A 114,484-nucleotide genomic window follows, 5' to 3' on the forward strand; every position below is an offset into this window, starting at 1 on the left:
GGGCCAGCAATTCCACAATTTCAAATGGCTTGATAATATAATCCTCTGCGCCCATTTTCAGACCGCGGACACGGTTATTCACCGAATTGACAGCGGTGAGAAAAATAACAGGAATCCCCAGAGGTCTGATATAATCCATCAGTTCAAATCCGTTGGCACCGGGCAGCATGATATCCAGCAAGATCAAATCAAATATTTCCCGGTCTAATTTATCGACAGCTGCATTGCCGTCATAAACGCAGGTACAGTGATAGCCTGCTTTTGTCAGACTCAGTCTGATCAGATTGGAAATAGGCTTCTCATCTTCTACGATCAAAATGCGTATCATGGTTTATTCCTCCTGTCTGATGCCATTTTTGAGTGCAGGCATTTATCTGCCGATTTTGCATCGGATTTGCCATCAAATCATGGCTTTATAATATAAGTATATAGGGCAAATGCATCAGAAAAGCATCTTAATCGTTGAGCCACTGATTGAGTTTGAAAATACCTTCTTTGGATCCGGAAACAAAGAGAATGTCCCCTTCTTTGAATCTATAATCCGGTGTTACAAGATTAATAACGATATCGTCACTTTGAATGGCAATGATATTCAGGCCAAAGCGTTCTCTGAGGTTGATATCTCTGACACTTAACCCGATTGCCTCATTTGCCACAATTGTTTTGGATATATTAATCTGTTCGCTCAATTGAACTATATCGAGATTATGTGAATTTTCAAGGCGGCTTGCAAGGCGGATGGCCATATCCCGTTCAGGAAAAACAACTTCCGCTCCCAGTTTCTCAAGAATAACCCCATGCTCTGCGGTTGCTGCTTTGGCAATAACTCTTGGAATACCCAGTGAGACAAGGTTGAGAGTCGTCAGTATGGATGTATCCAGATGTTCGGCAATGCAGACGATGGCGACATCACAGTTCTGGATACCGGTTTCAATGAGCGTTTTTTTGTCCAGATTTGCAACAACGTAGGCATGTTCAGTCATTTCACGCAGGGTTCGGACCCTTTCCTCGTTTTTATCCATTACAACGATTTCTGCTCCGGCTGAAGCCAGATCCATGGCCAGTGCCGAACCGAAACGGCCGAGACCCACGATACCGTAAGTCATGTTTTTATTTTTGGAGTTCCTGGAACAATATGAATTATTTTTTAAACTTAACATTTTTATCTCCTGTCTGTTGAAATATTGGTCTGACGTTATCCGACAACAATATTGCCGTCAGGATAAAGTGCGAGTTCTCCACGTGAAAAATACCATAAAGAGGCAATGGTCAGTGGTCCGAGTCTTCCGGTAAACATTATCATGATTGAAAGTATTTTGGCAGGAAGATGCAGATCGGATGAAATACCAGTTGATAATCCGGCAGTTGAAAAGGCGCTGGTCATTTCGAATAATGCATCCAGCAGATCCACCTGCGGTTCCAGGATCATCAGAATGTAGGTGGATGTGATGACGACACCTGCCGCCAGAATAGAAATAACAGCAGCTTTTTTGAAGGCATCTTTCGGAATAGAATAATGAAAGGCCTTTTCTGACTGGTTGGTGGCTGCTGAAAAAATCCCCCGGATCAAGACAAAAAAGGTGCTCGTCTTGATGCCGCCGCCTGTTGATCCCGAAGATGCACCGATAAACATCAGCACGATCATCACAAGTAATGCAGGAGCACCGAAATCACCGATAGGACGTGAGGCAAAACCGGCTGTTCGGGTGGAAACACTGTGAAACAGCGCACATAACCATGAAACGGGTTCTGTTAATTTGATCAATAAAGTACCGATGATGATCAAAGCCAGACTGACCGATAAGACGACTTTGGTATGCATGGACAGTTTCTTCCATTGACATTTCTTTTGCCATAATTCTTGAATAACAAGGAAGCCGATGCCGCCGAAAAAGATGAGGACACAGGTAATGATATTCAGATAAATATTATCCGTATAGGGGACCATGCTCTGTCCGCCACCAAAAATGTCAAATCCGGCATTATTAAAAGAGGCAACGGAATGGAACAGACTGACACCGATGGCCCTGAACAGGGAATAATCCTGTATAAAAACAATGAAACTCAATGCTGCGCCGATCAATTCGATTAGCAGTGTGGCTTTAAAAACGGTATAGACAAAACCAATCAGTCCCCGGTCTGCATCCAGATTCATGGACTCACGAATGAGCATTCGCCCTTTTAGGTTGACGCGTCTGCCCATGGCCAGAATGACGCCGGCACTGATGGATGTGACACCTAAGCCGCCGATCTGGATCAGCGCAGCCAGGAAAAATTGCCCGAGAGCCGTGAAAGTATCACCGGCATCCACCACTGTCAGGCCGGTGACACAGACGGCACTGGCAGATGTGTATAAGGCATCAATGTAATCCAAATGCGTGCCGGGCTGAATGCTGCATGGCAGCATCAGCAATAGCGAACCGATAAAAATTACCAGGGCAAAGCCGCCGGCAATAATCCTGGGGGCGGATTGTGTTTTTAGTAGTTTATTCAATATGATTTCCTCCCATCGTAAACAAAAGATCTGCAATAGGATGCAGAAAAATATAAAAACAGTATAATCCAAATTCCGGAATAACGGAAGAGAAAAAAAGGGAAAAACCGCATTTGCACAGAAAAATACAAACACGGTTTTTCATAGAATGAATTTATTTATAATGATAATTTGCGGGCAGTTAGAAAGATTGCCTGTTTATTTCGGAGTGACAATTTTGCCGGCCACTGCACAGGCAGCTGCTGTTCTTGGTGAAGCCAGGAAAATCTCAACCTTGGAAGTGCCCATACGACCAAGGAAGTTGCGGTTATTGGTAGCCACTACACGTTCACCATCAGACAGGATACCGCCTGTTCGACCGCAGCAAAGACCACAGCCCGGATGAGTAATGATGGCTCCGGCTTCTGCCAGTGTTTCCATGATGCCAAGATCCATAGCCTGTTTGTAAATCTTACGGCTGGCAGGGGTAACGATCAACTTCACATAATCAGCTACTTTCTGCCCCTTCAAAACTTCTGCAGCAGCGGCCAGGTCTTCAAGACGGCCGTTAGTGCAGGAACCGATGAATACCTGATCGATCGGTGTTCCTTCAAGGGTGCTGACGTCACGAATTTTATCCACCTGTGAAGGGCAGGCCATAACAGGGACAAAATCCTCTGCACGATAAGTCAGTGTTCTGACATAAACGGCATCGGCATCACCTTTTAAGCTTTTCTGGTAATCATTTAATTCAATGTCACAGTACTTGGCGGTCTTCTCATCCGGTGTAAATAAAGCACATTTGGCACCGGCTTCAACTGCCATGTTGGACATGGTCATTCGGCTGGCAACCGACATATTGTCAACCGTGCTGCCGAAAAATTCAAGGGCCTTATAAGTAGCACCATCTGCGCCAAGATCACCAATCAATCGAAGGATAATATCCTTGGACATAACGTTAGCCGGAAGTTCACCCTCGATAACGACCTTGATGGTCTCAGGCACCTTGATCCACATCGTGCCTGTACCAAGAATACTGGCCATCTCTGTATAGCCGATACCGGATGAAAATGCGCCGACACAGCCGTAGGTGGTTGTATGACTGTCAGTGCCGAAAACAACATCCCCCGGCTTCACATAGCCCGCTTCTGTCATGAGCTGATGGCAGATACCGTCGCTTCTGTGGACATGAGGCATGCCGTATTTGGCTGCAAAAGCATCACCGATGCGAAAATGTCTTGTATCATCCAGCTGGCTGGCCGGAACAAGATGGTCATAGATTAAAATGACTTTCTCCGGATCATAAAGCTTGGAAAAGCCCATTTCTTCAAATTTCTCTGCTACGAAAGGAATAAAAATATCATGGATCATGACCCGGTCTACATTGACTGTGACAATATCACCCGGTTTGACACTTTTTCCCGTATTATGTCTGATAATCTTTTCAATAATCGTCTCGCCCATTGTCTGCTCCTTTCTCCTAATCCAGTCCATTCAGTTTGCGCATGGCGCCTACAAGGCCACCGGCCTGAATAATGCGCATGAGATTTTCAGGAAGGGCAGCAATCGGATATTCTTTGCCGTTGTAATCCACATGTTTATTCATATGAACTGTGATGGTGTCGCCCTCTTTGATATCGTCATAAAGATCTGGCTGTTCGATTAAAAGCAGACCGTTGTTAATAGCGTTTCTGAAAAAGATTCTTGCAAAAGATTTTGCAATGACGCACTGAATCCCCAGTGCTTTGATAATCTCCGGTGCCTGTTCTCTTGAAGAGCCGCAGCCGAAATTCTTGCCGGCTACAATGATGTCCCCTTTCTGAATCTGGCCTGCCAGTTCAGGACGCAGCGGACTGAAAGCATACTGTTTCATATCATCGATTGTTTTCATGGCCAGATACTCTGTCGGGATAATGATATCTGTGTCGATATCGTCTCCCAATATCCATACCTTACCTGTCATATTTTCCATGTCTGTTACACCTCATCGTCATTTCAATGTTGTTATTATGTATTGTTCAACGGATTACGGAATTACTGAATATCTTCAGCTAAAGCAATTTTCCCTGCAATGGCAGATGCTGTGACTGTTGCTGCGGAGCCAAGATAAACCTTGGAGCTTGGATGTCCGGCACGCCCTTTGAAGTTACGTGTACCTGTACTGATGAGAACTTCATTCTCACCGATAACACCCTGGCAGCTGCCCCAGCAGACACTGCAGTTTGGATTCATGACAATGGCACCGGCATCCATAAAGATATCAATCAGGCCCTCTTTTAAAGCCTGTTTGTAGATTTCAAGGCTGGCCGGGACAACAAGAAAACGTACACTGTCAGCAACTTTATGCCCTTTGAGAATGGACGCACCAACACGAAGGTCTTCAATACGGCCGTTGTTGCAGGAACCAAGGAATGCTTCATCAATCTTAATACCGCGCACTTCTTCAGCCGGACAGAGATTGTCTACGAAGTCAGGTTTTGCGACAACGGGACGAATCTTGGATAAGTCAAATGTATATTCTCTGGCGTAAACTGCATCCGGATCACTGTGATAAACGGCTTTAGGCTTACGTCCGTGTTCTTCGAGATAAGCAATGGCTTTCTCATCCGGTTCAAAAATACCTGTCTTCGCACCGGCTTCAACTGCCATGTTGCAAAGCGCGATACGATCTGAAATGCTCAGTGTCTTCGCACCCTCTCCTGTAAATTCCATGACCTGATAGTTGCATCCGTTGGCACCCACGGTACCAATGATCTCAAGGATTAAATCTCTGGCATAAACACCATCAGGCAGTTTGCCGATCAGGTTGAACTTCACTGTTTCGGGCACCAGTACCCAGGATGTACCTGTAACCATACCGTAAAGGAAGTCTGTACAGCCCACACCGGTACCGAATGCACCTATGGCACCGTAAGAACATGTATGGCTGTCTGCACCGAAAATCAATTCTCCTGAACAGACATAATTCTCCATCATGATCTGGTGGCAGACACCTTTTCCTTCCCAGAAATCAATACCGTTTTCTCTGGCAAAATCTCTCATCTTCTTCTGGGAGGCGGCTGTCTTCGGATTGTCGGACGGTACATTATGGTCAACAATAAAAACAAGTTTCTTTGGATCTGCGATATGTGGATGATTCAGCTGGTTATTGTACATATCAACGGTCAGATGCGTTGTGCCGTCATTGCTCATCATTCTGTCAAGATTCACTGTATGAATATCGCCGGGACGTACACTCTCAACACCTGCGGCAGCGGCAATAATTTTCTCTGCAATTGTCATTCCCATCTTACTTGTCCTCCTCTTTGTTCAAAGAAGCGATTAAGCCGCCCTGATTTAAAATATGCTGCATATACTCCGGAAGCTTGGTACATGTATAAGTCTTGCCATTGGCTTCAACCGTACCCTCAGACATATGAAGTTCCATGGTGTCTCCTGTCTGAACATCATCTGGAAGATCTTTACAGACAATGGCCGGAAGTCCGATATTAATGGCATTTCTGAAAAAGATTCTGGCAAATGATTTGGCAATAACAGCCTTTACACCAAGGGCTTTTAAAACGCCAGGTGCCTGTTCTCTTGAAGAACCGCAGCCGAAGTTCTCCCCGGCTATCACATAATCACCAGGCTTTACCTTCTTTGCAAAATCAGGATCTTGAGATTCGAAAGTATGGGCTTTCATTTCTTCCAGATTCGGCAGCAGCAGATACTGGGATGCAATGATCTGGTCTGTATCAAGGTCGTTATAAAATTTAAAGATTGTTCCTTTATCCATCATGAAAATTCCTTTCTCTTCTTAATCACTCTGCTACTATTCTACCACAGATTGGTGTATAAGAAATATGCATATTTTAAATAGAAGCTATAACTCATTATTATAACCATGAGCGTTGCTATACCTTGATTTTACGGTATTTTTCAAGATATTTGTTACTAATGTGTTGCTAACCGATACATTATGATTTATTTTGTTTAATATTTATTCATGCTTATTCATTAGATTATTTCTTCACCGTCTTAGCTCTAGCCAGGCATGCCGGTCCGAATCTCTTATCCTTTTCCAGCTTTTCTTTTGCCTGGAATGCAACCACAGCTTTTTCTGTATTCTCTCCAAAGCTGCCATCAACGCTGTCTTTATATACGCCGTACCACTTCAAGAACATCTGTAAATATTTCACCTGGGTTCCTGTATCTTTAAGACCAAGATATCCCTTTGTCGGCAATGTTGGGAATGTGCCTGAATAAGTGGCTACATTGCTCTTTTTCTGGATGATCCAGATGTAATTCGTGTCATATCTAAGCAGCTCCGGATCATAGTAGCCGGTTCTTCTTTTTGCGCCAGAATCTCTGACATATAGCTTACCATTTTTATAATCCGTGATAGCAAGATAATGACCGCCGGATGTCCATAAATTGTCCTTGCCGCCATTCTTAGTGCCCACTACCAGGAAGATGGCCCACCAGTCACCTTTAAGACTTTTCATCTGGTCCATCGCTTTCTTCCAGGTTGCGCCGCCAGAATGTTCCGGTGTGTAATACGTACTCTTGAAACCATAATGCTCAAGAGCAACGGTGATACCTGCACGGGTTGTGCCGGAAGAACCGAAGGCACCTCTTCTGGATAACCACGCCGCTACCTGTTTTGGTGTGGTATAAGAAATGTTGCATGCGATGGACGCAACAGAACACGGGCCACAGCCCGCCAGTGGCATCGATGTGCCGTTTACATAACCCTCTTTTGTCTGATCAAATGTTACGCTCATAGAAATTCTCCTTTCATAAAAAGGCACCCGAAGGTGCCCATAATTGTTTAGATCGCTTTAATCAATTCGTTTTTCAGTTTCTTCGGCTATTTCTTTGTTTATTTCTTCCGGAAGTTCGGCTGTCATATTTTCCATGAATTCTTCCAGCCAGCTTCTTAATTTCGCTGGGACAGGCAGACCGCACAGGAGCATATTTTTGAGAATTGACACACATTCATATGCAATGAATAGCAGACAAAAAAGCTCACATAGCCCGATTTTCGTTAATCCTATTGTCTGCAAATATGTATCTGGAATCATAAAAGCTAAATTGACATGAACGACCAGATCAGCCGCCATCAGTGCTGCGGCGCTAACGAGCATGGCCACTTTTCTGATGGCACCGTCAATACCAACAGAACTGTTAAACCGGCGGAACTTGATTGCTCTTAATACGCCGAGAATCGTGTCTGCACATACAGCAAGCATCAGGATGATAAATATCATATTGCCTGCCATTGCGTTTTCAAATGTCTGTAAAAAATTAAAAATCATATTCTCTTATCCTCTCTTTCTTTACTCTGTGATTTCTTCCCAACCATAGACACCAGGCTCCCATACATTGCCATCAATCGTACTCCGCCACGTCTTGCCGTTGTGTGTCACCTTGTCTCCCTTACTGTAAGGATTCGTGCTCTCCGGCTGCTCCCATTCCGGAATAACATTTTTATCTGGGATTAAAACTTTGGCGAATAAAGACGGCGCTGCATCCGGTGCCCAGTCGGCCTGAGACGTGTGGTCTGTTAGGACTTTGTACAGGATATCGTTATACAATACTCTCTCGTCTTTCCGATAATCTGTGCCTACTTTCCACTTCGGATACAATGCTGATGCTTTCAGTGCCTGCTCATCTGCCGCAGAGTTTCTGAGCGTCACAAGCGCATCAATAATGGCTTTTGCTTCTTCAAGTGTCATTTACATCACCTCCTCCACCATGGCCAGAAAGTCGTCACCGGAAATATCTGTGTCTGCCTCATCTACAATATCTTTTGCTCCTTCAAAGATAGGCAGTGTCTTCAGATAAGCATAGGCTTTCCTATCTGTCATGGCACTGTCATAATTCGTCTCATACGTGACGGCTTTTGTATACGGCTGCGCCATCGTGTTGTCTTTTTCGGCCTCTCTGGCTTTTTCATTGACATATGACAGTACAACTATAGATGTCTGTCGATTAGGGGTTGTCTGGTGGTACAGGATACGGTGATAGCAAGTCACCACACCATCATCCTGTACTATTTCTTTATATAATGCCATTTTGATTCCTCCTATGAAAATGTGATTCTTATATTAGCATCAATACCAACAGGGCTGTTATTTGCGGCATTTGTTGTATTGTTCCAGAAAGCGATGACCCATATGGCATTGTTATCACGAACAGCTGCTGAATATCTGTCTGGTTGAACCCAATCAGCCTTTATAATATATTTGCTATTTTGTCGGATAATAAGTCCGTTGATTGATGATACTGACACACTTGGATTTCCGATAACAGGCTTGCCCAGAGGTATAGTGAAATAAAATTCTTTTGCACCTGATGTAACATATCCCGCTGTACCCATTCGAACATCTATTGAATCACCTCGACGGTAATAGGGTCGATATTCGACATTGTTTGCTGTTGCCGAAATACGATGAACAATATCAACGCCGCCAAGACATAGACCGCCTTTTTTCAGTGAATAGTTTCCCCATCCAATAGACATATTATTTCCGTCATGCCAATTGACAGCTTCTATCTGAGAGCCATCATTCAATGTAACAAAAATACTATGGTTTGCAGGATTGTTAAACCACATGCTTGCATACGTACCAATATCTTTATCCGTATTAATAGTCCCATTCACAACGGCATTACCTGAGACGCTGAGTCCGCCCGATATGCCGCTATCGCCATAGATACTAACGTTTTTTCTAAATATTGCTGGTAACGCCACGTCAAACGCGTTCGCTACTTCTGCAAATTTGCCGATAGCAAGTGCTGTCTTTTTGACGATATACGACAAGAGTCTTACAGCTGTTCCGACCTCTCGAACAATCACAGAACTTGTGAAGCTGTCCCATACGGTTAACCGTACCTGGTAGGAATTCGCTGAATTTAACAGCGCTGCACTGGATATGAATGTTCCACTGTAATTATAGCTGTCACCGCTTGTCAACGCTGTCCATGATGATGCGCCTGTCTGGCAGTACTCTAATTTGTACTTGCCTGTATTGTTATTGTTCAACGACGATACCGAAAAAGTCATATAAGCTTTCAGAAATTCACCGCTATTATTAACTGCACCTTTTGCATCACCGCAACGGCTGCAATCAAATCCGGTTATCTGTGGCACGCTATAAGGCAGTATGCTGACTGTGATAGATCTGGATGCCGTTCGCCCTCTGCTGTCTGTAACTGTAACCCTGACTGCAACTGTACCGGCATCTCTGACTGTCTCCTGCATCTCGTATGAGCTTGATGTGTTTGTATAGGACTGAGAGCCGACATCAAACCGATAACCCGTTATCCAGCTACCGTACACTCCGGAAACGCTTGATTTCACAAGAAATCTTGATTTTCCTTGTATGTAACCGGCACCGAAAGTCTCTATCAAATGTTCGCATTCTGATACGGATACGGATGAGACAGACGGTGCAACAGATGCCGGTATCGTGATATTCAGATTGACTGTCTGAGTACCACCAATCTGTGTACTGCCGTTATATGTATTGACGCCGATCGTGATCGTGCCGCTCGTTGCAGACGGAAAATTATCTGCAATCGCAAGTGGCAGTGTCCATGCATAATTTGCTTTTACGCCCGTTGCAAAGCGAGTCCAGCTGCCTGTACCGACGCGATAATATAAGTTGTGTGTCCAGCTTGAGACGGCCGGTGCAATCTTGATTGTAACTGCATTGCCAAGTGCAATTGTTGAAGCTGACAGTGTCGGCTTTGTTGCCCTTGGAATTTGGTCAAGCACGATGCTGCATGAGATCGAACCATTTGACAGGTAGGATGAGCCACTGATTGAAAATGAACCAGAGCATGCAAGCGTCTTTTTACCGTCTGCGCCGTGGCTGATGTTGCCTGTCCAGGAACCCAGATTGACGGTTGCTCTGTTCCGGAAATCCATCGCCATTGTTTTACTGATGACCTGACTGCCATTGACTGTCATTTTGACGGAATTTCCGGAAGCATCAAGATTGTATGCGCCGTATGATGATGAATCAGACTGGGCGTACATTGTCACAGTCACATTTGATTGATTCGTGTTAGCGTTCTGGCTGTTGACTTTGATGGCCATATAGAGATGGTAGTGACCATTATAGCCACATGTTGTTTCATTTTTTGCTGATGTTGCTATTTGATCACTCCTTTCTATATGCCGATCAATGATACGATTGTGTCACCGGCTGCATTTGTCTCAACTGTCCAGACACTGTCTGCAATCTTAAGCTGCTTGATGATCTCGCAAACGGTGTTGTACATACGCTGGTCAGAGATATAAGCGACTTCATAGCCGTTCTGCAAGAATTGAATACGGTCATTTTTGAGCTTCAGAATCAGTGGACTTGTACTGTTGCCGAGTAGAATGTTTCCGTCTTCGAAGCGGATGTATTTTTTAATTTCAGAAAATTCAGCACCTGTTTTATCCGTAATACTGTTCAACGTCTTCTGGAAATCATCGAAAGTCACCTGCCATGAGTCTTTTGTCTGTGTCACTTCTGTTTTGACACCCGAAATGAATTTGTCAACATCGCCCTTCAGATAGACATTGTCGTAAACGGTGGATTTAATGGCTTCAGCTGTCTGGTCAATGCTTGAAGCAGTCTCTTCGCGGAACTGAGTGAGTTTGTCGTTGAGATCGCTCGTGTAATCTTCCGGTGCGGGTGTCCAGTCAGTTGCTTTGTTACCGATTTCGAGTTTTGGTAATTTGTAATAAGTAGTAATGCCTTTTCTTGCATAACAGACTATATAAAAGCTTGTGGCTTGCTTTGGCGTAAATGTTACACTCAGAAATTTTCCGGTCGATGTGGTGTTTACTTCGGTATGATATTGATCTGTGTTATCGGCGTACGCATAAAGGCGAGATGCATTTCCTTTGCACCATCCAGAAAGTGTGTATGTCTGACCAACTTTTAAAGTTATTTTTTGTCTTGTCCCCCACCAACTGGACGAGCCATCGTAAGTTACTTTGAAATATCCATCACTATCAGGAACTGCTGTGCCGACCGACTGATCCCATTGAGATAAATCATCACTGTTAATAAGTAAATTTCTTCCACCAATCTCTATCCCATCTATAGAGCTCCCCACCGAATACCCTGTGCTTGTTGTTCCATCTGTATAAGTCAGTACAGTCTTTGTCCAAAGATACGGCTTTGATGCATCCGCTGCGGGTACTGATGTCGCCCATGTTCCTGTTGGGGCGGTCGTGGAACTGGCTGAAAGCTGATAAGTGATGGCGGTGGATTTGATACCCTTGCCTGCGGCTCCGGTAGCGCCTGTCTTTGCTACTGAGAAGGAGAACTTTTTATTAATTGTAACATCGTCCACTGTAACAGGAATGGTTGCTTCGCACGAAGCAGTCACTGTAACGGTTGTTTTAAACGTAATCGTTGGCGATGCTGTACCATTGTTAGTTATTGCTGCTGAAATGCCTGTTGGACAACTTACTGTTCCGATAGTCACTTTTTTGCACTGCATTCCGCCGCAATAGGCCACAGCCTGGGTTGAACAGGATAAACCTGCTGGTGCCCCAGATGTATTCCCTGCAAATGTAAATGCTTCACTTGTGAGGATGACCGAATAAGCGTCTGTCATGTCAAAAACTGTAATCTGCGTTTTGGCTTTAACTGCCAATAAGCTCACCTCCTAGCTTTCCAGGCTACAAGTAAATGCACCCACATTGTTGATATCATCAGGCGTTATGGCCAACGTCTTGGATGTCGCCAATACCGCTGTGTCTTCACCTTTATGCCACTTAATCGAGCCAAGCGAACCGCACACACCGGCATCAGTAATGCTCTGCTCAACGCCGCCTTTAAATACATGCGCTGTCAGAACGGTCGAACCGGAGCTGTTCTTGAATACGGTACCGTTTGATGCTGTAATGCTGACTGTTATAGCATCCTGTCCCGCTGCGCCTGTCGCACCCTGTTTGGCCACGCTGTACTGGGTGGCTGTTCCGCCATTTGTGTAGGTAAATATCGTCCTGGTCCACAGATAAGAACCGGCGGATACGGAAGGCGGTGTTGACTGCCAGCCGCTTGTCGGCGCTGTCGTGTTTGAAGTTGATGCTGCATAAGCGATTTCTGCTTTTGAAATACCATTACCAGTCGAACCGGTGGCACCTTTGATACTTCCGGAATAAACCCACTTTGCTGCAGAAGCCGCACCGGCAACGGTACACTTGTAGGTATATCCTGTTGATGTATTCAGGTACATGTCATTGACGCGTGCCGCTGCTACACCGGATCCGGAAAACACAGTGGCTGTTGTTGATGTGCCGGTGATGCCGGTGCCGCTGTACCACTGGGAACCAGTCGTTCCTGTTGCTCCGGTACTGCCCATCTTTCCAACAGAATAAGACGTCGATGAAGTATTATCCGTATATGTAATAACCGTCCTGGTCCACAAATAAGAGCCTGCTGCAACTGTCGGAATATCTGCGTTCCATGTCCCTGTAGGCACCGTCGTACCACTTGTTGACGCCTGATACGTAACAGTTGTGGATTTAACGCCTTTGCCCGCATCGCCCTTTAAACCAGTGGCGCCAGTTTTTGCTACCGCAAATGAAAACTTCTTGTTGATTGTGATATCATCAACCGTGATCGGAATAACCGCCTCACAGGCATTCGCTATGGTTGCTGTTGTTGTAAAAGTAATGGTCGGCGCTGATGTACCGTTACCTTCAACAACAGCAGAAATGCCCGTTGGACATGCGATGTTCTTTGAATCAACAATAACGGATGCACATTGATTAGAACCACAATAGGCCACAGCCTGTGTGGCGCATTTTAATCCTGCCGGTGCACCGGACGTATTACCGACAAAGGTAAACGCTTCTGATGTCAGAATGACATTGTATGCGTCTGTAATGTCGACAATCGTGATCTGATTGGTTGCTTTAACTGCCATTTATTTTTTACCCTCCTACACTTCCAGGTCACATGTATAGATGCCTTTTGTATCAATGTCATCTGGACTGATCTTAAATTTAAAACCATCTTCCGAAATGCGCTCGTCTTCCGGTGGTATGATAAGATATTGATCATCTTCATCAATCCTCGATTTCCACTGTATGTGCGCATCTGATCCAAAGACTTTTTTGAGCGTGTCTATATCAGTGATTCTCTGCTTGCCATAAAAAATAACAGGTGACAGAACTGTCGACACGCTGTCATTTTTAAAAGCTGTTCCTTTGCTTGAATCAATGTGGATAAAGCAGGCATCTTCACCCGCTGCGCCCTGGATACAGACCGCCTGGGACTCGATAACTTTCCCGTTGATCAGAATCGTTACTTTTTTCTGCCAGATATACTTTTCTGATTGCCATTCAGGCGCGTTCTCCTGCCATCCCTCTTCAGGGGCCTTAGTAGAGGAATCGCCGGATGCATACAAAAAATCAACTTGTTTGACAGCAACATCTTTGATCTCACCGAGCGCACCTTCGTTGATCTTGGCATTAGATTCAACCTTTTCGACACGTTCTACCAGGTTACTATTTGCGCTTTCCGCTTTTGAAGTAAAATCACTGAGCGCTTTTGCCGTCTTACCGAGTGTTAGTGTGTTAGATGTCGGATTATTCAAGGATACATGCATTTTATTAATGAGCATCTTGCCAGAAACCCCATGTGGCAATGAATAAACATTGACCCATCTGCCTAACATAAACGGATTGACATTGATGCCTGTCCCGGACAGATCAGCCGCTGTAAGCGTTATTTCAGACTGCAATTCACACAGCTCTGCCAATCTTTCTTTTGCTGCCTTTAACAAGTTCTCTGCAATTGTTATATCTTCAAACGTCTCAACGGTGCATATAAAGCCATATTTTTTTACAGCTTCTGCATCTTCTATGTAAGCGACGCCGTCATTGATATCACTGATCGTCAGACGCTTTTCTTCACTATTATCTTCATCTGATTCAATTCTTGCGCCCAGCGGAAGAATCGCCGTGCAAATATCATCAAATTTGTTCTCAACGCTAATGGACAGCAAATTTTTTCCAAATTCAACATCCTGGTTACTAATTGTGTTGATCTCAGCCAAATAGTCGATATAAGTCTCTCCGTCCTCGTACCGCGTCATTATGTAGCCACCGAGCATATCAATCAATTTATCGTTGATGCTTTTCCAGGTCGTCACATAGTCTGAGCTCTTTCTGACAATATAATCATTTGAGTCTGTGACCGTTACACGTCCGACTGTAAAACGTTTTCGTTCTTCTACCTGGCTGTTGTGATCATCGATAAATTTACTAAACAGACTTTTGATCGTTGTATGCTTATCGCCTGTCATATAATCATATGGCATCTGTATCGTATCTAAGAGATATGCAAGATCTCCCTCGCACGTCACATCCTTTTGATTGTAAGAACCTCTGCTAATGATGATCGGCCGCCCTCTAAATACAACTTTTCCCTTATAATAAACGCTGATTACACTGGTCATTTTATTGATCATGTTGTAATACGGATGCTGAGGATAAATCGTGAAAGAAAAGCTACCTGGGTCATTTGTTGCCGTATCAAGTGTAGGATCCTGCAACATAAGCCCGTCAATCGTCGTGTCATATACGCATTTATCATCGCAATAAACAGTAAACATCATAACCGCCTTTCCTGGTAACTCACTTCAACCGTCCCATTTCCTGCATATGTGACAACATTTTCACCCTCTTTAAAAACAATGCCTGGTACCGTGAATGTTCCGTCTGTTTTTATGGTCGTTGTCACATTTTCAAAAGATATCGTCATAGGAGAGGATATTTTGAACTGTGGCGTCACATTTTTCTGATCATTGATATAGGTAACGGTTGTTGTTCCGGAAACGGCGCATGCAGAAACAGTCACATCGTTTTTATATCGATACGGTTCACAATCACATGTAATCGTGAAAGTGCCGATTCTTTTTTGGTGTGTCAATTCGCCAACAGTAATCCGTCCTTTAAAATAATAATCAGTATCCCAGTCCAATACTATTTCAACCTTTTTCCCGTGGATTTTTTTACATACGTCTTTATACACTTGATCAATGTCTTCCGGTGTTTTTGCTTTAATGGTAAACGGAAATGTCAATGACCGGTTTTTATAAAAGATTTCTCCAAAATACTCTGTATAATCAATCGTGCCGTCACTTCCAAGTACCTCTACTTCTTCCGTCTTAACATCTGGCGTGCCGATCTTCACGCCAGATGTTAAAATAAGATTTAAATCTCTATAGGAATGGAACGCTCCAAATGTAATCTCTGTGTTATACATATCGTGCCTTCATTCTGTTGATATCCCCCAATCTTCTGTCCATTTCAGGTGCAACTTCGCCAACAAACTTATCATTCAATATGAGTTGTTTTTCTTTTGCAAATTCCGGAAAATACTTTTCTACTATTTCAAGTATTTTCAAAAGATATGCAGTATTCATGTCATTTCCGCCGGCTTCTTCCCTGACAATTCCTCTAAGATCATCCAAGGCACCCACAAACTCCGGTCTTTTCTCACCAACACCAATCACGGTTGGACGGTCAAAGATACCGCCCTTGTCATACCAGCTGACGGAAAAATGTGGCACGGAAGGTGGATTGATGGAAAACCTACCGGATATGCTGACGTGCGGCAACTTGAGATGTGGAAGTGACCAGCTAAAGTGGAACTTGCTTTTAATCGCATCGATGGCATTACTTACTACATTCTTGCACGCATTGAATATTGATGAAAACTTATCTTTGATCGCCCCAAGTATGCTGTTCACTGTCGATCTGGCTGACCCGAGTCCCGCAGAAATCTTTGACTTCATAGCGTCAATAGCACTAGAAGTCTTGTTTTTGGCCGCATCCCATTTTTCCGAAACCGCGCTCTTGATGCCACTCATCTTGTCGTTCACTGTCGATTTAATGCTGGACCATTTATCAGATACAGTCGACTTGATGCCATCTGACACGCTAGACACGTTAGTTTTCACATTATCCCAGGACGACTCGATGTTTCCTTTTATCCCTTCAAGAATTGGACTCAGTAAATCTGATATTCCATTCCATACGCTGCTAATCACATCACTGATCATGCTTAATGTGTCAGAAACTGTCACTGATATGCTATTCCATGCCTCTGTGATGATACCTTTGCAGTTCTCCCAGATAAACTGAAAAGGCAGCGTAATGATCTGGATGCCTGCAGATATAATCTCTCCAATAAGCATTATGCCCACTGCAACAACGTTCTTTATCGTTTCCCAGGCATTTGATACTGTATCTGAGACACTCTGCCAAATGTTAGAAAATGTTTCTGACGCCTGGCCAAGAAAAGCAGAAATGGCTTGCGTCATGCTGTTCCATGTCTCTTCCGCAGCATTTTTGATTGTCTCCCATGTCTCGGAAAGGAAATTCTTGATGCTTTCCCACGTATCATTGACAGCATTCCTGAAGCTTTCATTCGTTTTATACAGCGTGAATAATCCGCCGACAACACCTGCGACAAGGGCAATCACCAGTCCAACCGGACCAGATAAGGCAGCGATCACAGGTGCAAGGGATTTAACGTTTTTAAAGATGCCCATGATTCCCACTGCTAATCCAAGGGCCTTTGTCGTCAAATCAAATCCAATAAATGCGCCAACAAGCGGAATAATTAGACCCAGATTCTCAGCAACAGTCTCTAAAGCGTCACCCGCAAGCTCAATGAGCGGTATCACATCTTGTACGAATCCCGTGATGTCATCTGCAACGGCTTCGACATCCAGATGATCCACAAAATCCATCGCTTCCTGAGTAAGATCGTTCAAGACCGGATACATTGCATTGAAAAGATCGATACCAAGATTCTCGAGTTTGGTCTTTAAATCCTGAGACTTCCATGCAAACGTGTCCGTCATATTCTCGTAAGCCGCCTGTGTTGTTCCAGCCTGATTCTGAAGCGTTTTCAGATTATCATTAAACGTGCTTATGCCCTGATTGGCGATAGCATTCGCTGACTTGCCGGCCTCCTGAGAACTCCACAAATTCATAAAAGCCTCTGAATTTCCATCCACCGAATCCATCAGCACTTTAAGAACATCGCCCAGCGATGAACCGGAATTCATCAATTCAGCAAAGGATTTACCTGTCTTATCCTTCAAGATATCGCTGACCGTAGAACCATCTTTTCCAAGTTCCTGGATCATACTTGATAAATAAGTCGTTGATTCAGCTGTACTGATACCGGCCTTTGTTGTACTGATATAAGCCGCCTCTAAATTCTCCATTGACACGCCATATCCAGATGCCGTTGCGATAGCACGGCCCATATTAGAAGCAAGCTCTGCCACCGTCGTAACGCCCAGATTCTGTGTCGTGATCAGAGAATCACTGATGTGCTGCACGTTATCTGCTTCCATGCCATATGCATTCATAGCGGTTGTCAACACACTGATTGCCGAATCTGTGTCTGTAAATCCTGCCGTGGCCAGCTTTGCCGCCTGAGCGACAACATCCAGTGCCCCAGCTGTATCGCCTGTTGCGGAAATCGTGCTATACGCGGCTTCGGCAATGTCAGCTTGTGAGATGCCAAGCTGATCGGACATGTCAGCTATCTTTGTTTTCATACTATCGATAGATACTGCGGACGTGTCCGCAATCGTGCCAAGCTTTGCAATGCTATTCTGATACTCCGTGCCAGCCGTGATCGCATTTCCTATGATTTTTCCTATTCCAATAGCCGCCAGGCCTTTAGCCAATGTTTTTCCGAAAGATGCGGCCACCTGTTTCCCTGAACGTTCACCTTCTTTTGGCAAATCGTTGCCCAGTACACTTCGAATCGCTTCTTTGATGCCTTTTGTTGTAGGCACGATCTGCACGTATGCTTTTGCCATCTCTGTAGCCGTTTATCTCACCTCTTTTCAAATTCAGCCAAAGCCCGATCTAACTGTTCCTTTGTTTCGAACGCAACTATATCGGTCGGCTTTTCTTCCTTGCCGATCAATGCCTCTGTCAATAAATGCGGTCTATTAACACCTGACGCACCATCTTTTGTCTGAAACCACACGAGATAAGCCAGTCTGTCAGCAATTGCCGCAAGAAGCATTGTTTCGCTTTTCGCTTTTAAGCCATTCAGCTTTCTGAATGTCCTGCTATCATCCGGCAGACCTAAAGAAAGCGTTGCCGCTAATTCAACGGGCAACGCCTGGTAATCAAAAACATGGTATATTTCTGCAAAATCGCAAATCAATTCATTTTCCGCCCTCGCCATCATTTCAGCAAGGGCTAGGAATTTTTTGCCTTTTCACTTTCCATTCGGATGCAGTCAACGATCTCAAAGATTTCTGTCATCACATCTTCAGTCATGGCAGTCCCTTTGACCTTGCGCAAATGCTTCATCAATGCCTTCTCCTGCTTCTTTCCAAGAATATCTTCAACAAGTTCCACCGCTCCGGCAAGCTGTTCAGCGCCTTCATCTGACTGGGTTTTAGCGATGGCTTTGGCCACTTTCCAAGTTGCCATCACATTTTCATCCGCTTCGAACACAAAACCTGTTTTGGTTGTTCCTCTGACCATTTATAAGACCTCCGTTTTATTTTTTACTGATATATTCATAGTGTGTATTGCCGTTTTCGTCCGGTGCACACGTCAAAGTCACGCCGTATGCAATTGCATCTGATTTTTTGTATGTAATATCTTCCACCGCTGTTACCTTTGCGCAAGGCAGCACAATTCTCTTTTTAACGTTTCCTTTCATCACCATTTCAAACACAAATGCAGCATACTCAAGATCGGCATTATTTGCCGCAATAGAAATTGTATCAACGCCAACAGTTACATTCGATCCGCCATAGACCGTCTTTAGAGTCTCTGAGTTTCCACTTTCCAGCAGTGTGAACTTCCATGTATCATTTCTTGAAGTCTGCACGCTTAATACAGTTGTTCCGCCCCAGTCTTTTGTATCAGATGACTCTGGTGAATTCGAATTCGTTACACCATCCTCAGAAATAAAACCAAGCGTTTTAAAATCAGCCTCAAGCGCTGTCGTCGCATCTGTCGGTAATGCCGTTGCTGTTGTTGATCTGAATGCATAACCGCCGATTTTCGGCGCGCCTGTGGAAACATTTGCAACATCATTTTTTTCTGACATTCTTATTCCTCCTGATAATGTACCAGGTCAAATACAGCCTGGTATCTATACGTTTTTGTTGTCGTATCCGTAAAATTATAATCTGAGTTCAATAAACATGTGCTGATCTCAGGAAGCGCTTCAATATCACGCATTGCTTTTTTGACGCAAAGATTGAGAGTGGCCGCTTCGTACAGTGTCGGCGCGATGGATTGTATTGCAAAGGTTGCCCTGCATATAAAATTTTTTTCTGAAGTGCTTGTCTTCTCAAGCACAACATAAGTCTCAACCGGCTCCACGTCGAGCGGCACCTCCATCAAAACAGGCACATCCAGATTTTCATTTAAATAATTCAAAACAATCTCTTCAATTATCATCTCATCGCCTTCAGAAGTGTATTATTCTTCATGTTATCCCGTTTTGCCGCATATGTATCTGCATACACCATCGCATTCACTCGGTTTCTTCCGGTATGGGTATCTGTTACATAACCATTTCCGCACCGGCTGGCAATCTGTCTGGCATATTCACTGCAGATACTCATGATCTCCGGAGATTTCAAAAGCTGGTCCCTGATAGCAGCCCTGTTTAATTCGATTCTTAAATCATCAGCCATACCGTTCCACTCTCACTTTCTTATTCCATTCCAACGGAATCATTGTTTCGATGCCTTCTACCGGCATACCAATGGTGTGCCATCTTTCGCCAAAAAAAGTAACGTCCTGATTTTCCCACTGATGCTGATCTCCCTTAGGGATTGCAAGTGTATAGACCGCTTTTCTTCCTGTCAGATTCAGCGTATCAAGAATTTCTTCTTCTGATGTCGGCGCAACCAGCACATTTTTGATCGCCACATCGTTTTCTGTATAAACCGGACGATTAAAGGCATCTTTTTCGTTTTCGATACGTTCATGCAGGACTACAGTAATGCCTTTTAACATCTATGATTCCTCCGCTTTAAAGCAATTTAAAAAGCCGATCTTATTACCGGCGCCCAGTATCTTTTTATCGATTTTTGTCAGATAAAGTTCACTGCTGCCGTTAGAATTGCTCCAGCTTTGTGAATATCCCAAGGCAGACACACTGCCCTGAGTTGCGCCTATTGGAACGCCGGTGTCTGTCATCGCCCGAAGAACCATGCTGCAGGATACCAGCTTCTTTGCTTCATCCGGCGCCTTTTTGTTATAAGCGTCAATGATCACTGCTGCATCCTCAAGCAATGCCTGACAGCGATTACGTTCATCGTCCTGCAGATTCCTTCGCACATCAATATCATCACACGTCGCATAGGTCATCATGGCGCTTTCCTTCTTTTTACCGGGCTTTTTCTTACCGCTGCAGAGTTCTTCGGCTTTACTTCTGCAGTTTTTTCTTCAGGCCCTTTTTCTTCTTTTATTTCTGCCACAGGAATGAAAAGCATAGAGTCCAGCGCAATGCTGGACTCTACAATCATTCCTGTCTGCTTATACAGGTATTTCATTCCGTTGCTCCATTAATTTTTACAAATGCATTACTATCCATAATGCCGATACCGTATACCACTTCGGCACGGATTGCGATCTGGTTCTGTCTCTGCAGATCGCCAAGGCCATCCGGATCACCATATTCAATCAGATGCGCACCGATGCTTCTCTGTACGCCCCATCTGAATGCATCAAACTGACCAACAATGCCAAGCAAATTCGTCGCTTTGGTGATCTCGTTTTTTGCAGAGACTGTATCAGAGATTGCTGCGTTCATTCCTGCAAAATTGGTCACGTTCTGGCCGAACCCAATTTCCGGATAAATCTTTCGACCTGTAGTGTCTCTCATTGTAGAAAGGCCAAAGGACAACGTCGGATCCATCGCAATGCCGTTCGGTGTATAACCCGCAGAAATGATTGCGCCGGCTGCTGCTTCAATTGCCTCATCGTATTTCGAACCTGTAAGCGTTACGGCCTGTGTTGTATCTACAAGACCTTCCTTTACCAATTCCGAAACCGTGCCTGTCAGCGGATTGATTTTATGAATACCAACAAGATCAAGCGCTCTGCCTAATGCGATGCTTGCATTGGATGCAAGATCTTGAAGCACGCCGATCTGAACATCTTCATCTGCCCACTGTACTTCCTGTGAGAACCTCATTGTCACCTGAAGTTTGAACGGATTGACTGTTTTATGCGAGTAGGTGGTTGGGGTTGGCGATTTTGATGCACCTTCTCCAACAAGCTCCGCTTTTGGTGGTGCTGTTAATACCCACACCTGCTGTTTTCCAAATTTCTGTGGTCTGGCGCCTGAAAGCTGTGCCAGTACAGATCCTTTCTGTGCCTTTTCAAAAATACCACTTGCAATCTCTGCAGGAATATTAAAATCTGAACTAATTAAAGCTGCCATTGATTATTCTCCTCTTCCAAAAATCTGACGGGCGAAATCTCTCATGGATTCATTTGTCTCATGTCCGCCCGTATTTCTTCTGTTATTCGGTTTCGTATCAGGATATCTGGAAGGCTTGATGTACTTCAAAAATGCTTCTGCCTGCTTCTTGCAGGTTTCTTCATCTTCACCCGTCAGTAGCTCTGCAGGTACCTTCATTTCTCCTGATATTTTCTCCCTGATTGCTCTCACAGAATTTGTCTTCTTGAGATCTCCCAGTTCTTTTTCCAGTCTTGCAGCCTTTTCATTGGCCTTCTGGAGTTCTGTTTTACCGTTCTCCTGAAGCTCATCATATTTTCCGGCTTTTTCTTTCAGACTGTCATAATCCGCATATTTATTGCGTTCTCTTGACAGACGCTCCCCAATGATCGCGTCCATCTCTGACTGCGTAAAATATCTTTCGCCGCCTTCGTCTCCACCTTGTGTGTGATTGCCATTTTCTGCCATGGTTAGCCCTCCTTTGAGTAAATTTCCTCGTTGATACGAGTTATTTGTAATAAAAAAACAGCTCCATAAAAAAGCTGCTTATACTTAATCTGTTCGCCTTAACCCCGGCAAGGGAGATGTATGGACCACCGCCTTTCAGTATCGCTCATATGTCTTTTTAAAGATATCTGCTTTACATGGATACAGTTCACCGTTAATGCCCTTAATTACATAATCGCCAAGCTTTGCATGCACTTTGCCATGCTGCGTTCTGATCGTACAGCCATACACATCAATGTGACCGTCTTTCACAACTCGGTCAATGTATATGCGTTCATCGGCGACAGCTTTTGTAAACCAGTCCGGTGACATCCGTTCCGGATCGTCTGATAGCTTAAACGCTTCGACTTCAACAGGCTTCTTTCTAAATTTCATCGTTCTCACCTCACTTTCCTAAAAATGGGTATAAAAAAACCACCAACCATTTCTGATCAGTGGTGTATTATAAAAATAACTCCCATATTGACTTTGCTTCTTTCAATGTCTCGCATATCTTTCGGATTTTAGAATTATCCTGTAAATAATCAATCCCTGCAGGTGTTATTTTAAGGTTCTGATAATCCAGCATAGCAATCTCACCGCCCCAGGCTTTTACAATTGTTCCAGTGATATAATTCTGTTCCATCATCATGACAATTGTCTCATCCAACTGTTCTTTTGAAATTGGAAACTCCTTCGTCATAGGGGAAATGTAATCTTCGTCTATACTGATACGCTTATATTTTTTATAAAGATAGACCAGTATCTTTGCAACGATTGTATAGTAATCTGATTTTCCCATGTGTACACCCTATTCTTCAATGCGATCAATGCCATACTCAACAGCACAAGTGTGCTCTATTTTGCATCCTCTTGCTTTCTCCCATCCTTTAGCAAAATATGCCACATCTGCTTCAGACAGAAGCTTCAATGACTCTCCCAGATACCAAAGAGGCTTTGCATCTGTTGGCACTTCCTGGAAGAATGAATCGATAATTTCTACCTGTTCCCCAACAACCTTCTGTGCAATTTCAATCGCTGTCTCGCGTTCCAATAAAATTTCATCATCCGTCTTTCCTCTCATTGGTTGAGAAATAAATAACCTTTTCATATTTCCTTATTGCTCCCTTTCTTAAAATTTTGTATAAAAATACCACTGATCTTTTTAATCGGTGGTATTTTACTGTTCCTGTTCCCAGGCCCATGCTTTCACTTTTTCAAAAGCTTCAGCAACTTCTTTTGGTACATTTTCAATTTTGCCATCATTAATACAATCTGCATACGGTTCGTACATCTTCATTAATTTTTCTATCTCTTCCGGATATTCTATAAGTTTCATTTTCTTCTCCTGTGGGCCGTCATATATTCCGCTTCAGTTTCATCATAACGGCCTAATTGGTATTGTTGATATGCATACTTACTGATTTCCTTTACATTATCGCGCGTTATACCTAAGCCGTCAATATTTTTTTTGGCTTTTTCACATAGTGATTTTAAATATTCTACCTTATTTTTTCCCGTGATTTTCCAGCCTGCCTTTCTGAAATCTTCAGCCTGTTTCATGTGCCACATTTCATGCCACTCAACAGCGCCTTTTCCTCCAGATAGTTCTTGTATCTCATGAATTGATATGCTTTGACTGTAATACACTGTATTTGTACAAGGATCATATAAACCAAGAGCATTTTCTAATTCCCTTTCGGCCAAAATGACTATTGTAGGTTTCCTTTCTATTGAAATGCCGTACTCTTTTAGTGCATTTTCAGTATTCTGGTTTAACACATTTAAAGCCTTCGGTTTTATTTTTGCATTGTCCGATATGTAAATCTGACTTTCATAAGATTCTATCCGTTTTACAGGTATTTTTTCTTCTACACCTCTTCTAATCAAAGAAATTTCTGCTGAAGCTCCACGTTGTACTTTTCGATATGCCTGTTCTTCATACAGCCCTCTTTTTCTTGCATTAACTGTATCTTTATTCTGCGCATACCTTGCCCGCCTCATCGCATTGATATCCCCGCCAGCAGCAGTATACTCTTCAAGATACTTCTCTGGATCATATCCTTCAACGCTGCTTTTTCCGTCAAACCGCACCGCATACTCACAGTCACAATTGGCATGTATATGCTCAGCATGGCCGTTTTTCAATGCATTCTTTGACATGTACTGCCAGCCTCTGGAAGCAAGTGCCAAACAGAAAGCGCATGTATCACCATGGGGAATCCATGCGAACTGTGTACCATCTCTCATTGCATTTTTTAAAGTTGTATCCGCTCCCACTTGCTTCACAAGCCGTGCCATTGTTGCTGGCACTTTTTTCTGTGACTGTTTCATTGTTCCGTGAACCGCTTTTGCCACCTCTCCATATTCCGGAAGGCTGGCCATTTCCGCTGTTGGAACAATCACCCCCTGCGCTGCTGCCGTCGCTTCATACATCCGGCACGACAAAGCACCAATAGCCTGTCCATAATGAGAAGCCAATGCAAAGGCATAATCTAAGAGTGCCTTGTCATCCTTAAATCCGTTCTTCTGGATCCACTGCGTCATCAGGTTTGCCGCCTGCTGGCTGATCTGGGACATTTGATGGATGTACTTCACCCACGCTTCTGTTGATATCTGCATTGAACTCCTCCGTCAGTATCTGTTCTCCTCTTGCGCGCTGTTCCTGTGATCGGATGCGTCTGATATCCGCCTGATCAAAACCAATCATTTCAAGAAAAATATCCGTCTGCGCAAATCCTTCTCTTGCAGATGCAATTTTGATAGCAGCATCAGCGGTTGACGCCAGGCTCGGCATGGCCGGATTTTTAAAATGCGCCATCATTCTCTGCGCATCCTCTGGCAATACATTTGGCAGCGTGTCCATCTCAATTGCCAGCGCCATCCTGGCAATTCTATGCAAAGCATCACCATTCGATCTGTTTAATTGCTCAGCCATCAAGATCAGTGTCTGTGATTGTGCAATGATCGCATCGCCAGATGTAGGATTGGCATCATTGATCACGCCAGTATCCGTTACCGTCAGACCCGTTGCTGCAGAATACTGAGTGGCCAGCATACGAAGCATCTGCACATGAGGTTCGATGTTTCCCTGCGCTAACTGACCATAAGTTGGCTTTTCGCCCGTTTCCGGGTTATATGTACTGTAAAGGATGCTTCCGACGTACTGCTTAAATCTTTGGTCAACCAATGCATCATATTGCTCATCAGAAACACCCAGCAAATACTTCTGTGGAGATGTCGCAAACTCAAGCCCAATCGTCGCATTTGCTACCGTTCTGACGTATCCCTGAATGAGTCGTCTTACTGGTTCTTTTAATCTCGACCGGCCAAACGGTTTTCCACTTGTGGCATCCCAGATAAATGCAACCATCATTGGTTCACCAAAATCATGCGGATATTGCGTCGCATACCATGTGCCACCGTCTCTGTCTAATTGCCAAGTGTCTGTTGATGTATAAAAATTGACATGTTCAGGAGACCAGTCAATATCTGACTCATCTCTTCTTCCATCTTCAAATGCAAACCCGCAGTCAATACGTCCTTCAGAAGCATCCCATAATGCTGCCGCACAATGTGGCGAATAGAACTTAATGCGTGCGTTATCCTTCGTACCTGAAGCAGCCGCAAAAGAGCAACCATACTTTAGTTCTTCTTTTACAGCCTTATTATACTCAGCGATCAAATGATTGCGTCCGATGATACCATCCATGATTTCTGATTTTGTTCCATTTTCCGTCACAAATCCATCGAACATAGAACGCGCCGCAAGGACGTCCACCGTTTTTGCGCCCCAGGCGCAGCCAATCTCCAATCTGCCAAAATCTGTTGGCAACGCAATACCAAGATTAACCTCTCTCAGTGTAATCTTGCCATTATAATATCGGCGTTTTAATCGATTGGAGGATTTATGATAATCATATACCATTTTCAATTCATTCAGTTTCTGCCGTTCCTCTGGCGGAAGCCCCTTAACATAGCCAAAATTCAATTCCATTATCCAACCCTCATCTTTCTTCCAGGATTTCTTTTTGACGTCCGACATCCCCAAAGCGCTAACGCTGCCGCTTCAATCGGCGTGGACGCATCGCCACCGAATCCCCATCCTCCAGCTATGGGTCTTTTGACGGACGTTATCGCTGATTCGTTCAATATCTCCTGCTGCTTGTACCATGTAACTGATTGTTCGTTGATCTCCTGCACTAATTGACTGGCTGCAGCTATCACATCTTTTCCAGATGGCCTGATGACAGAATTTTTATACCGCCATGTTTTTGATATTTTTTCAATCAAAAAATCAACGCCATTTCTGCCATCAATCACCACACATGCGGCCGTCTTATATCTTGCATTCAGCCAATCCGCCAGCCATTGGACGCCTCTGTCCGTCGTTTTGAGTTCTATCAACGATATTCTTGCTGGTGTATTTTCCGGACAAACCGCACCGCACAATGCAACCGCGGAACCATCGGACGAAAACTTGATACCATATGCCGTTTTTCCCTCCGGCTTTATCAGATTAGACGCGCATGATGTCCATTTTTCTTTATCAATGGCATAATCATGATCATTATTTACTGGTGACCACCAACCAAGACGTTCTCTCGCAAAAGTATCCGGACTCATCTGCTGCAGCTCTCCTTCAATGCTCGTTGCCTTCATCCGTCTTCCAAGTGCCGGATTAGTCAGAGCCCATCTGCTTCTGTCAGAAACATCGCCAATTTCCGGAACAGAGAATTCTGTCCAAGCAGTTGTTTTATTTTCGCCATCCAGTGTTTTTTCTCTCAGCCTCCGGAATACATCCCCTGTACAGTTTTCGTCTGGCGGTGTTCCGAGATAAATCGTCTGAGGATTTTTTGACGCTGATATCGCCGGAAGAAAAGAAGCCTGCTGCTCTGATGTCAGTTCCTGTGCTTCATCAAAAATCAGGCAGTCGCCATGAAGGCCACGACCACCATTCCTTGTCCGGGCAACAAATACAACCCTTGCACCATTTTTTAAAATGACCTGTTCGCGCCCAAGTGCATTTTTGAACTCTTTGACATACTTTCTAAGTCCTCTCGTTTCAAATATGCCTTTAATCTCCATGAATGTTTCTGTCGCTGTTTTTTGTAAGTGAGCTGTATAGATCACCCATTCATGATACAAAACCATACCCGCTACAATCCGGCCGGATGTGATGCATGTCTTTCCGTTCTGTCTCGGAACAGACAGACCGCACGCCCTTGACGACCAGGTTTCCACATCACTTCTCCCCATCCAGTCATCAAGAATATTACTTTGCCACGGATCCGCATAGAGGCGCCCAATCGATAGCACTTTGACAGCGTCCTGCCCGTCTGTGTATTCGTACTCCGGGCATATCCTAGCGGACGGCACCTGACTTCCCATCAGCTGTTCTTGCTGTAAGGATTTCTCCGATCTCGTCGTCATTTCTATCAGCTCCCTCTATCTCTTCAATTTCTTTGATTGTATCGCGATACTGTTTCGACAGTTGTGGCAGTGTTTTTAACCCGTCTTTATTGTTCTCACACAGGTCGATTTGTTTGGCTAAAATTCCGGCAAGATTTTTTAGCTGTTCAAGTCTTGAGCCGGTACGGGCCACAGTAGCCATTTTCCTTGATCTTGCCATATTTTCCCACCCCTTTTAAATTATCTGTGTGTAAATCGGCGCTGGACGGCTGGGACGTGCCTCCGGCACCTGGCGGGGTACCCTCCCCACCCTTCTGGCAATCGTCAGATTTTTTAACATTTTTGTGATTGTTCACACCTCACAAAAAGCTACCATTTTCCATCAATTACATTGACTCTTTTGTTTATTTTTCTCAACTCTTTCATTGTTTTGTTGCTTTTCATTGCATTGCAACAATAATGTGCTGCTTGAAGGTTGTTCCAGTCCTGCGCGGCTGCTGCCTTCGAAGGGTAACCGAACTCTTTCCACCTCGACACAGGCTTAATCTCATCGATCACAAAAGACAAAGGATGATCATTATCGCTCGGCTCATCATAATGGATGGGGCCTAATTTTCCGCGGCATATTCCGCATGGTCCCCCTATGGCTTTTAACCTGGCCCGGTGCTTTCTCCTTAGGTTGCCATTTGCACTCCTGGGATTTTTATTTTCCCTCACGCCTATTGATACCCCCTGTCTTCTGTAACTAAGCCGTCATCAGGAATCGAACCTGAGCTTCAATAGAATGGAGGAACTGCTTGTGCTCTACCACTGAGCTATGACGGCATGTAAAAGGCGCCCGTTGAATACCGGACGCCACGCACCAAATAAAACAATATGAAAAGACTGTCAAGGTTATCTCCCAAACCTCAGTGTAACTATATCACGCTTTTACTATGACATTCTATGACATCTTTCAAATCGATGCCATCTAATGCCTGTGAATGAATGCGATGAACATGTCGCCATGTATATCCAAGTTTTGCAGCGATATCTTCCCAAGACATACCCTTTATGTACCGGCATATCAGCAGCGCTCTCTGGTTATCATCCTCTACTCTTCGGATCCTGTCTGATATGCTCTCGTATAATCGAACTTTTTCAAGCTGCCATTCTTTTAGCTTTTCCATCTGTTCATCAACCATCACTGCGTAGACGGACAGATCACTGTGATCAGATCCATGCGGCATCCCATCAAGGACTAGTGATGGAAACATCCTGCTTTCCCGAAGACGCTGTATCTCATCAAGAATCAGCTGTTCTTCACGGACAGCTTTTCGATACCTGTTCAGCCACGTGATTTTTATGTGATTTTCTTCTTTTTTTGATGTTTCCATCTACATCCCCTCCCACTCAAAGCGGGACGGCATAACGTCGTCCCTGATTAATTGTTATTTACCTGTATTTTTTCGGTATAAAATCCTTAGTGTCCATGAAAATTATCTGTTCCGGTCTCACGACTTCCACAACACCATTCATATATTCCACAATTCCATATGTACCGGAAATCCTTCCGGCCGGACGACCGCCCTTTTTTAGTCAGAAAACAAAATAATTTTTTTCTCATTTAACTATTGACATTTATTAGCTGGACCTCTGTCACCGAAGTAACGTGTAATATCAAGCGGGCTTTTACCGGGCAGGCTATCATTGTTTTTTCGGAGCGTGTGATATTTTAAGACGCCAAGTCCGTATACGATAGGTTGTCTCATGAGTGGTGCAAGCTTTTCCAAATAGAATTTTTTACACCCTTCAAACGAACAGCAATCTTTGCACGGAGAATCAAATTGATGCCCGGTGCAATTTAACAGCTCACTAAATTGGCTGAGATTATCGACTATGCATTTTTCGTCATATATTGCATAATTCATCACTCCACCCGCTTTTCCAACATATCTGCTTTGATTAAATCATACACTACATCTAATGCTGTTCTTCGATCGCTATAATGGCAATTAGCCCTTTTGTGTATTCTTGGGTCATTCTCATGCCAATCATTTACGCAAAAACACACATCACTGACAAACAGCATTTTTAATCCTCTTGCAATACAAAGATAGTAGCATTCTGATTCTTTTGGAATCCCTTTACATCTTTTGAATCCAAACTTCTTAAATTCATTGGCTTTTACCTTTGGCATTAGCATAATCATTCTCCTTTGTATCGTTCCGGCAGTGGCATCCATGCATCGACAAACAATCCATATCTCAAGCAAGATTTTTCATCGTCACCGACATAGTAGGCACCTCCACCGTCTCCGTCTTCAATGTATTTGCCGATTTCACAAATAGGTGCGTTTGCGAAATTAAGAAGAATATATTTGCTGTAACCTTCTTCGTCGACTTCCGGCGGATTCTCAGCCGGGATCCACTGCATTTTCTTGTAGAATCCAACTGCTTTTTCGATAAACAAAAAGTCGTCTTCTGTAGCACAGTCAATCGTCACGTACGGCTCTTGATATTCCTTAAGCCCACCTGCCTCTTCGTCATATATCATCTTTAAATCTTTGTCCATCTGTTCACCTCTGCTTTTAATATAATTTCTTCCGCATCAATTCACCTTCATAAATCTATCCATGAGCTGTTTCTGCCACTTTCTCTCTTCTTTGTATTCCTCGTTCCAGCATTTTTTGCAGTTGAAATCCGTATTCAGTCTTTTTTTGCGGACACATTCAGTCATGTTTTCTCCCTTCGTTCCTAAAAACGGATAATCATCTGGGCACCCGTGCACGCCGCCCAGGAATCCTCTCCTTACTTTCTCCGGATACACCTTTGCCACTTTCTCTTTTTTAGTCAATGTAATTTCTCCCAAACATTTTCATAAATTCTTCCCTTGTATGCGTTTCCTCGAACACCTGCTGCCCGTCTTTTTGCAAAAGACGCATATTGTCGATATTATTGTGCACCGCTTCCGGACCATCAACGTGATGTCTGAGGCAGAGATAGACTTTTAATCCTTCTGCCTCTGACAATGACCTGTTCGGCCCGCCAAATACATGATGTTCATGCAGCGTTCGATGAAGTCTTATGTCTCCATTCAACTTCGCACACAGATAGCAAACCCCGTCTTTCTGCTGCATTTTACTCCTCATACTCTTTTCCTCTCGGTATGATATCGATGCCCTGCAATATACAGCCAGCCCTCTCCATTCATTGCCACTGTCAATTTATCTTTATACGCCTGCGTCATTAACTTTTTCAAAATACTCTTTCTTAAAAACATCTTTTCTCCTCCTTAGCTGAACGGCAGTTCTTCATCAATACCATCCGGGATATTCATGAAGCCGTCTTCTGTCATTTTCTGGTTAAATGCTGCTTCATTTCTTTCGGCGTCTATCTTTTTCTCAACAAATTCCTGTCTTTCTATGATCACCTCCGTCATGTACACTTTTCGGCCGTCTCTATCTGTGTAGCTCCCTGTCTGAATTCTTCCTTCTACCGCAATCTTCGTTCCTTTTCTCAGATATTTCTCGGCAAATTCTGCGCTCTTTCCGAACGCGACACATCTGATAAAATCCGCCTGATCATTGATTCTATTGACAGCTAACGTGTATCTCGCTACCATTTTCCCGTCTTGTGATGTTCTTACATCTGGATCTCTTGCCAGACGCCCGATCAATATTGCTTTATTCATCTAAACCTCCTCTTTCAGCCATTCCCGAATTGCTTTTATTCCTTTTTTCCGCTATCCGTCAAAGTCACCTGCTGCCCGTCTCCGCCAAATGTATATCGGTTTCTGATCCGGATTGCTCTCTGTGTTCCCGGTTCTTCATCTGTCTCCGGGATGCCTCATCAATCATGTCGATGAGACGCTTTCCTGCCTCATTGAATGCTTTCTTGAAACTCTCAGTTGTCCTCTGGATTGTTTCTCCTGCCTCATTGAATGCTTTTCTCATTTCATCTACTGCCATTCGCAGTGTTTCTGGATCGAAATCATGTAATTTCACGGTTTTCTGTGTCTCCTGTCTCCACTTTTCTGGCGCTGTTTTTGGTGGATTGCATCCATGTATCTTTTTATATCGTTTCTTTGCCTGTCGTTTGTTCATTTTTGTCCTCCCGAAACCTTTTGCAAGCTACCCCTCTACCTGTCCTTATTTCCGATGGCTTTAGTATCCTGCATATTCCTCTTTTTCCTCCTCGTGGTCCTTTTCTGACCTCTTTGAAATATGCACATTCCTCGCAATGTCTATTTCCGCTGCTTTGTCCCGTAACTTCTGCATATTCATTCATTATTTTCTGTATTACGCATTTTTCGCAGCCCCCGTTGCATCCATTTCCGCATGGCAAGTTTATATCATCTATTTCCATTTTCCCCTCGCTTGTTGTCGGATTTGTAAATGTACAACACTCTTTCGGAACAAAAGCATTCCCATAAACCCTTGTCATTTTTATCATTCGTTTACCTCCACCGGCTTCCCGTACCGGTCAACTTTTTCGTTTAACCACCTGTGCAAATTCCATACAAACGCCAAGTCTGATGCCAGCAACCTGTGATTTTTGTATTCATCTGCCATGTATTCCGCCATTCCCTGCTCTGACAGCCTGTCCATGTACTCTTTTCTGGTACCATATACCGCCTCTATGACTTCTGTTTCTTCTGTCTGCTCTCTCTCGGCCATTTCCGGTTCAGATTCTGCTGTTTGATCTGTTTCGTCTCTTTGGTTTTCTCCGGTTTCATCGTCCTCAACCTCCTCTTTTTCTAGTGTTTCCGCGGATTTTTGCGCCGGCGCAATTTCCTCTCCCTTGCTCTCTGCTCCTGTCTGTTCAGTGGTCCTCTCTGCAGGTTCTTCACAATCTGCTTGGCCGCTTTCTTCTCCATCGGTGTCATCTTCCTCTTGGTCTGTTCCTGCTCCATCAGCGTCTCCATGATCTTCCATGCCTCCTTTTTCTTCCTCCTGGCTCTTATCAGTGCCAGTTTCTCCAACTGTTCCACCGTCATTCTCTGGCTCATGGATTTCTGTTGCAGTTCCCTCTCCTCCCGGCTCATTGTCCAATACGGGTTTTTCCTCATCATCTTCCCCTCCGAAATAGTTCTGCCAGGTCTTTGCTCCTGCTGCCGATTTCCCGAAAATGTCCATGGTTATCTGGTAGAATTCCCACCATGTCATATCCCTTGGTGTGTCTCCGAACTTTTTGACTACTACCCTGTTTTCGTACATCATCAGGAAATAGATGCCTTTTTTGTATGATCGGTTTCCTCCGGGATTTACAACCTCAATGAACTGATTGACCGTCTGCTCATCAAATTGTTTTGTGAAAACCGCATTGAGAATCTCCGGATTGTCCTGGTAAAATTTTTCAACCAGTTGGTGCACATCATCGGCCACCCCTGTCTCCGGTTCTGTTTTGTTGAACCGCTTCAACTCCCGGATATCCTCTCTCGGTGTTTCCGGCTGGATCATCTGTCTGTCTTCTTCTGGAAGTTTCAACATCTCTTCTAACTGACTCCGGCCCATGTCCATGTATTCCAGCTTCAAATGTTCCGAATACCCATCCACTGAGTATTCCCGGTTGATACTCATGAATCTGGATACAGTCGAGGATTCCAGACCATATTCCGCTTTTGCAAATTCTGCAATGCTTTTATAGCCATCCCGCTCATAGAGCTTCTGATCATCCATCCGTCGCAATACATAACCAATGCGAACGAATGACTGTTTGACACCCTGGAGCTCCATCTTCAGTTTCTGTTTCATTTCAAGCCAATCATCTAATGTCAACTGTACATATTCCATGTCTTCCTCCTTACGCTATCGCTACTGTTTGGATTGTTTCCGTCAGTGTTCCTGTCTGCAGCTTTTTCAGCCACATATCCAGCCATCTCTGTATATTCTTCTGATCTGGTTTTGAATCCTTATCTCCATACCACTGCACAACCCTTTCGATCTTTGCATCCACTTCAACCGTTATATATGGGATATCCGGTGCATCTTTGAACCTCAGCATCAAAATGTATGTTTGTCCCATGTCGTGTTTGTTCAGATATCCTGCACTTCCTACACAATGATGTAATATTCTTCCCTCCATAACTATTTCCTCTGCCGATCTGGCCGGTCTGATGATATACATATCATCCTCGTAAAAATATTTCTTTCTGAGCTTTTTATAGTTATATCGAATGTTCGGATATTTTTCTGCAACCTCTCTGAGATGTTTATCCTCTTTTTCCTTGTCTGCCTGCATAACCATTTTGGTGTGTTCTGTATTCAGATTCCGCGGTTGCTGATATACCGTGTTGTTGAGATCGTATCCCAGGCTTTCTCGCATGTATAGATAGTCCGCATAAGTTGTGGCCGCGTGTCTAATCTGTGCCCTGCTGCAGTCAGATCCGTATTCACATCCAGCGTATCTTTTTATCCTGTTCAGTAGCTTCTGCATCGTCATATACTTCAACGCAAGCTTCACCTGGTCTCCTCTCAATCCCGTTTCTGTCAGATTTTCTACCTGTTCATCCGTCCATCTCTGATTCTGTCTTTTCTCCATCTGCATCGTTTCCAGCAGTTCTATATCCCCCTGCTTTCTGATGAGCTGCTTTACCCGTTCTTTTCTGATACCCAGGAACTCATCCGGCCGTCTTGCATTCCGGGCGGTTACAATTCCGTATCTGCATTTGACCAGCTGTTTCACCACTCCGATCAGTCCCATTTTTACCAGCATCTCTATCTGAGGTGTTTCTATGTATCTTTCCAGGTAATCTACCGGATTGATTCTCCAGTTTCCCCTTGCATATTCTTTCAGTGCGCTGTACTGGAACATGGTTCCCTGCATTTCTTCGTATGTCTCCGGCATGATCGGCGCCTCACTGATAATGATATTCTGCAATCCGTACATGTTGCAGTCATCCCAATAGTCACGTCCTGTATACGGATCATATTTGTGATAGTCTTTCTGGATTTTCTTGCCCGGCTCAAAATATACTCTTGCAATTTCCACCCCAGCGATTTTTTCATAAGCCCCATGCATTTCTTCTCCCTTGTCCGTGCATATGAGCTCCATTACCCACTCTTTTTCTACTTCCACATACCGCATGACCATTCCGGCATCTTTGTATTTTTGTCCAAGGAACAAATGTGTCGATTTTCTCAGTCCATTTTTCATTTTTCCTTGGCACTTGTATTCTCCCCACTCTCCGCACATCGGGCAGGTTCCTGTTTTTCCCTCTCTTGGTTCTTCCACGTATCTCTGGAACTGGCTCTCGTATGAGAGTCCATCTTTCCATCTCGCATCCGTGACCCCTCCGCACTTGCTACAGGCTATCTGCACCCAGCATCCACGTTTTTTGTAGAACAGATAGTGTTTATTGTCGAAATACACATCTTCTGCCATTTTTAATATTTCTTTCTCTGGCAGCTCCCTTGTATGTGCCTCCCGGTCTGCCAGAGCCTGCTGTCTGCGTTCATACTTTCTTTGTTCTGTTTTTCTTCTTGCTGTCTTTACAATGTCATCCTGCAGGTTGTATATGTATTCCCACCATCTGTTCTCGTTCCATACATTTCCCTTACAGAAACTTTTTAACCTTTCCAGATCTTCTGTGCTCTGCAGAATGCTCTCTTTTTCTATCTGCTGCCATCCATATGCATCTCCGGCCTGCTGCCAGATAAGTCCGCCCCATCCTCCATCTACTTCTATCTTTTCTCTGGTCCATGTGTCTTTTTCCGGATAATATATTCCAAAATCTTTCTTTGTGGTCACGATCCGCACCACCGGAATATCTTTCGATCTCTTTTTGTTCCTGTATATCTCCAGAAACAGGTGTCTCTCATGTCCTACTATCTTGACCGCTGTAACACCGATGTATTTCACGGCTTTCTTTCCGCTAGTTTTCTTTAACCCGAGATACAGGATTTTTTCTATCGCTTTCTTTTTCATCTGTCCCTCCTACTTTCCCATGTAGTAGTCCGTGATGATCTGCTTTGCTCTGGCCATTCCAGGGATCCCAAGTGTCACTCTACCGGCAGTGACACCTGCTGCCTTTATGATGTCTTTGTCCACTTTCTGCTGATTCTTGAACGACCAGGACAGGAGTGCTGCTATGCATCCTTTCAGTGACTTTCCTTTCTTCCGGACCTGTCTGGCCAGGAGTTCATTTTCCATACACTGCCCTCTGAGGTATTCCACCCAGTCCTCCATGATCTCTTTCGGTTTCAGTTCCGCCACTTCCACGTCAATCTTTCCCAGTGCTGCCGTCAGCTGATCGCACAGTTCCGGAATGCCTCCTTCCAGGTACATTGCCACGAAATCACTCTGGATTCCGTTCTCTTTTGCCATAGTTTTTAATGATTCTGCATCTCCCTCGTTAAACAGATTCTCTGCAAGCTCATTGATCTCTCCAAAAGAATTCATTTCTCCGAATTTGTCAAACATATTCTGATACCGTCCTTTCTTACAACATCCGCATAGCTGAATGTTGTTTTTATTCCACCCTTTAAACAAATGACCACGATGTGTCTTGATAGTTCACAGATCACGCCTTTTTCTTTTTTTGACCTCTTCGTCCTTTTCCCGCTCTATCAATACGACTTTCTGTCCAATTATAAGACATTGCTTTATTTTTTCAATCTGTTCTGCATTTATTGCCTCTTCCAGATTTTTCTCTGCTTTGCTTTTATAATTTCCATGTCTTATCTTTTCTTCAGCGCACAGATCTCTCGTTGTCCGCCTTGGTGTTCCCAGTTCTTTTGCAATCTTGTCCCATGTCATGCCTTCGGCGTACATCTCTTTGATTCTTTTTCTTTTTTTCTTCTGATATTCTCTTTTTCATCATTGCTCCTGATCATCGTGTACCTCCGGTACTTGTACCCCGTCACCGGATTGATGCCTTCGTGTACTTTTGCGATATAGTATCCTTTTTTCGGTTTTGCCTCCTCCTTCCACCTTCGCAATTTATCCACCTGCGGTTCCGGAAGCGGCATATTCCGGGAGATGTTATAATTCGACTCTTTCACTCTCGGCTTTCCCTGTGTGCCGTCTTTTTTCTCCGGCAAGGTATTCTCATCTTTGGTCATGTAGCTGGCCAGATTGGTGAAATCCTCATCGTAGAATTTACTATCTCTGATCTGTGTTGCCCAGGTGCCGCCCTTGCGCCACGCCTTTTGAATGATACTTACTGTATCGCCAACCTCTTTTATAATCAGATGGATATGCCAGGCTCCTTTTGTTCCGCATTCAATGTTGCGGATCCAGAACACTTCATACCCTCTTTTCTTGAATTCTTTCCGGATACGCTTCATGGCGTCCTGAAAATCTTTCAACGCGGCTTTCATGTCCGGTGGCCGGTTCTTCACCTCATACGTCCATGTGGCGAATATATCTCCCGGTTCGAAGTATTCCAGTAATCGTCTCCGACAGCGCTGCATCTTATTCCTAGCATTCACCTTCTGCATCTGTTCTTCTGTCGGTTTCGCCCTCGGGGTTCTTCCTTTTCCGGGTCCTCCATACTGGCCGTCATGGAACTCCTCGACATCGATGATGTCCCCTTTTCTGAATTTATATATCTTTCTTTTAACCATAGTCCTGACCTAACTTTAATATCTTTATCAAGGTGTCAACAGGGCTTTTAGTCGCCCTGTTTTCTTGACTTTTTCGCCTTTCTGTAGTACTATGATTACGATTTATATTTTTCATGTACCACATGGGCTGGCTGGCATTTTCGGATGTCAGCCTTTCGCTTTTTACACTTTTTTAAACAAATGTGCATATTCTTTATACCGTTTTACAACTGTTTGCAGCTGCTCCGGTTCCATTTGCAGTGATTCAAAACTTCCCAGTCTGTCCACAATGTCTCCGAACATGGCGCCATCAATCATTCTTAACTCGCCGACTCTTGCCGCAGGCACTCTGTATGTCCCGGATTTTCCGTTTGGTTGTGTTATTCCCATTTCTTATTCCCTCCCGCAGTTTGGTAAATTGTTTCTGCTTCTCTTTCTCCAAAAAGTTTCTTTCGTCGATTATCAATTTCTGCATTCAGCTCAGCGAGGTCATTGTAGCGGGCGCCGTTTTCCATCGCCCGTTCTCGTTCCCGAAGCATTTCTATATACTCTTGCACTTCATACAGCACGCCACTCATTCTTCCCTCATTCCTGCACTGGCCATGCTCCCGAAGAAGCTGCCACCTAAAAAGCAATACAGGATTGCCAGCAGTAACAACGGCCACTGCTCAACTACATCAATAAACAGAATCATGAATACGCCTGCTGCCAGATGTAAGCCACATACAACCTCACAGGCTGCTGTTCTGAACTTGATTGTTGTCTTCTGTTCTTCCTCCACCTGCACCGGATGATACGGTTCCGTTGTCCTGGTGGCATTCATTCTGTCTAATTTCGGAAAATCAATTTGTCCCATTAAATACCTCCATTTCTTCAGCCGTAAGCTCGCGACCGATAAAGCTTTCTAATTTTGCTTTAAAGATGTCATAATCTGCCACGCGTCTTCCCTTCCCTGGTGGGATGTAGACGCCCAGATCCCAGAGTCCGCGCTTCATGCGCTCTCTGACTTTTTGTTGCGTACAGCCAATGATTCTGGCCGCTTGAGGCACCTTTGTTACTTCTTTCATATCGTCATCCTCTTTCTATTCATCTGGTGGAAGCTTCATCATGATGAGCACCACCGCTGCTATAATCAGTGTAGCGAGTGTTATGTATAGTTCTTTCATGCTGACGTCTTTCCGATTTCAATCCCCAACTGAAGTGCAATCATGATTGCTTCGATTGCTTTCTTATCTTTTGCCTGCGTGATCTGCAAGATTTTTGCCATCTCTTCGGCATCTCTCTCTTTTTCCTGTAAATTTTCCTTACTTAACATCCTTTCTTTTCTCCTTCCTATTCAAATTCTATAAGTTTCTTTCCATCTACTTTCAGATATGGAATTCTTAAGAATCCATTCTTTTCATAGACCGGTGTTTCTACTTCATGACCCATGTCATCCAACACCCCTGCCCACGCTGTGCATGAGCCATAATTGACATGGTTTCTGTTGATATCGCCGCATGTCGCATTGTTGTTTACTAAACAGGCTGACATCAGGTATCTGTATTCGATTTTTTTGTAATATTCTCCCATTTTTACATCCTCCTTGTCGCAAAGTATTTGTCTCCTGTTTGTTATGTGAACATTATAGTTCATTAAATATACATTGTCAATACCTATTTGTTTGTTAAATGAACTTTTCTGTTGACCTATCGCTTTTTGCGTGCTATTCTATATTCATAAAGGAAATGAAAGAAGGTGGCAAAATGACGCAAGGTGAACGTGTAAAACAAATCCGTAAGGAACTTGGGTTGAGCCTTGAAAAATTTGGCGAAAGGATCGGACTCAGAAAAAGTTCTTTAAGTCAGATTGAAAACGACATAAACAATCTTACTGATCAGACTATTAAAGGTATTTGTCGAGAATACAATGTCAGCTATGATTATCTGACATCCGGCGAAGGTGAGATGTTCTCTGATCTGCCGGATACAATTCTGGATGAGCTATGCATGCAGTATGATCTGGATTCATACGATAAGAAATTATTGGAGATTTATCTGGAACTGCCGAAGTCGGCCAGAGATGCGATCAAAGAAATAATTAAGAAAAAGTTTGGTCCTGAGGAATAAAAAGCGGGGACCAAAGCCATCTGGCTCTGATCCCCTTCTTCTTATCCGTATATGTAGATATACAGGATGAACTTATAGACGCGGTGCAATTGCTCCGGTGTCATTTTTTCGAGTAACTTGTTGATCTTCTGGAACATTTGCTATCCCCTCCTTATGCTTCGATTTTATCATAGTAAAGTAAGATGCGGAATAGGATGGCATACGATTTCCAGAATTATGGAAATATCGGCGATTTTATTGTCGATTTTTCCTGGTACTGTATAATTGAATTGCGCCGGCGCAATCACTTGCGTTCCGATTCAAAGAGGTCTGTGATACGGACACCCAAGGCATTTGCGATAGCATCTAGCTGGTCCAATGTTGGAGACGTTCGACCATTTTCAATGTTGTTCAGGGTGCTCTTGCTGATGCCTGTCATGGTAGCTAGTTGTACAAGTGTTAGATGCTTTTCAGTCCTTGCCTGCCATGTCAATATTTTCATTATGTCCTCCTTATAAGATGAGGATGCGCAATTCTTTTTTAATATGTATGTACCGCATATGTTGAAATATATAATCCAGCAAACTTCATTTAATCATCTTTGGATTATTGTTCCAACATATCAGTTTAATACGCAATCGAGGAATATGTTATGGGATTATTTGATATTTTTCGTGTTTCTTCAATAAAACAGGAAAATGAGGAATTAAAAAAGCAGATTGAGAATCTTCAAGAGCGTATAAACGCATTAGGCGTAACAGAATACGAACAGGCCAAAAAAATTCTTGATAACCAAGCCAAAGAAATTGTACAAAACAATGCATCCATCGCTCGTCTGAGAAAAGAAATCGAAGAACTTACTGAAAAAGATGGAAAGCTGTCTAAGTCTGTTCTTTCTCAAACACGTAAGGTGGCCCGACGCAAAGAGATATATAAAAGTGTAGAATATGCTATAGAAAACTTTCTGAATAAAGATGTCGATTATAGCGATTGCAAACTCAATTCGTTTGACGCCAGAGATTTAGATGTAATTGCGCCGTCTGTTACATTGGAACTTCATTGTATGAGTGTGAAAGATCTGCGTGCTGCATATCGTCAGAATGAAAAACAAATCGATCAATTACTCGAATCCTATTCTGCACGCTATACAACAAAAGCCAATAAGGCCATTTATAGTTTGATGGTAATCGCTCTTCGGGCAGAGCTCCAAAATATTTTATACGCATTGAAGTACGATAAGCTAGAAAACGCCATTGACAATGTTAAAAATGTCAGTGCCAAGTATCTGAAAATCGCCGGAGAAGGTAATCAAAGCATCGCCGGTACCCTTACAAAATTTATTGGCGAAATAGAATATCTTTTCATCAATGCTATAAAAATCGAACATAATTATTATATTCGAAAAGAACAAGCTCGACAGGAACAGCTTGCAATTAAAGAGCAGATGCGTCAGGAAGCTGAAGAGCGTAAGGCATTAGAGGCTGAAAAGAAAAGAGTTGAAAAGGAAGAAAATAAATACCGTTCTGAGATTACAAAACTTGAAGCTACAATGGCAGAATCTGTATCCGATGGCGAAATTGAGAAATTGAAAGCCCGAATCCTTGAACTGCAAGGTCAGCTTTCAAATGTTATCGTAAAGAAAAACGATATTATTAATCTCCAAAATGGTAAAGCCGGTAATGTTTACGTGATAAGTAATCTCGGTTCATTTGGCGAAGATGTATTTAAGATTGGTATGACACGACGTCTGGATCCGCAAGACAGAGTAAATGAACTCGGCAGTGCCAGTGTTCCATTCAAATTTGATGTACATAGTTTCATTTTCTCCGACGATGCAGTCGGCCTTGAAAATAAGCTTCACCAAATTTTAAACAACAAGCGTTTGAATAAAATTAATATGCGTAAAGAGTTCTTCAAAGTCAGCATAGATGAACTCGAAAAAATTGTTACTGACATTGATCCTGCTGCAGAATTTAAAAAGACAATGGCTGCAGAAGAATACAGGCAATCTCTCCTGCGTGACAAACCAGTTGAAAGTGTTGAGGATTCATCTTTTGATGATGAAGATGATGAATAAAATCACCTTATAAAACAGTAAAACCGCCCGGTGTTACCAGCACCGAACGGTTTTACATAGATTTCCTGCACAGGCCGGAACCTGTGAAGAATGCACTTTGGTCAAGCGTATTATACCACAAAAAGCCGGCACCGTACAGGTGTATTTTTTATACCCATTTTTAGGAGTGATAGAAATGCCAAAGCGAAAAAAGCACCCGAAACTTCCAAACGGTTATGGCAGTATTAAGTATTTAGGAAAGAATCGGCGTAACCCTTACGGTGTCTATCCGCCCGTTACGGCGTTTACAGAGGACGGTGTAGCAATTACACCTAAGGCGCTCTGTTACGTCCGTACGTGGACCGTGGGCTTTGCCGTGCTGACTGCTTATCATGCTGGCACTTACGAAAAAGGGATGGAGTCCCTGCTGCCAGATGATGTCGATCAGGCGAGCGGTGACACGCTGATTCAAAATATCCTTGCCAATTACAACCGAATTTCCGGCCAGACCACCAAATCTCTGACATTCTCAGAAGTATATGCGATGTACTACACGGACAAATTCGAACAAAGTCAGAAACCGTACTCCAAATCTTCGATGGCCGCGATGCAGACCGCTTATAAAAAATGTGAAATTCTTTTTGACCGGCCGTTCCGTGATATCCGTTATGAGGACCTGCAAAAAATCCTGGATGACTGCAAGCTAAAAAAAGCAAGTATTCAAATGATCGTCTTGCTTTTGAAACAAATGTGGCAATATGGGGAGTTGCACGAGCTGTGCGATAAGAATTACGCTGCTTATATCAAGATACGAAAAGAAGATGATGAACAGCACGGCGTACCATTCTCTGATGACGACCTCAATGTTCTCTGGTCACACAAAGACAATCCGACCGTTGAACTGCTGCTGATCATGTGCTATTCCGGATTCAGAATCTCTGAATACATCACGATGGAAGTCAATCTGGATGAGATGTATTTTAAAGGTGGCGTCAAAACCGCAGCAAGCAAAAACAGGATAGTCCCTATCCACTCCGCTATACAGGATCTTGTTAAAGAACGCATGCGGCGTGACGGTGGAATGCTCCGTATCCGCCCGGCAGCATTCCGAAAGAATATGGATAAAGTTTTGAAACAGATCGGTATAGAAAGGCACACACCGCACGATTGTCGGCACACCTTTTCTGCGCTATGTGAAAAATACAGAGTCAGTGAGAACGATCGTAAACGAATGCTCGGCCATGCTTTCCAAAATGACGTCACCAACAGCGTGTACGGACACCGTACTTTAGAGGATCTCCGGGAAGAGATTGAGAAGATACAGATTTGTTGCTAACGTGTTGCTAACGGTTCCGCTTTTATTCGTTTTTTATCCATCCGAATCATTCTAAATAAAACGCCGGAAGTCCTCTGTTTACAAGACTTTCCGACGTTTTTTCTTTAAAATCAAGCGCTCGCGAAATCGTTCCGAAAATAACTCATTATTATAGCTAGAGATGTTGTTATACCTTGATTTTACAGTGTTTTTCAAAACATTTGTTGCTTCAACTTCTTTGCAACAACAATTCAAAGATACCCGGAAATATTTTGAAGAAATACTAAATAAAATTTGTGTTTTATCAGGGTGCGAAAAATCGCCTAAAATCAAGGTTTTCGCTCTATTTTGATAATAAAAAAGACCCTGTGGGTCTGTATTGCTACAGACCTACAAGGTCAATTTTTACGTTTGGACAATTTTTAGATTGGTTGGCAAATTTACCCTTTAACAGGATATTTTGCTTTCCCCTCTAACATCTGTATTATTTCGCCTCTGCCATTTTTATCGCACTCTGTGCAGATAGGTAAAAATATGGGGGTTTTTAATGAAATGAGCATTGTCCTCATTCTTTTCCCTATGTATCGAGGAAATCTTTTCGATTTCCTCCAATTTGATAATGCAGTTTTTCTTTCTGCCTTCCGTTGTAAAGGTTGCTTTCACATCTGCTGTCCCGTTCAGATTAACATACCAATCAAATGTAGTATCCGATGTCGGTGTTATCAGATATACAAACTGATTGACAACATCGTGGCTGATAGTGCTACCACTAAAATCAATAAAGCTGTTCAGAGTGGAACGGATACCCTCTATATCCAATCCTTTCGGATTGCTTTTTTCCTGTGGAATTTCATCAAGTGCTTTTTGAAGTTTCTTGATTTCTTCATCGACAGGACTTCTCATTGCTTGATACTCGTCCTTGGAAATCTCTCCATCAGCTCTCATAGCAATCAAGTTAGTCAGTCTGCTATTTGCCTTATCCAATTTCGCCTGTATCGTTACCGTATCGGATTGAGTTTCGTTAGATTTTTCTTCCTTATAATAACACTTAATAAGGTCTAACGCAATCAGTACAGACTCTTTTCTCTCCGTCCAGAGATGCTCTAACAAAGCTTTTGCCATAAAATCGAGTTTCCAATCGGTTATCATTCTGCTGTCACAATATCCCTCAGTATCTAAACCGATTTCAGCTCTTTTCCGTTTAATTCCGTTGTTAAGCTGATTGTAGCATTGATAACCGTAAGAGGTTTTTCCGTCCAATTTCGTATGCCATTTATTTTTACGGTATGATGAGCCGCAGGAACAACGTAGCTTATTGACCCATATATCTCGTGAATCACGCTTACTATGTGTGTTTTTCCCTGCCGATACACATACAGGTTTTACTCTACTTTCCCTTATCGCCTGTGCTTTATCCCATATCTCTTGAGAAATAATAGCAGGGAAATCACCCTCAACATATTCATAAGTGGACATATCAAGATTGTTTATTCGCTTCTGCTCTAAAAAGTTATTGCTTCTGGATTTGTTGTAACACTTTGTTCCTGTGTAAGTGGCGTTTTTAATCGCTCTCATAATATTTGAAACGCTCCACTTTATAAGTCCAGAAGCTGTTTTCCTTTTTCGCTCCGTCAAAATCTTTGCGATTTTCATCGAGCCATAACCTTGCAGATACAAATCATATATCATTCTGACCGTTTCTGCCTGTTCCTCATTGATAACATAGGTATCTCCAACACGGTCATAACCTAAAATATTACCGTTTCCATAGAGAACACCATTATCACGGCTGATTTTCTGACCTGCTTTTACACGCTCGGAAGTCTTGCGACTTTCTTCCTGTGCCAATGTTGCCATAAGAGATAGCCGCAGTTCTCCATCTCCGTCCATTGTCCAAATATTATCGTCGATAAAAAACACCTCAACGCCTATGCCTTTTAACTCTCTTGTAACAACAAGGGTATCCACAACATTTCGTGCAAAACGGCATACCTCTCTGGTAACAATTAAATCAAATTTACCTTGCTTGGCATCTTCAATCATTTTCAAAAAGGCAGGGCGTTTTTTTGCCTGTGTTCCCGTGATACCTTCATCAATATATCGTTCACAGACCGTCCAGTTCGGATGATATTTTACTTGGTCATCATACCATTGTAACTGATTTTCCAATGCAGATAACTGTGCTTCGTGTTCTGTTGAAACACGACCATAAATAGCAACTTTTCTGGCTCTGTTTCTGTCAAACAGAGAATAATCTGTGAGCTTAAATCTGTAATTATATTCATTTACTGCTGTGTTCATTAAGCATACCTCCAATTCATTTTTCTGAATATATTGTACTGATTATCAAGCCGCCTGTGAAATGTGCGAATTTGCGTGTTTCACGATATTTGTATATGTGGCTTGATTTATCATTCCTTTTTCAAGAAGTATCTCAATGAGTTTCAGAGCCGCTACATTTTTATCTACCTTAATTTCATTCATTATTGACCTCCCTCAAAGAAATACTAATGGCAAGAGCTTTATCGGCTCTTGCCATTATGACTGTGGATAGCATACCAACATATTTACGCAGGCGTTGTTTGTCTATGGTGCGGATTTGTTCAAACAGGATAATTGAGTTTTTATCCAGACCCTCAAAATCCTTAATTAAGGTATGCGTAGGTAATTTTGCTTTTGTGTGTACTCGGCTTGTGATTGGAGCGACAATAACCGTAGGGCTGTGCTTGTTTCCAATATCGTTAGAAATGATAAGTACAGGTCTTTTGCCGCCCTGCTCCGAGCCGATAACGGGGTTAAGCTCTGCGTAATAGATGTCGCCACGCTTAATAATTCTTTCCATTGTGTTTGACCTCCCAATTTGATTTAGGCAGATGTGTTCTGCCTATGTAGGCAGCCAAACGCAAGGAAGTATTTAAGGTCGGGAGAATATAAACAAAATCTCTGTTCTTGTGACCGCCTTTCGTTTGGCTGTTATGATAAAGCATTTCAATTTGTCCTCGACACCCCGAAATGCTATGGGAAGTCGCCAAACGGTCAGCAGCTAACTGACACCACGGGAGTTCCACCCCAACTGTCGGTCTGACAGAGCCGTCCTCATTGCCTGCGACGGTTTTATCACGCTCGGACTGTGACTGGACGGGAGTATCATTATCCTCTTTGTGGGTTATGGCGAAATCGGGAGCTGCCCGATATTTTCAGTCGATATTTTATCGCTCACCGCCTTTCATCGCTAATCCGCTTGTCGGCGGGTCTTGGCGTATCGCTGCACACGCTTATGCTCATCACAATCACAAAGAGAAAGTATTTGGCGAATGGGTATTCACTTGTCAAGGAACGCCCCTGTTTTCGCCACACAAAGGAAAACAGGGCAAGAGGTTTTTGTCCTCTCACCCTGTAGCCCGTGGGAAAGTGCTTTTTTGGACACTATCCCAAAAGTTTTTTAATTTTTTCTTTGAGCCTGCTCAACCGCTTATAAACGGTGTACTCTTTCATATCGAGTGCCAATGCAATTTCAGCGATAGAAAATCCCTGTAACTGCAATAAAACAGCCTGCAAAGTAAGCCTGTCCACCTTAATTAAAACTTGATAGAGCTTCTGATTTTCGATATTATCCAGAAAATCCTCAACCGTTTTTATTTCGGGTGGTGTAGTATCCTCTGCGACTTCCTCAAGGTATGTACCTGTTTCCTGCATACGCTGATAGTACCGCCTATCGGAATTAAAAATCGCCCAATCGTGATTACGGAGCTGTTCTATGGTGTCCTCGCTGACACCTAAACTCCGCAACTGTTTTTCCTCGGCTTCCTTCCAGAGCCGCCATTTCTTTTCTTCTCTGGCTTTGTTGTACGCCATACTGTTTCCTCCAATCTGAATTTTTTTGAAAACTCAGATTGGAGGGCGGACTGCGGCAGCCAACGCTAGATACAGGCTTGTCCTGTATCAAAGAAATGCACGACAAACAAAAAGCCGCAAAGGTACAAAGACCTCTGCGGCAATAAGCATAACTATACCTATGGCATAGAAATGAAATCTCTATTTGAAAACCATAAGAGTGCCACGAACAGGCGAGGATTTTTTTAACAGATTATCCTCGTTTCTGCGTGACACTCTATATGTATCCGCTGCTTCTGATGAGCAGCGTTGCGGTCATATTAGACCAACACATAAAAAATCCCTCCAAACTTTAAACGGGCTTGGAGGGCTGAGCTATTTTCGTTTGGGCGTGACAGAGCAGCCCACCAAAGCACCGTTTTTTTTATTTGGTGGGCTGTGCTGCCAAATTTAATATTAAAGAAAGAGCCGATGATCTGTGTGAGTTTCCTCACAAGTTCATCGGCTCTGCGTCTATGCGTCTGGCTCTTTGATGACTAAAACTATTTGGTCTTTTATATCAATTAAAACTTCTCGTTTACACTTAGGGCAAAAGAGTGGAAAATTCAATAATACAGTGTCTTTTCTTGCTTTAACCCTTGTTTTGCTTTTGCAAACAGGGCACGATACCCATTCATCTTTCATTTCAATTTTCATCATTTTTTAGCAAGTACCCTCTTTATCAGAATTGAAATAGCTATAAAAACAATGCCTGAAATAAAAAGCCAGATGTTAGGTTCATAGTTCCCGCTCATCATTGCAAACAGATAGAAGTTTCCAAGCTTGCTTTTCATTGTAATATTCAGCATATAATACAAGAGCGGCGTCATAAAAGACACGGGTAAATTGCCTGTAACCGCCGATGTAAGCAAGCCGATTGAACCTAAAAATATTGCATCAGCAATCGTTCCCACAATAAGTTTAACTGTAATTTCACAACCACACGCAAACATGAATAACGAAAAAGCCAGAACTAACAGTATAATTCCTATAACTGAATAAGCGGCTCTTATCAAATAAACATAGGTGCTGTCAATATATTTAGACGCTACAATAGCCTTTACTTCATCATCCTGCTCTGGCTGAAAAATCGGAACGAGCAGGATAATACCAATGATTGAAATGAGCATTTCAAGCGGAACTGCTGCGGCTTTACTATCCAGATTTGTTATTCCGAACAAAACTGGGGTCAGCATCATTATAATGACAGATAATAAAAGTAAAGGCAAAAAGTTATGCCGCAGATTTACTTTTGCGATTTGCCAAACTTGCAATGTGTGTTTTGATTTTTTTATATCCACTCAATTCGCCCCTCCTTTTTTGTTCATAAATAATTACCGTGGCAATAACAAGTAGTAATGCCGCACCTACCATAATCAACCTGTTTGCTGCAAGAGTATTAAATTCATCGAGAAATGTTTGAGTATTTCCTAATACGTTGTGACGAGGTGCTAATTCAAACAACGTATGAACACCTCTCAGTTTGCTTACTCCTATATTTATGTCGATAAACCACCACAGTCCTTGTATTGCTATGGCAATCGGTGTTTCTGTAAGTTCTGTGAAAAACATACCGATTGCTGCTGAAATCATAACAGAAGGCATTAACCAACCAATCGTATATTTTAACGGTGCTAAATAATCAAGGCTCATTCCGCTGTATTGCCCCCACACGGAACTGTTGGAGATGTAAGCCAAAATAATCGTTGGAAGCATTACAGCTATAATTACGGAAAAATAGCGAGTTAAAATCAGATTGAATGATGAGGTCTTTCTGGCATAAATCAGTTCATTCATTTTTGCCCGTCTATCTTTCAAACATACTGCAACAGCGATAAATACGGGGAATATGGACAGGATTATACCTACATAATCACAAAACAAACGGGCATACGCTCCTGTAAATTTATCCTTACTTGCAATAAGATTATAGTTCTCAATAGCTTCTTCATAAGTTACCGCTACATAACTATAGTTAAGCAGATTATTTTCAGAGTAATTTGAGCCGCCACCAATTAAATCATCAGCCTGCTTCATACACGCTTTGAATTCTTCATAGGAAATATCGTCAGACAAAGTCACCTCGATGTCGCCTTTCGCTTCGGATACTTCATCGTCCTTGCCAAGCAAGTCATCAACCGAAACTCCAGAAAGTGTAGATATGATGTCTGCCATTTTCTCCTGGTCAGTATCATTCAGCTTTACATTCTTGTAAAAACCGATAGGATAGGCAATATATTCATTTGCTGCAAATTCTTCACAAAGTGATGAGAAGGCAGCAGGCATAATCAGTTCGGGAACTTCCTTCTGTTGTATTCCATAATCCGCCCCCTGCTTGGGGGATGCAATTGCTTCATCAGAAAAGTTCAATACATCTTGGCTGATTGTTGTTACCAGCAAAGCAATTATGAATGCAACGAAGGTGAGTGATAAAACTGTCTTTCTAATTTCTTTTCCCAAAAGCATTATTCGTCACCTCCAGAAAGCTCGGTTGTTGCTCCGTTATGCCAAAGATACAACATATACGCATCTTCAATATTAGGTTCACAACTCTCCGCATCAGCGAAAGGAACATCAGACAAAAAGCGAATATAAGTTTTGTCCCCCTGTGAGTGCATACCGATAATGTTATATTCCTTTTTCAAACTCGGCAAGTCACGCTTATCAACGGTTTTAGAAAAGACTTTACCCTTTGCGGTATCAAGCAAATCCGCTACCGTTCCGCAATATAAAATACTTCCTTCGTTCAGAATAGCCAGATTTTCGCAAGTGGCTTCAATATCTCCGACAATATGAGTAGAAAGGATAACAATTCTTTCCTCCGCCACATCGCAAAGGAGATTGCGAAAGCGTATTCTTTCCTCTGGGTCAAGACCGGCGGTTGGCTCGTCAACAATTAAAACTTTCGGGTCATTTAACAATGCCTGTGCGATACCGAGCCTGCGTTTCATACCACCAGATAATGCTTTGACCTTTTTGTTTTTATGCTCGGAAAGATTAACCTTTTTAAGCAAAAACTCAATACGCTCTTTTCGTTCCTTTGTGCCAATGCCAGAAAGAACACCCAAATAGTCCATCGCCTCAGCTACTCTCATCGTAGGATACATTGAAAAATCCTGTGGAAGATAACCGACAATCTTTCTGATTTCCTTTGCTTTTTCTATCGGAATGCCGCATACACAAATGCTACCACTTTGTTTCTGAAGCAAAGTGGCGAGCATTTTCATCAGTGTGGTTTTTCCTGCACCGTTTCTTCCAAGCAGCCCAAACATTCCCTGTTCGATAGTCAGATTGACATTTGATAATGCCTGCTTTTTTCTTCCATAAAACTTATTTAATTCTTTAATCTCAATAGAATTATCCATTGTCTTAACTCCTTTCAAAGATGTTTTTCATCTAGGCGTTTGCGAAACGCCACAAGCCGCATAAATACGGCATTTTTTGTTACCTAAAAACAAATAACTCCTCACCGGATATGGTATAATAGAGTTGCCAAAAACTAAAATCCACTATCCAAGAAAGGAGTTATTCTGATACCTATGATACCATATAAACAGCTTTCTTTGAAAGATATTTTTACAGATTGCCAAGAAAAATTTGAACATGACAAACCTGCGTTTCTTTCTCTATTGGAAACCCATATCGATATTGATGAGTTTATTCCGATTTCTTTCAGAAATCATTTCTATGCATCGACGGGCAGAACCCGTAAATACCCTTTGCAAGCTTTCCTGTGGGCTTTGATTATACAACGTATTTTCTCTATCCCTACAGATCAGCTTCTCTTGACTTTTCTCGCTTATTCAAAACCGCTTCGTGAGTTCTGCGGCTTTACCAAAGTCCCTGACGCTTCCAAAATCACACGTTTCAAACAGGACTTTTTAGATGACTTACAGTTCGTATTCGATAAGCTTGTTGATGTTACCGAACCTATCTGCCAGGCAATTGACTCTGCGAAAGCAGATATGACCATCTTTGATTCTTCTGGTATTGAAGCATTTGTTACCGAAAATAATCCGAAGTATGCGAACAGGATCATCAAGCAGCTTAAGGCGTATGCGAAAGCTCATGGCTTTGATAAATCTTATGATCCCTACAAGGCTGCCTATGGCTCCATGCCTTCCCATGCCTCTGCTAATCCTGAGATCAAACAGCTATATATCAATGGGCATTTTTGCTATGTCTTCAAATTTGGCATTGTCACCAACGGGCTGGGCATTATCCGACATATCTCTTTTTATAACAAAGAATTTATGCGGTCTCATCCGGATATCGTTGTCGAAAAGAAATCCGATTCCCCTGACGAAGATAAATGTGTTCATGATTCAAAGCTTTTGATTCCAACACTGAAAGACTTCTTTTCCAAACATCCGCTAATTAATCCGAAAACCTTCCTCGGAGATGCGGCTTTTGATACCGTTGAGCTTTATAAGAGCCTCCTTACCGGTGACACCTTCGGTGAGGATAAACATTTCTCGAAAGCTTATATCCCTCTGAATGCAAGATCGGGGCTTGAAAATAAGGATTATTCCATTAATGAAAATGGTGTTCCCTGTTGCCCTCACGACCCTTCTCTGCCTATGAAACCCGAGGGCAGTAAATCAAACTTACGAAGCGGTATACCAACGTTCAAGTTTGTCTGTCCAAAAATGAAATGGGTCTATGACAAGACAACTCGAAAAGCACATCGCCAATGTTTTTGTGAAAACCCGTGTACTTCTTCCAAATGCGGTCGCATGGTATACATATATCCTGAAAAGAACCTTCGTGCTTATCCCGGGACAATCCGTGGAACCGAAGAATGGGATGATACCTATAAAATCAGGACTGTAGTGGAAAGAGATATCAATCACATCAAGGATAATCTGTGTCTTGCAGGGCGCCGGACTCAAAATGAAAAGACTCTGCATGCAGATCTAATTCTTGCCGGTATCACACAACTCATTACTGTTGTTCTTGCAGACAAAATCAACCATCATGAATACATTCGGAGCTTAAAGCCTCTCATAGCATAGGACTTACCAATTTAATAAAGCCTATGGCTTATTTAAGTGTGCCTAAAATATCTCGTCATTTAATTTTTCTGCATTTATCATCTCCATTTATTGTGGATAACTGCTCTTATATTTCAATTTTGAGTTTCGCAATTACCTAATGTTTTTCATCTTACGGTCATTATCATACAGGGTAATTTTCAACTTTTTATCTACAAATCAAAAAAACTTCCTGCCATCTCTGACAAGAAGTTTTTATGCTCTATTCCTTAAATGCAGCAATGACTTTTGCTCCATTTTCATTTGATATTTGAATATAGCCGCCGTGCTTTTCGCAAAGTATTTTACAAATATTCAATCCCATTCCAAAATGTTCATTATGGCTTTCGCTTTCCGCTCTATAAAACGGCTTCATTGCGTTTGATAAGTCTTTAGAAGTAAAACCTATACCGTCATCTGCAATCGCTAATACAAATAAACTGTCCTGTTTATCAATATGCACTTCAATTTTAGTATCGGCATACCGCAGAGCATTTGACAGCAGGTTTTCATACACCTGCATTACAACTGAGATATCTATCGTAACATTTTGGGTATTCGGTATGTTTTGTCGAAACACAAACTCCTTTTTCGTGCAAACCGTCGTTCCCGTAATACGCATTTGCTTCTCAATATCCTTTATGGCAACTGATTCCTTTTTAATTTCAACATCTTCCAAACGTTGCAACTCATTCATTGTATTAACATACGCTTCAAGCCTTGTAATGTGCCTTCCCATCATTTCGGCTGTAGAAATGATTTTTTCTTCAGACATTTTGGGTGCATACTTAACAAGCATTTCGGTTTGCCCTTTTAGCACGGTTAAAGGCGTTCTTAAATCGTGGGCAAAAGCAGCATTTAGACGCTTTCGTTCTTCAACCTGACGCCACATTTCTAAATTGTTATCCCGTAATGCAATGCGCATCTTTTCAAAAGACAAACAAAGGTCACCCAGTTCATTCTTCTCTGGCACTTCCACAGAAAAGTCCAACTGATTATTTGAAATATTTTCAGAAGCTTCCAATAGAACGCCGATTGGTTTTTCTATTTTACGATGATAAAATATGATTCCACATACAACAACGCATAATAATGACCATAACGGGATACCTATACACTGAACTAAATCAGCAATGCTAAGTAAGAGAATATACCTTTCGGGAATTTCCCCAGCATTTCTTCTAATGGAAAAAATTCCTTCCTCTCCGAAAAAGATAACATAGTCACTTGGAGAAAACAGTTTATCGGCTGAGATTCCCAATAACAAACTTCCCGTTAATATCAATATCATACATATCAAAAAATATTTTACAAAATCCCATTTTAATGATTTCTTTTTTCTTTTTACCGCATCCATTTGTAGCCTACTCCCCAAACGGTTTCAATATATTGTTTCATATTTGCTTTAGCAAATTTAGAGCGTATGCGTCTGATATGCTCCGCAACAACTGAACTATCTCCATCACTGTCATAATCCCATACAAGTTCATATATCCTTTCCTTACTGAAAACTTGACCGATATGCTGTGATAAAAGTTCTATGATGTCAAACTCTTTTTTAGCAAGCGGGATTTGCTCCCCGTTATAGTACAGGATTCTTTCAGTGTAATCTATTGCTAATTTATCATCAAAACGGACTTTTGCAGATTCTCTTTGACGGCGTTCACGCCTTAAATGCGCCGACACTCTTGCGCCAAGTTCATCTATTGAGAATGGTTTAACGATATAATCGTCAGCACCAACGCCAAATCCCTTAATTTTATCACTGTCCTCAACTCTTGCCGTCAGGAACAGGATAGGACAGGATACAAAATTTCGTATCTGCATACAGACTTCCATTCCGTCAATGTCTGGCATATTTATATCAAGCAATATAATATCTGGCTGCTTTTCAGCTTTTTGAATTGCTTCCAAACCATTAGCCGCTGTTATGGTATCATATCCATTAAATTCAAAATAATCTTTCAACATAGAGACTATATCGGCTTCATCATCGACAATTAAGATTTTATCTCTCATAAAACGCACCTCCATAGTGTAGCATACAGTATAATTATCAACTATTTATCTACTTTTTTATATCTTGCATCAGTAGGTTTATCCGCTTCTTTTGGTATAAGCCAAACACGATTTACATTCATAGCTCCGTCAATCCTATTTTTCTTGCAAAGTCGCTGTACCCATCTAAGCGACACATTCCATTTTTGTGCAGCTTCCTGTGCCGTCATATATTCAAACATTTCTGACCTCCTAAATCGTACTGTATTTATTATAGCCGTTTGAACGAACTGTATCAAGTGTGCAATTATGAACTAAAATCGCCTACTATAAGAAGTTTAATATCTTATTGCAAGAGATTTCAGACCGTTTCATAAGAAGCCTCGTTTCTGTAAAATATGTATAGTACGATTTTACAGGCACAAGGTGGTGAGCTTATGGACGCAAGAAACAACGATTTTGACTTCGATTTTACGCCGATAGGACAGGCAATTAAGAAAGCGAGAACATCTCAGGGTATGACCAGAGAGCAGCTTGCCCGCATCGTTGATTACGACCCTCGACATTTGCAGGCAATCGAAAATGAGGGGCAATATCCAAGTCTGGAGCTGTTCATTCAGCTCGTGACGATGTTTAATATATCGGTTGACGAGTACATATTCCCGCAAAAAGAAGTCAAAAAGAATTCCGTCCGCAGACGCTTAGACGCACAGCTCGACATTTTAGATGATAGAGAGCTATCGGTAATCGAAGCAACGGTAAACGGGCTATGTAAGGCAAAAGAGCCAGAGGAATAAACCTCTGGTTTTTCTTTTGCCCATTTTTAATAGGCAGGAACGCCGTAGCCATAGATGGAGCTGCTTCCAACCGTATATTGATTTTGTCTGCAAGCATCGCCAGAATTACCCTCCACGGTGTAAACAACACCGTTTTCGCATTTCTCCACAATGCCTACATGGTCGGTTTCTCCGTCGCCTTCCCAATCAAAGAAAATAATATTGCCTGCCTGCGGCTCGTAGTTTCGGTCTTGCCATTGCCCGTTACCCTTAAACCAATTTGCACCATCCACGCAGCCTGCGAATTTTGGGATAATCCCGCTTTCGATATAGCCACATTGGTCGGCACACCAAGATACAAAGCAGGCACACCATTCCACACGCCCCTCAAAGCCGTACCAACTCCAATAAGGCTGCCCGCCCTCATTTCCGAGCTGTGTCAAGGCGACCTCCACAATCGCCTGGTTGCCGCCACTTGTGAACGCCCGCCCGTATGGATAATACCGCAGCACATGGGCAGGATACTGCGTGTCGCCATAGCTGTCCCAACCTAACCGTGACGCCTGCATGGTAGAAAACTCCACCGCATTGGCATAGGAATAGCCGCCATAGTTGGTCTTAGCCCACGAGATATAGCCATTACCGAAATTGTAACCTTGCAAGGCAAGTTTAATATGCTCCATATCAATCGGATTTTCTACCTCGGCAGAGATAAGGGCAGCCTTTAATTCCTGCACCCCGCACTCAATCGAATATTCTGGGTCTTTAATCCCATTTGGCTCATGGGGATACCTTGTGTTAAAGCTGCCCTCCGCCGCCTGCATGGGGTCAAGCCCACGCCCGCCGCTTTCCTGCATCATCACCGCCTTGATAAGCTCCACATATTCGGGGACACCGTACTGTTTGGCATATTTCTGTATCAAAGGCTCATAGGCTTCCACCTCTGCACTGACAGGGGTATAGGCGTTGCTCCCGCTTCCGCCGCCAAACAGGGAAACAGCACAGCCGAGCAAGACAACAATGAGAATAATCACAACTGCAATCCAACCACCTGCAATTAAAGCGGAAATCAGAGCTTTTGTTCCTGCAATAATCGCCTTGACCGCAGCTATGGTGGCTCTGACCGTAGCTTTCGTTGCTTCGGCGGTTGCCTTTGCGGTGGCTTTTGCCGCCTGTGCTGCCTTTTGGGCAGTTTTCGCAGAAGCCTTTGCCGCTGCCTGTGCCGTTTTTACCGAGTTTTCCGTCGTTTTAATTGCCGCCTTAGAAGTTGCCTGTGCAGTTTTAATTCCCTTTTCGGTAGTCTTGACTGTTCCCTTAGCAGTTGTTTTCACCGCTTTTTCTGCATTTCGAGCTGTGGTCTTAATCATTTTTTGCCCCTGCTGTCGGGTCTTTATCAACTGCGATTTTGCTGTCTGGGAAACATCGGGGGCAGAGGAACGGCTTGCAGCCCCGTGACGGATCTGCAAGCCGTATTGTTCTGACATATTCTGTGCTACTTTCTGTTCTGCGGCTTTGACACCCCGACTTTGCTTGAAATCGCTTATTTTATCTTTTGCCTTACCGATATTCTCCTGCGTTGTCTTGACTGCCTTTTGCCCCTGCTTATTGAACTGGTGGATATCTTCGTCTTTTACACGGTCTGCCGCATAAGAAATCCTATCCGCAGCATATTCTGTGGCAGAGTTTTCATCAGCGTAATATCCCTGTTCCGCTTTTTCCTTTATCCCCACATAGGCAGACTTCATACGCTCACTGGCTATGGCGGCTTTATCTATGGTCTTTATCGTGCCTTTGACCGCATCTCTGGTTTTTATATCAGCCATAGAAAACCTCCTTTCCCAGAGAATTTGCGTTCAAATCAGCAGACCTTTTTTGCCACTACAACGAGCCTGCCGTTCAGTGCGGAGTATTCGCAGGTGGAAAGGGTAATGAGCCTGTCGCCGTATTCAGCGGTCACACCTGTATCATACAAAGCAAGCTCCTTGCACTTCCCGATATAGGAATTAAAATCTTCCTCATTCTCCGCATCAACAAAGTCGTAGTATCGGAAGCCCTCAGAACTATACGCCACAGTCTTAAATACAGCGACGATTTCATACTCTGCCTGCTCTGTGAGGGTATCAAACTGAATAGTCTTGTGTTCCTCATAGAAGCTCTTGGACTTGTAATCCTCCAACGCTCCAAACATCTTGCCGCCCTTGATGTGATGACCGTAGATAACCAGATTGTCACTTTCGGCAATATCACAATTCTCCTGCACATATGGCGTACCTAAGTCGCTGTACTCTTTTTCGAAATTGTGCTTCAGATAGAAATTCGGATTGTTCCTGCTCTGCATCACAGGATAATTGATTATCGTGCCGGCAATGGAAATCCAACCCACCATATCCTCATTCTGCAAATACAATTCCTGATACTTGGCAAGCACATCTTCTCCCTCGCTGACAGGGGTATCGTCTGGCACGGTTTCCTCCGTGGGAGCCTGCTTTACCATTTCGGCAATCTCCTCAAAGGCTTCCGTCTGTTCATTCACCTGTGCATAGTGATGATAAATACGAAAGCCGCAAAAAGCCGCCGTACCTAACAGGCACACGGCGGCGGCAACACAGATAATAGTTTTATAATTCTTCATAGGCTTTTCCTTTCTTATCTTGAAATTTCCATCTGTTTTCTGGGAGCAGGAAGCTCCCTGCAATATTCGGGGTATCTGACCTTGATACCCTCCATAAAGTAGGGAGCAAATTCACAGCAGAACAACTCCTCTGGCGTGAAATACCGTTCCCGCCCTTCCTCTGCATACCCGTTCCAAAGGTTAAACGCAAGATGGCAGACCTTAACTGTTCCGCTTGTCTGCCAGCCGCCGTGCATACCCTCTGGCTCGATACAGTCCTCCTTGAAATTAAACATCTGGTTGATGTTCGCCCTCGTTTCCGAAGCGATACCCATTACATAGAAAAATGCCCTGTGATAACAGTCGTTCACTCTGCATTTCATCATATTTTCCAGAAAGAAATCACGGTGAGCCGTATCACGGAATTTAATATCAGCCATAAAAGACCTCCTTTCTTAGACCTCACCGAACTTGGTTGTCATCAGTTTGTAAAGCTCGGTATTGCGTGGAAACTTGTTTACAAACGGTACAAGGGAGCTGCCAACTTTGAGTAATCCCTGCCCTGCACCGACATTCGTGATATAACTCATCTGAAGGTCGGAGATATTAAGGAGCTTGGCAAGCTCAAGTCTGTCCGTGGACGCTTGGTTAAGCATAATGATAAATTCGCTGTTGGCAAGCATCGTCCTTGCGGTATGGCTCTGCAAAAGGTCGTCTACATTCTGCGTAATACCCGTACAGTACGCACCGTATTTACGCACACGCTTCCAGAGGGTAAAGAGGAAGTTGGCAGAGTATTCGTGCTGAAAGAGCAGATAGATTTCATCAATGAAAATAAAGGTGTTTCTGCCTTTGGCTCTGTTCTGAGTGATACGGTTTAAGATGCTGTCAAGCACCACAAGCATACCGATAGGCTGTAACTGCTTGCCCAAATCCAGAATGTCATAGCAGATAAGACGGCTGTGGGTATCAACATTCGTGTGCTTTGCAAAGGTGTTGAGCGAACCGTCCGTAAACAGCTCAATCGCAAGGGCGATTTCCTGTGCTTCTGGCTCATTCTGCTTTAACAGCTCCTCACGGAAGTCCTGCAAGGTGGGCGGCGTTCCCATATAGTTGCCCTGCTGATAGTAGCGGTACACGCTTGCCGTACATCGGTCAATAATGGATTTCTGCTTTGCTCCCAAGTTCGTGCCGCCGATGAGCTGTTCGCAAAGGGATAAAATAAACTCCGATTTCAGAATGACAGGGTTTGCACCGTCACCGTAATCAGAGTTCATATCCATAGCATTGATGTGATTTTCGCTTGTCGCAGAGATATGAATGACCTCTCCCTGCATTGCTTTCACAAGCGGGGAATATTCACGCTCTGGGTCAATGATGATTATATCGGCATTAGGGTCGGTCAGAATGATATTCGTCATTTCTTCCTTTGCGGTAAAGGATTTTCCTGCACCTGACACACCAAGAATAAAGGAATTGCCGTTAAGGAGCTGCCTGCGGTTGGCGATAATCATATTTTTGCTGATGACATTCTGACCGTAATACACACCGTTTTCGTGGTAGATTTCCTGCACACGGAACGGGATAAACACTGCAAGGCTCTCTGTTGTGAGGGTACGCAGGGCATCTATCTTCCGTACACCAAATGGCAGAGCTGTATTTAATCCGTCCATCTGCTGATATTTCAGCACCGCAAACTGGCACAAATGCTTTCTTGCAGTAGTCAAGAGAGCTTCTGTATCATTGTCGAGCTGCTCTTTGGAATCTGCCGTATGCACCATCGTCAGCACGGCAAACATCATTCTCTGGTCACGGGTTGTCAAATCGTCCAGAAATTCCTTGCTTTCCTTTCGCTGCTGTTCCAAGTCATAGGGAATAACGGCAGAAAAATTGTTGTTCTGGTTCTGCTTCCTCTGCCAATTCGTGATATTGGTTTCCACACCAAGCAGACGGTTTTCCACCTCCCGCACGGCTTCATCTGTGGGAACGGGGATAATGTCAACGGACAGCATCATATTTCTGTTCAACTCACAAAGCTCCGCCACCATACTGTCCTTGATATATGCCGCATACTCTCTGAGAAAAATCACACGCCCATATCTGTCACCCATTCTGAAGCAGTCGCTCTCAAATTCAAAGGTATCGGGACAGATAAAATCCTTGAAATCGTGACCTTTCCGCATCGTCTGGGTAATATCGAAGTGGAACGCTGTTTCTTCTCCTGTTCGGTAGAAGTCGTGGAAGATACGCAGCTTGTCGCCTGCGTCCAGTTCCACACACTTCGACCCCAGACGGTTAAAGTGGGCGATAAGGTCAGCACCCACACGGGCAAAGTAGTTTCGGGCTTCCTCGATATTCTTCTTGCAGACAGATACGGTTACATACTTATCCTGTACGATAGAATTAGCCCCTGTCGCCTTATCCAGAAGCATTTTGTTGTATTCCTTGCGGTACTTATCCAGACCGTCATCAGCCATTGGGATTAAAATGGTCTGTTCAAAATCAGCTTTGTTCAAGCGACGGTTGTTGATAGTGATTTTCGTGGTCGCACCGCTGTCAAGGGAATTAAGAAGCTCCGAGTATTCAAGGAACATCGCTTCCTTATCTTCACGGCTTGCCACGGCATAGTTTATATCCTCAAACTTAAAGGTCTTTGCGTACTTGTTCCTGCCTACAAGGAATATGCCGTCCTCCCAGATTGTCTTAATCGGGATAACATTCTGTACCGACTTCGGCACAACAAACTTTTCCCTGTCCTGCTTGAACAGATTTTTAAGAGTTCTCAGCATTGTTTACCTCCTTGCTGCGTTTCGATTTTTTCTTTTTCGTTTTCTTTGGTTTCGGTGTCCTGCCTTTCTGCTTTTTCCGTACTGTCGGCAACCCTTTTTCGTGGGCTTCAATGGTCGGCTTCATCGTTTCGTAATAGAGATTATCTGGCAGGAACATCAGCTTTTTCGGCATCAGAAATTCTGATTTAATCCACGCCCAGACAAACTGTTCTGCGGTCATACCGTTGTATTTGATAAATCCCATAGCCGCAAAAGGGAACGCACCTAAGATACAAACCCAACTGAGGGTTTCCGTTCCAAACCGTGGACGGAGAAGGAAATACAAAACCACCGCCACGCCGCAGGCAAGGACAGAAAAAATGAACTGTCTGAGGGACAGTCCAAAAAACATACTCTCCGTATAATTACGGATTTCCTTATTTATCTTGACTTCCAATCATAGCACCTCCCTTACAAGCCCATCATTTCTCTTACAACACGGTCTGCCATTTTGACCGCACCGACAAGGACGAGCATATTGAACACAAGCTCCCCGATATAGCTCCATACCATTGTAACCGCCGCCGCATCGGGATTGACCACAGGCGGAGAAGAAGCAAATAGGGAAAAGATAATGCAGGCAAGCACGATAACCGCACCTTCAAGGCATACAGCGGCATAGCTCTTAATGAAGCTCTTGCCGACGCTTTGGCTCGGCTCTCCCGCAAAAGCGGAAAGGGGTACGGGTGCTATGGCAGTATAGATATACAGCTTGAAAAACCTGCCATATACCGACATAATCATTATGAATGACAGCACCGTAATAAACAGCCCGCCTATCAGCGTGACCGCCCATAGCGGGATACTCTCAAAAAATCCGCAGTCTTCAACGGCTGTCACGATTTCCTGCGGCAACACCGTCTGCTGTGCCGAGCCAAATCCTGCGGCATTCATAATCGTGGAAATCATACCCTGCACAATCTTAAACAGTGCCATCATCAGTTCTAATCCGTAGGTCACTGCACCTTTGGCAATGGCAAAGCGGATAAACAGCTTCAAAGCCTGCTCTGGTCGCTTGACTTCTGCAAAATTTCCGCAGGTACGCATCACACCCACAACAAAGAACAGCACGAGCAGGGCAAGTCCAATAGCCTGCACCGCACCGTGAATATCCACGATGACATTCCATATCGTGCCTCCCTTAAAGTTCTCTGGGGATTGGGTAATGAGCTGCCATATCTCGGCTAATTTCTCATTCCAGGTGTTTAGGGCGTTCTCTAAATTCTGTACCACCCAGTTATCAGACATTTGACCACCTCCTTGATGATATTAGATAACGGGAGCGAGTTCCGCACTCGGCGGATCTGCTCCCGTTATCTTTTTGTGTCAGTCTGTTATCTTAGCCTGTGATAAGAGTCAAGATTTCTTTTGCGAAGGTAATGACAACGCCGCCTGCAAGGGTCAAAAATCCGTTAGCTCTCTGGGACGGGTCATGGGATTTGAGGGAAAGACCAATCTGCACGATACCAAAGCCGAGCATAATCATACCAACAGCCCTCACCAGACCGAAAATGAAATCGGACAGATTGTTGACTACCTGAATGGGGTCATTGGCAGCAAAGGCGGTTACGGAAGTACCAAGCATAAATGTCATTGCCATAACAGCCATACAGTAATAGCGGAAGCCTTTCTTAACCTTTCCAGTCATCGGCAGTTTCGTGGTTTTCTTGTTCTCGTTCTTCTTAAAAAGTTTCATAGGGTAAATCCTCCTTATAAATTGAATATTTCTTCCAAGTCCTCATCGGACAGAAGCTCATAGGAAGTGCTGACAGCTTTCACGCTCACGGCGTTATCTGGAATATCACTGTCAAACACAAGGGTTGCGACAGCCTGCGTAGGCTCTCCGTGGATATACGGCGGTTGCCCTCCGTCAGCCGTCAGCTTCACATTCGGGTGCTTCAAGATGTCATACTTGAAGTCCATAACGGGGCGTTCTCCACGCACAAAAAGAAGTGCGTAACGGTTATCAAGCATACGCACTTCGTCTGGGGTCATCAGCTCACGCCCCGAAATCTGATAATTTGTTGAATAGTTACCACTCCGCCCAGAGCTTTTCCCGTAGGTGTTGGTATCAATGGTTTCCTTGCCCAAAAGCTCTGACACATATTTGTGGGTGCTTTGCTCGTTGCCGCCCAGATACAGAAACTCATCGCAGTTGCCGACAATGCTTTCCCATTGCTTTTCAAAAAGGGCTTTGAGCTGTGCCAGATTTTGCAGGATAATGGATACCGATACCCCTCTGGAACGCATAACGGACAGGATTTTATCAAAGTCATCAGGCAATGAAACATTCGCAAATTCGTCCATTATGAAATGGCAATGCACAGGCAGGCTTCCGCCGTACTTGTGGTCTGCCAGATAAAAAAGTTGTTGAAAGAGCTGGGTATAAAGGATACTGACAAGGAAGTTAAAGCTCGTGTCGTTGTCTGGTATCAGAGCGAACAGAGCGACCTTCTTTTCTCCCAGACTTGGCAGGTCAAGCTCATCGGTGGCGGTAAGCCCTGCAAGGCTCTCCAGATTGAATTTTTCAAGCCTTGCGGCAAGGGTTATCTGGATACTCTTTAAGGTCTTTGCACTACCACTGTGGTAATCCCTGTAATACTTTAGGGCGATATGCTCTGGGTTTACCATTTCCAGACGGTCAAACAGCTCGTCCAGAGGGCTTACATAGCTGTCATCGTCCTCTCGGACTTCGCCTGCACGGAGCAGCTCTATAACCATCGGGAAATTCTGCTCGTCTGGCGGTGCTTCATATTTCAGATAGAACACCAGAGCCAGAAGCAGCATACTCGCCGCCGTATCCCAGAACGGGTCTTGCGACTGTGAGCCTTTCGGCGTGGTCGCCTTAAACAAGTTTGTTACCAACCTCTGAACATCGTTATCGTTCCGCAGATAGACAAAGGGATTGTAACAATGGCTGCGGTGCATATTGATAAGGTCAAGCACACGCACCTCATAGCCTTTGTTTTCCAACAGACCGCCGATGTCACGGACGATTTCGCCCTTTGGGTCGAGTATTACAAAAGATGTGTTGCACTGCATAGCATTTGGCTTGCAGAAAAACCTCGTTTTTCCCGCACCAGAGCCGCCGCAGACTAAAATATTCAGATTCCTACGGTGCTTTTTCCCGTCCAACCCGATACGGACATTCTGGGTCAAGAGCTTATTGGCTGACGGGTCTTTATCTCGGTACTTCTTATTCAAAGCACCTGCGTTGCCCCATTTCGCAGAGCCGTGTTCCTCACGCCTGCGGTAATTCCTGAGTCTAGAGAAATAAACGCCGATGCCCATAGCGTAGGCAAGTAAAAAAATAAGGACAGTCTTTACGCTGTCCTCACATACCATTATTTCAAACGGATTGCCCATCGCCACAGGCAGACCTCGGATAATCTCTACAAGACCGCCGCTGACATAGGGTGCTGTCAGCAGGGCAAGCCATACGACAGGAAGTATGCCGCAGACAGAAAGGATTAGGCTCGTTTTCTGGTCATCGTTCCTCATTGCACCTGCAATGCACGACCTTAACCTTTTTTGTCGGAGCGTGTGCCACCTTGCTTATCAGCTCGTCAACAGGCTCGGTGGGGCGTTCCTCCTGTAACTGCCGTGTACGCAGGGTGTTTAAGGCGTTGATGACGATATTCTTATCGTACTTATCAAGTGCGATATGGTATCGTTCCTCTCTCATAGTCTGCACCTCCGATTAGCGTTCCTGCTCTTTGTTCTTTGCAGGCTTGTTCTTCTCCATACTCTTATACATATCGCTCTGGATTTCGCCCAGAACATCACGCATCGTGCCAAGCTCTCCCTTGAACGCCTGCGTATCCATTTCCGCATACTCTCTGGGAAATCTGGAGAAGTCAAAACCTCTGGTATCCACACCGTAACGGGAGCTTACCATATAGGCAACGCAGAAGGATTTGAAATCGGAAGCATCACGGCTCTCGTTGTACTTAAAATCATAGACCGCCGCCGACACTTCTTTTGCCATACTTACGAACAGCACTTCCTCGGAAAGCCCCTTCTTGACAAAAATGGTCTGCTGAGAACTGTCATAATAGGCAGGCAGTTCAAGCTCACCGACAGGAACACAGGGTACAGGGCTTGCATCAATCAGAGCCGACACAAGCTCACGCATGGATTTCGGCTCCTGTTCCTGCTGCCTGTCCTTTGCCGAGGTTTCAGAAATGTCATAAACCACTTTGGCATTGTAGGAGACGCCCTTTGTCCCGTCCTCACGGGTGTATTCCTTGCTCGGCTCAAGAATAATGATTTTTTGTGCGTCCTTGTTCACATAGACACGGCTCGCTTTCCATTTGTTGTACTCTTTAAGCTGCGTTGCTTCGGGCATCTGTGCTGATACCAGAATAGCGTTAGCCACGGAGTAGCGGTCAAAGCGACCCTGCACATCAAGATACTGACGGAAGCTGTCGCCGCTTGCCATCATTTCAGAGCAGGTATTGTCAATCAGCTCATAGGCTTCTTTCCGCTGTGCCTGCTTTGCGGCAGCCCATTCCTCTTTATCAAAAGGTCTGTTGCCGCCGCTGAATACATCGTAAATACTCATAGCTGTTTACCTCGTTTCTTTGGATTTTGGTTTCTTTTTCTTTCTCTGGGGCTGTTTATGCTCCGTTTTCCTGTTAGCACTTTTCGCCCTGTCGGAAGCTCCGCTTTTGTCCAGGGCGGAAGTGCCAATCTCTGCTTCCTGCTCCTTGCGGCTCTCCTTGATTTTCCGCAGTTCCTCTCTGACAGAAGGTTTCTCCTTAGTCATAGTAGCCCCCTCTGCGGACTTCTTTGGCTGCTCTGAGGTAGGCTCGGACTGAGGGGATTTTTCTGTCTTTGCCACCGAGGGGTTTGGGGCGTTTTCCTCCTTCTGGACAGGCTTGCCCATAAGCTCGTCAAGCAGCTTATCTTTCTCCGCCTTTTCCTGCACACCAATATCTGGCTCTGGCTGACCGTCCTTTGCATCTTTGGATTTCTCAGCTTCCGTCACAATAGAAGCGGTATCCACCGAAGCAAGATTAAAGCGTTCCACGATACGGCTGATTTTCGATGCGTCCTCGGCACGGGCGATGACATCGACCTCTGCATTGGGGTCTTTGTTTTTCCTGTCTGTGAGGACACAGTAAAGCACACCGTATTTTTTTGCTTCTTGAGTGAACTTCTTTAAGTCACCGTTTTTGACGGTAAAGACTTTCAGCTCCTTGCCAGAACGGAGCATACTCGTCAGCCTTGCTTTGCCTTTGGTTTTCCTTTCTTCTTTAAGAATGGAATACAACAGGATAGCGATGTTCTTCGCACCTGCACCTGTGATTTTGGCAGCGACCTCAAAGCCCTCCAAGCTCATTCGGACGATTTGTTCTGCCGCTTCGCCGCCTGTGTTCATTCTTCATCAGCTCCTTTCTTTGCTGTTCGCGTTCGTCTGCCCGTATCGTCTGCAATTTTTCCTTGAGGGTATCACTACGGGCGGAAATGCCCTCGCACAGTCTGACCTCCTTTCGTATAACTTTCAACCGCCCCGAAATATCGGAAAGCTCTGCCTTGACCGCTTCCTTTTCTTCGCCGCTTGTCCTGCGGGATTTGGAGTAAAGCTCCTTTCGCTTCTGAAGCAGGGCAGACATCTCCGTTTCCAGAGAGCCTTTATATGAACAAAGCTGCTCTGCCGTATCAATGTGATTGCGGCAAAGCAGCCTTGTTTCCTGTGTGATGGCTTCCATCTTCATAAGGTCGTCCTTTAAGAGATAATGAAGCCGTGCATAATTTTGTTTTCTGTCTTTTGGCAGGATACCGAGCTGATAGCAGTAATGGAGATACAGCCCACGCAAGCCGCCGATTTTCTTGGCATTCTTCAATGAGCCTTTGACCCGATAGACCTTGACCTTTGGCTGTGGCTCTGAGAAGCTCTGAAATTTGACCGCATAGGAATTTTCGCTGATACGCTCCATAATCCTGTCATTGGTATATTCCTCTCCGAGCTTATAAAGCCGCTTGGGTCTTTGCCAGCCCTTGCCTATAATCGTCCAATACTTGCGGTTGGGGTCAAAGTTTATGCGGTAACCCATTTCTGTCAACTGGCGGTCAAAGTCTTTCAGCGTGAATGATTTGCTGATAGCTTCATCCACCGCTTGTCTGGCAACATTATCCCTCGTGGGTCGCCCCTGCTTTTCGGCTTGGTAAAGGGCGTAGGGCTTTTTCTTGCCGCTTGGATGTTCGATGACGGACAGGGCATACTCACGGCAAAGCTCATCGGAACGCTGACGGAGCAGCCGCAGATTTGCTTTGTTGTCGTGGTAGTGCATACCGTCCGCAAAAGAAACAGAGTTCACGACAAAGTGATTATGCAAGCAGTCGGTATTTAGGTGGGTGGCAACGATGACTTGAAATCTATCGCCCCACATTCGCTCGGCAAGTTTAACACCGACTTCGTGAGCCTGCTCTGGCGTAACCTCACCGTGCTTGAAGCTCTGAAAGCCGTGGTAACAGACAATCTCACTCGTGTCGTTCCATTGGACTTTGGCAATCATCATTTCATCTCTGGCGGTGGTCGGCTCACAGTTTACGCCTGTGACAAAAAAACGCTGCTCGGTCTTATCCTTATTAGTAGCGTACTCCATTACATCGACCATCGCCTGCAGGTCGGCTTCGGTGTATTTGGGGTTGGCGGTCTTTTCGGGATTTTCGGCATAGTCGATTGGGTGGTCGAGCCTGCCACGCACATCCCATATCTCGCAGACCGCCATTACGATGACCTGCGTGGAAACAGATACCTTTTGCGAATGTCAATCTGAAATTCGTGCCATTTCCTTGCTTCCTCACGGAGCATCGGGGTATCCACAAAACCGAGGGCGTTTGCCTTAACCGCAAGCTGATTGATACGGTTGCCAATGGCGGACAGCTCACGCATCATTTTATAGAACTCTGGGTCGGGCTTCTCGCAGAGCTGATAGCCCCTTACCATTTCTCTTAAAAAGGCTTCTTTTGAGCGACCCGATTTCCGCACAAGCCCATTAAGGTGTTCGGCTTCCTCCTCAGTCAGACGGAAAAGTATCTGCACATTTCTTTTTCGCATTGTCCTCTTCCTTTCTCTCGGAAAGTCTGTTTATCTGCAAGCAGCACATACACACAACGCCGAACAGACCGCCGAGCATTGTGCCGATAATGAAAAATAAGAACTCACTCATTCTTGAACTCCTTTCTGTTCTCACGGGGTATTAGGGGCTGCCCCCTAACAAGCGAATTTGGCTAACCAAATTCAGTGCTTGGTAAGACATCTCATTCCTCGCAGTCGTCCTCATACATACACTCACCGCACACGGGGCAGAAGTACGGACAGTCCGAACAATCCTCATTTTCCTGTAGTGTGTTCTCGCACGCACTATCAAGACTGTCCTCGCTCTGCTCGGTAATATCGGCTTCGCCGCAGACAAAATCATCGTCAGTAAAGTTGATAAGGTCGGTATCGAACAGGATAATTTCGGTCTTTGCTTTTGCCTGTTCTGCACTCTCCGCACAAACGGAAATGGTCTTTTGGTAATGGGCAGTAAGGGTTACATCATACTTTTTCAATGGTTCATTCCTCGCTTTCAGCATTAAATTTTGATTTGGTTTCGGTGTCTTTCTGGACAAAAACTGCTACACAATCAACGGACATCACTCCTTTCACGCTTGGGCATAGGTCTTGCAATTTTCAGATAGGACAACAAAAAATCGTTGAAGTCCTTGCCAACAGGCGGAGGCTCATCAACGATTTTGTAGTCTTTCTGCAACAGTTCCTTCAAAGTGGCAGTACAAAGCCTGCCTACCTTGTCATTATCCAGATGCAGAACGATGGTTTTAATTTGTGGATTGACACTCAAAAAAGTTGTGAGGGCTACGGGGATTTTGCTGTCCTTCATCTCTTTCTTTGGCTGATACACGCCCGAAAGAGAAAGCAGGCTTTCCGATTTGTAGTCCTTGCCCTCGCATTTCAGATAAGTGGCATAGGACAGTAAATCAATGGCGGCTTCAAATAAATGCACGGTATCCGTTGGCTCTCTTGCCAGAAGTCGGAACGAATACCGCTTATCGCTGCCCGATGCGTCCTGCTTGAAAGTGCTGCCGAGAGTGCTTCGCAGGGCGGCATATTTCGGTGTTCCGCTTTCATCTTTCCCAATAAAAACAGCATTGTGGTAATCGGCACTCTCGTAGAGCGTTCCGTCTGAGATACACTCTTGTATGAGCTGATAGTCAATACCACGCCCGAAAAGATACTGTATCACTCTGTTACAATCCTTATTTTGGGACGGCAGGAGCAGGACTTTCGGTTCATCTTTCTTGGGAGCAGGGGGCGGCTTCCAGTCCGCCAGCGTCTGTCCCGTGAGAATTTCCACGGCTTCCACAAAGTCATATTCCTTGACCTTGATGAGATAATCGAGGGCAGAATAGCCGCCGAAACCCCTCGACCACCAATACCATTTGCCGTTGGAAATCTTCAAGCTGTCATGTTCTGCGGTACAGTACACATTGCTTGTGCCTTTGACCTTAACGAGATTGCTCGGCTCAAACTCACGCAGATAGGATAACAGGTCAATCTGGCGTACCCGTTCAAGCACATCTGGGTCAATCTGCACATAGGGTCGGTTAGTTCTCAATGGATAAAATCACCTCCAGAAATAGAAAAAGCCGAGGGGATTTCGTCAAATGAAAACCTCTCGGCTATGTAAAATATAGTTCTTTTAGAATGAAAAAAGCATCCCTTTTTCTGTTGCGATATTATAAATCCATTTGTTACCCGTAGGGCTTACCAAATTACTAATATTCGCAATTTCCTTAATTGTTTTTTCTACAAACTCTGAATTATGCAACTTATAATTTTTTGCAAAGCAATCGCAGCACTCCTGCATTTTTGCATCGGCAGGTGGAAAAAGAGCCATTGGAACATCTTTTGCATCTAAACGACCCTTGATATTACCTCCCGATATTAGGCTTGCATTACCGTCACGCCCTTTACCTGCTATGAGAAAATAGAACGGCAAAGCTAATATAGCATCACAATTTGTATCGGCTACTCGCTTATAAAATGCTTTTATAATATCAAGTAAATCATCGGTAGTTAGGCAATCTTTATTTGTCGCCTTGTTCAAATCTATTGAAATAGCCTTTTCAATAGCTGCGTTACCTGCACTTGAAAAAGCTAAATGGTCATTTATCATAAGGACTTTGTCTAAATCATCTGACAAAGTTTTCCCGTCAATACTTGACCCTCGCTTATCGCCTGCAATAATTATACGGTTATTTTCTTTTATTCCAAAGATAACACTCATAAACTGTCACCTCCTTACTGATTTAAAAATCATACCACATTTTTATGAATTTTTCCACCTCTGCGGCTATGTAAAAGCGGCATCAGCTCCACGCCAATGCCGCCGTTCTCGGTTATAAAATTCCTGCCTTTTTGAGATACCCAACGCTGTCATAGCACCCTCTGAAATAGATTGCTTCCTGCTGCATATCGCTGAGCCTGTTCCGAAGCTCCAAAACTTCTATCAAAGCCTTACACTCCTGCTCGGATAAATCACTCGGCTTTTCCGTATCCAAAACTGCCATCACTTTGGGATACTCCTTGTAGAGTTCCTCTATCCTTTCCTCTGTGGAACGGTATTCTGGATTTTCTTTGGGCAGCTCTGCGATAACGGAGCTTAGATATTCAGCAAAGATGTTGCTATGCACATCAACAAAGGTTTCAAATCTGAAATTATCAAGCACACCTTTCACCTCCGACATTTACTAATCTACACCTATTATACTTCCCAGAAATCAGCAATACAAATATGCAAACCACATTATCTCTCCCGACTTGCACATTTTCTTTCGGGCTGTTCTTCTGCCTGCTCTGGCTCGGTATCCATAACGGAAGTATCTTTTTCATTCAGATTCAGCTCAATGTTAAGAGCGTTCAGCCGTTCTGTTTTTTCTTTCAGCTCATCTTCAAAGGCAAAGGGCTTCTTGATTTCCTCCTTTGCGATTTCAAGCTGTGCGATAGTTTCCGCTTTTTTGGTCTTGGCAGCTTCCAGTCTAGCGGAGAGCTTTGACAGCTCGTTCTCAATTCGGGTCAGATTTCCGAGAGCATCAGAGCCTAAATCCACCTTATGCTTTGCCTTTCCGCAGAGGTTCATACAGTAATGGGCGTTGACGGTATCATAATAAATCTCCATTCGGAAACCTCGATAGCTGCCGATTTCGGTAGGTGCGGACATCGGATAATCCTTGCAGATTGCAAGAAACATTTCGCCTGCGTCTGCCTTTTCGGTGTAGGTCACGCCTTTTAGGGTCATCGGGCAGAACTTATCCTCGCCCTGCGACTTGTGCTGTTCGGCAAGAGCTACATCATTTTCATAGCCTGCAATGCGTTCCTCATACTCCTTAATGGTCTGAGGATAGTATTTCAGCACTCTATCCTCAAGGTCGTAATGCTCGGAAAGATAACTCTGCTTTAACACTCGGAGCTTTGATACCTGTATATCCAAATCCATCTTTTCCTTAAAACGGGCATCGCCTGTGGCAAGCATTTTAACCTCTGCAAAGGACAGGGCAACCTCGTCCACATCTTCGGCAGAGCGGACAGGGCTTTTGCTCGTCATTATCTGGCTGATAAATTTCTGTTTGCTCTCCACCAACTGATAGAGGTAGGCATCAAAAGTCTGCTCGGTCACATAGCGGTAAACCTCCACCTCTGGGAACATATTGCCCTGCCGTTCGATACGCCCCTGCCTTTGTTCAAGGTCGGAAGGACGCCACGGACAATCAAGGTTATGGATTGCTATGAGCCTGTCCTGCACGTTCGTACCTGCTCCCATCTTCGGAGTAGAACCGAACAGCACACGGACTTCGCCGCTTCTGACCTTGCCGAACAACTCCTTTTTCTGTGCATCCGTGGTCGCTTCGTGAATAAAGCGTACCTGCTCCGCAGGGATACCACGGGCTATCAGCTTCTCCCTCATATCGTCATAGACATTGAAAGTACCGTCATTTTTCGGGGTGGACAGGTCGCAGAACACAAGCTGCGTCACTTTGGTATCGGCGTGTTCCTCCCAGATACGGTACACATTATCCACACAGGCATTGACTTTACTGTCTGGGTCATCTGGCAACATCGGGTCAATCATTCTCTGGTCAAGAGCCAGTTTCCGCCCGTCATTGGTTATCTTGAGCATATTGTCGATGTTCGGCTCGACAAGCCTTGCCCTGACTTTCTCAGCCCGCTTCGCAAGGGAAGCTACCATCTCGGTCTGTATCTCGCTCGGCTTGGTCTTAATATTGTGGTAATTGACCTTTGGCACGGGGAGCTTTAGCATATCGGCGGTCTGAATATCCGCCACCTCACGGAACATCTGCATCAGCTCTGGCAGGTTATAGAACTTGGCAAACCTCGTCTTGGCTCGGTAATTTGTGCCTTCGGGTGCTAATTCCAGAGCTGTAACCGTTTCTCCAAAGGTAGAAGCCCAACTGTCAAAATGCTGCAAACCGTTCTGTGCAAGGGTGTCATACTGCAAGTACCTCTGAACGGAGTACAGCTCAACCATTGAATTGCTGACAGGCGTACCCGTTGCGAAAACCGTGCCACGGTTGCCCGTGATTTCGTCCAGATAGCGGCATTTCATAAAGAGGTCGCTTGATTTCTGGGCTTCGGTCTGGGCGATACCGCCTACATTTCGCATCTTGGTGTAGAGGTACAAATTCTTGTAAAAATGGCTCTCATCAATGAAAAGCCTGTCAACGCCGAGCTGTTCAAAGTCGATAACCGTATCCTTACGCTTGGTGTCGTTGAGTTTTTCGAGCTTCGTCTTGATTGCCTTTCGGGTTTTCATTAGCTGTTTGACCGTGAACTGCTCACCTTTGGAAGCCTGCACATCGTCAATGCCACGCTCAATATCATCAAGCTGCTTTTCCAACTGCTCCCTCTGGCGTTCTATGCTCATCGGAATTTTTTCAAACTGCGAATGCCCAATAATGACTGCATCATAGTCGCCCGTGGCAATCCTGCCGCAGAACTTCTTGCGGTTTCCTGTTTCAAAATCCTGCTTTGTTGTAACAAGGATATTTGCACTCGGATAGAGCCGCAGATACTCAGAAGCCCACTGACTGACAAGATGATTTGGTACAACAAACATTGACTTCTGGCATAAGCCGAGCCGTTTGCTTTCCTGTGCGGCGGCTACCATTTCAAAGGTTTTTCCTGCTCCCACCTTATGGGCAAGGAGCGTATTGCCGCCATAAAGGATATGGGCGATGGCGTTGACTTGATGGGGTCTTAGTGTGATTTCTGGGCTGATACCTCCGAAAGTGATATGGCTTCCGTCATATTCACGGGGTCGCACAGAGTTAAAAGTGTCGTTGTAATAACGGACAAGACGGTTTCGCCGTTCTGGGTCTTTCCATATCCAATCCTGAAATGCCTGCTTGATGACTTCCTGCTTCGCCTGTGCCGCCGTAGTTTCCTTTGCATTGAACACCGCTTTTTTATTGCCGTGTTCGTCATACACATAATCAAAGATACGGGTGTCACGCAGGTTTAAGGTGTCCTCAATAATACGATAGGCGGAAGCTCTTTTCGTACCATAGGTGCTGTCCGCCTTTACATTCCCCATATCGGAGCTTTTATTCTCTATGAACCAGTCTCCGTTTATCGGGGTGTATCGTACCTTTAATCTTCCTGCGGCATAGCTTGACGGAGTTAAAAGCTCCATCACAAACCGCTGTATATCTTCCTGCGGTATCCAAGTCGCACCCAGACGGACAGAGATTTCCGCCGCCGAGAGGTCTTTGGGAATGACCTTTTTCAAGGCTTCCACATTAACTGCAAGCTCTGGGTCATTCTTGGCAGCAAGCTCCGCAACCGTCAGCTTGTTTCGGACATTTCCCGACAGATACTCGTCTGCAGCTACATAGGAAACAGGCTCGGAGTTCGGTACTTTGAAGATAACACCTTGTAAATCCCGCACAAGCTCAGTCTGCGTTTTGCCTGTGAGCTGCTCCATATAAGGCAAATCAACACGGGCTTTCTCCCCGATAGAGAGGGCAAGGGCTTCGCTTGCGGTTTCAACAGAGGTAATCTCACGGTGGGGCTTGATGGTCCGCTTCGTGAACATATCCGCCTTCCGTTTGAAGTTGCCCTCATCATCAAGCACCTCCAGAGAACATAAAAGGAAGTAGCTCTCGTCTGAAGCAAAAGCAAGATAATTTCCTCGGCTGTTGATTAGACCGTATTTTGCTGTATAGGCATCATACAGACGGTTGAGGTTTTCCTGCTCAGTGCATATCATTTCCTCTGGGTAATCCTCGGTCTGATACTCAATGAGCTTACGCACACAGTCACGGATTTGGATAAGCCCTTTGATACGGTTTTCTGCGGTCATCGACACAGAAGCAAGTTGCATACGGTCATTCTCTCGGAAGTAAACACTTCCGTCCACCAGAGTAAAAGAGAAGTTACGCACATTTGGGTCAGCAGGAACGGAAAGCTCCTGCTCATCGGAGATTTCATCAACCCCATTATCAAGCTCTGGGATTTCGCCGTTTATCCTCTGAACTGCATTGGACAGAAGCTCGGAAAGTGGTATATCCTTACGGGCTTTACAAACAGGCTCAAAAGTACCAAAGCGTGTGCTTTCCATCTTTATTTCGCCCAACACCATTTCGGGGTGTTCGATAAAATATCTGTTCATCGTAACACCGTTGTCGTCCGTATCAAGGTGTACCCAGTCTGGCTCTATATCCATCACTCGGTCACGCTTTTGCAGGATAAGAATATCGCTCGTGACCTCCGTGCCTGCGTTTGCCTTAAAGGTGTTGTCAGGCAGACGGATAGCACCTAAAAGCTCGGCTCTCTGGGCGATATACTTGCGTACCTCTGGACTTGCTTTATCCATCGTACCCTTTGAGGTAATGAACATCACAACGCCGCCGGCACGGACTTTATCCAGAGCCTTTGCGAAAAAGTAGTCGTGTATGAGGAACTTCTGGGCGTTGTATCGGCTGTCATTGACCCTTATCTCCCCAAACGGCACATTGCCGATGACTACATCAAAATGGTCGTCTGGGAGATTCGTTTTCTCAAAGCCCTCAATGGCAATGTTCGCTTTTTGGTAGAGCTGCTTTGCAATCCTGCCTGTAAGAGAGTCGATTTCCACGCCGTGGAGCTTGCTGTTTTGCATACTTTCGGGAAGCAGACCAAAGAAATTGCCTGTCCCGCAGGACGGCTCCAAGATATTTCCCTGTGAAAAGCCCAGGCGGTCAAGTGCGTCATACATCGCCTTGATAACAACAGGCGGCGTATAAAAAGCGGTCAGCGTTGACTCCATAGCGGCACGGTATTCCTCTGGGGATAGGCTGGCATATAGCTCCTTAAATTCCTCCGCCCACGCTGCATTGTGTTCATCAAATGCCATAGAAAGACCGCCCCAACCGACATACCGAGATAGGACTTCCTGTTCTTCAGGTGTGGCAAGGCGGTTTTCGATTTCAAGCTCGTGCAGCAGGTTGATTGCCGCCATATTGTTACGGAACTTTTCTTTTGCTCCGCCGATACCGATGGCATCATCGGTAATACGGAAATTATGACGGTCTGTGGCAAGAGTTTCCGTTTTTTCTTCGGGTGGTAATTCGGTTTTTTCCTGTTCCAATAGCTTTTGGATATAGCCGATTTTCTCCACTCGGTTTATCGGAAAACCCACATTGTTCTGGAATGTGATGTCACGCAGGGACACATCACCGCTGATTTTCCCGATGCTCTCAATGAGATATTTACGGTTATCTATGATGATTTCCCTGCCTATGAGGTCGTCTGTGGATTGCTCCGTTTCAATGGCAGGAGCTTCTGAGCCATTCAGTTTATCGGCATACGCCTGTGGTTTTTCTTCGGCTTCCTCGGCTGTCCTGTACCAATCACTTTCGGTAGCCATAATCTCATCAAGGAGCTTTTCGTCCTCTTGGGTCAGCTCGGTGTGCTGTTCCAAGAATGGGATAAACTCATCTCTGCCACGGAGCAGGCTTTCTCGGTCATCTCCATATAGCTGTTCGCCCTTTGGCGATAAGGCATAATCGTAAAAATTCTTAATGTGAGCAATTAAATCTCCCTCACCATCGCCAATATCAAACCGCCCTTCATAGTTAAATTCCTCGCCGCCGATAACAGCCTTGATAACAAAATCTGTCTTGTGATACCACCCGATATTTTTATCGCCCTCACGCTCACGGTGCTGTTTCTCGTCCAAAATACCAAGCAGCTTATTACCCAGAGCAAAGCTCAAATCCGTATAGCGGTCATTAAGCTGTCTGTCATAAAAGGCAGGGTGTTCGGAAAAACCGATAGAAAACTGTATTCCGTCCTGCTTTTTCTCGGACGGTGTTTCTGTCCTCTGTTTCTCGGTTACGAGCACTTTCAGATGGTCGTTTGCAGGATTTTCCGTTAGCTTTTCTTCAAAGTCGGCTCGGCTGTATTCCTGCCCCAAGATAGGGAACTCGGCATTTTGCAGATAGACCTTTTCCTCGGTAAGTGTTGCAATCTCATATTTATCCGCACCGATATACACCACATCGCCCTCATTGTAGAGGTAGCAAAGTGGGTGCAGCTCCCTTAATTCCTCGGTAAACTTCCACCCATTACTACGGCTGAAAACTGAGGTCGTTTTCCATTGTACCTGTGCAAGAAAGTCTATGAGCTGTTGAACAGTTGAGGGGTCGGACAGATGCTGTTCCATTTGCTCGGCGGTAACATCTGCAAGGTCGCTTCGTTCCACAACAGATAACAGGTCTTTTTCGTACCTGTCCAAGTCACGGATAAAGTCAGATAGCCGCAAAGCAAGGGTATCCCGTTTGTCGGCAGGCGGCAGGTCACGGTGGGCGTCAATAAAACGCTGCCTTGCTATTTTCCTCTGGGTGTCAATCTCATATTGGAGAGCTGACACGCTCTCCAGATAATCGGCATAATGGTCTTTTTCTTTCGGATTGAGATAGCGGTTATCCTTAATCAGCTCACGCAGACGCTTTTCAACCTGTGACCATTTCAACACAAGGTCGTGATTGGTATAAGTGCCGTTTCGGTCAATGGCAAGACCTTTGCTGTCATGCCAAGAATGACCGCTGAAACCATCGGGGAAGATGTGCGTACCGCCGCCCGTTCCATACTCATTTTTAAGGAACTCAATATTTTTCTGTCTGTCCTCACCCTTTTGGAATTGTCGGTAGATGCGGTATTTTCCGTCCGCAACGCCGCTGCCCTTCTGAAGTACGGAGTCAATATCTTCTTTAGAAATAGCAAAAGCAGAGGCTTTTTCGTCCTCTGCTTTTGCTATCATTTCGATTTGTTCATCTACGGTTGGAAGATTGACCCTGACCTCATCATCTTTGGCAACGCTTACTTGTAAATCAGTTCGGTCAGTATCACTTCCTCCGCTTGGCTGCGGATGTTGTTCATCAGTCCGACCCACTGCATCGGTACTTTCTCTTTCAGTTCCTCTGTCACGCCCTGCTCGGCTGAGAGCTGCTTCGTCAGAAGCTCCAACCTCTGGAGTGCTGTCTGCTCCACCTCGTGCAGATGCCCGTTCAGCCTGCCCGATGTCAGCAGATTGAGATAGGTCACTCGCTTGTGCTTCTCCAGATAATCCCTGTGCATCAAAGCGTACCTGCCAAGCGGAAGCTCTGGCTCTGTCGGTAATGTTAGGTCGGGAATAAGATAATCCCCCTGTCTGCTGTAAGTGATTTCGCTCATTGTATTCGCTCCTTTCGGGTTGTTGTCTGCCTTTATCATACTGAGCCTGCGTTTTTTGTGCAAAGGTGCGATTCTGGTCTTTTTCCGCTATTTGCACATTTCGGATAGACTGTGAGATTTCCCATAACGCCATTTCCGCAATATCGCTCGTGGCAACGCCGATGGCGTTTATCGTTGCAGGGGTATTGAAATTTACAATATCCGCAAAATCTTCTCGGTCAAAAAACTCATTCGTATCCAGACCGCAGCGGCTGATCAGCATAAAAGCAACGCTGTTTGCTGCCAGCCGCCTGTAAATGACTTCTATATTAAAGTCGTCCAGTTCTTCCAAAAAGCTGTCTTTCGTGCAGTCCTTTAACTGAGAAAAATAGTCTTGCAGATTGTCCTCCACGGCGTTCTTTGCCGTTTCCATTAAGGCAGAAGCAAGGTCAGTGCTTTCCACATCTCCAAACCTGTCCGAGAGCCTTTCCATAACAGCCTGCTCGTATCGCTCATCCATCTGCCATATCGGAACAGGGCGGCTGCCATAATAGCCCTCGTGGGTGTCGGACACATCAAAATAGTATTTCAGCGTATTCCTGCGACCTTTCGGGTCAAATACGGCAATACCCTTGCTGTCCTTATTGACCCAACGCTTGAACTGCCTGTTCCAAGTTTCGAGCTTCGCAACGGCGACAGCATCGGGGCGTTGGGCGTATATTAAAAGCTGTTCGTCAAAACGGCATTTATAGTTGCGGCAGGCAGAGGACAGAAAACCCTGCCACGCCTGCGGATTTTTTGCAACCGCAACGCCTGTACGCCGATACAGCTCTGTGATTAGCTGATACTTCGCAGCCATTCAACCTACACCTCCTTATCGTTTTTGTTTCAAATATTCCTGTTTGCTCACTCCGCACCACCGCCAAGAAAAGAAATGACCTTGTTCGATTTAATGCTCTTTTGCAGGTCATTGATGAGGGTAATATCCGCAACCGTGATGCCCTGCATAGAAAGAATATCGTCCATAGTCATAGCGGCAATCGCTTTTTCATCGGTAAAGCCTGCTTCCAAGACCTTATTCAAGACCTTGACGGCTTTCTGATTAACAGCCATATTCTAAATCCTCCTTATCGTTCTAAATCCTTGTGCTTCGGTGTTTTCTGCGGCGTTTGTTCCGCAGGTTTCGGCTCATAGGTCGCCCCGTTTTTCTGCATACGCTCGGCAAACTCGCAGATGTGGTACAGATTGCTGCCGACTTCGGTATGGTATTCATCAATAAAGCGGCAGGGATACTCCCGTTTCTCTCCCCAAGAGGTCGTGACAATGACCTTTCCGCCGTCTGGGATACGGAACAGTTCTTTATATTGAGGGTCAATAAATCGGATACCTTGTTCTGCTTTCTGGATATGCTTATCAAGCCATTCCTTCACATAGCAATAGCAATAAAAATTATAGTCGCCTTTGGTGGGATTGCACCGAAGCAGAAAAGCGTGTTTCTCCGTATCCACACGGAAACCGTACTCCGTACAATAGTTACCCTTGATAGCACTTTCGGGAAAATGCCTTGCAAACGCACTCATATCATAGCGGTTATGCAAAAGCCCTTTATCCTCCCGTAAAGCATTGATGACCGTATCAAGGTCTGCCTTAAATTCGTCAGATTTCCATTGTGGTCTGGTATCAAACCAAGTGGTGTAAAAGCCATAGCCCGTCGTGGCAAAGTCACCACGCAGATGCCCGATAGTACCTGTTTGCCCCTCAAGCTGCATACTCTGGGCATAGGTGTATTTCTGTTCTGTCGGGGTCAAAGGTCGTATATCCATATCAGCGTTCCTCCCGATTTCGTTGCTTTTTCTCTTTTTCCTGCTGCTTTATTTTCACAAGGGCTTCCTTTGCCCAATCGGGCATACATTCGGGCTTGATTTCGCCAAGCACATCATACCTTTCCCATCTGGCTCTTTCACCTGTGGCAAGACAAGTTCCGAACACCGCCTGACCTCTGCCGCCTGTTGCTCCGTGTCCACCGTCTGCCAATACAAGCTGATAGGCGGGGTGTTGATATTCATACCGCTTCGGCTCGGAATTGATAACCACCACTTTACCCACAATGTTACGCATACCGTCATCGGGGATACAATGCTCTTTTGTAAACACGGTCTTATCAAAGGGGAATTTGGATAATTCCTCTTTGGTGCGGTCAATCTGTGACTGTACTCGGTCAACAAAAATCTGCATTGCTTCCAGATAATCGTCCGAAGCAACACCCTCTGTCGGCCACGCTGCTGACAGAGGATTGTGGTAGTCGCAATAGCATACCATAAAGGGATGAAGGTCTTTTGTATCAACACCGAACACGACCTCTTTATCTCCGATATAGATGCTCTGGGTAATCTCGTAATTACCGAGCATTCTTTTTTCTTTACTCATTCGGCTGCTCCTTTCTTTCCTTTTTCTCTTTCTGCTCGTCTAAAATCTTGCGGATACAGACATCGCAGAAAATAACTGACCCGTCCTTATATCGGGGATAAGGACAGGTCGTGCAGTCATATTTTATTTTATCGCTCACGGTCATCACCGTTTTTCTGCTTCTGGGCAGGCTGATTATAGGGCATACGGCACTCTGACTGGTATCGTTCATTCAGCTTTTGCCGTGCAGCATCAAGCTCATTCGTGTAATAACCCCAGAAATAATTTGAGCCGCCCTTGCAGTACCAACACACATAAGGATTGGGTGCGTTGGGATTGTGACCGATGACAAGCTCTGTACTCCCGATAGTACAGCTCTCGATGATTTCATAGTTCTGATTAGAGCGTTTTTCTTCGTCCATAAGCACCTCTCTATTCTTTGGCATAACGCCGATAAGCTTTCTCGCCCGTGGCTCTCATTTTCTGAACAGGGCGGCTCCCTGCAAGCTCTGGATACCGTGCCTGCAGCTTGCGGCGTGTCCTGCTGACGCTCTCAAAGCTCGGCAGACCGAGATATTTGTGCTGCGTCATTATCTCCGCAAGCGGCATTGCCCCTGCATCCTTCAGACAGGCATTACAAAGTGCAAGATACAGCACCATATCGTCATTTCTGGCATCTTCATTCTTTTCCAGAACAGCCCTGACTTTCTTTTCAATAGTTTTAAGGTTTCTCATTGTTACCTCCATAAAGGAAAGGGCGGCATCTTTCAGCCGCCCAAACCACTTACTTATTCTTTCTGTTACGGATATTCAGCCATACCGCCGCACCCACAATGAACACGACAAGCACGATTGCGATAATGGTTTTAGCGTCCATCAATTAGTCCTCCTTTTTCTTCTTTCTGTTCTTATAGCCGACAAATCCGAGAACGCCCGCACCAACAACAGACAACGCTGCAAGGCTTACCCATAAGCCCAGATTGAAGTCATCGCCTGTTTTCGGGGTATCCCTGAACTCATTGTGCATCTGCACGATAGCCGTAGCGTCCACCTTGACCGTTACCTGTTTATCGGCAGGAAGGATATATCCTGCGGAAGCCTTGTCGCTTACTTCGGATACGGTATAGTCGCCAATCCGCAAGCCCTCAATCACGATTTCTCCGTTCTTCTCTGTCTTAAAGGTCTTGTCATAGTTCACGCCTGTCACACGGAAAGAGAAGCCCTCCACCTTACCGTCAGAGGAAGTCTTTACGATTTTAAGAGAGCCTTTCTGTGCTGCGTTGATAAAGCCAACACCCGCCTCGTTTTCCACGGTGTAGGTCTTGCCGTTCTCCTCGATGGATACAGCATAAACATCTTCATCAAGCACAAAGCCTTTCGGAGCTTTGGTTTCCTTTACCAGATATTTGCCGTAGCGGAGTTCACTCATCTGGTAAACGCCGCCGTCAAGTTCTTTCATTTCGCCAAGCAGCGTATCGTCTTTATCCAGTTTCTCATCGCCATTGGTATCGGAGTAAACCTCAAATACCGCACCAGACAGCTTGTTGTCGGGATAATCCTCATCAACCTTTGTCAAAGCGATATTGCCCTTAATGAAGTAGTTGACCAGTTCGATTTCCACAACTTCGTCCACCTTGCCGATAGTCACGGCGATTTCTTCCTCAGAGAGTACATATCCCTTCGGGCTTTCGATTTCACGGATTATCCAAGTTCCATACGGCACTTTGGCAAAAGAAAAACTACCATCATCTTTTGATGTGGTAGCGGCAATCGCATTTTCCTTTGTAAACTCGGTAGTTCCTGTCTTGAAGATACCGATAACTGCACCGCCCAGAGTTTTTCCGTCCTCATCAGATTTCTTACCGCTTACAGAGCCGTAAATAATGTCATTTGTGATAGCTTCGCCCTCGTTGGCTGTAATGCGGACAGTTTCGGTATCCTGTCCTGCGTATTCAAAAGTAACAGGGTATTTTGCATCGCTGACAATATATGCGGAGTTGGTCGAGATTTCCTGCACATAATAGCTGCCCATCGGCAGGTCGCTGATTGCTTTCCCGTGACCGCTTTCATCAAGGGAAATGACCTCAATCAGACCGTCCGCAGGAATGGTCTTTCCATCTGCGGCTGTGAGTTCCTCCGCCGCATACAAGCCAAAGGTCACATCAAAGATTTCTCCATTCTTGCCAATGCCGTAGGCTTCATCAATGGCAAGGCTCTTGATGAGGTCTATTTCAACACGCTGTCTTTCATTATAGAAAGAAGTAGCCGTTTCCGTTACATCAACATTCTGTCCTGCATATACAAGCTCAACAAAATGGACTTCCTCATTCAGCACCATTCCATACGGAGCTGTGATTTCCTTAACCGCATATTTTCCAAGATACAGTTCTTTGGATTTTGCTGTACCGTCCTTTCCTGTTGTAACGGTGTCCACAACCTCGCCCTTGTTTGCTCTGACCGTTCCGTCCAGAGTGACAATATCCTCGGCTGCGGTAATCTCATAGACTGCACCCTCAAGACCGCTGACAGAGAAAATCGGCTGATACAATCCCTTATCGCCTGCAACGGAGCTGAATACCTCGCCAGACTTTTCTACGGTAATTGTGCCTTTCTGTGCCATATTGGAACGTACTACCTCAATAACGGTAATGCCGCTTTCTTCCTCGGAATTTTCCTGCACCACATCAAAATAAACAGGCTCGGAATTTAAGACATACCCATACGGGGCTTGTACTTCCACAAGGGAATAGCCTTTGCCGTATTCCAATGTCTGCGGTGTGATAAGGTCGCCGTCTGCCGTAGTATAGAAGGTGTCAATGGTCGTCACTTCGGGATAAGTGAAAGTCATAGTCACAAGATTTCCATTCGGGTCGTAAATCTGGAAGCCTGCACCTGCATACGGGATTGTATTGCCTGTTTCCACATCTTTCTTTACGATTTTGATATAGCTCTCAAAGTTAGCGTTGTTGATAAGGTAGCGGTAGGTCTGACCGTCCTTGCTGATAAACACATCAAAGTCTTTCATCAGCTCACGCCCCTCCCAACCAGAGGTCTGACGGACGGTATAAATGCCATACGGCATATCCTTTGTCTGGGCAAAGCCGTTCTCGTCACAGGTCAGCACATCACGCTCGGTTTCCTTTGCATTTTCATAGCTGTCTGCGGATTTGAGGAACACTTCAAATACCGCACCTTCTTCAGGTGTTTCAATCTGGGTTTCTCCGTTGTCCGTATGCTTGATGATTGCGATATTGCCTTTGATGACCTGTTCATTCACATCGTTTGCGGTACTGTTCAGCTCTACCGTGTATAGCTCTGGTTCTGCACCTACCTTGTGGATTGCGGTATCCAGAAGATACCCCTCGGACGGGCTGATTTCACGGACAGTCCAATCATTGTCACAGATATAATACTTGGTCGTAAACTGACCGTTTTCATCAGTCGTGTAGGTGTCAATCAGTTCCTCACCCTTATAGATGCCGTAAACCGCACCTGCAAGGGAAGCGTCGCCCTGCGGAGAACCTGTTTCTGCATCGGTCTTTGTCACAGTCACTTGGAATTTCTTCAACACATTGTCGAAGCTGCGTTTTGTGACCTTGTTCCATTCAATCGGAGCTGTCTGGGAAGCAGGAACGACATAGCGGACTGCGGTATCCACTTCCTCAACCACATACGGGGTATCGCCACTGATAAGGACATTTTCAAACTTAGCCAGTCCGTTTTTATCAGTCACGGCATACTCGTCAACAGGCAAGCCGCTTAAAGATGTGCCATAAAGGTGGAATTTCATTCCCTCCACCAGATTGTCCTCGGAAGTCTTGACGATTTCCAGACTGCCACGCTTCAAAGTATTGCTGAAGGTCACAGTAGAGGTTTTTCCTCCGATAAGTGTGACGGTCTGGGTTTTTTGCGGCTCATAACGGTCAATAGACTGTTCTGTGACCGTATAAGTGCCAGGGAATAATCCCTCCACGGAGACAGAGCCGTCCTTTCCTGTCTTAACTGTTTTATTGAAGTTATCACCTTTGATTGTAAAAGAGATGCCCTCCACAACTCCGTCCTCAGAAGTCTTTTTGAGGGCAATCGTGCCTGTCGGCGTTTCGATATTGATATATGCAGACACGGTATCAGCATTCTCCACACCTGTTACCAAATCCTGCAAGTTCGGGTCGCCATAGGCAATGAGCTTTGCACTGCTGCTGACAGTCGGCACATTGTTCCTCTTTGCCGTAATGCGGACAGAACCGCTGATAGCTACGGTGGAGCTGATTGTCAGCTTATTTCCAGACTTCGATACACTCACATTGCTGTCAGAGCTTGAAAAGCTGTAATCGGAAAGGACGCCGTTGCTGTCCGTCAATGTGGTGCTGTACTTTCCGTCCTTGTAGGCAAGCTCCTTTGTGATGTCATTCTTACCGCCCGACATAAAGCTCGGAATGGTGTTATGCTCACGCAGCATTGCAACAATCTGGTCATACACTGCCCTTGCTCCGCTGTTGGCATAATTTGAACCGAAGTGCAGGCTGTAAACGGTAGTGCTTGTCTGGTTATATGAGCCTGTGGCTTCACGGCAGCCTGTGACAAACTCCCAAACGAGTGTCTGCGTGGCAAGCCATTTTTCATCATCACTTCCCGACAGATTATTTCGGTTGCCCTGATACCCATAGAGCAGGGCAAGCCCAACCGCCTTTTTCTGATTGGCTGAAAGGGCGTTCCAAGTATCAGAGGAAGCCTTTTTCAAGGTGTTTCCTGTTTTCAGCGGTACTCCCGGCTGAATACAAAACGCATTCTCTCCGTCCACAAACATACGGTACTTGTAATTTCCCGTTCCGCCTGCGGTATAGCCGCCGATATTCGCACTGGAATTGTACCTCATCGCATTACCGTTGCTGTCATAGGTGTGGGAAAAGGAAATCGTCCCGATGTCACCCGCAGCAAACGCCGTCGCAGGCATTATGGATAATGCCGTGACCGCAGCCATTACAAAAGCCGCAGCCTTTTTGAACAATTTAGGGATTTTCATAGTTACCTCCTGTAATTTAGATTGAATATTTTGCCTTACTGACCGAAAAAAGCTGCCCGTTATGGACAGCCTAAAGTATTTCTTTTCTCGGATAGTTACTGGCAGTAGTTAGGGGGTGAGGTGTGGAGAGGGGGAAGCCAAAATAATGGCTATCCACTCAAATGGGCAGACCTCGCCCTCGATGTGTGGCTATCTCTCGTGAGCCTTGTTCCGCTGCAAGTGTCGGTTATAAAACTCTAACGCCTTGACAACAAAATCCGTTTCCTGCCCTCTGGGAACAGTCTTGGGAATGAGCTTGGTTATCCTCTCGTCACGGAAAGCAGGTTTTTCCTTCTGGTTGGGCTTTTCTTCCTCCATAATGGACTGGATAACCTCGGAAGTGAGCTTGCCGTCTTGGTTATACTTCTTCATTTTGATAGCCTGTGCCAATGACGGGGTAGCATCGTTGTACTCCATTGCTTCAAGCAGGGTGTATTGCTGTTCCTCGGTCAGATAAGAAACCTCAACCGCAGGACGAAAAGCAATCTGCCTTTCATCTACCATTTGCAGGATTTCGGGAACAAGCTCCGTTAGACGGATATAGCGGCGGATTTGCTCACGGCTTTCTCCAACCTCTTTACCCAGTTTCTCATTTGTTCGAGTAGTATCTAAATCTGACACCATTGGTGTCAAATTATCTTTGCTCGGTCTGCCTGCTTGCCTGTTCATAGCTTCCAACCGCATTTTATACGCAAAGGCTTTTTCACTCGGTAGAATAACAGAGCGTTGGAGATTACTTTCCACCATAACAATAATGGCTTCGTCACGGGTAAGCTCTTTAACCTCGCATTTCAGCGTTTCAAGCCCCGCAAGTTCACAAGCCTTTTTTCGCCTGTGACCACTGATAAGCTCATACCGTCCGTTCTCTTTTAAGCGAACTGTCGCAGGGGTCATTACACCGTTTCGCTTGATACTCTCGACAAGCTGTTCCATATCCTCGTCCATTAAAACCTTGAACGGGTGGTCTGGAAACTCGTCAATCTCCGATATGGGAATATCCCTTATCTTAGAGAGCTTTGCTTCCTCACGGCTTTCGTCCGTCTGAAAAAGGTCATCGTATGCGGTCAGCTCGATTTTGGTTTCTCTGCTTCTCGCCAATCTCTGCCACCTCCTTTCCAAATTGCTCATAGGCTGCGGCAACCTTGCCGCTTTTGTCGTAGGCAAAGATACTTTTTCCCTCTGCGGTAGCTTCCACCGCACGGATAGAATGAGGTATCTCGGTATCAAATACCTTGATTTTCTTACCGTATGCACTTTTGACCGTTGCCGTAATTTCCTTAGAAATGTTGATACGGGGCATTACCATAGTCATTAAGATACCGTCTATCCGCAGCTTTGGGTTGATTTGCCGCTTGACCATTGATACGGAGCGAAGCAAAAGCTCCAGACCTTTAGCCGAGAGATAGTGGGGCTGTGTCGGGATAATCACGCTGTCAGCCGCCGCCAGAGCATTGATGGTTATCATGCCTAAGCTCGGCATACAATCAATAAGCGCATAATCGTAATTCTTTTTAACCTCATTGACATAGGTTTTCAGCACACGCTCACGGCTCATTGCATTGATTAGCCTTACCTCAAAGCCCGACAGCTCAATGTTTGACGGAAGTAGGTCAACGTCCTCGCTGTGGTGGATAATACCCTGTGAAGCATCAAGCGTTTTATCGTCTATGATGTTCTGCATCACAGTAGAGAGCGTTATGGGAATATCGTCTGGTCTGTTATAGCCCAGAGCCATCGTGAGATTTGCCTGTGCATCGGCATCAATCAGCAGGACTTTTTTACCCTGCTGCACCAGACTTACACCCAGATTGACCGCTGTGGTTGTTTTTCCGACGCCACCTTTCTGGTTAGTCAGAGCAATTACTTTGCAATTTGACATAGATGCGTCCTCCTTTCACATAGATTTAGCCACTTTGTCAAGGTAGCTATGTAAACAGTACCAGAGAACGCAAAAAAGCCGCCTACTCTTAAAATCAATAAGAATAAGCGGCTTCGTAATTTGCCTTAGACATATTCAATTTTCATTCTCTTGGTCGGTGCATTTATGACCTTAAAAATAAGCTCGTCAATACAATCCGTATATCTGCCTTGCTGTATGAGCTGATTTTTTAACTCTACAAGGCTATGTATCAAAAGTTTTCTTTCGTGGCTATCCAAATACAGATGATTAAATTTCTCTCTCATAAGCGCACCTCCACTTCTTTAGCTTCATTATATTGGAAAGCAGGGGAAAGGACAAATCTGCAAAAAGGGACAAAAAATAAGCGTACCACTATTTCTAATGATACGCTTATCGTATTTAACTGTTAATCAAGGTCTATGAATACCCTTACAGTGGTATCTCTCCACTGATTTTTCCTTACATACTGTCCGTTAGCCTTTCGATAGGCTGCTGCCTGCTCGAAACTAAGCGGCAATTCAAAGGAAAGAGAACTCCTACCTATTTGCGATAGCTGCCTGGGCTGCTGCCAATCTTGCGATTGGCACTCTGAAAGGTGAACAGGACACATAATCCAGACCTATTTTATTGAAGAATTCCACGGATGACGGGTCGCCGCCATGCTCGCCGCAGACACCGATATGCAGTTTCGGATTAACCGGACGACCAAGGTCAATGGCCATCTTCATCAGTTTGCCGACACCCTTCTGGTCTACCTTGGCAAATGGATCACTCTCATAAATCTTGGCATCATAGTAAGCGTTCAGGAATTTGCCTGCATCATCTCTTGAGAAACCGAAGGTCATCTGTGTCAGATCGTTGGTACCGAAACTGAAGAAGTCCGCCTCGGATGCAATCTCATCCGCTGTCAGTGCTGCTCTCGGAATTTCAATCATTGTACCAACTTCATATTTCAGATCAATACCAGATGCTTTAATTTCTGCATCCGCTGTTTCTACAACAGTTCTCTTGACATATTTTAATTCCTTGATTTCGCCTACCAGCGGAATCATAATCTCAGGCACCAGTGTCCATTCAGGATGTGCCTTCTGGACTTTGATGGCGGCGCGAATAACTGCTCTTGTCTGCATGACAGCAATCTCAGGATAGGTGACACTTAAACGGCAGCCGCGGTGTCCCATCATCGGGTTGAATTCATGAAGTCCCTGAATGATGCCTTTAATATGATCAATGCTCTTGCCTTGAGCTTTTGCTAATTTCTCAATATCCTCTTCCTCTGTAGGAACAAATTCATGCAATGGCGGGTCAAGGAAACGAATCGTTACCGGCAGTCCTTCCATGGCCTCATAAATCTGTTCAAAGTCATCCTGCTGATACGGCAGAATCTTCTCAAGCGCTTTTTCGCGTTCTTCCTTCGTCTCTGCACAGATCATTTCACGGAAAGCATCAATTCTGCCCTCGCCGAAGAACATATGCTCGGTACGGCAAAGACCGATACCCTGTGCACCGAGTTCACGGGCTTTTCTGGCATCTCTAGGTGTATCTGCATTGGTACGAACACCCATAGTGCGGTACTTGTCCGCCCAACTCATAATACGTTCGAATTCACCGGCAATAGTTGCATCAACGGTTGGAATAATACCTGCATAAATCTTGCCTGTTGAACCATCTATGGAAATAGCATCACCTTCGTGATATTCTTTGCCACCGAGGGTAAAGCGTTTATTCTCTTCATCCATGACGATATCGCCGCATCCAGATACACAGCATTTACCCATACCACGGGCCACAACCGCTGCATGGGATGTCATACCGCCGCGAACAGTCAGGATGCCCTGAGCTGCCTTCATGCCTTCGATATCCTCCGGGGATGTCTCAAGACGGACAAGCACAACCTTTTCACCCCGATCTGCCCATTCTTTGGCATCATCTGCCGAAAATACAATCTTGCCGCAGGCAGCACCAGGAGAAGCACCAAGGGCTTTACCGATTGGAACGGCATTCTTTAAAGCGGCCTGGTCAAACTGTGGATGAAGCAATGTATCAAGGTTACGCGGGTCAATCATGGCCACTGCCCTTTTTTCGGAAATCATGCCTTCATCTACTAAATCACAGGCAATCTTAAGTGCAGCCTGAGCGGTACGTTTGCCGTCACGAGTCTGCAGCATATAGAGATGACCATTTTCAATAGTAAATTCCATATCCTGCATATTTCTGTAATGGTCTTCAAGTTTATGGCAGATACCAACAAACTGGTCATAAACATCCGGCATAATCTCCTGCAGATGAGAAATCTTCTGTGGTGTACGGACACCGGCCACAACATCTTCACCCTGGGCATTCAGAAGGAATTCACCCATAAGACGATTCTCACCGGTTGCCGGGTCACGGGTAAAGGCAACACCTGTACCGGATGTCTCTCCCATGTTGCCGAAAGCCATCATCTGTACATTGACAGCAGTTCCCCATGAATATGGAATATCATTGTCCATACGGTAAACATTAGCTCTTGGGTTGTCCCAGGAACGAAAAACAGCTTTGATGGCATAAATCAGCTGATCTGTCGGATCATCCGGGAAGTCTTTGCCGACTTTCTCTTTATATTCGGCTTTGAACTGGTCTGCCAGTGCGTGCAGATCATCTGCTGTCAGGTCGATATCCAGCTTGATGCCCTTTTCAGCCTTCATCTTGTCAATGAGTTCTTCAAAATACTTCTTGCCCACTTCCATAACGACATCGGAATACATCTGGATAAATCGTCTGTAGCAATCCCAGGCCCATCTTGGATTGCCGGACTTCTTCGCCAGGACATGAACGACTTCCTCGTTCAATCCGAGATTCAGGATTGTGTCCATCATGCCGGGCATGGAAGCTCTGGCACCGGAACGAACGGATACAAGGAGCGGATTCTCTTTATCACCGAATTTCTTGCCGGTAACCTCTTCCATTTTTGCAATAGCTTCCATAATCTGGTCAAGAATCTCCTGATTGATATATCGTCCATCCTCATAGTACTGTGTACAAGCTTCTGTTGTAATTGTAAAACCTTGCGGAACAGGTAAACCGAGATTCGTCATCTCCGCCAGGTTGGCACCCTTGCCACCTAACAGTTCTCGCATACTTGCATTACCTTCTGTAAACATATAAACCCACTTGCGCATTATAAATCCCCCTTAATTGCTTGTGTACCTAGAATCACAATGAAATCCCGGTGCAGAATTCAAGTCTGCTGCGCTGATATATTTTCCATCTGAATTCATGTGCAAAATACACTACAAAATGATATATACTACAAGTTCCAATATCTATATTTTAGCACTTTTTTCTTAAAAAGCAAATGCTATATAGTGAATATTTAACAAATATTTGCCAGTTATCATTCGGCATATGCATACATCATCCAATAAACTGCACAATTATCAATAGCCTATTCAATTCTTCGACTATAGACAACATAAAAGGCATGTAAAAAATCATTTTTCACATGCCTTTTCAGTCGTATTTTTAAATCATCTTAGTAAGCCAATTTCTCCATGAAGTAAGCTGTCAGATCTTCAATCTTCACACGTTCCTGTTCCATAGTATCTCTGTCTCGAACAGTTACGCAGCCATCTTCTTCGGAATCGAAATCATAAGTAACACAGAATGGTGTGCCGATTTCATCCTGTCTTCTGTATCGCTTACCGATATTGCCTCTGTCGTCATATTCGCAGTTCCAGTTCTTGGAAAGTTCTGCATAGACAGCTTCTGCTTTCTCACCCAGTTTCTTGGATAATGGGAGTACACCAATCTTGACAGGAGCCAGTGCCGGATGGAAATGAAGAACTGTACGCATATCCGGTTTCTCTTCTGTGCCGATATTCTCCTCATCGTATGCGCCGCAGAGGAATGCAAGTACCACACGGTCAGCACCCAGAGAAGGTTCAATGACGAATGGGATGTATTTCTCTTTCTTACCTTCATCAAAGTATGTCAGATCTTCGCCGGAAACTTCCATATGACGTGAAAGGTCATAGTTGGTTCTGTCTGCAATGCCCCATAACTCGCCCCATCCGAACGGGAAGAGGAATTCAATATCGGAAGTTGCTTTGGAATAGAAGGAAAGCTCTTCAGCTTCGTGGTCTCTGACTCTCATCTCATCCGGTTTGATACCCAGAGTCTGAAGCCAGTTAATACAGAATTCTTTCCAGTATGCGAACCATTCAAGGTCTGTATCCGGTTCACAGAAGAATTCCAGTTCCATCTGTTCAAATTCTCTTGTTCGGAAAGTAAAATTGCCTGGTGTGATCTCATTTCTGAAAGACTTACCGATCTGTCCGATGCCAAATGGAATCTTCTTACGGGATGTTCTCTGGACATTCTTGAAATTAACGAAGATACCCTGTGCAGTTTCAGGTCTCAAATAAACGGTATTCTTCGCATCTTCTGTTACACCCTGGAATGTCTTGAACATCAGGTTGAACTGACGGATATCTGTGAAGTTATGCTTGCCGCAGGTTGGACAGCAGATATTCTTCTCATCGATGAAGTTGACCATCTGTTCGTTAGACCAGCCATCAACGGAACCTTCCAGTTCAATACCGTTGTCCTGACAGAAATCTTCGATCAGTTTGTCTGCTCTGAATCTTTCATGACATTCTTTACAATCCATCAGCGGATCTGAGAAACCGCCCAGATGGCCGGATGCAACCCATGTCTGAGGGTTCATCAAAATGGCACAGTCAACGCCCACATTGTATGGATTCTCCTGGATGAATTTCTTCCACCAGGCTTTTTTTACATTGTTTTTTAATTCAACGCCAAGGTTACCGTAGTCCCATGTATTGGCAAGTCCGCCGTAAATTTCTGAGCCCGGATAAACAAATCCGCGGGCTTTAGCAAGTGCTACGATTTTTTCCATTGTTTTTTCCATGTTCTTTACCTCGCAATTTTATTTATGCTATCAAGTGAAAGATCACTTGAAGAGAATCACTGACGGATCATCCGAAGTCTGAACTGTATGATCATCCACCAGAGATACATTTTTACTGTAGTACATAATCTTACCGTTGGTCTGAATGCGCACAGAACTATCTGTATAAATGAGATGAAGATGCTTATGCTCGGACAGATCTTTAAAAGTAGTCTCCTCTCCGCTTTTCACCTCAACCAGACCATCTATATCTGCAATACGTTCATCTGAAGCAGCTTCTTCCATTGAAAGAAATTCAAAATCCGTCTCATTGAAAGCGTCATAGATATCCATATTCAAATATCCAAGTGCCATTGCCGCAGTTTTTGCATCCGGGTCCGTCTCAACATAATGAACGGAAACAGCTGTAATTTCTTCATCATCCGATTTCTTATCCTTCGGCTGCTCCTGAGGATTGGCCTGATTGAATGCATCCACCTGCTTGTTGACATACGCTGTCAAGTCTGACAAGGAATAATACTCCTTGTCAAAGGATTCGATTACAACTTCCTCGACAGAACCGTCTCCATTTACGCCGATCGTCGACTCTGTCACATTGGACAAATCAACTTTCCTTCCGGTACATCCGGCCAGAAGCGTCATGCACAGCAATACAGCCGGTAATATGCAATGCTTCATTATATGACCTCCTGTCTGTGTATGTCTCATTCATTGTATCCTTAAAATACCAGTTTTTCAATCCCTTTTTGAGAATTCTTTTACTTTACACATCTTCCATCATCGTCAATATTTCAAGAGACTTAAAACGCCTGTCAATATATTGGTTTCGATAACGTTCGATGATTGACTTGAGATTATTAAGGACATCATCGGAGACCGTAAATGTATATATTGTTTCAATAGGTGTACTGATAATATACTGCATGGTATAAATGGCTGCCGGGCTTATAGAAATCGTTGTCATTTTCTCATGTCCGGCGCATTTCTCGCAGAGCAGTCCGCGATAACGGGCACTGAAAACAGATAGATTTTCTGTTGTATGACAGCAGGCACACTCAAAGCATTGCGGACATTCTCCGTTAACAGCCATAATTTTCAATTCATAGATACACCGGATTAAAGGATAGGCAATGGTTTTCTTGCACAGCGCCCGCACAGTCTGATAGAGAAGCTTTAGCATTTCCAGATCATCTGCGTTTTCACGGCCATAATAATCAGCAAATTCAAGAAAATAGCAGCCATAACAGGTGGCATCCATGTCTTTTCGAAATTCCTCGAAGTAATTCATTACTTTAACACTGGAGATTGTATAAGCACTGCGGCCTTCCAGTAACATAAATTCTCCGAATACAAAAGGCTGTGCAGCTGCCATCAGACTATTGCCGGGCCTTTTGGCGCCTCGGGCAAACCCGTGAATCTTGCCCCGTTCCTTTGTCAGAATGACAACCCTTTTATCATATTCTCCCACAGCCATCGTTGAGATCACCATACCTGTGACTTTTACCAACTCAGCCATTTGGACACATCTTTCCTAGTATTCTTTCTTATCGTAACCAAAGTTCTTGATGAGAAAATCGCTGTCTCTCCAGTCTTTCTTAACTTTGACCCAGAGTTTTAAGTTGACTTTCTTTCCAAGCATATCCTCGATTTCCGGTCTGGCCTGAGAACCGATTTTCTTAAGCATGGCGCCCTGTTTGCCGATAATAATGCCTTTGTGAGAATCACGTTCACAGATAATGGTGGCATCAATATCAATGAGCCTGCTGTTGCGTGCTTTCATCTGATCAATAGAAACAGCGATGCCGTGAGGTACTTCTTCATTCAGGGATCGTAAGGCCTTTTCGCGGATCAACTCTGCAACAATCTGTCTCTCCGGCTGATCCGTAACGGTATCTTCATCGTAGAACTGCGGACCATACGGCAGATATTTCATGATGACTTTGATTAAATCTTCTGTATTGTCCCCTTTAAGTGCAGAACATGGAACGATTTCTGCAAAATCACAGATATCTTTGTATGCGTCGATGCTTTTGAGGATTTCTTCTCTCTTTACGGTATCAATCTTATTGATAACAAGAATAATCGGTGTTTTCGTTTTTCTTAACTGTTCTGCAATATGCTGTTCACCGGCACCGATAAAAGTCGTTGGTTCAACAAGCCAGAGAATGACATCCACTTCACTTAAAGTGCGTTCTGCAACTGTTACCATGTACTCGCCCAGTTTATTCTTGGCTTTGTGGATACCCGGTGTATCCACAAAAACAATCTGGCCTTCTTCGCTTGTGTAAACCGTCTGAATGCGGTTTCTTGTTGTCTGCGGTTTATTGGATGTGATGGCTATTTTCTGTCCGATCAAATGGTTCATTAATGTGGATTTGCCAACGTTCGGACGACCGATCAGTGTTGCAAATCCGGATTTGTATTGTTGATTCATAAATTCTCCCCTGTTTGATTCTCAAGACATTTTTATATGTCTTATGTTTCCTAAATTGAACTGCTTAAAGCTTTTGAATCACTTGGTATGCTATTGAGTAAGCTGTGCCACGTATTCAAAACGGTCCTTTTCTTCTGTGATCTTGCTTTCACTGCCTACAACGCAGATATGACCGGCTTCAATGACTGACGCAACAGCCTTTGAAAGGCCTCTCAGATCGTCAACAGTTGTTGCAAGAAGCTCATCTCTGTTCTTCTGTATCTGTTCAAAACTGCGTTCCCCGAGAAACGCTGCCAGTGAACGGTTTCCCTTCATAGAAGCTGTCATCGGCAGGTCGATGGCACCAACGGCACCGATGATATACTTCGTCAATTCTCTGTCATCTAATGCCAGAGACCGGACATAGTCGGCTGCGTTCGCATAAATATCATAAGTCTTTGCAAGATTCGGATCTCTGTAAGAAGTGAAATAACCATTGCCACTTGGCGCAAAACCGCACATACAGCCGTATGCACCGCCTTTGACTCTGACATTATTCCAGAGGTATTCATTGCCCAACACATTCTTCAGCACATTCATACTGCCGCTGTAAGCCATACCTGATCCCCCAAAATTGCCTACACAGGCATTATACTGTACCATACCGGATGTGATAAAAGCTTCATTGTGTCTCGGGCATGTGCCGATGGTTTTGACTGCACAGTCGACAGCGCTCATCGGCGCAGTGTATAACTTGCCGGCAAAAGATACGAGTGGCTTTGTACATATCTGCATGCCTTCATGATCAACGGTCATATCCGCCATAAGGTATGCTTTTCTGAAAATCTTCTGACCGATTGTCTGCAATTTATGAATGATTTCTGTTTTTCTGGTGTCATAATCTTTCAGTATCGCACACAAGAACTGATAGAAAGCAATGCCTTCTACGAGTTCTTTGTACCAGCTGCCCTGGTTGAAATAAGACATGGCTCTGTTTACAGCCGTTGAATGACCATTTGACATAAAGCCCATTTCAAGACGGGATTTCAGCTGGTTTAGAATCTCTTTCAGACGCTTCTCATCATCAAAATGGGTATGAAGTAAAATATCTTCAAATAATTCAAACATCTTTGGCACTTTGCTGTACAGGACTTTGCCGGACATTTCAAATCGTGGCTTATAAGTATCACTGCCCTGAAGACCGTAAATGTTCACTGCTGTCCGAAGACCGCCGGTATATAAATTCACCTCATCTGTCAGTTCCTGATAGGTATAGTGATCTGTGTTCATATTGCCAAGAACTTCTGTCAATATGCCGAGATAAGGAACCTCTTCCGCATCTATATGGGAAATATCAAACAGCAGATCAACATAAGCAATTCGATTAGTTTCAATTTCGTGCTGCAGAATAGCAATACCTTCTTCCGACAACACCTTATTGTAGATAGGTTCAGCCTCTTTGCGGATATCATCAATTGTCAGCAGTGGGATCATTTCAAGGATCTCTTTTGGCGATGGTTCACTCTGATATTGCTTCAATTCTTCGGTGGCTGCAATGAGCTGCTCCAGTTCTTCCTCTGAAAGGGAAGCCTTGTATTCTGCCAGCTGATCAGCCAATGCCTGCTCTTTTCTTGCTGCGAGCCCCTTAGATGGGCAAAGCAGATAAACAGAACAGTGGGTATTATCAATCATATAGTGTCGGATCAAGTCCTCAAAATATCCCTTGGAAAGGCCCTCTCTTAATTCATCATAAACTGCCTGGAATTTCAGATGAACAAAAGGCTTATTGTCATCATAGAGCCAGCTGTCCATTAACTGTAATCCGTACATCAGCCCCTTTGGCCAGCGGCCGAAATCACCTTCTCTTGACTTGAATTCATAATAATTCAAGGCGCCTTCAAGTGTCTTGTGGTTCAGCCCGCCATCTGCCAGCTTCTTTAATTCAGTTTGGATCACCTGAACAATTTCATCTCTGTCTTCTTCATTAATATTCTTGATGATAATGGACAAATATGGCTGTATCAGACTTGTCTCGAACATACCATAGATATCTTCCCCAAAGCCTTTGTCTAAAAGCGCCTGTTTCAAAGGTGCTCCGGGAGCTTCCATCAGTGCATATTCAAGAATCTGAAACCCAAGGCAAAGCTTGGCATCAAGGCTGTCACCAACGACCCAGCTGTATGCCATATAAGCGGCATTGTCTTCTCTGTCATCATTGCCGATCGGGTATTCACCACGGGTGACAGAAGTGTGGGCAAATGGAGCCTGCTTTGCAATAGCGGAATCTACCCGGGTATTATCAAATTGGCATAGGTATGCTTCATCAATAAAAGCCAGTTTCTCTGCCACGTCCATATTGCCATACAGGTAAATGTAGCTGTTGGATGGATGATAATACTTCCTGTGGAAATCCAGAAACTGCGCATAGGTCAGTTGTGGGATGACATCCGGATCACCGCCGGACTCGACACTATAGATGGTGTCCGGGAACAGTGTATCGGTGATCTTTCTATATAAAATCTGTTCGGGTGCTGAAAAAGCGCCCTTCATTTCATTATAGACAACACCATTGTAAATAAGGGGTGCGTCCTTGTCTGTTAACTCATAATGCCAGCCTTCCTGTCTGAAGATCTCATCATGAATATAAATATTCGGATGAAAAACGGCATCCAAATAGACATGCATCAAATTCTGAAAATCTGCATCATTGCAGCTGGCAATAGGATAAACCGTCTTGTCCGGATAGGTCATCGCATTCAAAAATGTATTAAGAGAGCCCTTCGCCAATTCTACAAAAGGGTCCTTGGCAGGAAACTTCTCTGAACCGCACAAAACCGAGTGTTCCATAATATGGGCAACGCCGGTACTGTCCTTTGGAGGAGTTCTGAAACCAATATTGAAGGTTTTATTTTCATCATCATTAGCCAGAACAGCGATTCTTGCACCGGTTTTCCTGTGTCTGAGCAGTGCTGCCTGGGATTTGATCTCATCTATATATTCCAGACTGACGATTTCATAGGCCGCCGGAATATGAGTAAATTTGTCTGTCATTTTATGCCTCCTGATCATTTTCGCATTCGTGCCATCTATTATAACACATTTTGTTATTAATCGTAAACAAGGGTCATCCTTTTATTATCCGGCTGTTGGATAAAAATATGCAAAAAGCTGCTGCAAAATTGAAAATTCTTCTTCAATCCTGCAGCAGCCGACTTATTGTTTGAAATTTTGCTTGGCTCTGAACAGTTACAGATTAAGCATCGACACTGTAGTTTGGTGCCTCTTTTGTAATGTGAATATCATGCGGATGGCTTTCTTTCAAAGCTGCCGCAGAAATCTTCACGAAACGTCCGTTTTCTTTCAGTTCTTCAATTGTTCTTGCACCGCAGTAACCCATACCTGCACGGAGACCGCCAAGGAGCTGGAATACAGTGTCTTCAACGAAGCCTTTGTAAGCAACACGGCCTTCAACACCTTCAGGAACCAGTTTCTTGGCATCTGACTGGAAGTATCTGTCCTTGCTTCCGTTTTCCATAGCAGCGATAGAACCCATGCCTCGGTAAACTTTGTATTTTCTTCCCTGATACAATTCGAAGCTGCCCGGGCTTTCATCACAACCTGCGAACATGCTGCCCATCATGCAGACATTGGCACCAGCTGCGATTGCTTTTGTTACATCACCGGAATACTTGATACCGCCATCAGCGATAATCGGAATATTGTGTTTCTTGGCTGCTTCATAACAATCCATAACAGCTGAGATCTGAGGAACACCGATACCGGCAACAACACGTGTTGTACAGATAGAACCAGGTCCGATACCAACCTTGACACAGTCGACACCAGCTTCGATCAGTGCTTCTGTTGCTTCTGCTGTGGCAACATTGCCTGCGATAACCTGGAGATCCGGATAAGCATCCTTGACCATATGAACGGTACGAAGAACATTGGCTGAGTGGCCGTGTGCCGTATCGATAACGATAACATCAACATGGGCCTTAACAAGTGCATCTACACGGTCAAGAATATCTGCTGTAACACCAACACCTGCACCGCAGAGCAGACGTCCCTGGGCATCCTTTGCAGACAGCGGATACTTGATCTGCTTCTCAATATCCTTGATTGTGATCAGACCCTTGAGGTTGAAGTTATCATCAACAATCGGAAGTTTCTCTTTGCGGGCCTGACCGAGGATCTTCTTGGCTTCCTCAAGTGTCACGCCTTCTTTGGCTGTAACTAAGCCTTCGCTTGTCATACACTCTTTGATCTTTTTGCTGTAGTCTGTTTCGAATTTAAGATCACGATTGGTCAGAATACCAACAAGCTTCTTGCCCTCTGTAATCGGCACACCCGAAATTCTGAACTTTGCCATCAGACGATCTGCATCTGCCAGTGTATGTTCAGGGGATAAATAAAATGGGTCTGTGATAACGCCATTCTCAGAACGCTTTACCTTATCTACTTCTTCCGCCTGGGCTTCAATAGACATATTCTTGTGAATAATACCAATACCACCCTGTCTTGCCATTGCGATGGCCATGCGGTGTTCTGTAACAGTGTCCATGCCTGCACTCATCAGAGGTACATTTAATCTGATTGTATTCGTCAGCCATGTAGAAATATCTACCTGGTTAGGAATGACTTCAGAATAGGCTGGTACAAGTAAAACGTCGTCAAATGTAATACCTTCGCCGATAATTTTGCTCATTGCATATTCCTCTCTTTCGTTATATAAGTTTGACAACCTATATTCTGTTCAGATCATAAGTTGTCATTGATAGTGACTTGCTTTAATTTTTAAAAAGTTTAACAAACTGTAAAAAAAATGTCAACCATTATTTTATTAGTATTATTAATACTATTTATTTTTCCGCCATGGACTGACATTTGTCTACCTACGTCTGACTTTATTCGGAGATGTTCTGAACATTGCATCTAAAATCTGCTCATTGGGTGTGAATTTAACGTAAATCTGCTGATTATTCCAATTGCCGATAATGACATAATTTGTCTGCATGACATTATTGGCACTGAAATCATAACGGTGACTATTTGGGTTCCTCCTGTATCCATCCAATTCATATGAATTCTCTGGGGCAACCAGTGTTATATTCTCCATGGAAAGGCTCATTCGGGTCTTTCGTTTATAATTGCCGATCAGTACATCAATATCCAGATCTCCGGATGTAAAGATGTATTCATATTCCAGCTTCTGCATTCTGACAACAAATATCACCAATGCCCATACCGGAATAAGCAAAATAAAAAACATCGGTACCAGCAGAATAATAACCGTTGAGAAAACTAATCCAACTATAATAGCCAGTGCTGCTTTCACTGTTTCGGGTGTTCCTCTTCTGCGGCTGACAAGCACCTCACAAAACGTATCTCCATTTGCACCATTATACATTCTTGTTCTCCTTTGTATTTCTTCTATGATCAAAGCCCGGCTTGTGGGCTCAGGTGCAGAATGCCTGCGTATCTATTATACACGATACAGACTGCGGGAACAAGTAAAGGGCTGCCGCAGTCTGCGACAACCCTCATCTTTTGTGAAAGTATTATGTGATTACATCATACCCATTCCGCCGCCCTGTGGCATTGGAGCTGGCACGTCTTTCTTAATTTCAGCAACTACAGATTCAGTTGTCAGAAGTGTAGAAGCAACACTTGTTGCGTTCTGCAGAGCACTTCTTGTAACCTTTGCAGGGTCAATGATACCTGCTTCTACCATGTTGACATATCTTTCGTTCAGTGCATCGAAACCAACACCAACTTCGCTTTCACGAACTTTGTTGATGATAACAGCACCTTCAAGACCTGCGTTGGCAGAAATATGGAACAGAGGTGCTTCAAGTGCTTTCAGAACAACGCCTGCACCTGTCTTCTCATCACCTTCAAGTGTTGCAGCATATTCAGCAACTTTCTTGGATGCATGGATATAAGCAGAACCACCACCACAGATGATACCTTCTTCAACAGCAGCCTTTGTAGCAGCTAAAGCATCTTCCATACGGAGTTTCTTTTCTTTCATTTCTGTTTCTGTAGCAGCACCTACACGAACGACACCTACGCCGCCAGACAGTTTAGCAAGTCTTTCCTGTAATTTCTCTCTATCAAAATCAGAAGTTGTTTCTTTTTCCTGAGCAGAAATCTGGTCAACTCTGGCTTTGATTGCTTCCGGAGCACCTGCACCATCAACGATGATCGTGTTCTCTTTTGTAACCTTAACGGATTTAGCACGACCAAGCATATCAAATGTTGTATCTTTTAATTCATAGCCGATTTCAGAAGAGATAACTGTACCGCCTGTCAGGATAGCGATATCCTGAAGCATTTCTTTTCTTCTGTCACCATAGCCAGGAGCCTTAACAGCAACAACTTTGAATGTACCTCTTAAGCTGTTCAGTACAAGTGTTGTCAATGCTTCACCTTCTACATCTTCAGCAATGATGAGTAACTTCGCACCGTTCTGAACAATCTGTTCAAGTACAGGCAGAATTTCCTGAATGTTGGAGATCTTCTTATCTGTGATAAGGATGTATGGGTTGTCAAGTTCAGCAACCATCTTGTCCATATCTGTACACATATAAGCGGACAGGAAACCTCTGTCAAACTGCATACCTTCTACCAGATCAAGTTCTGTATGCATTGTCTTGGATTCTTCAATTGTGATAACACCGTTGTTTGTAACCTTTTCCATAGCATCTGCAACCATTTCACCGACACTGTCATCGCCGGCGGAAATAGCAGCAACTCTTGCAATCTGAGCCTTGCCTGTTAATGTAGAGCTCATCTCTTTGATAGCGTCTACAGCAACTTCTGTTGCTTTCTGCATACCTTTTCTCAGGATGATTGGGTTAGCACCTGCAGCCAGATTCTTCATACCTTCATTGATCATAGCCTGTGCAAGAACAGTTGCTGTTGTTGTACCATCACCTGCTACATCGTTTGTCTTTGTAGCAACTTCTTTGACAATCTGAGCACCCATGTTTTCAAAAGGATCTTCAAGTTCGATGTCTTTGGCAATTGTAACACCATCATTTGTAATTAAAGGAGCACCGAAAGATTTGTCAAGGACAACGTTTCTTCCTTTTGGTCCAAGTGTCACTCTAACTGTATCTGCAAGCTGATTCACGCCTGCTTCCAGGGCTTTTCTAGCCTCTGCGCCATATTTAATCTCTTTAGCCATTGTAATTACCTCCAAATCTATAATTAAAAAATATAGGAATAAGTCTGTCTGAATAAATGATTATTCTACAACTGCAAGAATATCATTCTGTCTTACGATGATATATTCTTCGCCATCCAGCTTCACTTCTGTACCGGCATACTTAGAATAAATAACCTTCTGTCCTACAGCTACCTGCATTGTAACTTCCTTGCCATCGACAACACCGCCAGGTCCTACAGCAATAACTTCTGCTTCCTGCGGCTTCTCTTTAGCCTGACCAGCTAAAATAATACCGGATTTAGTCTTCTCTTCTGCTTCACACTGTTTTAATACAACTCTGTCACCCAATGGAACTAACTTCATATTAATATGCCTCCTTGATATTCTAATGGATATATAATCATCATTATCATTTGCTAGCACTCACCTGATTTGAGTGCTAATCGATGGTTATATATTATTTAATTTTTCAAAAATGTGCAACTTTATTCAGAGGTGATTATGTGCTGATATTATAATATTATCTCATTATTTCTCTTAAATACTCACTATATCTCTCATTTTTAAATTGTTAAATTGAGTAAAAACCCAAGAACAACTTTTGTATTAGAAGAACTTGCATTCAGCCAAAAGGAGTATGCTCTGCCAACTATGAGAAACACGCTCCGCGAGTTTCTCAAGTTATCGCGGCCTCTACACTCCGTTTCGGTCGTTGCTAAACAAGCGCCACTGGCGCTTAGCAACGCCAAGGTTTCGTGCAAGCACGGACTTTGGCTCGTTGCTCGCGTAAATAGCATAAAATGGATGTTGAATTGCTTGTTCAACATCCATTTTCAGTATTCTTGGAGCACACTCCACGTATTTTATTTATTCAATTTAAATGAACTCTTCAAAGAAACGATGCGGTTGAAAACAAGGGCATCCGGTTTGGAATCCTTACTGTCGATACAGAAGAAACCGTTGCGGACAAACTGATAGCTGTCTCCGCCCACTGCACCTTCAAAGTTCGGCTCCAGACAACAGTCTTTCAGAACAGTCAGTGAATTCGGATTGATATTCACGCTGCCGTCTTCATTGTAAACACTGCCTTTGGACTCATCAACAAGGTTCTCATAGAGACGTACTTCTGCCTTAACAGCTGTTTCTTTAGCTACCCAGTGGATTGTTCCTTTGACTTTGCGTCCTGTAAAGCCTGAACCGCTCTTGGTCGCTGGATCATAAGTACAGTGTACTTCAACCACATTGCCTGCTTCATCCTTCACAACATCTGTGCATGTGACAAAATAAGCACTCATCAGACGAACTTCGTTGCCAGGATAGAGACGGAAATACTTCTTAGGTGGTATTTCCATGAAATCATCCTGTTCGATGTAAAGTTCTCGGCCGAACGGTACTTTTCTTGTACCCAACGCTTCGTTCTCCTGATTATTCGGTACATCCAGGTATTCAATCTGACCTTCCGGATAGTTGTCGATCACAAGTTTCAGCGGATGAAGAACAGCCATCATACGAGGGCGCTTCATCTTCAGATCTTCACGGATACAGTAGTCAAGCATTGCATAGTCAACAGAGCTGTTGCTCTTGGATACACCCACCATCTCCATAAACATCTTGATGGATTCAGGGGTATAACCTCTTCTTCTCAGTGCTGCGATGGTTACAAGACGAGGATCATCCCAACCATCAACAATACCCTGATCAACCAGCTTCTTGATATAACGCTTGCCGGTTACGACATTAGTCAGATATAACTTTGCAAATTCAATCTGTCTCGGCGGCATCGGATATTCCAGTTCGCGGACAACCCAGTCGTAAAGCGGACGATGATCTTCGAATTCCAGTGTACAGATAGAATGGGAAATACCTTCAATGGCATCTTCAATCGGATGTGCAAAGTCATACATCGGATAAATACACCATTTATCCCCCGTATTGTGGTGAGTCATTCTGGCAACTCGGTAAAGGATCGGATCACGCATGTTGATATTCGGTGAAGACATATCGATCTTCGCTCTTAATACCTTGGATCCATCCGGATACTTGCCGTTTTTCATATCTTCAAACAACTGGAGATTCTCTTCAATACTTCTGTCACGATAAGGGCTGTTCTTGCCTGGTTCCTTTAATGTGCCGCGATATTCACGAATCTGATCAGCGGTCAGGTCACAGACATAAGCCTTGCCTTTCTTGATCAGCTTTACGGCTGCCTCATACATCTGATCAAAATAGTTGGATGCAAAACGCACTTCTCCGTCATAGGCAGCGCCAAGCCATTCTACATCGGCAATGATAGACTGTACGAATTCTGTCTTCTCTTTTGTCGGGTTCGTATCATCAAAACGAAGATGGAACTTACCGTTATACTTCTTAGCCAGTCCATAGTTCAAAAGGATGGATTTGGCATGGCCGATATGCAGATAACCATTCGGTTCCGGTGGGAATCTTGTGCAGATCTCGGTATATTTGCCTTCTGCAAGATCCTTATCAATCGCCAGTTCAATAAAATTCTTCGTTACTGCTGGTTTTTCATTTAAATTGTCAGTTGCTTTTTCCATTTTTGGTCCTCCTGAATGCAGCAGGCCACTCCACCTGCCTGCACATATGAATTTCAAGTATCTCTGTTAGATATTGTACTCCGAACGAGAGAATACTACTAAATCATACCATATTTTTAAGGATTGTAAAGCCAAAAAAGCTGTTCTTTGGCTTTTATCCGAAAATATATACTATCCTAAACTAAATCATTTTCAGACAAAGGCTTCAGCAACAGCTTTTATAGTTTTTTGTTTTTATTTTATTCTGTTAATGCGTTTAATTCGACTATTTTATAGCTTCAAAAGCAGCGTCTAATGCAGAGATGAGATCCTCGACTTTTTCAATACCGATAGAAAGACGGATTGTGTTTGGTTTGATACCCTGGTCAAGCAGTTCTTCTTCTGTGCACTGGCTGTGTGTTGTTGTTGCAGGATGAATAACCAAGGATTTTACATCAGCAACGTTTGCAAGCAATGAGAAGATGGACAGGTGGTCAATGAAATCCTGTGCTGTCTTGGCATCACCTTTAATTTCGAATGTGAAGATGGAACCGCCGCCATTTGGAAGATATTTCTTATATAATTCATGGCTAGGTTCTGTTGGCAGTGATGGATGATGAACAGCTTCTACCTGCGGATGCTTTGAAAGATAATCAACAATCTTTAATGCGTTGCTGACATGGCGTTCTACTCTCAATGATAATGTTTCAAGTCCCTGAAGGAAAATGAATGCATGGAACGGTGAAAGTGTTGCGCCTGTATCTCTCAGGATGACTGCACGGATATAAGTAACAAATGCTGCAGGGCCTGCTGCATCTGTAAATGCAACACCGTGGTAGCTTGGGTTCGGATCGGAAATCCATGGATATTTGCCGGATGCTTTCCAGTCAAAGTTGCCGCTGTCAACGATGACACCGCCGATAGCTGTACCATGGCCGCCGATAAATTTTGTTGCTGAATGAACAACGATATCTGCACCGTATTCGATCGGACGAATCAGATAAGGTGTTGCAAATGTTGAATCAACAACCAGTGGAATGTGATGTTTATGAGCAATTTTAGACAGTTCCTCAATATCTACAAGATTTGAATTCGGATTACCAAGTGTCTCTATATAAATTGCTTTTGTATTTTCCTGGATTGCTGCTTCAAATGAACCTTCAACCTCCGGATCAACAAATGTTGTCGTGATGTTGTTAGTCAAAGGAAGTGTATGAGCCAGAAGGTTGTAGGTTCCGCCATAAATTGTTTTAGATGCGACGATATGTTCACCATTTTTTGCAAGTGCCTGAATGGTATAATCAATCGCTGCTGCGCCGGATGCAACAGCTAATGCTGCAACACCGCCTTCAAGCGCTGCGATACGCTGTTCAAATACATCTTCTGTTGGGTTTGTCAGTCTGCCGTAAATATTGCCGGCATCGCGAAGGCCAAAACGATCAGCCGCATGCTGTGAGTTATGGAATACGTATGATGTGGACGCATAAATTGGAACAGCTCTTGCATCTGTTACAGGGTCTGCCTGTTCCTGTCCGATATGTACCTGCTTTGTCTCGAATCCCCAGTTCTTTGAATCTTTAATATCTGCCATTGTAATGTCCTCCTGATTAATCAAAAATTTTATTTTATTCGTTTTTAATTTCTACTTGTATGTTTTTTGTTTTCTTAGTTATTTCTATTTTTTAACTCGATAATGTCTTTTGCTGAACTTAGCCCCACATTCGGTTCCTGCTCAGCATGATTGCAAATTGTTTCATGTCTTGCAGCTCCTTTGTAAATTTCTGTATTTATACTAACATGCTAGGAATTAATTGTCCAATATGCAAAAAAAATACCCGGTTATAAATTCAGCTTATAGCTCATGCAACTGACTTTATAACCGGGCAGCTATGAATAGGACATTCAGGCCGAGGATGCAGACGCGGCTGCTATTCGATTTTCAGGTATTGTTTGATATAGTGGATATAGCGCTCTCCCATCTGGCTGAGTATGGTATTCTTTCGGGTTACATAGCCAATTTCCATCAGGCTGTTGGGATTTTGTTCGTCTGCATGGAATGGTACGGCAATACAGTCGCTGCCGTTGAGTTCTTCACAGATGATGCCGGAGCAAAGGGTATAGCCATTTAAGCCAATCATGAGATTCAGCATGGTCGCTCTGTCATTGGCCTTAATGACTTGTGGATATTCATTGGTAGATAGAATTTCCTCTGCCAGGTAAAAAGAGCTGTTGTCGCCCTGTTCAAAAGATAGACAAGGATACTTTTCTAATTGTTCAAAACGGATGGATGCTTCTTTTGCAAGCGGATGGTTTTTCCATAGATATACATAAGCCTGACAGTCAATCAGATGATGAAATTCCAGATTGGCATTTTTCAAAAGCTTCGTCATAGATTTACGATTGAAATCACATAGATATAAAACACCGATTTCACTCTTCATGGTATTGACATCGCTGATGACTTCACCGGTTCTGGTTTCGCGGATGGCAAATTCGTATTTGGACATATCAAATTCTCTTGCCATATCCACAAAGGCCTTGACTGCAAAAGAATAATGCTGGGTGGATACACCAAACTTCTTCTTATAAGATCCGCCTTTGCCGTATTTCTCAAGAACACTCTCATACTGTCCGTAAATCTGTTTGGCATATAGAAGAAATTCCGTTCCATCATTGGTCAGCACTGCTCCCCGGCCGTTGCGGTAAAAAATAGAAATTCCCAGTTCCTTTTCCAGTTCTTTTATAGCGCTGGTCAAGGAGGGCTGGGAAACATAAAGCTTCTCAGCCGCTTTATTAAAAGATTTCGTCTCTGCAATTGTAATAACATAATGGAGTTGTGTCAATGTCATAATAGGTGCCTTTCTGTTATTTACATATATGGTTTCGTTTTTTATACTATAGGGCAGGATTTTGGATTTGTCAAAGAATAAAGTGTGCGCTTTCTGGCACGCAGTGCCTTTTTATGTAATAGGGAATTCCAACGGAATTTCTTATTACTAAAAAAAGCGACCTTCCTATGAAGACCGCTTTCCAGCTGATGACGGGAATTGAACCCGTGACCCCTTCCTTACCAAGGAAGTGCTCTACCTCTGAGCCACATCAGCAAACAAAATGAATTGTCCGTTGATTACTATATCATATAAGGTAGACTCATGTCAAGAAATACTTTTAAGTACTTCGCACCTTTTTGGCATCACTTTTTGTCATCAGGTGCGAAGTCTTATTCTATTGGCAGGTTTTATTTGCCCATTCTCTGTCTGACAATTTCGTAAGCCAGTACGCCTGCAGCAACAGATGCATTCAGAGAATCGATATCACCTTTCATCGGGATCGATGCTGTGAAGTCACATTTCTCACGAACAAGACGGCTGACACCTTCACCTTCGTTGCCGATGACAAGACCAATCGAGCCTGTCAGATTCTGACGATACATCACTTCACCCTTCATATCTGCGCAGACAAACCACAGACCCTCTTTCTTGAGCTCATCCATGGCTGCTCCAAGATTCGTCACTTTGGCAACCGGTGTAAAATTCAGAGCACCTGCGGATGTTCTGGCCACGGTGGCGGTCAGACCTACGGCGCGGTGCTTCGGAATGATGACACCGTGGGCACCGGCAAGATTCGCTGTTCGGATGATAGCACCCAGGTTGTGCGGATCTTCAATGCCATCCAGAAGAAAGATAAAAGGTGCTTCACCCTTTTCACGGGCTTTGGCCAGTATATCGTCTACGGATGCATAATCATAAGCCGCTGCAATGGCAATTACTCCCTGATGATGATGTGTTTCAGAAAGCTGATCCAGACGTTCTTTGGATACGTAACTGATAATGGTATGCTGTTTCCTGGCCTCACGTGTAATCGTTTTGACAGGGCCATCCTGGCATCCGTCCAGAACAAAAAGCTTATCGATGGTTTTGCCGGAACGATACGCTTCAATGACCGGATTTCTGCCTTCTATTTTTAATTCTGTATATCCCATATTTACCTCGCATTATATTCTTGTTCAGAGATATCTGCTGTCTCATTTGATCTGTATGATTTGGCAGACATCTAATCTATCAGGGCAAGTGCTTTAAGACCGGTATGAATCAGCTCCGTCAGCCTTTCATAGCGCTCCGTCAGGTACAAATACCCAACCAGAGCCTCACAGCCTGTTGCTTTTCTGTAATCCGACATAGTGGCATTCTTGGCCATTGTATAAGACTTGGCATTGCGTCCGCGTTTGTAGACGGCATGTTCCTCTTCTGTCAGCTGATCCTCAATTGCCATGATAAGGTTAGCCTGGGTCTCTGCTTTTACAAGACGGCTGGAACGCTTGTGAAGGCGCTCTACCGGCGCATTGCCTTTGCCCACAATATAAGATCGGATAATGATCTCATAAACTGCATCACCGATATAGGCCAGTGTCAGGGCAGAATATTCCCTGACATCCGGCTTGTCCAAATGATAAAGTTCGCGAAACCATGTACTAAAGGATTCTAAGCTCTGCTCCATTTGACACCCTCTCTTGTATCCTTCAGAATAATGCCCTTTGCAAGCAGCTCGTCACGAATTTCATCCGCACGTGCAAAATTCTTTGCCTTTCTTGCTGCCTGGCGTTCGTCGATCAATGCCTGGATCTCATCATCCAGCAGCTCTTCCTTCTTCTCAGTCTTAATACCAAGTACGTCACACAGTCTGACAATTTCTGACAGGATCTGATCTCTGAAAGCAGCTGTAGAAGTCTCTGTTACATGAATATTGGCTGCCTTAACCATCTCAAAAATAGCAGAAATAGCATCTGCTGTATTGAAATCGTCTTCCATGGCAGCTTCGTATTTTGCAACAAGGGCATCAAATACTTTCATCTGTTCGTTCTCTTCCTCAGTGCATGCTTCTCCCTGTACATTCAATGTACGCAGACGATCAACGGCTGTCAGGATACGTTCAAGACCATTGCGTGATGCCTCCATTAATTCAGCACTGAAGTTCAGAGGACTTCTGTAATGGGCACTGAGCATGAAGAAACGCAGTACCTGCAGATCATATTTTTCGGCGATTTCACGAACGGTAAAGAAATTGCCCAAGGATTTGGACATCTTCACGTTATTAATATTCAAGAAACCGTTATGCATCCAGTAATGTGCAAATTCCTTGTCATTGCAGGCTTCGCTCTGGGCAATTTCATTCTCGTGATGCGGGAAGATCAGATCTTCACCGCCGGCATGGATATCAATCTGTTCACCAAGATACTTCTTGGACATGACAGAGCATTCAATATGCCAGCCCGGACGGCCGTCTCCCCATGGTGAAGGCCAGGACGGTTCGCCTTCTTTCTTCGGCTTCCAGAGAACGAAATCCAGCGGATCTTCCTTGCCTTCTTCACCGTTAACCTTGATTTCTCTGTGGCCGGCTTCAAGATCATCAATGTTCTTCTTGGAAAGCTTGCCGTAATCCTTGAAGGAACGGGTTTTGAAATAGACAGTGCCATCCACGGCATAGGCATGACCTTTGTTGATCAATGTCTGGATCATATCGATCATACCGTCAATCTCTTCTGTTGCCTTCGGATGATGTGTAGCCTCTTTTACGTTCATATCTGCCATGTCTTTCTGAGCTTCCTTGATAAAGCGTTCTGAAATAACAGAGGCATCAACGCCCTCTTCATTGGCCTTTTTGATAATCTTGTCATCTACATCTGTAAAGTTGGAAACATAATTCACATCGTATCCCTTATATTCAAAATAACGGCGTACAGTGTCGAAAACGATCATCGGACGTGCATTGCCGATATGGATATAATTATATACAGTCGGTCCGCAGACATACATGCGCACCTTTCCTTCTTCAATGGGAACAAATTCATCTTTTCTTCTCGTTAATGTATTGAATATTTTCATGATTTCCTCCATAAATAATTGCATTTATCTGAAGTTTAGTCTATGCAAAAAATGCAGGTTTGTCAACCTCTTTATGTCAGATATTGGCATCTGTCTACACGATTTCATTGATCATCAGACCATGCAGGACAGGAATCTGTTCCAATGTATACATGGCGTCGTTTTCCTGCCAATCCGTGCGCAGCAAAATCCGGTGCTGACGGATGAGTTCATCCGCAGGAATGTATCCTGAAAGCCATTGCAGAAATGTGTCAATATCCAGGCAAATGTCCCATGGCCCTTCCGTACGTTCAAATGAATTGCCCTCTGGACTTATCTGCCAATACCATGTGCTTTCATTCTCCGGAATCCATCTATCAATGATACTGATAGCTATATCCAGTGAAATATTCCGGATCGGCATACATTTGATCCATTCTGCAGCATCAATGATGCGTCCCATAATGATCGGACGTTTCATACCGCGGACATCCGCCGCATCGGCTATAAAAGGTGCCTGAACCAGGGGAAGAAGTTCTCCTTCTTTGTCCCGGAATGCCTGAAGCACCCATTGACCAACAGCAGACTGCCATTCGGGTTCACAATAAATTTCGCGAATTTCCATGATTTCTTCGCAGGCATAAGAGACATAGCCGATCTGTTTGCCATTGGCAGATAATAGCAGTAAATCACCGCCGTCTGCCTGATTCTCCATCTGCAGTCTTTCAAAATAATAGGCATCACGCCGGGTAAAAACATCATAATGACGTGAAAGCAGCGAATTAGACCAGTCTGCCAGCTGCTGCCTTTCTGCTTCCGAAGAAACAGGATGTGCGGAAATATCCCTCACAATTGCTATATCAACATTGTGGATGGATGAAAAAGGCGTATGCGTTTTCTTTTCCACATACTGACTGTAAATGTATGCAAATTGAAAAGGTGTATAAATAGCCTCATTCGCAGGCATCAGATAGATCAGAGGTATTCTACCGGCATAGCAGTCGGAAAAAGTCCGCTGCAAAAGCCGTGTCATGGCACCGCGATGTCTGAAGTCGGCATCAGTGGCAACGCCGACAACATATAGGCTGTTGACCTTTTTTCCGCAGACAGATAATGTGTACGGATTCAGATGGATCATAGATTTCAGCTGATTTTTCTGCTCCAATATAAGAATCCGGTTATCTCTTAAATAGTAGTCAAAATAATAGGCCATAAAGGCATCTGTATCATGGAAACATTCTTTCCACAGCTTATATAATGCATCCGTATCCCTTCCATCGGCATAACGGACCGTCAAATTACTTTTGTCTGATTTCATATTTCTCTTCCAGATAGATTGGATTGTAAGACATTTTGGACTTACGGAGTCCTTCCAGCCCCATATCATCTTCACGGTTTACAAGTTCGGCATCTGGGAATTCATGGCACAAAAACTGCTGGCAGATCATCGGATACAGACCGCGGATATCCGGATTGGCCTTTTCCACATGGATAACGGCCATTTTCTCCACTTTGCCATAGACACCCAGGCTGAAAGCCTGCAGCTCACCATCAATATAAATACCGCCCATTTTGTAATCAAGATAACCGCAATTGGATAAAAGATAATCTATTCCGTTTAATTCATATTCATCGCGATGGAAAGGATCCTCAAGATCTCTCTGGGTTTCCCATTTCCTGAGAAAAGCCATAATTTCATCATGATGGCATCCGCAGGAAAGACTTCGGTATTCATATCGGCCCTCATAGGCTTTTTTAAATGCGTTGAGATGATTCTTCTTTTTGTGATACGCTTTGCCACTGAATGTTCTCAGTTTCTCGGCGTCATAAACATAATCATAATAATCACGGACAGTCAGAATGTCATATTTCTCATGATCAAGATCAAGAAGTTCAACGGCCTCTTTGTCGGCCAGACATACTGTCAGTTTGCTGTGGAGAACTTCATTAAAATAAGCCTCTGCCACATCAAAATAATGTTTCAGATCTTGTTTGGTACATACAGGCACCATAGTCACCGGTTGACCATCGACTTCCATCAGCCAGATCAGTCCATGATCATCCCGGATATAATGGGTATGATAATAGTCTTTCCACATAAAATTGCTGACAAGGATGTTCTCGCATGTATGGGAGTAACGCATCTTAAAATACGGAAGCAGAATATCATAATCCTGCGGTTCCATTTCTTTTTTTATAAAATGTTCAAAATTCATGACACACCTACTGTTTGCAGCCGCCGCAGCCTGCACAGCCGCCTGCTGATGGGTCATAGGAAGTCTCGTACATCACATCTCTTCCACCAAAATTGCCGATTTCTTCCAACAGACAGATAGCCTGAGATGAGATGCCGGCGCCCTCACCGGTAAAACCAAGACCTTCTTCTGTCGTTGCCTTCACATTGATCTGATCTTCGGAAATCTTAAGTGCCTTTGCAATATTTTGGCGCATCTGCGGAATGTGCGGAGCCATCTTCGGTTTCTGCGCGATAATTGTCGCATCAATATTGCCGATAATATAACCCTTCTCTTCAATCAGTTTGCCCACATGCTCCAACAGTTTGACACTGGAAATTCCTTTGTAAGCAGGATCCGTGTCCGGAAAGTGCTTGCCGATATCACCAAGAGCAGCAGCGCCAAGCAGTGCATCCATTACAGCGTGCAGCATGACATCTGCATCTGAGTGACCAAGCAATCCTTTCTCATAGGGTATCTTCACACCTCCGATGATTAAATCTCTATCAGGTACAAGACGATGTACGTCATATCCCATTCCTATTCTCATAATCTGTCCTTTCTGTTCTCTGTATTATTCAATTCTCTGTGTCATTCAATTCTATCATCTTGCTGCCTCATCTTGTGTTGTACATAACAAACAGCAAAATCTCCTTATAGCAGAAAACCCGCTGTAAGAAGAACTTACCCGCGGATTTTCAAGGAGTGCACGCATGTGTACTCTGCTTATATCTATACAAACATACCGGATAACAACTGGTTCACAAGCTTGCCGTCTGCCTTGCCTTTGACCTTCGGCATCAGAACCTTCATAATCTTGCCTTTATCCTTAACTGTCGGGGCATCAATGCCAAGTTCAGCCAATGTCTCTTTGATCACAACTTCTATCGCATCTGCTTCCATCATCTTCGGTACAAATTCCTCATAAACTGCAATACGGAACTTGCATTCCTCAATAATCTCTGTACGCTCAGCGGGTGTCGTATCTAAAGTCTCCTGTGTCTGTTTGATCTCCTTGCGGACGATCACATCAGCTTCTTCTTCAGTCAGATCGCTTCTCTTATCGATGGTGGCATTCTTCAATGCGCTTAACAGCATCGATAATGCATTCTTGCGTTCCTTATCTCCGGCTTTCATTGCCTTGACCATTTCTGCTCTTACAACATCTACTTTTGTCATTATTAAAGCCTCCATTTCGTTTTCCTGCCTTTAATCATACCATAGGAAAAAATCAATTTCAAGTTTCCTTTCATAACATCTGTTTGATGCAATTTTTCACATGACTGACATAAATATTCCGGATACCTTCTAATTCACCCAGCCCTTTGACAATACATGTCACTTCATAGCCGGCTTTTTCAAAGGTGCGTTTCCATGATTCATCATCTTCACCTGCCATATCATGATGGGCATGATCTCCGGCAACGACCATCAGCGGCTGAAGCAGGACTCTTTTGTAATTGCCGCCTGTTCGGACGAGTGCCAACAGCTGCTCCAATGTAGGATCCGCTTCAACCGTGCCGATATAGTAATTTCTGTAAGCGGCTCTGTGCAGTCTCTGCTGAAAATCACTGTAAATGGCGTTAGCTGCCGCATCACTGCCATGCCCCATGAAACAAATCGCTGTTTCGCCGTCATCACAGGCCTGCGTATCTGCAGTAATGATCTGCATCACGGCCCGGTCATTATTTTCATTGCCAAGCAACGGTACACCGAGTACCAGCTGATCAAATTGAGAACGCCATGCGGCGGCTGTTTCTGCAACGCGCATATACTCATTGCCATCCATCAGATGTGTCGGCTGAAGGACTAACCGCCGGATACCATCCTCCCTGGCATGTGTAAGCGCTTCCTCAACCGTATCTACTCTATAGCCATCTCTTTCTCTTAGCTTCCGGATAATCATTCGGCTTGTAAAAGCTCTTCGAACCGTCCACTTTGGAAAAGCATCGGCAATCGCTGTCTCAATGGCGCCAATTGTCTTCTCGCGGTTGTCATTGTAGCTGGTTCCGAAACTGACAACCAGAATGGCATCTTCTGTTTTATCACTTACTGTATGCATACTGCGCCACCTTTCTAAATTGAAAAAGAAAAAACAAAAAGCCCAGTAAAATCAACATTTACAAGGCTTTTCTTTGATAGCGAGAGGGGGATTCGAACCCTCGACACTGCGGGTATGAACCGCATGCTCTAGCCAACTGAGCTATCTCGCCGTAATGGAACCTATAGGGCTCGAACCTATGACCCTCTGCTTGTAAGGCAGATGCTCTCCCAGCTGAGCTAAGATTCCCTTCTGTTCAATTCATCATTCGACATCTCACATAATACATTAAAAACTGCATTATGTCAATCCCTAAAAGGATAAAAAGTCGAGTAGCGAGAGGGGGATTCGAACCCTCGACACTGCGGGTATGAACCGCATGCTCTAGCCAACTGAGCTATCTCGCCGCAATGGAACCTATAGGGCTCGAACCTATGACCCTCTGCTTGTAAGGCAGATGCTCTCCCAGCTGAGCTAAGATTCCATTCTTTGTCCGTGTCAGGCCGACCTGACAAAGACTATATTACATCAAATTGTTTTAATTGTCAACAATTTTTTTAATAATTTTAAAAATTTTTAAAAAGAAATTTTTTTTACTCAATTGCAAAGTTAAATTCCACCCCTCTGTGGAATTTAATCCTGCAAATCACCCTGCTTTCAAATGTGGAATTTAATTCTTCCTATTTTTACTTTATAATTCTTTATATAAACATGGCTCTTCCTCCCAGCATTAAGGAGGCCCTTATGAATAAGCATACACATTTAAACCTTGATGCCAGAATCCTCATTGAAACCTTACTTAACCAGCAGCATAGTTTTAAATCCATTGCCAGACACCTTGGCAAAGACTGTACCACTATCTCAAAAGAAGTGAAGTCCCATATCTGTTTCGAAAAATCCGGTACTTACGGCCGTTCTTTCAACGACTGCCGTCTGGCTTTCCTTCATCAATGTTCCATTCATAAAATTTGTCAGCACTGTACCTCCTCTCATAACAGATACTGTTGGACCTGCGGCAGATGCTTTTCCTCTTGTGATTCTTATGAAAAATACGTTTGCCCTAAACTTTTCAAACCTCCCTATGTCTGCAACGGCTGTCCGCAACGCTCCAAATGCTCTCTGGAAAAACAGCTTTATAAAGCTGCCTTTGCTCAGAAGGAATACGAACAGGTCAGAAGCGAATCCCGTTCCGGTTTCGCTCTCTCCGAGGCTGAACTTAAACAGCTTGATGATGTGGTGTCTCCTCTTCTCAAAAAGGGACAGTCCCTTCATCAC

123 protein-coding genes, 6 tRNA genes and 1 pseudogene (1 of these 130 only partly in view) are annotated in these 114,484 nt (G+C 44.2%); 6 read left to right on the forward strand and 124 right to left on the reverse strand.

All coding sequences use genetic code 11. The annotated features are described in order from the left end of the window. The 57 genes from NBH03_RS04695 to NBH03_RS04970 form a co-directional block, all read right to left on the reverse strand. A protein-coding gene (locus NBH03_RS04695) for a response regulator transcription factor (protein WP_250797567.1) crosses the window boundary here: on the reverse strand, positions 1-328 show its 5' end (the start). 332 nt of this gene lie to the left of the window's left edge; the window shows 328 of its 660 coding nt (coding positions 1-328); the start codon lies at positions 326-328; the stop codon falls past the left edge of the window. Between the two features lie 127 nt (positions 329-455). After that, the gene (locus NBH03_RS04700; protein WP_117526979.1) at positions 456-1,160 is read right to left on the reverse strand and encodes a potassium channel family protein; all 705 of its coding nucleotides are present in this window, start codon (positions 1,158-1,160) and stop codon (positions 456-458) included. 35 nt (positions 1,161-1,195) lie between these two features. Further along, positions 1,196-2,494, reverse strand: a complete 1,299-nt coding sequence (locus NBH03_RS04705; RefSeq protein WP_250797569.1) for a TrkH family potassium uptake protein — start codon at positions 2,492-2,494, stop codon at positions 1,196-1,198. 198 nt (positions 2,495-2,692) lie between these two features. Next, the gene (locus NBH03_RS04710; protein ID WP_117526981.1) at positions 2,693-3,937 is read right to left on the reverse strand and encodes a 3-isopropylmalate dehydratase large subunit; all 1,245 of its coding nucleotides are present in this window, start codon (positions 3,935-3,937) and stop codon (positions 2,693-2,695) included. A 16-nt stretch (positions 3,938-3,953) separates the two neighbouring features. Further along, positions 3,954-4,445 (reverse strand): LeuD/DmdB family oxidoreductase small subunit, encoded by a 492-nt coding sequence (locus tag NBH03_RS04715; protein ID WP_117526983.1) that lies wholly within the window; start codon positions 4,443-4,445, stop codon positions 3,954-3,956. A gap of 62 nt (positions 4,446-4,507) precedes the next feature. Continuing rightward, positions 4,508-5,761: a 3-isopropylmalate dehydratase large subunit gene (locus tag NBH03_RS04720; RefSeq protein WP_215689294.1), complete on the reverse strand. Its 1,254-nt coding sequence runs from the start codon at positions 5,759-5,761 to the stop codon at positions 4,508-4,510. A gap of 1 nt (position 5,762) precedes the next feature. Then, positions 5,763-6,248 carry a LeuD/DmdB family oxidoreductase small subunit gene (locus NBH03_RS04725; protein ID WP_284703428.1) on the reverse strand — a complete coding sequence of 162 codons (486 nt, stop codon included), beginning with the start codon at positions 6,246-6,248 and terminating at the stop codon, positions 5,763-5,765. Between the two features lie 226 nt (positions 6,249-6,474). Beyond that, positions 6,475-7,236 carry a peptidoglycan-binding protein gene (locus tag NBH03_RS04730; protein ID WP_250797574.1) on the reverse strand — a complete coding sequence of 254 codons (762 nt, stop codon included), beginning with the start codon at positions 7,234-7,236 and terminating at the stop codon, positions 6,475-6,477. A 57-nt stretch (positions 7,237-7,293) separates the two neighbouring features. After that, positions 7,294-7,770: a phage holin family protein gene (locus NBH03_RS04735; protein ID WP_250797580.1), complete on the reverse strand. Its 477-nt coding sequence runs from the start codon at positions 7,768-7,770 to the stop codon at positions 7,294-7,296. A 21-nt stretch (positions 7,771-7,791) separates the two neighbouring features. Continuing rightward, positions 7,792-8,190 (reverse strand): carbohydrate-binding protein, encoded by a 399-nt coding sequence (locus NBH03_RS04740; protein WP_250797585.1) that lies wholly within the window; start codon positions 8,188-8,190, stop codon positions 7,792-7,794. After that, positions 8,191-8,529, reverse strand: a complete 339-nt coding sequence (locus NBH03_RS04745; protein ID WP_250797589.1) for a hypothetical protein — start codon at positions 8,527-8,529, stop codon at positions 8,191-8,193. It abuts the gene before it with no gap. Between the two features lie 11 nt (positions 8,530-8,540). Further along, positions 8,541-10,652 (reverse strand): DUF859 family phage minor structural protein, encoded by a 2,112-nt coding sequence (locus NBH03_RS04750; RefSeq protein ID WP_331476058.1) that lies wholly within the window; start codon positions 10,650-10,652, stop codon positions 8,541-8,543. Next, positions 10,634-12,118, reverse strand: coding sequence for a hypothetical protein (locus tag NBH03_RS04755; RefSeq protein ID WP_250797603.1), 1,485 nt, complete (start codon positions 12,116-12,118; stop codon positions 10,634-10,636). The genes NBH03_RS04750 and NBH03_RS04755 overlap by 19 nt, the downstream gene beginning before the upstream one ends. A 12-nt stretch (positions 12,119-12,130) precedes the next feature. Continuing rightward, entirely contained in the window at positions 12,131-13,396 is a 1,266-nt protein-coding gene (locus tag NBH03_RS04760; protein WP_250797605.1) for a hypothetical protein, read from the reverse strand. Positions 13,397-13,411: 15 nt separating this feature from the next. Further along, positions 13,412-15,091, reverse strand: coding sequence for a phage tail spike protein (locus NBH03_RS04765; RefSeq protein WP_250797608.1), 1,680 nt, complete (start codon positions 15,089-15,091; stop codon positions 13,412-13,414). After that, positions 15,088-15,741 carry a phage tail domain-containing protein gene (locus NBH03_RS04770; protein ID WP_250797615.1) on the reverse strand — a complete coding sequence of 218 codons (654 nt, stop codon included), beginning with the start codon at positions 15,739-15,741 and terminating at the stop codon, positions 15,088-15,090. Before NBH03_RS04770 ends, NBH03_RS04765 begins: the two co-directional genes overlap by 4 nt. After that, positions 15,734-18,322, reverse strand: a complete 2,589-nt coding sequence (locus tag NBH03_RS04775; protein ID WP_250797622.1) for a phage tail tape measure protein — start codon at positions 18,320-18,322, stop codon at positions 15,734-15,736. The genes NBH03_RS04770 and NBH03_RS04775 overlap by 8 nt, the downstream gene beginning before the upstream one ends. 17 nt (positions 18,323-18,339) lie before the next feature. After that, on the reverse strand, positions 18,340-18,678 hold the full coding sequence (locus NBH03_RS04780) for a DUF5361 domain-containing protein (protein WP_250797624.1): 339 nt from the start codon (positions 18,676-18,678) through the stop codon (positions 18,340-18,342). 35 nt (positions 18,679-18,713) lie between these two features. Next, on the reverse strand, positions 18,714-19,004 hold the full coding sequence (locus NBH03_RS04785) for a hypothetical protein (RefSeq protein ID WP_250797629.1): 291 nt from the start codon (positions 19,002-19,004) through the stop codon (positions 18,714-18,716). 16 nt (positions 19,005-19,020) lie between these two features. Continuing rightward, on the reverse strand, positions 19,021-19,578 hold the full coding sequence (locus tag NBH03_RS04790) for a phage tail tube protein (RefSeq protein WP_250797635.1): 558 nt from the start codon (positions 19,576-19,578) through the stop codon (positions 19,021-19,023). A gap of 2 nt (positions 19,579-19,580) precedes the next feature. Continuing rightward, positions 19,581-19,934: a hypothetical protein gene (locus NBH03_RS04795; protein ID WP_250797641.1), complete on the reverse strand. Its 354-nt coding sequence runs from the start codon at positions 19,932-19,934 to the stop codon at positions 19,581-19,583. Next, positions 19,931-20,173: a hypothetical protein gene (locus NBH03_RS04800; RefSeq protein WP_250797648.1), complete on the reverse strand. Its 243-nt coding sequence runs from the start codon at positions 20,171-20,173 to the stop codon at positions 19,931-19,933. The genes NBH03_RS04795 and NBH03_RS04800 overlap by 4 nt, the downstream gene beginning before the upstream one ends. Continuing rightward, positions 20,166-20,498 (reverse strand): hypothetical protein, encoded by a 333-nt coding sequence (locus tag NBH03_RS04805; RefSeq protein ID WP_250797653.1) that lies wholly within the window; start codon positions 20,496-20,498, stop codon positions 20,166-20,168. The genes NBH03_RS04800 and NBH03_RS04805 overlap by 8 nt, the downstream gene beginning before the upstream one ends. Beyond that, positions 20,499-20,855 (reverse strand): Gp19/Gp15/Gp42 family protein, encoded by a 357-nt coding sequence (locus tag NBH03_RS04810; RefSeq protein ID WP_250797654.1) that lies wholly within the window; start codon positions 20,853-20,855, stop codon positions 20,499-20,501. Next, on the reverse strand, positions 20,852-21,037 hold the full coding sequence (locus NBH03_RS04815) for a hypothetical protein (protein WP_250797655.1): 186 nt from the start codon (positions 21,035-21,037) through the stop codon (positions 20,852-20,854). The genes NBH03_RS04810 and NBH03_RS04815 overlap by 4 nt, the downstream gene beginning before the upstream one ends. Beyond that, positions 21,034-21,930 (reverse strand): phage major capsid protein, encoded by an 897-nt coding sequence (locus tag NBH03_RS04820; protein WP_250797656.1) that lies wholly within the window; start codon positions 21,928-21,930, stop codon positions 21,034-21,036. Before NBH03_RS04820 ends, NBH03_RS04815 begins: the two co-directional genes overlap by 4 nt. Positions 21,931-21,933: 3 nt before the next feature. After that, positions 21,934-22,416: a capsid assembly scaffolding protein Gp46 family protein gene (locus NBH03_RS04825; RefSeq protein WP_250797661.1), complete on the reverse strand. Its 483-nt coding sequence runs from the start codon at positions 22,414-22,416 to the stop codon at positions 21,934-21,936. A 135-nt stretch (positions 22,417-22,551) separates the two neighbouring features. Beyond that, entirely contained in the window at positions 22,552-22,830 is a 279-nt protein-coding gene (locus NBH03_RS04830) for a hypothetical protein (RefSeq protein WP_250797663.1), read from the reverse strand. 67 nt (positions 22,831-22,897) lie between these two features. Continuing rightward, positions 22,898-23,236 (reverse strand): YjcQ family protein, encoded by a 339-nt coding sequence (locus tag NBH03_RS04835; RefSeq protein WP_250797670.1) that lies wholly within the window; start codon positions 23,234-23,236, stop codon positions 22,898-22,900. 9 nt (positions 23,237-23,245) lie between these two features. Beyond that, entirely contained in the window at positions 23,246-23,545 is a 300-nt protein-coding gene (locus NBH03_RS04840) for a DUF4406 domain-containing protein (protein ID WP_250797676.1), read from the reverse strand. Between the two features lie 69 nt (positions 23,546-23,614). Next, the gene (locus NBH03_RS04845; protein ID WP_250797678.1) at positions 23,615-23,773 is read right to left on the reverse strand and encodes a hypothetical protein; all 159 of its coding nucleotides are present in this window, start codon (positions 23,771-23,773) and stop codon (positions 23,615-23,617) included. Continuing rightward, positions 23,770-25,056, reverse strand: a complete 1,287-nt coding sequence (locus tag NBH03_RS04850) for a VG15 protein (RefSeq protein ID WP_442872330.1) — start codon at positions 25,054-25,056, stop codon at positions 23,770-23,772. The genes NBH03_RS04845 and NBH03_RS04850 overlap by 4 nt, the downstream gene beginning before the upstream one ends. Next, on the reverse strand, positions 24,950-26,431 hold the full coding sequence (locus tag NBH03_RS04855; protein ID WP_250797686.1) for a phage portal protein: 1,482 nt from the start codon (positions 26,429-26,431) through the stop codon (positions 24,950-24,952). Before NBH03_RS04855 ends, NBH03_RS04850 begins: the two co-directional genes overlap by 107 nt. Further along, complete coding sequence (locus NBH03_RS04860; RefSeq protein ID WP_250797688.1) at positions 26,431-27,867, reverse strand: terminase large subunit domain-containing protein; 1,437 nt, start codon at positions 27,865-27,867, stop codon at positions 26,431-26,433. The genes NBH03_RS04855 and NBH03_RS04860 overlap by 1 nt, the downstream gene beginning before the upstream one ends. Further along, positions 27,800-28,066, reverse strand: a complete 267-nt coding sequence (locus NBH03_RS04865; RefSeq protein WP_250797690.1) for a hypothetical protein — start codon at positions 28,064-28,066, stop codon at positions 27,800-27,802. The genes NBH03_RS04860 and NBH03_RS04865 overlap by 68 nt, the downstream gene beginning before the upstream one ends. A 149-nt stretch (positions 28,067-28,215) precedes the next feature. Further along, positions 28,216-28,563, reverse strand: coding sequence for a hypothetical protein (locus tag NBH03_RS04870; RefSeq protein WP_250797691.1), 348 nt, complete (start codon positions 28,561-28,563; stop codon positions 28,216-28,218). A gap of 31 nt (positions 28,564-28,594) precedes the next feature. Next, positions 28,595-28,671: transfer RNA gene (locus NBH03_RS04875), tRNA-OTHER, on the reverse strand. Positions 28,672-28,763: 92 nt separating this feature from the next. Beyond that, entirely contained in the window at positions 28,764-29,222 is a 459-nt protein-coding gene (locus tag NBH03_RS04880; protein ID WP_250797693.1) for a sigma factor-like helix-turn-helix DNA-binding protein, read from the reverse strand. Between the two features lie 533 nt (positions 29,223-29,755). Further along, positions 29,756-30,025, reverse strand: a complete 270-nt coding sequence (locus tag NBH03_RS04885; RefSeq protein WP_250797695.1) for a hypothetical protein — start codon at positions 30,023-30,025, stop codon at positions 29,756-29,758. Between the two features lie 8 nt (positions 30,026-30,033). Next, positions 30,034-30,399, reverse strand: a complete 366-nt coding sequence (locus tag NBH03_RS04890; RefSeq protein WP_250797697.1) for a hypothetical protein — start codon at positions 30,397-30,399, stop codon at positions 30,034-30,036. Positions 30,400-30,435: 36 nt separating this feature from the next. Further along, a complete protein-coding gene (locus NBH03_RS04895; protein ID WP_250797699.1) occupies positions 30,436-30,681 on the reverse strand; it encodes a hypothetical protein in 246 nt (81 codons plus the stop codon). Then, positions 30,674-30,976, reverse strand: a complete 303-nt coding sequence (locus NBH03_RS04900; RefSeq protein ID WP_250797700.1) for a hypothetical protein — start codon at positions 30,974-30,976, stop codon at positions 30,674-30,676. Before NBH03_RS04900 ends, NBH03_RS04895 begins: the two co-directional genes overlap by 8 nt. After that, entirely contained in the window at positions 30,973-31,107 is a 135-nt protein-coding gene (locus NBH03_RS15850) for a hypothetical protein (RefSeq protein ID WP_284703426.1), read from the reverse strand. The genes NBH03_RS04900 and NBH03_RS15850 overlap by 4 nt, the downstream gene beginning before the upstream one ends. A gap of 12 nt (positions 31,108-31,119) precedes the next feature. Further along, positions 31,120-31,518 (reverse strand): single-stranded DNA-binding protein, encoded by a 399-nt coding sequence (locus NBH03_RS04905; protein WP_250797701.1) that lies wholly within the window; start codon positions 31,516-31,518, stop codon positions 31,120-31,122. Positions 31,519-31,582: 64 nt separating this feature from the next. Further along, a complete protein-coding gene (locus tag NBH03_RS04910) occupies positions 31,583-31,930 on the reverse strand; it encodes a hypothetical protein (RefSeq protein ID WP_250797702.1) in 348 nt (115 codons plus the stop codon). Further along, positions 31,899-32,279, reverse strand: coding sequence for a hypothetical protein (locus tag NBH03_RS04915; RefSeq protein ID WP_250797703.1), 381 nt, complete (start codon positions 32,277-32,279; stop codon positions 31,899-31,901). Before NBH03_RS04915 ends, NBH03_RS04910 begins: the two co-directional genes overlap by 32 nt. Continuing rightward, entirely contained in the window at positions 32,276-33,619 is a 1,344-nt protein-coding gene (locus NBH03_RS04920; RefSeq protein WP_250797704.1) for a hypothetical protein, read from the reverse strand. Before NBH03_RS04920 ends, NBH03_RS04915 begins: the two co-directional genes overlap by 4 nt. 10 nt (positions 33,620-33,629) lie before the next feature. Next, on the reverse strand, positions 33,630-35,753 hold the full coding sequence (locus NBH03_RS04925; RefSeq protein WP_250797705.1) for a PcfJ domain-containing protein: 2,124 nt from the start codon (positions 35,751-35,753) through the stop codon (positions 33,630-33,632). 9 nt (positions 35,754-35,762) lie between these two features. After that, entirely contained in the window at positions 35,763-36,248 is a 486-nt protein-coding gene (locus NBH03_RS04930) for a hypothetical protein (RefSeq protein ID WP_250797709.1), read from the reverse strand. 93 nt (positions 36,249-36,341) lie between these two features. Next, positions 36,342-36,599 (reverse strand): hypothetical protein, encoded by a 258-nt coding sequence (locus NBH03_RS04935; protein WP_250797712.1) that lies wholly within the window; start codon positions 36,597-36,599, stop codon positions 36,342-36,344. Further along, complete coding sequence (locus NBH03_RS04940; RefSeq protein WP_250797720.1) at positions 36,581-37,393, reverse strand: rolling circle replication-associated protein; 813 nt, start codon at positions 37,391-37,393, stop codon at positions 36,581-36,583. The genes NBH03_RS04935 and NBH03_RS04940 overlap by 19 nt, the downstream gene beginning before the upstream one ends. 162 nt (positions 37,394-37,555) lie before the next feature. Continuing rightward, on the reverse strand, positions 37,556-37,762 hold the full coding sequence (locus NBH03_RS04945; protein ID WP_250797722.1) for a hypothetical protein: 207 nt from the start codon (positions 37,760-37,762) through the stop codon (positions 37,556-37,558). Further along, entirely contained in the window at positions 37,753-37,950 is a 198-nt protein-coding gene (locus tag NBH03_RS04950) for a hypothetical protein (RefSeq protein WP_250797724.1), read from the reverse strand. Before NBH03_RS04950 ends, NBH03_RS04945 begins: the two co-directional genes overlap by 10 nt. After that, positions 37,947-38,228 (reverse strand): hypothetical protein, encoded by a 282-nt coding sequence (locus tag NBH03_RS04955; RefSeq protein ID WP_250797726.1) that lies wholly within the window; start codon positions 38,226-38,228, stop codon positions 37,947-37,949. Before NBH03_RS04955 ends, NBH03_RS04950 begins: the two co-directional genes overlap by 4 nt. After that, on the reverse strand, positions 38,215-38,439 hold the full coding sequence (locus tag NBH03_RS04960; RefSeq protein WP_250797734.1) for a hypothetical protein: 225 nt from the start codon (positions 38,437-38,439) through the stop codon (positions 38,215-38,217). Before NBH03_RS04960 ends, NBH03_RS04955 begins: the two co-directional genes overlap by 14 nt. A 95-nt stretch (positions 38,440-38,534) precedes the next feature. After that, positions 38,535-38,687 (reverse strand): hypothetical protein, encoded by a 153-nt coding sequence (locus NBH03_RS04965; protein ID WP_250797738.1) that lies wholly within the window; start codon positions 38,685-38,687, stop codon positions 38,535-38,537. 17 nt (positions 38,688-38,704) lie between these two features. Next, a complete protein-coding gene (locus NBH03_RS04970; protein WP_250797739.1) occupies positions 38,705-38,944 on the reverse strand; it encodes a hypothetical protein in 240 nt (79 codons plus the stop codon). A gap of 173 nt (positions 38,945-39,117) precedes the next feature. On the opposite strand from NBH03_RS04970, the gene NBH03_RS04975 reads away from it, so the two are divergent. After that, complete coding sequence (locus NBH03_RS04975) at positions 39,118-39,480, forward strand: helix-turn-helix domain-containing protein (RefSeq protein ID WP_250797741.1); 363 nt, start codon at positions 39,118-39,120, stop codon at positions 39,478-39,480. A 283-nt stretch (positions 39,481-39,763) separates the two neighbouring features. Here NBH03_RS04975 and NBH03_RS04980 read toward each other — a convergent pair whose 3' ends face one another. Beyond that, positions 39,764-39,961, reverse strand: a complete 198-nt coding sequence (locus tag NBH03_RS04980; RefSeq protein ID WP_250797745.1) for a helix-turn-helix domain-containing protein — start codon at positions 39,959-39,961, stop codon at positions 39,764-39,766. A 150-nt stretch (positions 39,962-40,111) separates the two neighbouring features. Between NBH03_RS04980 and NBH03_RS04985 the strand changes: the two genes are divergently transcribed. Together NBH03_RS04985 and NBH03_RS04990 are read left to right on the forward strand one after the other, a co-directional pair. Continuing rightward, on the forward strand, positions 40,112-41,536 hold the full coding sequence (locus NBH03_RS04985; protein ID WP_250797747.1) for a GIY-YIG nuclease family protein: 1,425 nt from the start codon (positions 40,112-40,114) through the stop codon (positions 41,534-41,536). Between the two features lie 175 nt (positions 41,537-41,711). Continuing rightward, entirely contained in the window at positions 41,712-42,851 is a 1,140-nt protein-coding gene (locus NBH03_RS04990) for a tyrosine-type recombinase/integrase (RefSeq protein WP_250797754.1), read from the forward strand. 483 nt (positions 42,852-43,334) lie between these two features. Here the strand turns inward: NBH03_RS04990 and NBH03_RS04995 are convergent, their stop codons facing one another. The 8 genes from NBH03_RS04995 to NBH03_RS05030 all read right to left on the reverse strand — a co-directional run bounded on the left by NBH03_RS04995 (position 43,335) and on the right by NBH03_RS05030 (position 50,068). Then, positions 43,335-45,131: a recombinase family protein gene (locus NBH03_RS04995; protein WP_284703427.1), complete on the reverse strand. Its 1,797-nt coding sequence runs from the start codon at positions 45,129-45,131 to the stop codon at positions 43,335-43,337. A gap of 45 nt (positions 45,132-45,176) precedes the next feature. Then, positions 45,177-45,314: a hypothetical protein gene (locus NBH03_RS05000; RefSeq protein ID WP_158563395.1), complete on the reverse strand. Its 138-nt coding sequence runs from the start codon at positions 45,312-45,314 to the stop codon at positions 45,177-45,179. Then, positions 45,307-45,672 carry a type II toxin-antitoxin system PemK/MazF family toxin gene (locus NBH03_RS05005; RefSeq protein ID WP_250797759.1) on the reverse strand — a complete coding sequence of 122 codons (366 nt, stop codon included), beginning with the start codon at positions 45,670-45,672 and terminating at the stop codon, positions 45,307-45,309. Before NBH03_RS05005 ends, NBH03_RS05000 begins: the two co-directional genes overlap by 8 nt. A 584-nt stretch (positions 45,673-46,256) precedes the next feature. Further along, positions 46,257-46,685 (reverse strand): sigma factor-like helix-turn-helix DNA-binding protein, encoded by a 429-nt coding sequence (locus tag NBH03_RS05010; protein WP_250797766.1) that lies wholly within the window; start codon positions 46,683-46,685, stop codon positions 46,257-46,259. A 492-nt stretch (positions 46,686-47,177) separates the two neighbouring features. After that, entirely contained in the window at positions 47,178-47,363 is a 186-nt protein-coding gene (locus NBH03_RS05015) for a cysteine-rich KTR domain-containing protein (protein WP_331476052.1), read from the reverse strand. Then, complete coding sequence (locus NBH03_RS05020) at positions 47,360-48,004, reverse strand: hypothetical protein (protein WP_250797768.1); 645 nt, start codon at positions 48,002-48,004, stop codon at positions 47,360-47,362. Before NBH03_RS05020 ends, NBH03_RS05015 begins: the two co-directional genes overlap by 4 nt. Next, positions 47,937-49,169, reverse strand: coding sequence for a hypothetical protein (locus NBH03_RS05025; protein ID WP_250797770.1), 1,233 nt, complete (start codon positions 49,167-49,169; stop codon positions 47,937-47,939). Before NBH03_RS05025 ends, NBH03_RS05020 begins: the two co-directional genes overlap by 68 nt. Continuing rightward, positions 49,169-50,068, reverse strand: coding sequence for an ABC transporter ATP-binding protein (locus NBH03_RS05030; protein ID WP_250797772.1), 900 nt, complete (start codon positions 50,066-50,068; stop codon positions 49,169-49,171). The genes NBH03_RS05025 and NBH03_RS05030 overlap by 1 nt, the downstream gene beginning before the upstream one ends. A gap of 174 nt (positions 50,069-50,242) precedes the next feature. On the opposite strand from NBH03_RS05030, the gene NBH03_RS05035 reads away from it, so the two are divergent. After that, complete coding sequence (locus NBH03_RS05035) at positions 50,243-51,718, forward strand: transposase (RefSeq protein ID WP_250797774.1); 1,476 nt, start codon at positions 50,243-50,245, stop codon at positions 51,716-51,718. Positions 51,719-51,959: 241 nt separating this feature from the next. Here NBH03_RS05035 and NBH03_RS05040 read toward each other — a convergent pair whose 3' ends face one another. Genes NBH03_RS05040 through NBH03_RS05050 form a run of 3 tightly spaced genes read right to left on the reverse strand, consistent with a single transcriptional unit; the run spans position 51,960 to position 53,976 of the window. Then, on the reverse strand, positions 51,960-53,093 hold the full coding sequence (locus NBH03_RS05040; RefSeq protein WP_250797775.1) for a HAMP domain-containing sensor histidine kinase: 1,134 nt from the start codon (positions 53,091-53,093) through the stop codon (positions 51,960-51,962). Beyond that, entirely contained in the window at positions 53,081-53,755 is a 675-nt protein-coding gene (locus tag NBH03_RS05045) for a response regulator transcription factor (RefSeq protein WP_250797776.1), read from the reverse strand. The genes NBH03_RS05040 and NBH03_RS05045 overlap by 13 nt, the downstream gene beginning before the upstream one ends. A 41-nt stretch (positions 53,756-53,796) precedes the next feature. Next, positions 53,797-53,976: a helix-turn-helix domain-containing protein gene (locus tag NBH03_RS05050; RefSeq protein ID WP_250797777.1), complete on the reverse strand. Its 180-nt coding sequence runs from the start codon at positions 53,974-53,976 to the stop codon at positions 53,797-53,799. Between the two features lie 195 nt (positions 53,977-54,171). On the opposite strand from NBH03_RS05050, the gene NBH03_RS05055 reads away from it, so the two are divergent. Then, a complete protein-coding gene (locus NBH03_RS05055) occupies positions 54,172-54,531 on the forward strand; it encodes a helix-turn-helix transcriptional regulator (RefSeq protein WP_250797778.1) in 360 nt (119 codons plus the stop codon). 26 nt (positions 54,532-54,557) lie between these two features. Here the strand turns inward: NBH03_RS05055 and NBH03_RS05060 are convergent, their stop codons facing one another. From NBH03_RS05060 to NBH03_RS05330, 54 genes are all read right to left on the reverse strand, one after another. After that, positions 54,558-56,333 (reverse strand): lysozyme family protein, encoded by a 1,776-nt coding sequence (locus tag NBH03_RS05060; RefSeq protein ID WP_250797780.1) that lies wholly within the window; start codon positions 56,331-56,333, stop codon positions 54,558-54,560. Between the two features lie 35 nt (positions 56,334-56,368). Further along, positions 56,369-57,142: a class B sortase gene (srtB, locus tag NBH03_RS05065; protein ID WP_147632638.1), complete on the reverse strand. Its 774-nt coding sequence runs from the start codon at positions 57,140-57,142 to the stop codon at positions 56,369-56,371. A 14-nt stretch (positions 57,143-57,156) separates the two neighbouring features. Further along, complete coding sequence (locus NBH03_RS05070; protein WP_147632637.1) at positions 57,157-57,561, reverse strand: DUF6075 family protein; 405 nt, start codon at positions 57,559-57,561, stop codon at positions 57,157-57,159. A 15-nt stretch (positions 57,562-57,576) separates the two neighbouring features. Then, positions 57,577-59,910 carry a VirB4-like conjugal transfer ATPase, CD1110 family gene (locus NBH03_RS05075; protein ID WP_238050942.1) on the reverse strand — a complete coding sequence of 778 codons (2,334 nt, stop codon included), beginning with the start codon at positions 59,908-59,910 and terminating at the stop codon, positions 57,577-57,579. After that, entirely contained in the window at positions 59,894-60,346 is a 453-nt protein-coding gene (locus NBH03_RS05080; protein WP_250797803.1) for a PrgI family protein, read from the reverse strand. The genes NBH03_RS05075 and NBH03_RS05080 overlap by 17 nt, the downstream gene beginning before the upstream one ends. Positions 60,347-60,360: 14 nt before the next feature. Continuing rightward, complete coding sequence (locus NBH03_RS05085) at positions 60,361-61,197, reverse strand: VirB6/TrbL-like conjugal transfer protein, CD1112 family (protein ID WP_008703427.1); 837 nt, start codon at positions 61,195-61,197, stop codon at positions 60,361-60,363. Between the two features lie 91 nt (positions 61,198-61,288). Further along, a complete protein-coding gene (locus NBH03_RS05090; protein WP_250797809.1) occupies positions 61,289-61,645 on the reverse strand; it encodes a glutamyl-tRNA amidotransferase in 357 nt (118 codons plus the stop codon). 14 nt (positions 61,646-61,659) lie between these two features. Next, entirely contained in the window at positions 61,660-63,450 is a 1,791-nt protein-coding gene (locus NBH03_RS05095) for a VirD4-like conjugal transfer protein, CD1115 family (protein WP_250797814.1), read from the reverse strand. Further along, complete coding sequence (locus NBH03_RS05100) at positions 63,437-63,634, reverse strand: hypothetical protein (RefSeq protein ID WP_006857246.1); 198 nt, start codon at positions 63,632-63,634, stop codon at positions 63,437-63,439. Before NBH03_RS05100 ends, NBH03_RS05095 begins: the two co-directional genes overlap by 14 nt. Before the next feature lie 15 nt (positions 63,635-63,649). Continuing rightward, positions 63,650-64,513, reverse strand: a complete 864-nt coding sequence (locus tag NBH03_RS05105) for a hypothetical protein (protein WP_250797816.1) — start codon at positions 64,511-64,513, stop codon at positions 63,650-63,652. Positions 64,514-64,519: 6 nt separating this feature from the next. Beyond that, positions 64,520-65,332, reverse strand: a complete 813-nt coding sequence (locus NBH03_RS05110; protein ID WP_250797821.1) for a PcfB family protein — start codon at positions 65,330-65,332, stop codon at positions 64,520-64,522. Further along, complete coding sequence (locus tag NBH03_RS05115) at positions 65,274-66,662, reverse strand: relaxase/mobilization nuclease domain-containing protein (protein WP_331476053.1); 1,389 nt, start codon at positions 66,660-66,662, stop codon at positions 65,274-65,276. The genes NBH03_RS05110 and NBH03_RS05115 overlap by 59 nt, the downstream gene beginning before the upstream one ends. Before the next feature lie 23 nt (positions 66,663-66,685). After that, positions 66,686-67,015 carry a plasmid mobilization protein gene (locus NBH03_RS05120; protein WP_250797826.1) on the reverse strand — a complete coding sequence of 110 codons (330 nt, stop codon included), beginning with the start codon at positions 67,013-67,015 and terminating at the stop codon, positions 66,686-66,688. Then, on the reverse strand, positions 66,975-67,127 hold the full coding sequence (locus NBH03_RS05125) for a DUF3789 domain-containing protein (protein ID WP_015522602.1): 153 nt from the start codon (positions 67,125-67,127) through the stop codon (positions 66,975-66,977). Before NBH03_RS05125 ends, NBH03_RS05120 begins: the two co-directional genes overlap by 41 nt. A gap of 91 nt (positions 67,128-67,218) precedes the next feature. Further along, positions 67,219-67,512, reverse strand: coding sequence for a hypothetical protein (locus NBH03_RS05130; protein WP_250797827.1), 294 nt, complete (start codon positions 67,510-67,512; stop codon positions 67,219-67,221). 74 nt (positions 67,513-67,586) lie between these two features. Then, positions 67,587-68,576 carry a DUF3991 and TOPRIM domain-containing protein gene (locus tag NBH03_RS05135; protein WP_250797831.1) on the reverse strand — a complete coding sequence of 330 codons (990 nt, stop codon included), beginning with the start codon at positions 68,574-68,576 and terminating at the stop codon, positions 67,587-67,589. Positions 68,577-68,660: 84 nt separating this feature from the next. Continuing rightward, complete coding sequence (locus NBH03_RS05140; RefSeq protein ID WP_015560128.1) at positions 68,661-69,248, reverse strand: Ntn hydrolase family protein; 588 nt, start codon at positions 69,246-69,248, stop codon at positions 68,661-68,663. A 112-nt stretch (positions 69,249-69,360) separates the two neighbouring features. After that, positions 69,361-69,708, reverse strand: coding sequence for a DUF6664 family protein (locus NBH03_RS05145; protein WP_250797834.1), 348 nt, complete (start codon positions 69,706-69,708; stop codon positions 69,361-69,363). 59 nt (positions 69,709-69,767) lie between these two features. Next, positions 69,768-77,531 (reverse strand): helicase-like domain-containing protein, encoded by a 7,764-nt coding sequence (locus NBH03_RS05150; RefSeq protein WP_442872331.1) that lies wholly within the window; start codon positions 77,529-77,531, stop codon positions 69,768-69,770. Between the two features lie 47 nt (positions 77,532-77,578). After that, positions 77,579-77,785 carry a hypothetical protein gene (locus NBH03_RS05160; protein ID WP_006857236.1) on the reverse strand — a complete coding sequence of 69 codons (207 nt, stop codon included), beginning with the start codon at positions 77,783-77,785 and terminating at the stop codon, positions 77,579-77,581. Positions 77,786-77,799: 14 nt separating this feature from the next. Beyond that, positions 77,800-78,495: a hypothetical protein gene (locus NBH03_RS05165; RefSeq protein WP_250797843.1), complete on the reverse strand. Its 696-nt coding sequence runs from the start codon at positions 78,493-78,495 to the stop codon at positions 77,800-77,802. Between the two features lies 1 nt (position 78,496). After that, a complete protein-coding gene (locus tag NBH03_RS05170) occupies positions 78,497-79,099 on the reverse strand; it encodes a hypothetical protein (RefSeq protein ID WP_250797848.1) in 603 nt (200 codons plus the stop codon). 128 nt (positions 79,100-79,227) lie between these two features. Next, positions 79,228-79,500 (reverse strand): hypothetical protein, encoded by a 273-nt coding sequence (locus NBH03_RS05175; RefSeq protein WP_029732141.1) that lies wholly within the window; start codon positions 79,498-79,500, stop codon positions 79,228-79,230. Between the two features lie 10 nt (positions 79,501-79,510). After that, entirely contained in the window at positions 79,511-79,813 is a 303-nt protein-coding gene (locus NBH03_RS05180; RefSeq protein WP_015522621.1) for a hypothetical protein, read from the reverse strand. A gap of 145 nt (positions 79,814-79,958) precedes the next feature. Next, positions 79,959-84,101, reverse strand: a complete 4,143-nt coding sequence (locus NBH03_RS05185; RefSeq protein WP_250797852.1) for a SpaA isopeptide-forming pilin-related protein — start codon at positions 84,099-84,101, stop codon at positions 79,959-79,961. A 189-nt stretch (positions 84,102-84,290) separates the two neighbouring features. Next, positions 84,291-85,238, reverse strand: coding sequence for a ParB/RepB/Spo0J family partition protein (locus tag NBH03_RS05190; protein WP_250797854.1), 948 nt, complete (start codon positions 85,236-85,238; stop codon positions 84,291-84,293). Continuing rightward, a complete protein-coding gene (locus NBH03_RS05195) occupies positions 85,192-86,019 on the reverse strand; it encodes a ParA family protein (RefSeq protein ID WP_250797856.1) in 828 nt (275 codons plus the stop codon). The genes NBH03_RS05190 and NBH03_RS05195 overlap by 47 nt, the downstream gene beginning before the upstream one ends. Before the next feature lie 125 nt (positions 86,020-86,144). Continuing rightward, positions 86,145-86,324 (reverse strand): hypothetical protein, encoded by a 180-nt coding sequence (locus tag NBH03_RS05200; RefSeq protein ID WP_006857231.1) that lies wholly within the window; start codon positions 86,322-86,324, stop codon positions 86,145-86,147. A 252-nt stretch (positions 86,325-86,576) separates the two neighbouring features. Next, positions 86,577-89,201, reverse strand: coding sequence for a pyruvate, phosphate dikinase (ppdK, locus tag NBH03_RS05205; RefSeq protein ID WP_250797864.1), 2,625 nt, complete (start codon positions 89,199-89,201; stop codon positions 86,577-86,579). A gap of 353 nt (positions 89,202-89,554) precedes the next feature. Next, on the reverse strand, positions 89,555-90,952 hold the full coding sequence (locus NBH03_RS05210) for a glycine--tRNA ligase (protein ID WP_015514318.1): 1,398 nt from the start codon (positions 90,950-90,952) through the stop codon (positions 89,555-89,557). A gap of 42 nt (positions 90,953-90,994) precedes the next feature. Further along, positions 90,995-91,630, reverse strand: a complete 636-nt coding sequence (locus NBH03_RS05215; RefSeq protein WP_117540009.1) for a hypothetical protein — start codon at positions 91,628-91,630, stop codon at positions 90,995-90,997. 85 nt (positions 91,631-91,715) lie between these two features. After that, the gene (gene recO, locus NBH03_RS05220; RefSeq protein ID WP_015514320.1) at positions 91,716-92,468 is read right to left on the reverse strand and encodes a DNA repair protein RecO; all 753 of its coding nucleotides are present in this window, start codon (positions 92,466-92,468) and stop codon (positions 91,716-91,718) included. A 15-nt stretch (positions 92,469-92,483) separates the two neighbouring features. After that, complete coding sequence (gene era, locus NBH03_RS05225; protein WP_015514321.1) at positions 92,484-93,386, reverse strand: GTPase Era; 903 nt, start codon at positions 93,384-93,386, stop codon at positions 92,484-92,486. Between the two features lie 90 nt (positions 93,387-93,476). Continuing rightward, positions 93,477-96,416, reverse strand: a complete 2,940-nt coding sequence (locus NBH03_RS05230) for an insulinase family protein (RefSeq protein ID WP_227081200.1) — start codon at positions 96,414-96,416, stop codon at positions 93,477-93,479. Positions 96,417-96,618: 202 nt separating this feature from the next. After that, positions 96,619-98,073, reverse strand: coding sequence for an IMP dehydrogenase (gene guaB, locus NBH03_RS05235; protein WP_015514323.1), 1,455 nt, complete (start codon positions 98,071-98,073; stop codon positions 96,619-96,621). A gap of 183 nt (positions 98,074-98,256) precedes the next feature. Then, the gene (locus NBH03_RS05240; RefSeq protein WP_250797868.1) at positions 98,257-98,775 is read right to left on the reverse strand and encodes a DUF6106 family protein; all 519 of its coding nucleotides are present in this window, start codon (positions 98,773-98,775) and stop codon (positions 98,257-98,259) included. A gap of 159 nt (positions 98,776-98,934) precedes the next feature. After that, positions 98,935-100,557 (reverse strand): chaperonin GroEL, encoded by a 1,623-nt coding sequence (gene groL, locus NBH03_RS05245; RefSeq protein WP_015514325.1) that lies wholly within the window; start codon positions 100,555-100,557, stop codon positions 98,935-98,937. Between the two features lie 60 nt (positions 100,558-100,617). Beyond that, on the reverse strand, positions 100,618-100,902 hold the full coding sequence (gene groES, locus NBH03_RS05250) for a co-chaperone GroES (protein ID WP_117526992.1): 285 nt from the start codon (positions 100,900-100,902) through the stop codon (positions 100,618-100,620). Positions 100,903-101,402: 500 nt separating this feature from the next. Next, on the reverse strand, positions 101,403-103,094 hold the full coding sequence (locus tag NBH03_RS05255; protein WP_250797871.1) for a glutamine--tRNA ligase/YqeY domain fusion protein: 1,692 nt from the start codon (positions 103,092-103,094) through the stop codon (positions 101,403-101,405). Between the two features lie 265 nt (positions 103,095-103,359). Then, complete coding sequence (locus NBH03_RS05260) at positions 103,360-104,664, reverse strand: O-acetylhomoserine aminocarboxypropyltransferase/cysteine synthase family protein (RefSeq protein ID WP_250797873.1); 1,305 nt, start codon at positions 104,662-104,664, stop codon at positions 103,360-103,362. Between the two features lie 337 nt (positions 104,665-105,001). After that, on the reverse strand, positions 105,002-105,922 hold the full coding sequence (locus tag NBH03_RS05265; protein WP_117539078.1) for a LysR family transcriptional regulator: 921 nt from the start codon (positions 105,920-105,922) through the stop codon (positions 105,002-105,004). Between the two features lie 183 nt (positions 105,923-106,105). Beyond that, positions 106,106-106,177 (reverse strand) — tRNA-Thr (locus NBH03_RS05270). Between the two features lie 134 nt (positions 106,178-106,311). Further along, positions 106,312-107,055, reverse strand: coding sequence for a 23S rRNA (guanosine(2251)-2'-O)-methyltransferase RlmB (rlmB, locus tag NBH03_RS05275; RefSeq protein ID WP_250797877.1), 744 nt, complete (start codon positions 107,053-107,055; stop codon positions 106,312-106,314). 71 nt (positions 107,056-107,126) lie between these two features. Beyond that, positions 107,127-107,570, reverse strand: coding sequence for a Mini-ribonuclease 3 (locus tag NBH03_RS05280; protein ID WP_015514331.1), 444 nt, complete (start codon positions 107,568-107,570; stop codon positions 107,127-107,129). After that, positions 107,555-108,955 carry a cysteine--tRNA ligase gene (gene cysS, locus NBH03_RS05285; RefSeq protein WP_250797883.1) on the reverse strand — a complete coding sequence of 467 codons (1,401 nt, stop codon included), beginning with the start codon at positions 108,953-108,955 and terminating at the stop codon, positions 107,555-107,557. Before cysS ends, NBH03_RS05280 begins: the two co-directional genes overlap by 16 nt. A gap of 94 nt (positions 108,956-109,049) precedes the next feature. Next, positions 109,050-110,252 carry a GNAT family N-acetyltransferase gene (locus NBH03_RS05290; protein WP_250797885.1) on the reverse strand — a complete coding sequence of 401 codons (1,203 nt, stop codon included), beginning with the start codon at positions 110,250-110,252 and terminating at the stop codon, positions 109,050-109,052. Beyond that, positions 110,233-111,207, reverse strand: a complete 975-nt coding sequence (locus NBH03_RS05295) for a DUF2156 domain-containing protein (protein WP_250797887.1) — start codon at positions 111,205-111,207, stop codon at positions 110,233-110,235. Before NBH03_RS05295 ends, NBH03_RS05290 begins: the two co-directional genes overlap by 20 nt. Further along, positions 111,158-111,718: a 2-C-methyl-D-erythritol 2,4-cyclodiphosphate synthase gene (gene ispF / locus NBH03_RS05300; protein WP_215689248.1), complete on the reverse strand. Its 561-nt coding sequence runs from the start codon at positions 111,716-111,718 to the stop codon at positions 111,158-111,160. Before ispF ends, NBH03_RS05295 begins: the two co-directional genes overlap by 50 nt. 182 nt (positions 111,719-111,900) lie before the next feature. Beyond that, complete coding sequence (locus tag NBH03_RS05305; protein ID WP_250797889.1) at positions 111,901-112,347, reverse strand: GatB/YqeY domain-containing protein; 447 nt, start codon at positions 112,345-112,347, stop codon at positions 111,901-111,903. Positions 112,348-112,417: 70 nt separating this feature from the next. Continuing rightward, the gene (locus tag NBH03_RS05310) at positions 112,418-113,230 is read right to left on the reverse strand and encodes a sirohydrochlorin cobaltochelatase (protein ID WP_250797897.1); all 813 of its coding nucleotides are present in this window, start codon (positions 113,228-113,230) and stop codon (positions 112,418-112,420) included. 77 nt (positions 113,231-113,307) lie between these two features. Then, positions 113,308-113,381: transfer RNA gene (locus NBH03_RS05315), tRNA-Met, on the reverse strand. A gap of 4 nt (positions 113,382-113,385) precedes the next feature. Then, positions 113,386-113,458: transfer RNA gene (locus tag NBH03_RS05320), tRNA-Val, on the reverse strand. Positions 113,459-113,542: 84 nt separating this feature from the next. Further along, positions 113,543-113,616: transfer RNA gene (locus NBH03_RS05325), tRNA-Met, on the reverse strand. 4 nt (positions 113,617-113,620) lie between these two features. After that, positions 113,621-113,693, reverse strand: a tRNA-Val gene (locus NBH03_RS05330). Between the two features lie 260 nt (positions 113,694-113,953). Between NBH03_RS05330 and NBH03_RS16195 the strand changes: the two are divergent. Further along, positions 113,954-114,025 (forward strand): annotated as a pseudogene (locus NBH03_RS16195) (hypothetical protein); the annotation flags it as partial. Positions 114,026-114,070: 45 nt separating this feature from the next. On the opposite strand, the gene NBH03_RS05335 reads toward NBH03_RS16195, so the two are convergent. Further along, positions 114,071-114,484, reverse strand: a 414-nt coding sequence (locus tag NBH03_RS05335; RefSeq protein ID WP_250797900.1) for a hypothetical protein, incomplete at its 5' end; no start/stop codon positions are given.

The sequence above is a fragment of the Coprococcus intestinalis genome, assembly GCF_023656595.1.
Lineage (GTDB): Bacteria > Bacillota > Clostridia > Lachnospirales > Lachnospiraceae > Coprococcus_A > Coprococcus_A intestinihominis.

Coding starts and splice junctions, on each gene's coding strand:
- NBH03_RS04700 (WP_117526979.1), bottom strand. CDS start 1,160: ATGTTAAGTTTAAAAAATAATTCATATTGTTCCAGGAACTCCAAAAAT.
- NBH03_RS04710 (WP_117526981.1), bottom strand. CDS start 3,937: ATGGGCGAGACGATTATTGAAAAGATTATCAGACATAATACGGGAAAA.
- NBH03_RS04715 (WP_117526983.1), bottom strand. CDS start 4,445: ATGGAAAATATGACAGGTAAGGTATGGATATTGGGAGACGATATCGAC.
- NBH03_RS04720 (WP_215689294.1), bottom strand. CDS start 5,761: ATGGGAATGACAATTGCAGAGAAAATTATTGCCGCTGCCGCAGGTGTT.
- NBH03_RS04725 (WP_284703428.1), bottom strand. CDS start 6,248: ATGGATAAAGGAACAATCTTTAAATTTTATAACGACCTTGATACAGAC.
- NBH03_RS04730 (WP_250797574.1), bottom strand. CDS start 7,236: ATGAGCGTAACATTTGATCAGACAAAAGAGGGTTATGTAAACGGCACA.
- NBH03_RS04735 (WP_250797580.1), bottom strand. CDS start 7,770: ATGATTTTTAATTTTTTACAGACATTTGAAAACGCAATGGCAGGCAAT.
- NBH03_RS04740 (WP_250797585.1), bottom strand. CDS start 8,190: ATGACACTTGAAGAAGCAAAAGCCATTATTGATGCGCTTGTGACGCTC.
- NBH03_RS04745 (WP_250797589.1), bottom strand. CDS start 8,529: ATGGCATTATATAAAGAAATAGTACAGGATGATGGTGTGGTGACTTGC.
- NBH03_RS04760 (WP_250797605.1), bottom strand. CDS start 13,396: ATGGCAGTTAAAGCAACCAATCAGATCACGATTGTCGACATTACAGAC.
- NBH03_RS04765 (WP_250797608.1), bottom strand. CDS start 15,091: ATGATGTTTACTGTTTATTGCGATGATAAATGCGTATATGACACGACG.
- NBH03_RS04770 (WP_250797615.1), bottom strand. CDS start 15,741: ATGTATAACACAGAGATTACATTTGGAGCGTTCCATTCCTATAGAGAT.
- NBH03_RS04775 (WP_250797622.1), bottom strand. CDS start 18,322: ATGGCAAAAGCATACGTGCAGATCGTGCCTACAACAAAAGGCATCAAA.
- NBH03_RS04785 (WP_250797629.1), bottom strand. CDS start 19,004: ATGGTCAGAGGAACAACCAAAACAGGTTTTGTGTTCGAAGCGGATGAA.
- NBH03_RS04790 (WP_250797635.1), bottom strand. CDS start 19,578: ATGTCAGAAAAAAATGATGTTGCAAATGTTTCCACAGGCGCGCCGAAA.
- NBH03_RS04795 (WP_250797641.1), bottom strand. CDS start 19,934: ATGATAATTGAAGAGATTGTTTTGAATTATTTAAATGAAAATCTGGAT.
- NBH03_RS04800 (WP_250797648.1), bottom strand. CDS start 20,173: ATGGCTGATGATTTAAGAATCGAATTAAACAGGGCTGCTATCAGGGAC.
- NBH03_RS04805 (WP_250797653.1), bottom strand. CDS start 20,498: ATGTTAAAAGGCATTACTGTAGTCCTGCATGAACGTATCGAAAACGAA.
- NBH03_RS04810 (WP_250797654.1), bottom strand. CDS start 20,855: ATGATGACCTATGCGACGTGTGATGATATTGATGTGCGAAGGAATCTG.
- NBH03_RS04815 (WP_250797655.1), bottom strand. CDS start 21,037: ATGAAATACCTGTATAAGCAGACAGGAATGATTGTAGAGTCCAGCATT.
- NBH03_RS04820 (WP_250797656.1), bottom strand. CDS start 21,930: ATGGCAGCTTTAATTAGTTCAGATTTTAATATTCCTGCAGAGATTGCA.
- NBH03_RS04825 (WP_250797661.1), bottom strand. CDS start 22,416: ATGGCAGAAAATGGCAATCACACACAAGGTGGAGACGAAGGCGGCGAA.
- NBH03_RS04830 (WP_250797663.1), bottom strand. CDS start 22,830: ATGAAATTTAGAAAGAAGCCTGTTGAAGTCGAAGCGTTTAAGCTATCA.
- NBH03_RS04835 (WP_250797670.1), bottom strand. CDS start 23,236: ATGGGAAAATCAGATTACTATACAATCGTTGCAAAGATACTGGTCTAT.
- NBH03_RS04840 (WP_250797676.1), bottom strand. CDS start 23,545: ATGAAAAGGTTATTTATTTCTCAACCAATGAGAGGAAAGACGGATGAT.
- NBH03_RS04845 (WP_250797678.1), bottom strand. CDS start 23,773: ATGAAACTTATAGAATATCCGGAAGAGATAGAAAAATTAATGAAGATG.
- NBH03_RS04850 (WP_442872330.1), bottom strand. CDS start 25,056: ATGCAGATATCAACAGAAGCGTGGGTGAAGTACATCCATCAAATGTCC.
- NBH03_RS04855 (WP_250797686.1), bottom strand. CDS start 26,431: ATGGAATTGAATTTTGGCTATGTTAAGGGGCTTCCGCCAGAGGAACGG.
- NBH03_RS04860 (WP_250797688.1), bottom strand. CDS start 27,867: ATGACGACGAGATCGGAGAAATCCTTACAGCAAGAACAGCTGATGGGA.
- NBH03_RS04865 (WP_250797690.1), bottom strand. CDS start 28,066: ATGGCAAGATCAAGGAAAATGGCTACTGTGGCCCGTACCGGCTCAAGA.
- NBH03_RS04880 (WP_250797693.1), bottom strand. CDS start 29,222: ATGGAAACATCAAAAAAAGAAGAAAATCACATAAAAATCACGTGGCTG.
- NBH03_RS04885 (WP_250797695.1), bottom strand. CDS start 30,025: ATGCCAAAGGTAAAAGCCAATGAATTTAAGAAGTTTGGATTCAAAAGA.
- NBH03_RS04890 (WP_250797697.1), bottom strand. CDS start 30,399: ATGGACAAAGATTTAAAGATGATATATGACGAAGAGGCAGGTGGGCTT.
- NBH03_RS04900 (WP_250797700.1), bottom strand. CDS start 30,976: ATGAGGAGTAAAATGCAGCAGAAAGACGGGGTTTGCTATCTGTGTGCG.
- NBH03_RS15850 (WP_284703426.1), bottom strand. CDS start 31,107: ATGTTTTTAAGAAAGAGTATTTTGAAAAAGTTAATGACGCAGGCGTAT.
- NBH03_RS04905 (WP_250797701.1), bottom strand. CDS start 31,518: ATGAATAAAGCAATATTGATCGGGCGTCTGGCAAGAGATCCAGATGTA.
- NBH03_RS04910 (WP_250797702.1), bottom strand. CDS start 31,930: ATGAACAAACGACAGGCAAAGAAACGATATAAAAAGATACATGGATGC.
- NBH03_RS04915 (WP_250797703.1), bottom strand. CDS start 32,279: ATGATAAAAATGACAAGGGTTTATGGGAATGCTTTTGTTCCGAAAGAG.
- NBH03_RS04920 (WP_250797704.1), bottom strand. CDS start 33,619: ATGGAATATGTACAGTTGACATTAGATGATTGGCTTGAAATGAAACAG.
- NBH03_RS04925 (WP_250797705.1), bottom strand. CDS start 35,753: ATGAAAAAGAAAGCGATAGAAAAAATCCTGTATCTCGGGTTAAAGAAA.
- NBH03_RS04930 (WP_250797709.1), bottom strand. CDS start 36,248: ATGTTTGACAAATTCGGAGAAATGAATTCTTTTGGAGAGATCAATGAG.
- NBH03_RS04935 (WP_250797712.1), bottom strand. CDS start 36,599: ATGTACGCCGAAGGCATGACATGGGACAAGATTGCAAAAGAACTGGGA.
- NBH03_RS04940 (WP_250797720.1), bottom strand. CDS start 37,393: ATGGTTAAAAGAAAGATATATAAATTCAGAAAAGGGGACATCATCGAT.
- NBH03_RS04945 (WP_250797722.1), bottom strand. CDS start 37,762: ATGGGAATAACACAACCAAACGGAAAATCCGGGACATACAGAGTGCCT.
- NBH03_RS04950 (WP_250797724.1), bottom strand. CDS start 37,950: ATGAGTGGCGTGCTGTATGAAGTGCAAGAGTATATAGAAATGCTTCGG.
- NBH03_RS04955 (WP_250797726.1), bottom strand. CDS start 38,228: ATGGGACAAATTGATTTTCCGAAATTAGACAGAATGAATGCCACCAGG.
- NBH03_RS04960 (WP_250797734.1), bottom strand. CDS start 38,439: ATGAAAGAAGTAACAAAGGTGCCTCAAGCGGCCAGAATCATTGGCTGT.
- NBH03_RS04965 (WP_250797738.1), bottom strand. CDS start 38,687: ATGTTAAGTAAGGAAAATTTACAGGAAAAAGAGAGAGATGCCGAAGAG.
- NBH03_RS04970 (WP_250797739.1), bottom strand. CDS start 38,944: ATGGGAGAATATTACAAAAAAATCGAATACAGATACCTGATGTCAGCC.
- NBH03_RS04975 (WP_250797741.1), top strand. CDS start 39,118: ATGACGCAAGGTGAACGTGTAAAACAAATCCGTAAGGAACTTGGGTTG.
- NBH03_RS04980 (WP_250797745.1), bottom strand. CDS start 39,961: ATGAAAATATTGACATGGCAGGCAAGGACTGAAAAGCATCTAACACTT.
- NBH03_RS04985 (WP_250797747.1), top strand. CDS start 40,112: ATGGGATTATTTGATATTTTTCGTGTTTCTTCAATAAAACAGGAAAAT.
- NBH03_RS04990 (WP_250797754.1), top strand. CDS start 41,712: ATGCCAAAGCGAAAAAAGCACCCGAAACTTCCAAACGGTTATGGCAGT.
- NBH03_RS04995 (WP_284703427.1), bottom strand. CDS start 45,131: ATGAACACAGCAGTAAATGAATATAATTACAGATTTAAGCTCACAGAT.
- NBH03_RS05000 (WP_158563395.1), bottom strand. CDS start 45,314: ATGAATGAAATTAAGGTAGATAAAAATGTAGCGGCTCTGAAACTCATT.
- NBH03_RS05005 (WP_250797759.1), bottom strand. CDS start 45,672: ATGGAAAGAATTATTAAGCGTGGCGACATCTATTACGCAGAGCTTAAC.
- NBH03_RS05010 (WP_250797766.1), bottom strand. CDS start 46,685: ATGGCGTACAACAAAGCCAGAGAAGAAAAGAAATGGCGGCTCTGGAAG.
- NBH03_RS05015 (WP_331476052.1), bottom strand. CDS start 47,363: ATGATGAAAATTGAAATGAAAGATGAATGGGTATCGTGCCCTGTTTGC.
- NBH03_RS05025 (WP_250797770.1), bottom strand. CDS start 49,169: ATGCTTTTGGGAAAAGAAATTAGAAAGACAGTTTTATCACTCACCTTC.
- NBH03_RS05030 (WP_250797772.1), bottom strand. CDS start 50,068: ATGGATAATTCTATTGAGATTAAAGAATTAAATAAGTTTTATGGAAGA.
- NBH03_RS05035 (WP_250797774.1), top strand. CDS start 50,243: ATGATACCATATAAACAGCTTTCTTTGAAAGATATTTTTACAGATTGC.
- NBH03_RS05040 (WP_250797775.1), bottom strand. CDS start 53,093: ATGGATGCGGTAAAAAGAAAAAAGAAATCATTAAAATGGGATTTTGTA.
- NBH03_RS05045 (WP_250797776.1), bottom strand. CDS start 53,755: ATGAGAGATAAAATCTTAATTGTCGATGATGAAGCCGATATAGTCTCT.
- NBH03_RS05050 (WP_250797777.1), bottom strand. CDS start 53,976: ATGTTTGAATATATGACGGCACAGGAAGCTGCACAAAAATGGAATGTG.
- NBH03_RS05055 (WP_250797778.1), top strand. CDS start 54,172: ATGGACGCAAGAAACAACGATTTTGACTTCGATTTTACGCCGATAGGA.
- NBH03_RS05060 (WP_250797780.1), bottom strand. CDS start 56,333: ATGGCTGATATAAAAACCAGAGATGCGGTCAAAGGCACGATAAAGACC.
- srtB (WP_147632638.1), bottom strand. CDS start 57,142: ATGAAGAATTATAAAACTATTATCTGTGTTGCCGCCGCCGTGTGCCTG.
- NBH03_RS05070 (WP_147632637.1), bottom strand. CDS start 57,561: ATGGCTGATATTAAATTCCGTGATACGGCTCACCGTGATTTCTTTCTG.
- NBH03_RS05075 (WP_238050942.1), bottom strand. CDS start 59,910: ATGCTGAGAACTCTTAAAAATCTGTTCAAGCAGGACAGGGAAAAGTTT.
- NBH03_RS05085 (WP_008703427.1), bottom strand. CDS start 61,197: ATGTCTGATAACTGGGTGGTACAGAATTTAGAGAACGCCCTAAACACC.
- NBH03_RS05090 (WP_250797809.1), bottom strand. CDS start 61,645: ATGAAACTTTTTAAGAAGAACGAGAACAAGAAAACCACGAAACTGCCG.
- NBH03_RS05095 (WP_250797814.1), bottom strand. CDS start 63,450: ATGAGGAACGATGACCAGAAAACGAGCCTAATCCTTTCTGTCTGCGGC.
- NBH03_RS05100 (WP_006857246.1), bottom strand. CDS start 63,634: ATGAGAGAGGAACGATACCATATCGCACTTGATAAGTACGATAAGAAT.
- NBH03_RS05105 (WP_250797816.1), bottom strand. CDS start 64,513: ATGAGTATTTACGATGTATTCAGCGGCGGCAACAGACCTTTTGATAAA.
- NBH03_RS05110 (WP_250797821.1), bottom strand. CDS start 65,332: ATGAACACAGGCGGCGAAGCGGCAGAACAAATCGTCCGAATGAGCTTG.
- NBH03_RS05120 (WP_250797826.1), bottom strand. CDS start 67,015: ATGCGAAAAAGAAATGTGCAGATACTTTTCCGTCTGACTGAGGAGGAA.
- NBH03_RS05125 (WP_015522602.1), bottom strand. CDS start 67,127: ATGAGTGAGTTCTTATTTTTCATTATCGGCACAATGCTCGGCGGTCTG.
- NBH03_RS05140 (WP_015560128.1), bottom strand. CDS start 69,248: ATGAGTGTTATCTTTGGAATAAAAGAAAATAACCGTATAATTATTGCA.
- NBH03_RS05145 (WP_250797834.1), bottom strand. CDS start 69,708: ATGTCGGAGGTGAAAGGTGTGCTTGATAATTTCAGATTTGAAACCTTT.
- NBH03_RS05150 (WP_442872331.1), bottom strand. CDS start 77,531: ATGGCTGCGAAGTATCAGCTAATCACAGAGCTGTATCGGCGTACAGGC.
- NBH03_RS05160 (WP_006857236.1), bottom strand. CDS start 77,785: ATGGCTGTTAATCAGAAAGCCGTCAAGGTCTTGAATAAGGTCTTGGAA.
- NBH03_RS05165 (WP_250797843.1), bottom strand. CDS start 78,495: ATGGATATACGACCTTTGACCCCGACAGAACAGAAATACACCTATGCC.
- NBH03_RS05170 (WP_250797848.1), bottom strand. CDS start 79,099: ATGAGTAAAGAAAAAAGAATGCTCGGTAATTACGAGATTACCCAGAGC.
- NBH03_RS05175 (WP_029732141.1), bottom strand. CDS start 79,500: ATGGACGAAGAAAAACGCTCTAATCAGAACTATGAAATCATCGAGAGC.
- NBH03_RS05180 (WP_015522621.1), bottom strand. CDS start 79,813: ATGAGAAACCTTAAAACTATTGAAAAGAAAGTCAGGGCTGTTCTGGAA.
- NBH03_RS05185 (WP_250797852.1), bottom strand. CDS start 84,101: ATGAAAATCCCTAAATTGTTCAAAAAGGCTGCGGCTTTTGTAATGGCT.
- NBH03_RS05195 (WP_250797856.1), bottom strand. CDS start 86,019: ATGTCAAATTGCAAAGTAATTGCTCTGACTAACCAGAAAGGTGGCGTC.
- NBH03_RS05200 (WP_006857231.1), bottom strand. CDS start 86,324: ATGAGAGAGAAATTTAATCATCTGTATTTGGATAGCCACGAAAGAAAA.
- ppdK (WP_250797864.1), bottom strand. CDS start 89,201: ATGCGCAAGTGGGTTTATATGTTTACAGAAGGTAATGCAAGTATGCGA.
- NBH03_RS05210 (WP_015514318.1), bottom strand. CDS start 90,952: ATGGAAAAAACAATGGAAAAAATCGTAGCACTTGCTAAAGCCCGCGGA.
- NBH03_RS05215 (WP_117540009.1), bottom strand. CDS start 91,630: ATGAAGCATTGCATATTACCGGCTGTATTGCTGTGCATGACGCTTCTG.
- recO (WP_015514320.1), bottom strand. CDS start 92,468: ATGGCTGAGTTGGTAAAAGTCACAGGTATGGTGATCTCAACGATGGCT.
- era (WP_015514321.1), bottom strand. CDS start 93,386: ATGAATCAACAATACAAATCCGGATTTGCAACACTGATCGGTCGTCCG.
- NBH03_RS05230 (WP_227081200.1), bottom strand. CDS start 96,416: ATGACAGACAAATTTACTCATATTCCGGCGGCCTATGAAATCGTCAGT.
- guaB (WP_015514323.1), bottom strand. CDS start 98,073: ATGAGCAAAATTATCGGCGAAGGTATTACATTTGACGACGTTTTACTT.
- NBH03_RS05240 (WP_250797868.1), bottom strand. CDS start 98,775: ATGTATAATGGTGCAAATGGAGATACGTTTTGTGAGGTGCTTGTCAGC.
- groL (WP_015514325.1), bottom strand. CDS start 100,557: ATGGCTAAAGAGATTAAATATGGCGCAGAGGCTAGAAAAGCCCTGGAA.
- groES (WP_117526992.1), bottom strand. CDS start 100,902: ATGAAGTTAGTTCCATTGGGTGACAGAGTTGTATTAAAACAGTGTGAA.
- NBH03_RS05255 (WP_250797871.1), bottom strand. CDS start 103,094: ATGGAAAAAGCAACTGACAATTTAAATGAAAAACCAGCAGTAACGAAG.
- NBH03_RS05260 (WP_250797873.1), bottom strand. CDS start 104,664: ATGGCAGATATTAAAGATTCAAAGAACTGGGGATTCGAGACAAAGCAG.
- NBH03_RS05265 (WP_117539078.1), bottom strand. CDS start 105,922: ATGACATTGACACAACTCCATTATGTTATTACAATTGCAGAGACGAAA.
- rlmB (WP_250797877.1), bottom strand. CDS start 107,055: ATGGGATATACAGAATTAAAAATAGAAGGCAGAAATCCGGTCATTGAA.
- NBH03_RS05280 (WP_015514331.1), bottom strand. CDS start 107,570: ATGGAGCAGAGCTTAGAATCCTTTAGTACATGGTTTCGCGAACTTTAT.
- cysS (WP_250797883.1), bottom strand. CDS start 108,955: ATGAAAATATTCAATACATTAACGAGAAGAAAAGATGAATTTGTTCCC.
- NBH03_RS05290 (WP_250797885.1), bottom strand. CDS start 110,252: ATGAAATCAGACAAAAGTAATTTGACGGTCCGTTATGCCGATGGAAGG.
- NBH03_RS05295 (WP_250797887.1), bottom strand. CDS start 111,207: ATGACCCATCAGCAGGCGGCTGTGCAGGCTGCGGCGGCTGCAAACAGT.
- ispF (WP_215689248.1), bottom strand. CDS start 111,718: ATGAGAATAGGAATGGGATATGACGTACATCGTCTTGTACCTGATAGA.
- NBH03_RS05305 (WP_250797889.1), bottom strand. CDS start 112,347: ATGACAAAAGTAGATGTTGTAAGAGCAGAAATGGTCAAGGCAATGAAA.
- NBH03_RS05310 (WP_250797897.1), bottom strand. CDS start 113,230: ATGCATACAGTAAGTGATAAAACAGAAGATGCCATTCTGGTTGTCAGT.